The following is a 115,343-nucleotide window of genomic DNA, read 5'->3' as shown; positions in this document are numbered from 1 at the left end:
TAATATCTGTACCGGATACAACGACCGTTGAGGCGCGGCCATTGTATCCGATTGGGATATGCAACCAGTTTGGTGGTAGTGCATTCTCAGCGCCGCGCAGGATGGTACCAATGTTCATGGCATGCTGCTTGCCAGCGTAAAAGTCGGTGTATTCAGAGACTGCGAAAGGCAGGTACATCTGTGCCGCGCTCATTGGCACCAGCGCTTTTGCCTTCAGAATGTCGTTGCCGGAAAGGGCGTCATTGCCATCTTTGGAAAGCAGGGCAGTCAGCTGATCGCGCACGCTGTCCCAGGACGCTTTGCCAAGGCCCATGAAGTCATTGAGGGCTGGCTTATCGAAGACGGTGGCAGAACCGCCTGCATTGAGAAGACCGGCGGATTCCAGCACAGCCATGTCAACAACCATGTCCCCGATCGCAACACCACACCGTGGCTCTTCACCGTTTTTGGCAAACACACCGTAGGGAAGATTCTGGATTGGGAAATGGCAGTGCGCTGCATTCGCACTCTCGATCCAACTCGTCATAACACATCCTTGGCAATTGAAGATCGCAGCAAAGTCCTCCCAGACTCAGGCAATCTGTAATTTATCTAATCTCAGAATAGTTTCACTTGTAACTTTGTCAATAACATTTTCCGCCAAAACAAATTCCCTAAGCGTAAGAAAGCGGGCTAAAATGCTGCAAAATGGCTAAAAATAGCTGATTATTCTACTTTGGGATATATATCAGTGAGCCGTTTGATGGTCTTGACATATAGTTGCAATTGATACTATCAGGATATTTGTGCAAGTATCTATGTGCAATAGTTTCATTTTAAACCAACGAGACGTGATGATGGTGACTGCGAATAACACGATGGATAAGGAAGACTTCCAGCTTGGGTCGTTCTTTCCCTACAAGGTCCGTGTTTTTGGCACAGCCGTTAGTACTGCTGTCTCAAGTGTTTATCGGGAACGGTATGGCCTCAGCGTATCTGAGTGGCGCACCATGGCGATCCTGGGTCGCAATCAGGCGCTGTCTGCTTCAGAGATTGTTGAGCGCTCCAGTATGGACAAGGTGAATGTCAGCCGCGCTGTTCAGGCCCTTCGCAAAAAGGAGTTCCTGCGCCGCGATATTGACGGAGAGGATCGCCGAAAATCCGTACTGCGTCTGACCGAAAAAGGTCTGGCCGTTTTCAATGATGTCATTCCGTTGGTTCGAGATGTGGAAGCTGCGTTGACTGAGAACCTTTCCGCAGAAGAACAGGCGGTTCTTCTGACCCTGATGGAAAAGGTGCAGAAAAACGCAGAAGCGCTCATTGGGGATATGAGCGCCGAGGCAGCCAACGGGTCCTGAAGTGGAACCTTTGAAACGTGAGCATCCGTTCTCGCAAAGGGTTCCGCGCAAGATAGAGAATTGAGCTCTGGGAGGGGGCGCCAATACGATGAGCAATATTACTTTATATGATTACTGGCGCTCTTCTGCGAGCTATCGGGTGCGTATCGCGCTGAACCTGAAAGGCCTCAGCTACGACATGGTGACCGTCAACCTGCTCAAGGGCGAGCAGAAGGACGCGGACAACCTCAAGCGCAACCCGCAAGGCTTTGTGCCATCACTGGATCTGGACGGCGATATGATGACTCAGTCTCTCGCCATCATCGAGTATCTGGATGAGCTGCACCCATCCCCTGCCCTGATGCCTGCCACCGCCCGCGAACGGGCCCGCGTGCGCACGCTGTCCCATGCCATCGCCATGGATATCCACCCGGTCTGTAATCTGGGCGTGGTTCAGCGCATCGTGGAATTGTCTGGCGGCGACGATCAGGTCAAAGTCAACTGGATGCGTGAGTTCATCGCCAAAGGTCTCAATGCCTTTGAAGAGCTGCTGGCCGATGGGCAAAGCGGCAAGTTCTGTCATGGGGATCAGGTTGGGCTGGCTGATATCTGCCTTATCCCGCAGGTCTACAATGCGGATCGCTGGGGCGTGGACCGCTCTCAACTGACGCGCATCAACGCCATCGTCAAGGAAGCTGACCAGCTGGAAGCCTTTCAGAAGGCTGAGCCAAAACAGGATGCCTGAGGGAAAATCTCCCTCTGTTTAATGAATGGCGTTCATTTTTCACGCGGTGTTGGAAAATTATTCCTGCACCGCGTTTTTGCGTTTCAGGACGCTCATTCCAGAATAAATCAATTGTTTGGTTCCGAGAGTTTCGGAGGCACCTCAAGAATTACTGCAATATTCAGCGCAAGTTTCTCTCAGTGAAACTGTAATTTCAGCAATATTTCACTTCTAAACTATCTCTCTGCATAGATTTGTTGTCATGAAAATTTTTCTTTAATGAGTTTTGCCTCTTGCAAACAGAGATATATCAGAGATAATACTGATATATCACCGGTGGCTAATGGAATTATTGGGAGAGGCCACCACCTGCACGCCACCATGCATCATAAAATAATAAGCAGGCCCGGCGTGTATCAATTGAGGGGACTATCATGAAGACTTTATTGATTGCCGCGCTTGCAGGCGTGTCGATGCTCGCCATCAATTCGGCTCAGGCCGTGGAACGTGGCGGCACGCTCACCTTCGCCCGCTATGATGATTCCAATCTGGTTGATCCGGTGTATGCCGACCGTAACCCAGATATCTGGATGGTCACAAACCTCTATGACACTCTTCTGCGCACCAAGGCAGATGGCAAAACAATCGTTCCGGGGTTGGCGTCCGGCTACGAGGTTTCTGCGGATGGTAAAACCATCTCCATCACCCTGCGCGATGGCATCAAGTTTTCCGATGGTTCCCCGATTACTGCGGCAGACGTGAAGTTCTCACTGGAACGCGCCGTTAATCCGGATTTCGGTCCATGGTCCGGCCTGCTGGGCTCTGTTGAAAGCATCACTGAGACCAAGAATGGTGTCACGCTTTCTATGAAGAACCCTGACCCAACCATCATCTCCATTCTGGCAACGTTTAACACCGCGATCGTGTCCAAGGCCGCGTTTGAGGCAGCACCAGGAGCCAATGATCAGGAAAAGGCAACCGCTCTGTTCGCGCCGGGCACACCGGTTTCCGGCCCCTTCACGCTGAAAGACCGCACCCGTGGCAGCACCATGACCTTCTCCGCCAACCCGCATTACTGGCGTCAGGGCGAAGATGGCAAACCGCTGCCATATCTGGATGAAGTCAGCTTTGTTGTGATCCCGGATGATGCGACCCGTATCCTGAAATTGCAGGCGGGTGAAGTGAACGGTGCTGAGTTCGTGCCATTCTCCCGCGTGGCAGAGCTGAAGGCAGATCCTGCGATCAACATGGAGCTGTTCCCATCCACCCGCATCATCTACGCGCCGATCAATGCCCGCGAAACCCGCGCCGATGGTTCGCCAAACCCAATGGCCACCAAAGAGGCGCGTCAGGCGCTGAACTACGCAACCAACAAGGGCGCACTGGTTCAGCTGATCACTCATGGCACCGGCAAGTCCATGACATCCCCGCTGATGGCATCGACAACCCAGTTGGCACATGATGGCGGTCCGCTCTATCCATACGACCCTGCCAAGGCGAAAGAACTGGCAAAATCATCTGGTCTGGAAGGCGCTGAAATCACTCTGACCACCCTTGCAGGCTCTTCTGATGATGCAACTCTGTTTGCAGCCATTCAGCAGATGTGGGGCGCCATTGGTGTGAACGTGAAAGTGGAGCAGGTTGATAACCCAACCCGCGGCGCAAAGAACCGTTCCGGCGAGTTTGATGTTCACACCTACGGCTGGGTGAACGACGTGAACGATCCGGCACAGGTTGCTGGCTGGCTCGGCTATTACCCAACCCGCAAGGCAGTGGGCACAGGCTGGAACAATGCGGAGTTCAACTCCCTGTTCGAAGCCTCCAACACCGAGATCGATCCGGAAAAGCGCAGCGAGCAATATAAGCGCATGCAGGAAATCTACCGCGATGCGGCCCCGCTGCTGTTCCTTTATGAAACGCCATTTGCTGTTGCGCTGTCTGCCAACGTGAACGGCTATCTCCAGACACCGTTGGGGAACAACGAGTTCTCCTCGGCGTGGATTGCAAAATAACTCCTCCTCTGGGTGCACCCGGCCTGCGTCAACAGGTTGGCCGGGTGCAATTTGAACCGGGCGGGCTGGTCTGTTCATAAACGGCAGGACCAGACCACCTGCCCCATGCAATCCGGAAAGCCGAAGCGTCAATCCCGTTATTCCGGCGCTTCGGCTCTCACTGTTAAGCCTCTACTAGGGATCAGGAATGTCGTCACTTTCCTATCTGGTGTCACGCCTGTTGCAGATCATTCCGACCTTTCTTCTTGTGATGGTCGTAATCTTTCTGCTGGTGCGTATGCTGCCAGGGGATCCGGCCATTGCCATGGCCGATGCCAAAGCCACCGAAGCTCAGCTGGAACTCATCCGCCAAAAACTCGGGTTAAACGAACCGCTGCCCATGCAGTTCCTCTATTTTGTAAAGAACACTTTGACCGGAGATATGGGCACATCCATTCTCCTCAAAGCCCCTGTTCTGGAAGTTATTCTGGAGCGCATTCCTGTCACCGCATTCCTCACCATCTATGCGGTTTGTCTCTCCATTCTCATTGCCGGTCCGCTGGCCTTTGTTGCTGCACTCAACAAGAACGGCATGCTGGACATTGCCATTCGCAGCGGCTTTCAGGTGGGCCTTTCAACGCCTGTGTTTTACATCGGCCTGCTGCTGCTTACGTTTCTGGCCGCGTCCCTGCGCCTGTTTCCGGTTGGCGGTTACGGCACAACCTTCCTGCAGCACTTGCACCACCTGATGCTGCCCGCTTTGACGGTCGCGCTTTACACCTCCGCCATCATCATGCGGAACCTGCGCTCAGCGGTGATTGAGGTGCTGGATGCGGAGTATGTGCAGTTTGCCCGCTCCAAGGGGCTGTCGCGCAGCGTCATTTTAGGCCGACATGTTCTGCGCAATGCGCTCATTTCCACGGTCACCCTGCTGGGCCTTTCCATCGGCAACCTGATGAGTGGTACGCTGGTGACAGAAACCGTCTTCGCGGTGCCTGGTCTTGGCCGGTTGATGCTGGAGGCGATCTTCGCCCGTGATTACCCGCTGATTCAGGGCCTCACGCTCACGTTCGCCGTTATGGTTTCTCTCGTGTTTCTGTTCACCGATATGGTGCAGGCATGGCTTGATCCGAGGTTGCGCCTGTCATGACCCAGCTCGATACCCTTCAAGCCACTACACCGCAGAAGAAAAAGCTCCATCCACGGGTGAAAGCGCTGCTGCGCCCCGGCTTCCTGCTCGGTTTCTTCATTCTATCCTCTTCCATCCTGCTTGCCGTGTTCCCATGGGCGTTTGCGCCGTATGATCCAAACGCCTTTGACTTTATGGCCATTCAGCAACCACCAAGCTGGGCGCATCCGTTTGGCACGGATAATCTGGGCCGCGACACGCTTTCCCGCGTTATCTGGGCCTATCAGGTGGATATGCAGATTGCGTTCTTTGCCACCTTCTTTGCTATGGTGATCGGCGTGATTGTCGGATCACTGGTCGCTTATCATGGCGGCATTGCCGATGTGCTGTTTGGCCGATTGGTTGATGTCACCATCACCTTTCCGTTTCTGGTGTTGGTCATCGCAGTTGTAGCGGTTCTGGGACCGGGACTGACCAACATGTACGTGGCGGTGACGCTGGTGCAGTGGGTCTACTATGCCCGCCTCACCCGCGCTGAAATCATGACGCAGATGACCAGCGACTACGCTTCCGCCGGAAAGGTGATGGGCTACTCCTCCACTCGCATCATTTTCCGCCATCTGCTGCCCAACGCCACCACTCCGCTGATCACCTATTGGATGACCGATATGGCGCTCGCCATCCTGCTCGGGTCCTCTCTTGGCTATCTCGGCCTTGGGGCGCAGCCTCCGCAGGCGGAATGGGGCGTGCTGGTCGCAGAAGGCCGCAACTTCATCACCACCGCATGGTGGATGAGCCTGATGCCGGGGATCGCGATTGTTTTGACAGGGCTCGGGTTCTCTCTGGTGGGAGACAGCCTTGCCGATGTTCTCAGACCACGGGGGGCATCGTAATGAACAACCAAAACGAGAGCCTGTTACAGGTTCGCGATCTCACCACTACCTTTCACAGCAAGGGCCGTGTCCTGCGTGCTGTTGATGGCATTTCCTTTGATGTACGCGCTGGTGAAGTGCTTGGTCTGGTGGGAGAAAGTGGCTCTGGTAAGTCGATCACCCTACGCTCTATCATCGGCCTTGCCCGTGACTACGGCAGTGTCGAAGGCAGTGTTTATTGGAAGGGGGAAGATCTTCTGGCCCGCACGGACAAACAGCTGCAATCTGTGCGTGGCAGTCAGATCTCCATGATCTTTCAGGAGCCCATGACGTCGCTCAATCCGCTGCTTACCGTTGGCTTGCAGATTGAGGAGAACCTGAAGGCTCACACGGATCTGGACCGCCGCGCCCGCACAGCCCGCGCCATTGAGCTTCTGGACATGGTCGGCATTCCAAGTGCAGCGTCCCGGCTTAAAGACTTTCCGCACCAGTTCTCCGGCGGCATGCGTCAGCGGGTGATGATTGCCATCGCGCTTGCGTCCAATCCGGAACTGCTGCTGGCTGATGAGCCGACCACAGCGCTGGACGTGACCATTCAGGATCAGATCTGCAACTGCTGCTCTCACTGGCTAAGAACCTCAACATGGCGATTGTGCTGGTGACACATGACCTGGGCGTGGTCGCACAAACCTGTGATCGCGTGGCAGTGATGTACGCTGGTCGATTGGTAGAAACGGGCTCTGTTCGCGATGTGCTGAAACGACCTCAGCACCCTTACACACTCGGTTTGCTGAAATCGGTACCGGAAAACATTCCACCCCGCACACCATTGTACTCTGTGCCCGGCACACCACCGGCGCTGGATGCCCTGCCCAAAGGATGCGCCTTCGCACCGCGCTGTCTGAAAGCGGAGGATTTGTGTCTTGGTACCAAACCACCACTGGCGGTTCTGGGAGATGGAATTTCGTCGGCCTGTCATTTCGCGGCAGACATTCGTGAGGAGGTGCTGGCATGACCTATGAAGCTCCGGTTTTGGAAGTTGAGGGCCTGCATTTACACTTTCCGCTCAAAAGAACCCTCTTCGACGCAATTCAACGCAAAGAAAAACGCATCGTCAAAGCCCTAAACGGCGTAAGCCTTGAGGTGAAACGGGGTGAAACCCTTGGCATTGTTGGTGAATCTGGCTGTGGAAAGTCCACTTTGGCGCGTTGTCTGGCCCGTCTTTATGAGGCTGACAAAGGCACCATTCGTTATGATGGGCAAGAGGTTGCAGCCAAAGATGCCGGTGCATTGCGGGAGTATAACCGCAAGGTCCAGATGATGTTTCAGGACCCTTACTCCTCCCTCAATCCCCGCATGACAGTGCGGCAGGTGCTCACCGAGGCCCTGCGCGTTCACAACATGCGCCCTCCTGAGCAGATCGAAACCCGCATTGCAGAACTGCTGGATCTGGTCCGCCTGCCGCAAGATGCTGCGGATAAGCTCCCACACGAGTTTTCAGGAGGACAACGCCAACGCATTGCCATCGCACGTGCTTTGTCGGTGGAGCCGGAGGTGCTTGTGGCAGATGAGCTGGTGTCAGCGCTGGATGTTTCCGTGCAGGCGCAGGTGGTGAACCTGCTGCTGGAACTGCAGGAAAAGCTGGGCCTCACCATCCTGTTCGTGGCCCATGACCTCAGACTTGTACGTCATGTATCCCACAGGGTTGCGGTGATTTATCTGGGGTCAATTGTTGAGATCGGAGACTCCGAACAGCTCTTCAACGCCCCAAGACACCCCTACTCCAAGGCTCTTTTGGCAGCAGCTCCCTCTCTTGATCCTGACAAACGCCATACTCGCCCGTCAATCTCCGGCGAACTGCCTAGCCCGCTCAACGTACCAAAAGGCTGCGCCTTCCATGCCAGATGTCCCCATGCATCTGGCCGGTGCCAGAGTGAAATTCCCAGATTGAGGGCAATGGACGAGCTGGGTAAAGTGGCTTGTCATCATGCCGAAGCTCTTTTATCAGCGACAAACCCCATCAAATAGCCGAGCAGAAAATGTTGGAAAATCAGAAGTTTGAGACAACCACAGACCGCTTGAACCTCATCCGCACCGAGTTGAAGAACAAGGGGCTGGACGGAGTTATCATCCCCAGGTTTGATGAGCATCAGGGGGAATACTGCGCCCCGCATGATGAGCGACTGGCATGGGCAACCGGCTTCACCGGCTCTGCTGGCCTCGCAATTATCACGGCAGATCAAGCGGTTATGTTTGTTGATGGCCGCTATACAGTGCAGGTGCGCAACCAATGCAGCAGTGATCTGTTCTCCTACCAGCATATCTTTGATGAACCATTGGAAAACTGGATTTCCGCCAATATGAAGGCCGGTCAGCAAATCGGCGTTGATCCGATGCTTATCCCCTCCGCCTGGTGGGATCGATTTGCGGGTGGAGCCAATGAGGCAGGCGCCGCACTGGTCGCCACCAGCAGCAACCTCATTGATGCAGTCTGGGCTGATCAACCGGAAAAACCTCTCTCGCCAATCACACCGTATTCCCTTGAAAATGCTGGAAAAACAAGCCTAGAGAAACGTCGTGAGATCGCTGATCAACTAAAAGATGCAGGCGCAAAGGTGCTGGTGGAAACCCAGCCAGACAACATCGCCTGGCTTTTAAACGTGCGCGGCGATGATGTGGAGTTCAACCCAATCCCCCATTCCTTCCTGCTGCTGAAGGATGATGGTTCCGCCAACTGGTTCGTCGATTCCCGCAAGCTTTCCAACGACTTGAGCGAGTATGAGCTGGAGAATGTTGAAACCGCAGACCCGTCCAGCTTCATCAGCTCGCTGGCAAAAATGACGGATAAAGGAACGCAGGTTCTCATCGATCCAATGTTCTCCCCCGTCGCCACCCGCCTCGCCGTACAGGCTGCTCGCGGTGTTCCGGTGATGAAACCGGGAGCCGTTACTCTCACCAAGGCGAAGAAAAATGAAAGCGAACTCAAAGGCTTGCGTGATTGCCATATAAGAGATGGTATCGCGTGGACTGAGTTCTCTGCTTGGCTGAAACGGGAAGTCCCGCAGCGCGCTGAAGCAGGAGATCCGGTGCATGAGCTGGAAGCGGAAGAACGCATCCTGATGGAGCGCCAGCGCCAAAAAGACTTTGTATATCCGAGCTTTAGAAGTATTTCTGCCGCCGCTGGCAACGCCGCCATGTGCCATTACGCAGCCACGGAAGCGTCCAATACAGCGATCCTGCCTGAGAACACGTACCTGTTGGATTCTGGCGGTCAGTATCAGGACGGCACCACCGACGCGACGCGTACCTTTGCGTTCTCAGAGACCTCAGAGGAGTTCAAACGCGCCTACACCGCTGTTTTCAAAGGCTTTGTCGCGCTGGCCTCCCTGCGGTTTCCCAAAGGCACACAAGGCCATCACATCGATGGTTTCGCCCGCCGCCCGCTTTGGGACCTGGGTCTGGACTACGACCACGGTACCGGACACGGCATCGGCCACTTCCTCTCCGTCCACGAGCAACCGCAGCGTATCGGTAAACCTTACAATCCGGTGGATCTGGTCGCTGGTATGGTGATGTCCATTGAACCGGGATTTTACGTTGCAGATCAATACGGTATCCGGATTGAGAATCTCTTTGAGATCGTTGAGGAAGACGATGGTTTCCTCGCGTTCCGCAACCTCTCTTACATCCCGATTGAGCCGCAGATGCTCAACATGGTTGATCTGACACGAGCAGAAATCAAATGGCTTGGCGACTACAATGCTGATTTGAAACGGGTTCTTGGCTCAGAGCTGAGCCCGGATGCATATGACTACCTGATGCGTTGTACGGAACTACCGGAATAAACGCAGCCTTTGAGGTATAAAAACCCCGCAGAGCGAATGACTCTGCGGGGCTAATCATTTGGAGTTCAACAGGAAATCAGACGGATACCTGTTCTCCGATGGCTTCAATGAGCAGAGCTTTCGCGGCCTCCAGCGTCAGCTCTACAGGATTGCCACCGGCACTTGGATCCTTGATCGCTTCTTCCGCCAGCACGTCGATCTTATCAGTGCCAACGCCCAGCTCGCTCAAGGTCTCCGGAACGCCCATGTCCGCCCGCATTTTCATAACAAAATCAAAGAAGCCGTCGAAACCGCCCTCGATATCGAGGTAAGCCGCCAGCTTCTCGATCCGCTCTTCAATTGCACCACGGTTGAACTTCAACACAGTCGGCATGATGACGGCGTTGGTCAGGCCATGGTGGGTGTTGTAAACCGCACCAACCGGGTGAGCCAGCGCGTGAATGCCGCCAAGGCCTTTCTGGAAGGCCACTGCGCCCATAGCCGCCGCACTCATCATGTGACCGCGTGCTTCGATATCATTAGGATTTTCAACGACTTTCGGCAGGTTCTCTTTCAATAGACGCATGCCTTCCAGTGCGATGCCCTGAGACATCGGATGGTAGAATGGCGAGCTGTAGGCTTCCAGACAATGCACAAACGCATCGATGCCTGTACCAACGGTAATCATCTTCGGCATGCCAACAGTCAGCTCAGGATCACAGATCACAACGCTTGGCAGGATTTTCGGATGGAAGATGATCTTCTTAACGTGGCTCTCTGAGTTGGTGATCACACTCGCACGGCCAACTTCAGAACCGGTACCAGCAGTGGTTGGAACTGCGATATTCGGATAGATCGCATCCGCATCCGCACGGGTCCACCAGTCGCCAATGTCCTCAAAATCCCAGACTGGACGGGTCTGACCTGCCATGAATGCGATCAGCTTGCCCAGATCAAGACCGGACCCACCACCAAACGCGATAACGCCATCATGACCACCAGACTTGAAGGCTGCAACGCCTGCTTCCAGGTTGATTTCAGTCGGGTTTGGGTCAACCTCACTGAACATGGCGCGGCCAAGGCCAGCCTCTTCCATCACGTCCAAAGTGCTTGCAGTAACCGGCAGGTTTGCCAGGCCCTTATCAGTTACAAGCAAAGGCTTTTTGATGCCTGCAGCTGCACAAGCTTCGGCAAGTTCCTTAATGCGTCCGGCACCAAAGCGGATTGCGGTTGGGTAGCTCCAGTTTGCTGTCAACGTCATTGTTCTTATGCCTTTTTGAGATGGTAGGATTTTGGACGGGTCAGGTTCTGATAACCGATCTCTGAGAGTGCACCACCGCGACCTGTGTCTTTGCAGCCGGTCCAGCAGAGTGCCGGATCCAGATAATCAGCGCGGTTCATGAAGACAGTGCCTGTCTCAATCTGCGCACCAATTTTCGCTGCCCGTGCAGGGTCTTGGGTCCAAAGAGAGGCTGTCAGGCCGTAGTGGCTGTCGTTCATCAGGTGGATCGCTTCTTCGTCGCTCTCCACTTTCATGATGCCAACCACGGGGCCGAAGCTCTCTTCGCGCATCACTTCCATGTCATGGTTCACATCCACGAGGATCTGCGGAGCCAGATACGCACCACCATCATCTTCCGGGAAGAGACTTGCGTCGATCATCGGCTTTGCGCCCTGCTCAACCGCATCCGCCACTTGCTTGCGCACGACGTCCGCAAAGCGAACATGTGCCATTGGGCCGATGGTTGTTTCCTCATCTAGTGGACTGCCAAGCTTGTAGCCTGAAACGATCTCGACAGCCTTCTTCACAAATGCATCGTATTTGGAAGAGTGCACGTAAATACGCTCGATACCACAGCAGCACTGGCCGGAATTGAACATAGCGCCATCGATAAGAGTTTCAGCCGCAGCCTCAACATCTGCATCATCCATGACATAGCCTGGATCTTTACCACCCAGCTCAAGGCCAAGACCAGTGAAAGTGCCAGCAGCAGCTGTCTCAATCGCGCGGCCACCGCCAACGGAGCCGGTGAAGTTCACAAAGCCGAAATTGCGGCCTGCGATCAGGTGAGAAGTGGTGTCGTGATCCAGGAACAGGTTTTGGAAGACCTCTGGCGGGACGCCCGCCTCAGCGAAGGCCTTTGCCATGCGCTCGCCAACCAGAAGGGTTTGGGTCGCGTGTTTCAGGATCACGGCATTACCGGCGATCAGGGCTGGAGCCACTGTGTTGATCGCAGTCATGTATGGATAGTTCCATGGTGCGATCACAAGAATCACGCGGTGTGGCTCCTTCTCGATGCGGCGTTCGAAGTTGTCGCTCTCTTCCGCGATGATCGGCTTCAGGCTTTCTTCCGCGATCTTTGCCATGTATGAGGCGCGCTCGTTAAAGCCGCCGAACTCGCCGCCATAACGGACCGGGCGGCCCATCATTTTTGCAAGTTCCGGAACGATTTCGTCGTTCTGTTCACCAATCTTAGCAACGCCAGCCATCACCAACTTGATGCGCTCCTCGAGTGGGCGTGCTGCCCACTCTTTCTGCGCCCTCTTGGCACTGGCAATGACGGCTTCTGCTTCTTTCTGGCTTGCCACCGGACGTTCTGCAAACACAGAACCATCTACCGGCGAAATACATTTTAGTGTTTTTGTCATGGTCAACTCATCATTCACAGCAGTTGCTGTTCACATCAGGCCCGTTCAAATCCGCGTGCAACCTCCCAGTCAGTTACACGGCGGTCATATTCATCCTGCTCGATCTTGGCGGCATGTGCGTAGTGATCAACCACATCACCACCAAAGGCATCGCGAAGCATTTCGGAGGATTTCATTGCAACTGCGGCATCGCGCAGGGTTGTTGGAATTTCGCGTGCACCTTCACCGCCATAGGCATCACCTCTGAACTCAGGCTCCAGCTCCATTTCCTTTTCGATGCCGTCAATGCCAGCAGCCAAAAGAGCGGCCATCGCCAGATATGGGTTCAGATCTGCTCCGCCAACGCGGCACTCAACACGCACGGCTTTGGTGCCATCACCACACACGCGGTAACCCGCAGTGCGGTTGTCCATGCTCCAGATCGCTTTGGTTGGTGCAAACGTGCCAGCTGCAAAGCGCTTGTAGGAGTTGATGTTTGGCGCGAGGAAGTAGGTGATCGCATCAGCGTGCTTCAAAAGACCTGCCAAATAGTGGCGCATCATTTTGGACATGCCGTACTCACCAGCTGGATCGTAGAACAGGGATTCACCGTCCTTGCCCCACAATGATTGGTGCACATGAGAAGAGCTGCCAGCTGCGTCATAGTTCCATTTGGCCATGAAGCTCACGCTCTGGCCCTGCTGCCAGGCGATTTCTTTACAGCCGTTTTTGATGATGGAATGACGGTCAGCCATGGTCAGCGCATCGGAATAGCGGACATTGATTTCTTCCTGCCCGGCATCTGCTTCACCCTTGGAGCATTCCACCGGAATGTCAGCACCATTGAGACCGTTGCGGATGGCACGCATCACGTTCTCTTCCTTGGTAGTCTGGAAGATATGATAGTCTTCGTTATAGGCGGAAATCGGAGACATTCCGCGGTAACCCTTTGAATGGGCTTCTTCAAAACTCTCTTTAAAGAGGAAGAATTCCAACTCTGTTGCCATGTTCGCGGTCATGCCCATGCCTTCAAGGCGGTCAACCTGGCGTTTCAAAATAGCGCGTGGAGAATGAGGAACCTCTTTGTGGGTGTGGTGGTCCAGCACATCACACAGAACAAGTGCAGTGCCTTCCAGCCACGGAATAACGCGTAAGGTGGCAAGGTCTGGCTTCATGACGTAATCGCCGTAGCCTGCTTCCCAGCTTGTGGCCTTGTAGCCGTCCGGAGTGGCCATCTCCATATCGGTTGCAAGCAGATAGTTACAGCTGTGGGTCTCTTCCCAGGCGCTGTTCACGAAGAATTCTGCCTGAAAACGCTTGCCCATCAGACGGCCCTGCATGTCCACCTGTGCTGCAATCACTGTGTCAATCTCACCGGCATCGACCAGCTCGCGAAGCTCGTCGAGGGTCAGTTTTCCGGTTCTACGTGTCTTTTTGGTTTCTTCTCGCAACATACCTGTTCCCCGAGGACCCTGTTAAAGCGGCGGATGCCCTCGCCTCTCCTGCATGGCATCACCGACACTGCTTACTCACTGTGTGACTTGGCCAGCCCGGAACCCGGGCCGACCGTTCTTGGATACTCAGCTTAACCGTAGCGGTAAGGACGTCCGGCTTTTGCCATTGCTGCGTTGTATTCCTTCAGGATTTTGACAACGCGCGCATTGCGCTCGGACTTGGCTGCAATCTCGTCCCAGAACTTGAGCGCTTCTGCTTCCACAGTTGCCCACTCTTCATCAGGAATAGAGGTCAGCTCCAGCTTTTCACCCTGCGTGCGCAGCTTCGCTTCACCTGCCCAGTACCAGTGCTGGCGGTAGTAGTGAGAGCTGTCCATGCACAGGTTGAAGAGGGTCTTCAGGTGGTCTGGCAGTTCGTTCCAACGCTCTTCGTTTGCGAAGTAAGAACCAGCCCATGCGCCGGAGATGTTGTTGGTGAGGAAGTAGTTGGTCACATCAGCCCAGCCTACGGTGTAGTCCTCGGTGATGCCTGACCATGCAATACCGTCCAGTTCGCCGGTCTGCATTGCAACTTCAATGTCTTCCCATGGCAGGGTGACCGGAACAACGCCGAAGCGTGTCAGGAACTTACCAGCCGTTGGGAAGGTGAAGACGCGCTTGCCCTTGAGGTCTGCCAAGCTGCGGATCGGGTCTTTGGTCGCGAAGTGACAAGGATCCCAGGCACCGGCGGAAAGCCACTTAACGCCTTCTACTTCGCCATAAGCTTCTTCCCAGATCTCTTTCAGGCCCCAGTGGTTAAACAGGGCTGGAACATCAAGGCTGTAGCGGGAAGCGAATGGGAAATAGCCACCGAAAACAGATACATCTACTGGTGCTGCAATGGAGTCATCATCTGACTGCACAGCATCAATGGTGCCACGCTGCATGGCGCGGAAAAGTTCACCGGTTGGTACCAGCTGGTCAGCGTAGTACAGCTCAATCTCCATCTCACCATTTGCTGCCTTGTTGAAGGCATCAATGGATGGCTTGATCACGTGCTGTGCAAGCGCTGCACCTGCGTATGTCTGAAGGCGCCACTTGATTGGGCGGCCCGCAGCATGAACAGCCGGTGCTGCAAGGGTAGATGCACCAGCAGCTGCGACGGTTGTCAAACCGGCTTTCTTAAGAAAATCACGTCTATTCGTCATACTCAATTCCCCTTGGAATATGAATTTCTGGATCCCTCAGTACCGGTGGACTTTTTATTGCGAGGGGTGTGATTTTTATCTGTCTCCATCCGGAATTCTTGCATTACTTCAATGGTTACGCTGGTAAGGTCTCCTCATGTCAGCGTGCGTAATAAAGGTTCGGCAGCCAGAGCGCGATTTGCGGGAAGACCGTCACCAGACCCAAGCCAAACACCATGATTGCCACGAATGGAATGATGGACTTGTAGATGTCTGTCAGTGAGATCTCCGGCGGCGCCATGGCGCGCATCAGGAACAGGTTGTAGCCGAATGGCGGTGTCATGTAGGCGATCTGACAGGTGATGGTGTAAAGCACGCCGTACCAGACAAGATCGAAGCCGAGGATTTTCACCAGTGGCACGTAAAGTGGTGCCACGATCACCAACATGGCGGTGTCATCCAGGAACATGCCCATCACGATGTAGGAGAGCTGCATCAGCAGAAGGATCTCCCATGGGCTAAGGCCCAGATCACCCACGAAGAAGTTCTCAATCGCCCGCACAGCACCTAGACCATCAAACACAGCGCCAAAGGCAAGTGCTGCCAGAATGATCCACATGAACATACAGCTGATCTGCAGTGTCTTCTCAGTGGTGATGTGCAGCAGTCGGAACGACAGGCGTCCTTTGAACCATGCAGCAAGCGTAGCAGCGGTTGCGCCAACTGCGGAGCTTTCAACGAGGCTGGTCACGCCCATCAGGAACAGACCTGTCATGGCAAAGAAGATGAACAGCGGAATTACCCCAGCCTTCAGCAGGCTGATCTTTTCACCCCAGGTGATCTCCTTGCGCTCTTCCTCAGAAAGGGTTGGTCCCAGTTCCGGCTGAAGGCGGCAGCGGATGACGATGTACAGGATAAACAGACCCGCCAGCAGCAGACCCGGAATAGCACCAGCGAGCCACAGCTTGCCCACAGGCTGGCGGGCAATCATACCGTACAGAACCAGAACCACACTTGGCGGCACGAGAATGCCCAGTGAGGAACCGGCCTGAATAACACCGGTGACCATCACCTTGTCATAACCACGACGTAGCAGTTCTGGCAGAGCGATGGTTGCGCCGATAGCCATACCGGCCACAGACAGACCGTTCATGGCGGATATCATCACCATGAGGCCGACTGTGCCGATGGCCAATCCACCATGCAGGCCACCTGTCCAGACATGGAACATCTTATAAAGATCTTCCGCAATGCCTGACTCAGAGAGCATATAGCCCATGAAAATGAACAGTGGCAGCGTGAGGAGCGGGTACCACTTCATCAGCTTCATACTGGCGGAGAAGGCTATTTCGGAGCCGCCATCACCCCACAGAAGCAGAGCGGCGATAACAGCAACGGAACCAATTGCAGCAAAAACGCGTTGCCCGGTGAGGAGCATCAGCATCATGCTGGAGAACATCAAAATGGCGATCAGTTCATAACTCATGGCGCAGGTCTCCCAAGGGCTGCGGCCAAGTCCTTAAAGAACGTCGCGATTGCCTGAAGCAGCATCAAGAAAATTCCAAAACACATTACGGCTTTGATCGGGGCCATCGGTGGCGCCCATGCCGAATAGCTTTCCTCGCTGTATTTGATGGCGTATTCCAATGAGGAAAGGCCGCCATAAAGGAGGAAGATGAGGTAGAAAATCAGAAGCAGGATGGTCATCACATCCATAATGGCCTTACGTCGTGGAGACCAGCTTCCGTAAAACAGATCCATGCGCACGTGGGATTGCGTCTGCATGGAATATGCGCCACCCAGCAGGTAGTAGGCGGCCATGGTGAACTGCGCTGTTTCCAGCGTCCAGAGTGGTGGTGCGAAAAAGGTCTTGGCGATGGAGGAGTACAAAAGCACTCCCAGCATCACGAAGATGAGGTACATGGCAAACCGGCCAACATATTTGTTGATCCAGTCAACCCATCTGACGAAAACAACTATTCCCCTTGGCATTTTAATCTGCTGCCCTTGCTTTTGTTGTTGCCCCCTGCCCGCTCACAGCTGTTTCAGCGCTAAACTGTGGCAGGACTTGCAGAATTGCCTCTCCCAACAACTCTGCAACTTGCTCCTGGTCTGCTCGTTTAGCGATAAGGTCGTTGCGTACCTCAATCATAACGTTTAGCAGGCCGCGGGATTGTGCCTGAGAAACAAGGGTATGCGTAACCCCGTCTTCTGGCCCATACGGTTCGTTTCTTTGTATGTCGTAGAGATCTGACGGGCACAGTGCGTTCAGAAGCGCATCAGCAAAACGTGTGTCGCTGTCGTGCAGAACGCCCACTTCCACGGCGCGTTTCTTGCCGTTGTAAACCGGGGTGAACGAGTGGATGGTGATCATTACCGGCAACTGTCCGGAGGCCTGTTTGGCATCAATCACCTGTTTCACTTCGGCTTGGAAAGGACGGTAATACTTGTTGACCCGGTCCAGACGCTGTTCATCACTCAAGGAGACATTGCCCGGCACCTCAAAGATTTCGCTCTTTTCCGGCATGGCGCTTGGGGCCTCCGGTGGGCGGTTACAATCATAAACGAGGCGCGATACTCGTTGAGCGACCAGGGGTGCGTTCAGCCTGGTGGAGAGGAGTTCGGCGACTGCTAGAGCTCCTGGATCCCAGGCTGCATGGCTGCTTGCAGCTTCTTCGCTTAGACCAAGGCCATCAAGGTATGCAGGAATAAACTTGGATGCGTGTTCGCAGACCAACACAATCGGAGCTGCTCCTCCTGTATTGATCGTTTCAACAATGTCGTTGCCAACAGATTCTATCTGGTCAATTTTGACTTCAGACAAGAACAGTCCCCCCGATGCATCTTGTTTTTCCTTGTACTTTCAGTCTTTTTATTCGTAAAAGAGATTCTGAAAGAAATGTTTCGAAAGAGACTAATCTGAATGGAACGTTTCACAAAGCCTAAAAACTAGGCAAATATACATACATGAGGCAGGTGAGAGACGTGCGAGACCCAAATGAACAGACCGTCGCAGAAAAATTACGCGGACATTTTAATGGGTTAACTCGTGCGGAGCGCCAGTTGGCTGTCTCTCTGCTTGCAAATTATCCAGTCAGCGGGCTAGGCAGTGTGTCAGAGCTTGCAAAATCGGCAAATGTTTCTGGTCCAACCGTTGTCAGAATGGCGCAAAAGATTGGTTTTGCTGGTTTTTCAGAGCTGCAGGCAGCTCTGCGATCAGAGGTGGAAGAGACCATTTCCAACCCGATCTCCAAACAGGAACGCTGGACCCGAAATGCGCCTGATGCACATATTCTGAACAGGTTTGCAGATGCTGTCATCGACAATCTGAAACAAACCTTACAGCAAATCGACCCCCAGGACTTTGATCAGGCCGTGCGTTTGCTCACAGATCGTGAACGTGCTGTCCACATTGTTGGGGGCCGTATCACCCGTGCGCTTTCAGATTACTTCTTTACGCACTTGCAGGTGATCCGCGATGACGTGATCGCCATTGCTTCCAATTCTAACACATGGCCGCATTATCTTCTGAATATGAAAGAGGGAGATGTGGTGGTTGTGTTCGATATCCGTCGATATGAGCACGACATCCTGCGTTTTGTAGATCTGGCGCGCGAACGAGGCGTTGTGGTGATTGTGTTTACAGATCAGTGGACGTCACCAGCAGCGGTTAATGCAGAGTATGTGTTCAATGCTCGCATTGAAGCGCCGTCGGCCTGGGATAGTACGGTGGTGATCATGTTCATTCTGGAAGCCATGATCGAAGCCATGACGACTTCCACCTGGGAGATCACCAAGGAGCGTATGAACACGCTGGAGAGCTTGTTCGACAAAACCAAGATGTTCAGCAAGTCCAGTTAGTTGGGCTGCTGCTCGGTGACGCGTGCTGGCATCAAAGCTGGCGCGAAGAATGTGAGGTATTTGAAGCTCACATAAAGAACAACTGCGGCGGCCACATAAAGTTCAATGTGTGCCAGTGCTCTGATTTGCGCAACAAGGCTGGCATTCGTGCCAAGACTTTCCATCCATGTCACGGTTTTGAAAAGGGCTGTCGCGCCAATCACCAGCGGGAATGTGAAGGCTGAGAAGCCCGGAGAGAATGGTAGGCGGAACAAGCGCAGGAAGGACAGATAGATCAATGCTGTCATCGCAACTGCAATGCCACCTAAAACCGCAACCATAATCGGAGAAGGGTTTGGGGTGAGTGTCAGGTAGCCTGCCAATGAGAGACTTGCTGGCGCTGCCAGAATAGCAATGGTTGGCTTTGCTGCATCCGGCACCTCCGGATGGAAGATCAGCCGATAGAGCATCATCGGCAGCATGATGGCATAGGCAACCAGACCGAACCAAAGCAAGGCATTGGCAAAACCTTCAAACACGCCACCCGGAAAAGAGACCGCCGCGACGATGATGCCCACTGGCGGCACAAACCAGCTTGGCACCATGTGCTGAAGGTTGAAGTTCTTCACCCGATGATATGTGAAGGCGCACAGGAATGTGAGGTGGAGTGCAATTCCCAGCAGCCAAAGCATTTGCCCGACAGCGAAACTATACTGCGCGATGGCATAGGAAACGATCATCAGCGCCATAGCCGTTGTAGGCAGGACACTGCCAACCACTGGATGCTTCAGATCCTCAAAGATAGCAGTATGGGCAAGGATGATCTTGCCAAGCAGCAGCACCAGCAAAACACCGGAAATCAATGCGCCTGTGAGTTGTAGGGCTCCTCCAAAGTTGCCTGCATTTTCCAGTGACCAGCCAAGACTTGCTATGCCAAGCGCGAGACCACCAAGCGGGGCCGGAACGTGTGCCAGTTTGCTGCGAAGAGTATTCATGGAAAATGCCAGTAACCTGAGGGTGAAAAACCTAATTATGCAACTCAAGTTCCTAGCCGATTTGATATGTCCTGAAAATCTGAATATATTGAATAGGATGTTCAGATAAATTGAACACGTTATGATGTGATCCCAATTACAGGCGTATCATTGGAATGAATATAACGCTTCGTCAGCTTAGAGTGTTTGTTTCTATTACTCAGGAAGGCTCAATTACCGCAGCTGCTGAAAAACTATTCCTGACCAAGTCTGCCATCTCCATGGCGCTTGCGGAGTTAGAGCGGCAGCTGGGGCGTAAGATGTTCGATAGGGCTAACAAGCAGCTCATCTTAAACGAGCAAGGGCGCCGTTTGCTGCCTCTGGCTGATGAGTTGTTGGACCGGGCAGAAGCGATCTCTCAGATCTTTGAGGGCGAGGATGCAACCAACGGTAATTTGCGTGTGGGGTCCAGTTACACGATCGGCAATCATCTGCTGCCGACCTTGCTCGGTGATTTCCGCAAAAACACCGGCTATCTGCATCAATCCCTGAGCCTTTCCAACTCCACCAAAACCTGCCGAATGCTGTTGGACTTTGAGTTGGATCTCGGCTTCATCGAAGCAAAGATCAGCGATAAGCGATTGAAGGTGGAGCCCTGGATGACTGATGAGATGGTGGTTATCTGCGCGCCCTCTCAATGCCCCAATGCTGATGAGCCGCTCGCCCTTGAAGCGCTGGAAGGCAACAATTGGGTGCTCCGGGAACCGGGATCAGGGACGCGTGAGTATTTTCTGACGGAAGTCGGGTCTAAGCTGAACGACTGGACTGAGGCGTTTGAACTCAACAGTACAACGGCGATCGTGAATGCAGTGATTGCAGGGCTTGGACTTGCCGTGCTTTCCAGACGATCCGTCAGTGCAGCTGTTCAGGATGGTCGCCTGTCGATCCTTCCCCTCCAACACAAGATGACCCGGCAGTTCTCTCTCGTTTACAACACTGAGAAGTACCAGAGCCCTGTCTTCAAGTCCTTCAAGGAGTACGCCCACAACTGGGCGCTGGGACGTGAGTGACTACAAAATAGATAGGCTTCTATCGCATGGAATTGCAATTAAGCATCGTTTAAAAGCAAGCGAAGTAGCAGTCAAACTTGATCCCTAAACCACATTTGCATGCAAAAATATGCAATTAAATCATATGTATATAGTAAAGTGATCGATTGCTTGACCGGATGATGAGCCCGCCGGTAAAACCGATTATTTCTGTCATTTATAGGAAAATGCATATATCTGGCTTGATTGCTGTTTAGATTCTTTCTAGCATTCCCCATGGTAAGGGGAGGCGCCAGTGTGTATTCAGATACCTTCAGATCAATCCTGTCGATTTGAGCTGGATGAATGGAACACACGGCTGACTGAAATTTGTGGTCATTTCGTCACCAACACAGAGACTGGCAGCGTAACCGGAAATGCCTCGCTGCTGCATCTGGGAGATGTAGACTGCGCCCGTGTCACGCACAATGCCAGAGAGATTACCCGCGGCCCTTCTGATATCAGCAAGGATGGAGAGGCCTACTACTTCCTGATCCTTCAATTACGTGGTGAAGCTGAGTTGGAGCAAAATGGCCAGACGGCCCTACTCTCTAGCCCCGGTGATATGACGCTGATTGATTCAGTAAAATCCTCTGTCTTTCGCGCCAATCGAGAGTTGGGGTCTGACCAGATCTCCATCCACATCCCCCGCCATCTGCTGCACAAACAGTTCAACTCCACCTACGCCTGCGGGCGTAAAATCTCGGCTGTATCTGGAGCTGGTCAACTGATCAATGCACACCTCAACATACTGCTGTCAGCTCAACCCGGAAGCCAGAAGCAGCATTTGTTGTCAGGGGCTTTCCATGATGTGGTGAGTGCAACATTTCTGGATGAAGACACGAGCACCTTGCAGGAGGGTTATGACAAGCTGCAGCTCCTCCTCTCGCTCATTCATGACAACGCATTGGAAGAGAACTTCAATATCGATGAGCTCTCAAAGCTTTCCAGCATGTCACGCAGCAGCATTTATCGGCTCTTTCGGGAACATGGCCTGAGCTGCAATGAGCAGATCGCCAAGGTGCGTGTCGGGCGGTTTAAACGGGAGCTGTCCCGTCGTTTGCATTCCAGACAAGACTTCAGAATTTCACAGCTTGCCTTCGAGTTTGGCTTCCGCGATCTGTCGACATTTAACCGCGCCTTCCGGGCGCAAGTTGGCATGTCTCCGCGCAACTTTGCTGAGCAGATCCGGCAGAAGGAACCAGCTCTGAAACGATATGCCTAGTAAATTGCACAGGATGCGCAGACTCACAGATCGTTGCTCGCCTAAGCTTTAACTGGACGGAATTTGGGGGAGAAGACGCTGGAGGGTTCATCTCCCCTTTCACTGGGAGGGAACCAATGACTTCAAAACTGTTGGGGGGGCTTGTCGCCGCTTCGATGCTCACATCGGCGGCCTACGCTGCTGATCTTCATCCACTGGACGGCTTGACGGGAGATGAGCTTAACGCGGTTCGGGCGACGCTGATTGAAGCGAGTATCGCCAGCGACAAAACTCTTTACCCGCTGATTGAGCTTCTTGAGCCACACAAGCAGGCAGTGCTGAGCAATGCGACGGATGGGAGCCTTGATCGCAGAGCAACAGTGCATTTTCAGGAAAACGACAAGTTCCATCAGGCCGTGGTGAACATCACCAAGGGCACTGTTGAGAGTTCTTCCGCGATGGAAGGCCAGCCGATGATCATGCTGGCGGACTTCATGTCTGCCATGGAGATCGCGCTGGGAGATGAGCGCATGGTTGCTGGTCTTGCCAAACGTGGACTGACACCAGACGATGTGTTCTGCCTTCCGCTGACTGCGGGCAACTTCTTCAGCGATGCCGAAAAAGGCAAGCGTCTGATGAAGGTGCCGTGTTACGTGAACCCAACCAGTTCCAACTTCTACGCTAAACCGGTTGAGGGGCTGGTGGCCGTTGTGGAGCTTTCCGAGCGCATAGTGTTGGATGTGCTGGACGAAGGCGCTGTTCCGCTACCAGAGGATGACTGGGGCTACAACGAAGATGAAGTCGCTAAACGCACTGCACTGAGAGCCAAAACCAATCCGGCGCGCTTGCGTCAGGAAGGTGGCCCGAACTTCTCTATTGATGGCAGCGAGATCACCTGGGACATCTGGAAGATGCGTTACCGCGTCGACAAACGTCCCGGCCTCGTTTTGTCGCAAGTGAAAGCCAATGACGGCAACAATTGGCGTTCTGTGCTCTATCAGGCCTCCCTTTCTGAGGTGTTCGTGCCGTATATGGACCCATCAGAAGGCTGGTACTGGCGCACCTATATGGACAGCGGAGAATACGGTTTTGGCTTGTTCCTGACACCGCTGCGCAAGAATGTGGACTGTCCGGATTACGCCACCTTCCTCCCTGCCCTCATCCACGATGATATGGGCCAGCCGCTGGAGATCCCTGACGCAATCTGCATCTTTGAGCGGGACATTGGAAATCCGGCATGGCGTCACTTTGAGGTGTTTGCTCAGTCAGAAACAGAGTTTGTTCCGGCGGAAGGTCGTCCAGAGACAGAACTGGTCATCCGCACCGCCTCTGAAGTGGGCAACTACGACTACCTGATCGACTATCGCTTCAAGCAGGATGGCACCATTTATCTGAAAGTGGGTGCATCTGGTCTTGATGCGGTGAAGGGTGTTGCCTCTAAAACTCTAACAGATCCAACTGCTGCAGAAGATACGAAATATGGGTCGTTGATCGCGCCATATCTCGTGGCCCCATTCCACGATCACTACTTCAACTTCCGCCTCGACTTTGATGTCGATGGACCAGATAACACAATGATGGTTCAGGAGATTGTTGGTGGCGAGCCTCCCGTCAATATCCCGCGTCGTTCACTTTGGACAGTGAAGAACACACCGGTGAAAAGCGAGATGGAAGGCCGTTTCCGCCTCAGCTCCATGAAGCCAAAAGCCTTTATGGTGATGAACGGAAACGTGGACGGGTATCTTGGTCACAAGCCGGGCTACATGATCCACCACGGCAGTGTGTCTTACGCACCATTTGACTTTGAGAACGATGCACCATTCGTGCGCAATCGTTACATCGAATACAGCGTGTGGAACACGGCTTACGATCCAAAAGAGCGCTACGCAGGTGGTGAGTTGGCCATGGGTTCAGACGGCTCTGATGGTCTAGCAGAATGGGTGAAACAGGATCGCGATTTGATGAACAAGGACGTGGTCACCTGGTTTACCGCTGGCTTCCATCATGTTCCACGTATGGAAGACTGGCCGGTCATGTCTACGGAATGGAAGACCATCCATATCCAGCCGATGAACTTCTTCCCACGCAACCCGGCTCTTACCATCCGGTTGCCAGACGCAAACAGCTAAGTGATACCAATCGGTTAGAGCATCAGTTAAACGGTGCTCTAACCGAGACTTTTATAGGTGTAGCCTTCTCCGGGAATGGGTTTCACGCGCCCATCCTTAGGCGGCAGCTCGATGGAGACACCAAGCTTTTCCATGAAGGCCTGCATCCAGGCCCAGAGGCCGTGCCATTCCACGCCGTAAACGATGTTGCCATCGACCACCACGCCCTCATAGTTCAGCTTTTCATAGGTGTTGCCCGCCATCTGAACTTCCGTCTCGCAAACGAAGTTTCCGGTCATGGTTTTGCCTTTCAAAAGGCCCGTGGACAGCAGGATCTGAACACCCCGACAAATGGATGCAATCGGTTTGTTTTCCGTGATGAAATGCGCTGTCACCTCCCGCACAATCGGGTAGGTGCGCAGATACTCGCAGGAGCGACCTCCGGGGAGAACCAGTGCGATGTAATCAGTAGGATTGAGGTGGTCGAGAGCCACATTGATGTTGATGCGGTGCCCTTCCCACTCTGTCACGGTTTGGTAGTTTTTGTTGATGTCATGAATGGAGGAGGCAACTGTATCCCCCTCCCGCTTTTGGGGGCAGGCAACATGCACTTCATATCCAATGGCTTTCAGCAGCATGAAGGGAACAATGACTTCGTAGTCCTCACCAAAGTCACCGGTAATCAGAAGGATCTTGCTGCTCATGAGTACACCTCTCTCCAAAATGTTTGGTGTGAAAGATGACATGACGCACTGAGCAAACTGTTTGGCAATCAGATCGACTTTGAACCGTGATTGAGTCAGTTTGCTCCTGTTTGCTCGTTTGCGAAAACAAACTCGATGCTGAGGCCGGAGCCTGAAGCAGGTGCAGATAAGATCAACTCGGCCTGATGTAAATCCGCGATGGCTTTAACCAATGCCAGACCTAGCCCCGCACCCGGTGTGCTGCGGCTTTTCTCCATTCGGAACATCGGCTCAAGCACGCGTGGATAGAACTCCTCCGGAATACCGGGGCCATTGTCCCTCAAGCCCATGGTGTTGCCTGATACGAAAAGGGTGACTTTAGCGTCCTGAGGTGTATGGCGGAGAGCATTTTCAATGAGGTTGGCAAGAGCCTGAATGAGCAGCACACGGTCAGCATGGATCGTAGTCGCATCTTTGATTTCGAGAGAGAATGTCCGGCCAGTTTCCTCAATGACCGCCTGATAGATCTCAGCGACTTCATTTGCCAGAGTATCCAGCTTGAGTGGCTGAAACTGCTTCTTTCTTTCACCTGATTGGATACGCGAAATGCGCAGCAAGGCATCAAAGACTTCGAGTAGTTCATCCGTTTTCTTGAGTGCAGCAGCAACGCCCTCAGCATCGCTGACACCCTTCAGATTCTGCTCTTGCGTCTGCTCCAGTTGAGCTCTGAGCCGTGTGAGTGGGGTCTTCAGATCATGCGCGATATTGACGGAAAGGTCTCTGACCTGCTGCAGCGTTGTTGCGAGCCTCTGCGTGGTGTCATCCAGCTTCACAGAAAGGATGTCGAGGTCATCCTTGCAGTCCCGAGGGGCAATCCGGGTTGTCAGATCTCCGGCTGCGATCTGGTCAAGAGCATGCGTGATTTTGGAAAGACGTCGCTGCGCCCGCCAACCAAACCAGAGGCCACCACTAAGCGTGATCAGCATCATCACACCGCCGCTGAACAGGAAGGCATAAGGCAGCGTGTTCAATAGCTGATTTCGCGCCCTCAGGCTTGCCCCTACAACAAGCGTGCCACCGGGAACGCGGCCCACATAGGCTCGCCAGCTGGTCTCGGATTCAACATGCTCGCCGCTCTCCTCATCCTCTTCGTCCTCATGAAAGTAATAGGGCGCGAGGTTTATGAAGCCGGTTTCGCCATATAGATCAGGGATCGGATAGCCATAGATCTTGCCTGTGTCCGACTTGAAACTGATGAACTCATCGACGCTGAAATGCTCCGATTCTGATTGGTAAGAGCCGGCAATCGACTGATAGGTTGCCCCGCGAGAAAGATCAGTCTTGATCTGATCAAACTTGTCCAGCAGCTCATTGTCGATGGTTTGGTTGAGGTTAGCACGGATAGAAACATCTGCCAGCAAACCTGTTGCCAGTAGCACGCCCAAAAACACCAATGTCAGTGCAAAGGCCTGACGTAAGGCGGACATTTGCCAGAGGTGTTTGAGCGACTTAATCATCCAGTATGTACCCTGCTCCGCGAATAGTCCGGATGAGTTCAATATCAAACGGCTTTTCGATTTTGCTGCGCAGGCGGCTGATATGGGTCTCTACCACGCTGCTGGTCGGGTCGAAGTTCATGTCCCAAACCTTCTCCAACAGCATGTTCTTGGTCAACACACGGCCTTTGTTGCGAATGAAGGTTTCAAACAAGCGGAACTCTTTTGCATTGAGCGGAACCGGCTGGCCTGCTCGGGTGCATTGCTGTTTCAGCAAGTTGAGTTGGAATTTCTCGACTTCAAGGCAGCTTGTTGTTTCGCCTGAGTTGGTACTGGGGCGGCGGCCAAGCGCGGAAACGCGAGCTAAAAGCTCTGAGAAAGCAAAGGGTTTGGGCAGATAGTCATCTCCGCCTGCATCCAATCCTTCCACGCGGTCCTCGACAGAACCAAGCGCGGTGAGAAACAAGACGGGGACAGAGTTGTTGGTAGAGCGTAGTGCTTTCAAAACCGACAGGCCATCAAGACCCGGTGTCATGCGGTCCAGAACGATGACGTCATACTCGCGTGTGGTTGCATTCAAAAACGCATCGTGGCCGTCTTTGACCCAATCAATTACATGACCCGCCTTGGAGAGGCCGTCTTCAACCCATGTTCCGATTTCGATGTCGTCTTCCAGCAAGAGAATGCGCATAAGATACTCTGAGTAACTGCAGTACGTTGTGTTTGCACGAACCGGTTGATCCGGTCAAGAAAGCGCATCAACGTCTGGAAACGTTGATGCGCACTTCCTCGGGTGGTGTTGGGGACTACCCGCGGGAAGTATTAGCCGTGGGATCGGCTTGAACGTTCGTGCTCGTGCTCCCGCTGAACTTCATCATCATGGCGGTCACAATCGTCGTGGTTACGATCTTCGTCATGGTCATCGTAGCGATCGTGCTCATCACGGTCGTCATGTTCGTTGCGTTCATCATGCCCTTCACCGTGTTCAGAAGTGTCATCGTAATCTTTGCAAGATTCTGCTTTTTCAGCGCGATGTTCTTCCTGAACAGAGCGGGCATCGGCAACAATGAAAGGTGTATTGATCTGGAGGTCGGCCTCCGGGGCGGGTGTGCCAGCAGCAGCGACAAAACCAGTTGAAGCAACGGTCAAAAGAACGGAACTCATCAAAATACTGATTGTTTTCATAGTGTATCTCCTTGGGGGCGTTATTGCCGGGACATCCAAGGAGTAGCCCGCCAGTTTTTCAGCTGCCGGACACCAACTTTACAAGTTTGTAAGCTTGCATAAATTCGTCAAACTCAAATCAAAGGAAGCTTTCAGCTTAGTGAACGGGAAAAAAGCGTATCAACCTTGCCTGTGATCATCCGGCACAGGGGCCATGATTACATGCTAGCGTTTCCCTTGAATCGCCGAAAACAGCCGTATTGCGGCCAGAAATAGGTCGTGACCGAGACTTTGGAGAGCGTTTATGAAGGGCCCCCAGCAAAGCAGAGAGGATATTCCGGCTGCATTGCAGGATGATCGTATGATCATTCTTCAAGGCTCTTTATGTTGTTTCGCGCGTAACGGCTATTTCAACACCACCTTCAAGGATATCGCCAAGGAAACCGGGCTCTCCCAGCAAAGCATTGGCTCCATCTTTGCCAGTAAGGACGAGATTCTGGCTGAGTATCTGCAGATGTGCGATGATGAGATTGTTGAGCAGATCAAGGAGGAAACAGAGTCTGATGCCGATGTGCTGGAACGCATCCGTTCTATCTGTGTGACCACGCTGATTTACCTTGGAACGCACTCAGAACTGACGGCGATCTGGGTGGAGTTTTACAAGCACCATGTTGCACGTGTGGTGTTGAAGAAGTTCTTCGGCCTGCTTCGCAGCCGTATCAGCGAACAGATTGTCGAGGGGATGGAAAACGGTGTGATCCGCAAAGCGAATGCAACGCATATCGTCGAAGCCATCGTTGAGTTGTTTGAAGGAACTCTGATCCTGAGCCGTCTTGAGGGCACCAATAACGAGGTGGAACGGCGCTTTCTGGCTTCCTGGGAGGTGATGGTGGAAGGCCTCGTTCAGAAATAGCGAGCCCGCAGCTAACGCGGGCTCAGCTTAATCTTACTGCGCAGCAACCACAGTGAACTCAACCAGAATGTCTGGACGAGCCATGCGTGCTTCCACACAGGCGCGCGCTGGTTTCTCACCATCAGCAACCCATGCGTCCCAAACCGCATTCATTGCCGCGAAGTCTTTCATATCGCGCACATAAATGGTGGTGGACAGGATCCTGTTGCGATTACTGCCAGCTTGTTCCAGCAGAGCATCAACCTTTGCCAGACAGCGCCGGGTCTGTTCGGTGATGTCCCAGCTTGGATTATCTGCAGCGGTCTGGCCGCACAGATAGATGGTGCCGTTGTGCTTGACGATCTTGCTCATGCGGTGGTTGGAGTCCACGCGTTCAATGGTCATTGGTTTACTTCCTGTTGTCTTGGAAAATTGAAGAGTTAGAGCACCTTGCGCTCAAAGCGATCAATGCGGAACGGGTTCAGATCAAAGCTGGATCTGCCAGTGGTGATCAACTGGGTGAGAACATCCCCCACCACTGGGCCAAGCTGAAAACCGTGCGCGGAAAAACCGAAGGCATGGTAAGCGTTGCGTGCATTCACCCCGGCGCCAATCACCGGCAAATTGTCTGGCATGTATGCCTCTAATCCAGCCCACATGCGGTTGATGACGGCCTTTTTCATGATAGGAAAGAAGGTCTTAGTCGTCTCAGCAGCAAGCGCCAGTTTCTTGTAGTCCAGTGTCGTGCGGTTGTTATCACGGTCCGCAAATCCCTTCGCCCCACCGCCGATCAGAACCGTTCCGTTCTCAAACTGTTTGAATGACAGCTGCCGTGAGATCGCTCCAACCACTGGCCCGGCAAAGTGTGGCATGCGGGCGGTGATCATCAGCATGGGCGCGCTGTGCGAGAGGGGGACATTGTCGCCCATCAGAACCGCGGTTTTGTCAGCCCAGGCGCCGGAGCAGTTGATCAGAATGCCAGCATTATAGGTTGCCTTGTCAGTTGTGACCTGCCAGTTGTCGCCGATTTGGCGAAGAGACTGAACGGCTTCGCCTTCATGAAAGACCGCTCCTGCGCGCTCGGCAGCTAATCGGTATGCGCTGGTGGCTTTGTAGGGGATGGCATAACCGTCTTGCTCAGAGACGACACCACCGACGCAGTTGGAGGCAACATGAGGCAGGCGTTCGCGCAGTTCCTGCTGATCGATCTGGACTTCGTGATTATAGCCAAGCTCCGCTAGTTGATTGATGCGACTGATGATTTTGCTTATGTCCGCATCATTGATCGCGATGTTGATCAGGCTGCGTCGGCGAAAGCCGGTGTCGGCATCCAGCTCCTGATCCAGCGTTTGCCAGCGTGTCATAGCTTCTTTGGAGAGGGGGACTTCTGCAAAGTCGCGGCCCAGCAAGCGCACGCCGCCTGCGTTTACACCGGAGGCATGGCGGCCAACGTAGTCTTTTTCCAGCACCAGAGCGTTTATGCCAGCGTTTGCAAGGTGATAGGCTGTTGCGCTGCCGTGGATTCCGCCGCCGATGATGATTGCATCAAAATTCATGCGGACACCTCGGCTGGTTTTGGTGCAGGTTGCACCTCCTGAAAATGGCTTAGTTCTTCGATGCTTAGCAGTTTTTGCGGCGAGCGCAGGCGGTAGTAGCCTACCTCTGAGACAGGCTTGCTCTGCCAGTCCGCCAGCAGCTCGCTGACCGTATGTCCACACTGTCGGCCCTGACACGGACCCATGCCGCACCGTGTTAAGGCTTTGAGAGCATTAGGATCTTTCGCACCTTGCTCGAACCCGGTACGGAGCTGTCCAACGGTCTGTTCCTCGCATCTACATACCAACGTTGAATTTTGCGTTGGAATGCGTTGCTGTGTTGGAGGCGCGTAATAAGCGTCCAGAAAACGGCGGAAGGCTTTGAACGAGTTCATCGCCTTCAAAGGGGCCATACTCATGCTCTCCAGGTCCGACTTATCCACCTTGCCAAGTTTGTGCATGGCTTGCAGCGTAGCCAGACGGCCTGCGTGCCGAGCCGCTTCAGCACCCTGAATGCCAGCAGCGTCACCAACCACGGCGATGTGCGGGATGGAACTTTGGCCCCAGTCGTCATGTGTCGGGGTCCAGCAGAGCTGTTGCTCTGACCAGTGATGATCCATTCCAAGAGCTCGGGTCATGTTGAGGTTGGGAATAACGCCCTGATGCAGAAAGATGTGGTCAGCGTTGACGGAGTGTGTGCGGCCGTCCTGTTTGAACTGCAGGCCAACGGCCTTGCTCTCTCCCAGAACGCTCAGGTCAGATGCGTGACGAAAGACCGGAACGCCAGCTTTGCGGATCTCGTTAAGGAGCTTCAGCCCCTTGATGAGGTAAGCTGGTTTGCTCAGCGCACCTCCCAGATGCTGCAAAGCGCGACCAACACCTCCAGCTGGTGTAGTATCGACCACCGCGTTGACGGTCACGCCGAGGCGCAGGTATTGGGCGACGATCAGGTACAGCAGCGGACCGGTGCCTGCGAAGATAGCACCGTCTTTCACCATACCGTCCGATTTCAACATCACCTGCGCGCTACCAGCGGTCATCACACCGGGAAGATGCCAGCCTTCGATTGGGAACGGCCGCTCCATCGCGCCGGGGCTGATGATGAGTTCGCGGGCGACAAGGCGGCGGGTCTGGTTGTCTTGCGAATAGAGAACTTCGCCACTCTCGCCAATGTGCCAGACATCTGCGTTCTGGTGGCGGTCAATGTCGGCCTCAAGGAAGGCGTTCACCAGCTCTGCGCCCTCTGTGTATTCAACACCCAGAACGGATGGGTCCAGCAAAGGACTTTGCGTGACATCGCGGTAGATCTGGCCGCCGGGTGTTGCCTTTCGGTCCAGAACCACAACGGAGGCGCCAAATTCTGCGGCCTGCAAGGCGGCAGACATGCCGCCGGGGCCAGCGCCGATGATGGCAAGGTCAAAAATCTCAGTCATGCTGCGCTCCCTCATCTGAACCAAGTGGAGCAATGGACTGTTCGGTCAGCAGCTGACTGCGAACTTCCATTCCTTCAGAAACCTTGGCGAGGCAGGCCTGTTGGTTGGGGATGCCATCAATCTCAACAAGGCACTCGAAGCACACGCCCATCGCGCAATAGGCGGAGCGTTGATCGCCGGAGACGGAGGCCAGACGAGTTTGCGTTGTGCCGGAAAGCGCCATGGCTGCCCAAAGGCTGGAGCCTTCAGCTACCTGAACCGCCTGCCCGTTTATGGTGATGGAGACATTCGGGGTCTCGGTTTTGCGCAGTGAGCGAAACATTGGACCTGCCTTTTACTGGCACATTTCAATTGGGAGGCAAGCGCCTCCAAAACCGGGCGGATCAGGCAATTCGATGACACCGGGGTCGGGGCCGGTGGGGGAACGAGACTGCCTGATCCGATTGGAGACCTAGCGGTCTGAGTACTTAGTTCTTGATCTTCTCAAGAATGGACTGACCCCAGTCAGCGCCAACATCGTTCAGGATCTGTGGCCATACGTCTGCGCGTACTTTCTTGGCCGCTGCTGCCAGTTCCTTATCAGAGAGGCTGACGATGGTTGCGCCGTAGTCTGCCAGTTTCTGCTCGAATGCACCCTGATCGGATTCAGCTTTGGACCAACGCTTGGCTTCAAACTCTTTCGCAGCTTCTACGAGCGCTTTGCGGGAGCTTTCATCAAGGCCTTCAAAACGCTCGGAGTTGATGATCAGGTACCAGACTTCAAAGTGCGTGTTCACCGGGATGTAGGTTTTCGCAACATCACGGAAGGAGGCGTAGTAGCCTTCAGCACCGGAACCAACCACACCGTCAACAACACCGGTCTGCACAGCGGTGAAGGCTTCAGAGAATGGAATTGGGGAGCTGATGTAACCCAGCGCGTCTGCGGTCAGCTGGAAGCTTTTGATACCAGGCACACGAACCTTGATGCCTTTGTCTGCATTTGGATCACCTGGAGCAACAGCGTCACGGTTCAGCGCGATACCGCCGAAGTACACCGGATAAGCTGCCAGCATGGTGATGTCCTGCTTGGCATAAAGTTCTTTCATCGCGTCATGGATGGCGCCGCCTGGACCGTAGATCTTCTGCGCCTGCTCCCAGTTTTCAGCCACATATGGGAAGGCACTGATCTGCATTTTGCGCTCAACAGCGGTTGCTGCCGGCTGCACAGCCATGTCGATTGCACCAACGGAAATACGCTCCTGCACAGTGGTGTAATCACCCAGTGCGCTTGCCGCGAAGATCTTCAGCTTCAGATCGCCATTGGTTGCTTTTTTCAGCTCTTCAGCAAGGTCTTTCACTTCCAGATCAACAGTTGCACCCTGCGGACGGATGTGGCTGATCTTCAGCGTTTTGGCGTGAGCGACAGATGCTGCACTTACACCACCAATGATGGTTGCCAGCGCAAGGGTCGTTTTCAATGCCTTCAAAATCATAGTTCACCTCTGTGTTTTGTTTTCAATCGCAACTGAGGTTGCTGTTATCGGAGCTGCTCCCACAGCTCGCTTTGGGCTCTTGTCTGGTGATGGGGTCAGTAACCAAAGAGCCGGGGAATGAAGAGAGACAGGTCTGACCAGAAGGAGGTCAGGAACACCACTGGCAGATAGCCAAACAGGATCAGGATCATGGCCGGGCGGATCACCTGAGTGACTGGCACCTTGCCGATGCGTGCGCCCAGATAAAGGATCGAAGCGTATGGAGGGGTCACACCGCCCATGGCTGTGTTCACGCCCATGATCGCTGCAAACTGGATCGGGCTGATGCCGATCGCTTCCATGAGTGGCAGAAGCAACGGAGCAATCAGGATGATCGCGGTCACGTCGTTCACCACCATGCCCACAAGGAAGAGCAGGATGTTGATGAGGATCAGCAGCAGGATCTTGTTCTCAGTAATGGAGAAGATCGCTTCCACCAGCTCCTGAGGCACGCTTTCCAGAACGAACATCTGGGAAAGGATCATGGAGAACAGGATCATCAGCATGATCGCGCCAACGGAAGTCGCAGCTTCTTTGCCTGCACCAAGGAAGGTTTTGGCATCCAGACCACGGTAGATGAGGAAGCCAACTGGGATCGCGTAGATCACCGCAACAGCCGCCGCTTCAGTTGGCGTCATGATGCCGCCGTAGATGCCGCCAAGGATGATGACTGGCATGAGCAGCGCCGGGGTTGCCTTGAAACCGCGATGGCTGGCTTCCTGCACGAAGGCTTTGCCACGCGGGCGGTCTTCCAGTTTCAGGTCAAACTTGCGCGCCAGACGCAGGTTCACAACAGAGAAGCTGGACATGATCAGCAGGCCCGGACCAAGCGTTGCGAGGAAGCAGGCAAGGATGGATGTGTCTGTCACCCAGCCATAGACAATCATGGTCACGCTTGGCGGGATCAGTAGGCCAAGAAGAGAGGCGTTGGCGATGAGAGCGGTGGCGTAAGCGCGCGGGTAGCCCTGCTTTTCCATCTCAGGAATAAGAAGCGGACCAATCGCAGCCACACCGGTGAGGCCGGAGCCGGAGATCGCACCGATGAGCGCACAGCTGACAGTTGCCACAACGCCCAGACCGCCGCGCAGATGGCCGATGAAGATGTTGACGAAGTTGAGCAAACTGGCGGCAATGCCGCTGACGCTCATGATCGTGCCTGCCAGAACAAACAGCGGAATAGCAAGCAGAACCGGGTTGCCAAGCTGTTGGAAGCCCCAGAGCATGTTGCCCTTCATGATGACGTCACCAGCGAAGTACATGGTCATCAGGCCCGCGCCAAAACAGTAGGGCAACGGCACGCCAAGAGTGAGCAGAATAACGAGAACTGCAACGGAAAGAAGTGCAATCTCAACCATATCAGGCCAGCTCCTCTTGTAGGGACTCTGTTGTGTGTGTGGCTGATGGTGGGTAGTTGCCTGTCGCGACCTGATAGATGTGGCGGCCAAGCTGGATTGCAGTGAAGACCATCATCAGCACAAGGCCGGTGATCAACGCCACGTCCACGTAGAAGGTTGGGATGTAAAGGGTTGGGCTCTCTCTCCAGACACGCATGGAGTATTTGGTGAAGTCCCACGCCCAGTAGGTGAGCCAGCAGCCGATAACGAGGCTCAGCGCTTCGCCGATGAGCGCGAGCACGGCCACTTGCTTTGGTGTTTTGAGGAAGATCTCAAGAACGTTGGCGCGGATATGGCTGTTTTCGCGCGATGCGTTTACCGCACCGGCCATGTAAAGCCACATTGTTGGGTAAAGCAGGCTCTCTTCCAGCCCCAGGACTGGGATCTCAAGCAAGTATCGCGTGATCACCTGTACAAACTGGCCCAATGCAACAAGGCAGATCAGCCCCGTCAGCAGCAGGCTCATAAAGCGATCCATCAGCAATCCTCCCTAAGTAGATGTCCGCAGTGCTGTTCCGGGGAAGATTTCGACTTTGACCTATAAAATCAAAATGATTTAATCTATTAGTGTATAGAAAAAAATTATGGGGCATGCGATTGCCTCACAATTACAGGCAGTTACATGAACCTGAGTTTTCGACAGTTGCAGGCATTTCGTGAAGTGATGCGCACCGGTTCCATCTCTGAAGCGGCACGTACCCTTGGCAGAACGCAACCTGCGGTAAGTTCTCTGATCTCCAATCTGGAGCAGGAACTAGGCATCGAGTTGTTTGAACGGCAGCGAGGAAAACTGATCCGAAAACCGGAAGCGCAGTTCTTTTTGGGAGAAGCGGAAGCCATTCTGGACCGCCTTGCGCGCTCAACGCGGACCATGCGTGAGATCGGCTCCCTACAACAAGGTCGGCTCAACGTGGCATTCATGCCAGCGTCCTCTCAGGTGCTCGTACCGCAACTGATCTCAGAGTTTGTGCAGGACAAGCCGGATGTGAAAGTCTCGCTGATGATGCGCGGTTCCAACGTGATTGAGGAGTGGGTGGCTTCTCAGCAGTATGACGTTGGCTTGGCTGAGACCCCTGCCCCGAACACAGCGCTGTTCACCCATGACTTCTTGCTCAACTGTATCTGCGCTCTGCGCAGTGATGATCCGTTGGCCCGCAAGGAGATCATTGAAGCCAAAGATCTTTCGGGAAAGCCATTGGCAACGCTGCCAGAGATGCACCCAAACTGCGTTTCTACGCGGATGGCCTTTGAGGACCAGAGAGCAGAGTTCAACCAACGCTTTGAGCTGCGTAACTTTTTGCCTGCGCTGAAGTTGGTGGAAGATGGCCTGTGCTACTGCATTTGTGACCCGATGACAGCGGATGGCTATCTGAACACGGCTCGGGAACACAGCTCGCTTGTCTTCCGTCCGTTTGCGCCAAAGGTGGTTCTGGCGATCTCCATTCTCCTTCCCTCCCAACGACCAGCATCTGCATTGGCGGATGCGTTCGCTGCAAAGCTGATTGCGGCGGTGACAGAGATTGAGAAGAAGCAGTGGGGTGATTTTTATGGTGGCCCACAATAGGAAAATGATAGTGCGTATTCCCGATATTAGGGCCAGATAAGTCTCGGGAATACGCAGTAACGGGTGAGGTTGCCCACCCGCTATTCTTGTTCAGTTGGTTTCTACGGCGCTTTGCAGCTTCTGGATCTGTGCTTCCAGCTCTGCAATCTTCTGTTCTTTTTCTTCCAGCGCCGATCTCACCCATTCTGCATCCACGCGCACAGGAATGTGCTGCGGGCAGTTGGCATCCCACGCATCAATGGTGAAGATGATCGCCTGCTCTGGGGCAGCGCGATAGGGCTGGTCGTACTGCATCAATTGCTCGATCAGTTCAGGATCGTTTTCAATGACTTTGGCCGTGCCCCAGATCTTGATGCGCGTCTTTTGCAGGTAATCGATCAGGAAGATGAAGGCCTTGGAGTTGTCCTCCAGATTGCCCTGACTGATGTACTGCCGATTGCCGCGAAAATCCGCAAAACCGAGGCGCCGATTGTCGAGCACCTTCAGGAAACCCATCGGTCCGCCGCGGTGCTGAATATATGGCTGACCATCTGCATTGGAGGTTGCCAGAAAGAAACTGCGCTGCGCGGCGATGTATTGCGCCAGATCGTCGGTGACTTCGGTCTTCCAGCCACCGCTTTCTTCCATGCTGGCATAGCCATGGCGCGAGCCTTTGCGGCTCTGGATGGCTTTGACGGTGGGCGTAAAGGCAATATCACTGGAATACATGGGGGTTCCTCCAGTTAAAGACCCAGATCACTCAGGCTGGCATGATCATCCGGGCGGCGACCGAGGGGCCAATGGAACTTGCGCTCCTCCGGCTTGATCGTGTGCTCATTGATGCTCGCAATGCGGCGCTTCATCAGGCCGTCTTCTGCGAACTCCCAGTTTTCGTTGCCATATGCGCGGAACCACTGTCCGGAGTCGTCATGATACTCATAGGCAAAGCGAACTGCGATGCGGTCACCTTCATAGGCCCATAGCTCTTTAATAAGGCGGTAATCGAGCTCTCGGGTCCATTTGCGAGTGAGCAGCTGCTCAATCTCGTGGCGACCGGTTACAAATTCGGCTCTGTTCCGCCATTGGCAGTCTGGCGTGTAGGCCAATGCAACCTTTTGCGGATCCCTTGAGTTCCAGCCATCTTCCGCCGCACGGATCTTGGCGCTGGCTGTTTCCCGTGTGAACGGTGGGAGTGGTGGTCTGGTCATGACGATCTCCGGAAGGGTGGCAGGTGGATTGGGCCCCACCTGCCTGTGGTATCAGGCAAGTTCTTTAGCGGCTGGGAAGTCCACTTCCGTTCCCAGAACCTCGTTCATGTAATTGGTCAGCGTGTTCAGGGCCACATGTCCAACAATCTCAACGAGCTCTGCATCGGAGTAGCCTGCATCGCGCACAGCCTGCACTGCTGCATCGGAAACCTGACCGCGGTTCTTGACGACGGCGACCGCGAACTCAACAGCAACAGCGGCTTTCGCGTCCTCTGAGCTGCCTTTGCGGTTCTTCACGATCTCATCTTCAGAGAGCTTGGCAAGGTTGGATGCAAGGTAGGTGTGTGCGGAGAGGCAGTAGTTACAGCCATTCAGCTCGGCCACGGCCAGAGCGATACGCTCTCGGGTTGCGGCGGGCAAAGTTCCCTTGCCAAGCGCGCCGTTCAAACCGAGGTAACCTTCCAGGGTTTGTGGGCTGTTGGCAACGATACGGAACAGGTTCGGCACGGAGCCGAGCTGAGACTTAACGGCCTGAAGGGAAGCCTGAGACTCCTGAGGAGCGGCTTCGATGGAGGATGGGGTAGAAATGCGTGACATTGATTATCTCCTTATTATTGAAACCGGATGATGGTCTTCATGTAACCAATGTTTGAAAGGAAATAATTGGGCTTCTGTGCAATTCACTATTACACTTGCTGTAATAAATGAGTGTGATTGCGGGATTGTTATGGACAAACTTGAAACAATGCAGGTCTTCGTGGAGGTGGCTGAGCGGGAGAGTTTCGTGGAAGCCAGCAAAAAGCTTGGCCTTTCAGCTCCTGCGGTGACCCGCTCCGTCGCCCGGCTGGAGCAATCCCTTGGCACAAGATTGTTCAACCGAACCACCCGCCATGTCCGCCTGACAGATGCGGGTCGGCATTATCTGTGTGACGTGAAAGGCATTCTGGAAAGCGTTGATCAGGCGGAAGCCGCAGTAACGGGCAGTTTCGCAAAGCCGATTGGGGAGCTTTCCATCACAGCCCCCGTATTGTTCGGGCAGAAGTACATCATCCCTCTGATCACCCAGTATCTGGATCTCTATCCGGAAGTCAGCGTCAATGCAGTGTTCTATGATCGCATCGTCAATATGGTGGAAGACAATCTGGATGTGGCCATTCGTATCGGGAACCTGCAGGATTCCAGCCTTTATGCCACTCGCGTGGGGAGCATCCGCCGTGTGATTTGTGCCGCTCCTGAGTATTTTGCGGAGTATGGAGTTCCGCAAACCCCGTCCGATCTGGCAGACCACAAGATCATCCAGCCCACTGCGGTGGAAACCAGCAATCAATGGAAGTTTTCTGGCGAAAAATCGGAGGTGGTGAAGATCAAACCTCACCTGCGCTGTAACCAGAACTGCGCTGCCATTCAGGCCGCTACGGGAGGCGCCGGGATCACGCGCCTGCTGTCCTATCAGGTGGCGAAGGATGTGGCGAACGGAGCATTGCAGTTGGCACTGGAGGAGTATGAACCCGATCCACTCCCGGTCCATATCGTTTACATGGAAGGCCGGCGTGCCAGTGCGAAGGTGAGATCCTTCGTGGATTTTGCTGCCAAGAGATTGCGGGACAATCCTTTCATTGGCGAATAGTTCACCAGAAAAAAACGCCCGGGGTAACCCTCTCACACCCGGGCGCTTTCTTGAGCTCTAAGCGTCTTCCAGCTTAGCCTGCTCATTGAAGTTTGGCTTACGCTTTTCAAGGAAGGCAGTCATGCCCTCCTGTTGAGCGGGAGAGCCAAACAGCGCATGGTACATCTGCCGTTCAAAGCGGATGCCATTTTCCAGCGAGTTCTCATCGGCTGCATTCACACAGGCCCGGGCCATCATGGTGATGTCCCGTGCATAGCCTGCGATAGTCTCAGCCGTTTCCTTTGCAACGGAAAGCAGTTCGTCTGCCGGGATTTTTCGGCTTATGAGGCCCATATCGTACGCTTCTTGCGCATCGATCATACGGCCCGTCAGGATCAGATCCATCGCTCGTGCTTTGCCGACCAGCTTGGTAAGGCGTTGAGACCCACCAATGCCCGGAATACAGCCGATCTTCACTTCTGGTTGGCCGAATTTGGCAGTGTCAGCTGCCAGAATGATATCGCACATCATGGCAACTTCACAGCCGCCACCCAGAGCGTACCCAGAAACCGCAGCAATCTTCGGAATGCGGAGCGCGGCGAAGCGATCCCATCCGGTGAAGAAGTTGCTGGCATACATGCTGGCGTAGTCTTGCTCGTTGAGCTCAGCGATATCAGCACCAGCTGCAAAGGCCCGCTCGTTGCCGGTCAGGATCAGACATCCAATCGTTGGATCGGCGTCGTACTTGGTCGCTGCATCCAGCACTTCTTCCAGTACCTTGGAGTTCAGCGCATTCAGAGCTTTGGGGCGATTGAAACGGATGGTTGCCACGCGCCCTTCGACAGATGTTTCGATGGTTTCATACATGATCAGCTATCCCAGATTGCGCCATAGGCAGGAATGCCGAGGCTTTCCATGTCATGAACGAGTTTGCGGGTCAGTTTCTGGTTGGAGATCACAATCACGGCCTCCGCCCCACTCTCCTGTACTGCCTTCATCGTGAGAGCTGTCAGGTCCGGCTTACCCTGGGCATCCGTATCCCAGATGACAGGATCTTCCGTGCTGGACATAATCTCATCAACGAAAGCATCGCCGTAGGTTTTACGCGGATTGCGCGTCGACCAAATCACCTTGTTCGGGACTTTGCCTGCAAGCAAATGCGGCACGATAGGGCCAATGCCAGAGCCTGTTCCTACGTAGACCACCTTCTTGAACAGGACTTCAATACGAGCCACACCTGAGGTGGTGATGCCTTTTACCCAGACATGGCTTGGTGGGTTTTCAATAAACTCACCGGTCCAGTCCCCTGCCCGGCTGATCGCGAGGCGATACCCCGGCTCATGCGGAGATGGGATATTGGCGAAGGCATGGTACTCGCCAAACGGTGTGTGGCTGATAGCGTTGGAGCTGCCCGGGAATGGAGTGTCTCCGTAGTTGAACTTTGCCAGAACCGCATGGTTGGACGGCTTAACAACATCCACCTTCACACGCTTCAGTGTCAGCCATGGGGAGATGATGGAAAGCGTGATCAGGCAGAGCATCCAGAAGGCTGGAGTTTCCAGCAGCACGCCACCTGTATCCTGCGTGATGGAGATCGTCTGTGCCCAGAAAAGACCCAGAACAGTCCAGCCCACAAAGCGGTGTACCTTTTCAAAGGTGTTGTGATAGCGTGCCCGGAACCCACCTTGAGCGGTGATGATCAGCAGAACCATCAGCGCAACCATGGCGCCGCTCAAAGCAAGCGTCTGGTCTGATGGCAGAGCTGCACCCTCAATACGATTTGCCACCATCGCGTAAAGCAGGAAGCCAAACCAGATTGTGCCGGATACGGTGCTGCTGGAATGAAGTCCGCCAAAGTGGAACACTTTGCCCGCGCCCCAGCGGATCCAAAGTGGCCAACTGGTTGGAACGCGGGTCGCCAGCCAGAACAGAGCATTCACCACCCGTTGCTGGCGGATCAGAATGCCCAAAGACAAGTTGATCAACGCCATATCTGCAATGGCGCCAAGCGCAAAGCCGGTTTCAGAGAACCAGCGGCCATCCTGCAAGCCCGCAATAAAGACTGCAATGTTGACCACCGCAACGAGCACGACAAGTCGGTTGTATTCCATCAAGGATGGATGGCGGGTTACACGGCGCCAGTTGTAGCTGCGCGTTTCGGCAGCTGTTGCTTCAATGGTCATTAATTTAACTCCACACCCTGAGCGTCAATATGGTCTTGTGCCAGCTTCAACAGCAGGCGTTTGTCCAACTTGCCGCGTGGCGTGCGAGGCAGCTCATCCATGGCAAGGATCAGCGTTGGACTGCAATAGTAAGGAAGTTTGTCTTTCACAGACTGAGCGGCATCTTCTGTGCTCACGTTCGCAGGGCTGACAAAGGCCACCAGATTGCGACTATCGAACTTGAGCGTGACGGCCTGATCACAGCCTTCCGTTGCTTCCAATGTGTTAGAAACCCCATCCAACTCCACACGGAAGCCGCGGATTTTCACCAGATCATCAACGCGCCCGAAGTGTTCCAGCTCACCGGTATTGGTCCAGCGACCAAGGTCTTTGGTGCGGAACATCATGTGGCCGGGACGGAATGGGTCCGGACGATACCGATCCAGTGTCAGTTCCGGATTGGCGAGGTAGCCAGCGGTCACACAATCACCACCGGCCCACATCTCACCTTTTTCACCAATGGCAACAGGGCGCAGATTTTCATCCAGAACGTAGACCGTGTTGTTTGGTGTCGGGCGACCGATGGACAGCACTTCCTTGCCCGGATAGTGCGGTTCTGCTGTGTTGATGATGGTGGTCTCAGTCGGGCCACAAGAGTTGTAGAACCGGCAGAAACTGCTCCACGCATCCGCCAGTGGACGCGGGCAAGGCTCACCGGCAACAGCGGCGGTCTGCACTTGCTGGCAACGGGAATGGTCAAGGGAGTTCAAAATGGACGGTGTTGCGATCAACACATCCACTTTCTCTGCTGTCTCCTGAATGCTCTTGCCGCGAATGACGAGCGTTGCACCGTTGGAGATTGCACCAAGAGTTTCCCAGGCCGCCATATCAAAGGCAATGGAGAGAATTTGACCCACCCGCAACCCCGGACGCATACCTAGGTCACCCGGTCCGGTTTGTAGAATGTTACATAGGTTTTTGTGTGTGACCTGAACGCCGTTTGGAACACCTGTGGTGCCAGAGGTGAACAGGATCATGCAAAGGTCATCAGGCTGAGTTTTGTACTGCTCTCCCAATGGTGGCATGGTTGGCAGTGCGTCATCTTCCATCACATCTTCAATGGAAATGAGCGTTTGCCCTTCTGCGACAGGCACCTGCTCGCGCAACTCGCGCAGTGTCAGGATGACTTTCGCGCCCGTGATATTGGCGATGTGGCTCAGCGTCTTTTCCGGAGCAACGCCCACGTGTTGCGGAATGTAAGCAGCGCCAACACGAAGGGCGGCGACAATGCCCACGATCATTGGAATGGAACGGTGTAGGTAGAGACAAACGGCGTCTCCACGCTTTACACCGTGCTGAACCAGCGTGTTGGCCAGCCGATTGGCAGCAATGTTCAATGCACCGTAGCTGATCTCCTCTCCCTGATACTCAGCAGCGATGGCATTTGGCTGTGCAGCCATAAAGTGGTTCATTGCGGAAATGATGGTTGGAAAGCGTGGCGCGGTTTCTGGTCCCCATCCAAATTCCAGAAAACGTTCCTGATCAAAATCGCTCAATGCCGACAGAAGCGGATTGCGTGGTGCAACCCCTGCCAGTTTTGGCATGGCCGGAAACACTGGCCGAATGTCATTTAGATAATCTGCAGCAATATCCCGCATGGCGAGTCCCTCTTATGGTGATAAACACTCATTCTAGATAATGGGAAAAATTCCCATTTGAGTATAACAAGTGTTCAACAAGCAGTAACGAATTCGTAGGATGAAAAATTTTGGTGTAATGATTAGAGAACTGGACAGCACAGGAAACGGAAATGAGTCCCGAGCAAACAGACCCTTTTGAGACTGCCCTCACAGCGCTTCTTGCCCCGCTGGCGAAAGCGATGGTGGCGCGTGGCGTCACAATCGGGCCAGCGACCGAGGCCTTAAAACGCGCCCTGCTGCAAGCCGCACTGGAGGAAACCCCAGGCAAAACGACAGACAGTCGGGTTAGCCTGAAGACCGGAATTCATCGTAAGGATGTCAAACGGTTACGAACCGACGAAAACGGCGGTTCTCTTAAGAAATCCGTTAATGCCTCTGCGCTCGCCATCAGCTATTGGGCCACCGCGCCGGAGTTTCAAAGCAGTGAAGGAACGCCGCGCGACCTGCCTCGGCACGGGAGTGAAAAGGAACCGGGCTTTGATGAACTTGTGCGTTTGACGCGCGCAGATATGGCGCCGGGAACGGTTCTGGAAGCGCTTATTGAACAAGGTGTCGTTACGGAATTAGATGACGGATTTTATCGTTTATTGACTCATGCCTTACTTCCGGCTGCTGGAAGTGCAGAACAGGTCGCGGCCTATCAGGCGACGCTTTCCACCCATCTGACAGCGGCTACCCACAACTTAATTGCTCCTGAAGGAACCTCCCTCAATTTTGATCGAATCCTGCGCTACTCACATTTATCTGATGAGTCAGTTGAGAAGCTGAACAGGCTGACGCAAGAGAAAGCCCAGATGCTTTTGGAAGAAGTCAACGCTCTGGCGAGGGAGATGCAGATGAATGATGCGGAACAGACCGCAAATGGCCGTTTTGCCTTTGGGGCCTACGTCCTTCCAAAAAAGCCGTCCTCTGATGAGGCGGCTGCATGATGGTTTGGAGGCACACACTTTCCGCTCTGATTGCGTCCAGTTTTCTAATCGCTCCAGCTGCAGGACATGCAGAAGAGGAGCGTGAAGGCGGTATTTTGGGGACCGGCATTGTCGGTACGATCACACGCCTTGGCAGTATCATCGTCAACGAGCAGCGGATCACCTTCCCTGCTGACCTGCCGGTGAAAAACGAACTTGGCCCCCTCACCGCCGCACAGTTGGTGCCGGGAGATACGGTCGCAGTTGTGGCGGATCTGGCCGGTGCTAACTGGGAAGCCCAAAGCATCCGGCGCATTTTGCCGATCATCGGTCCAGTCTCAGAAATCAGCGCTGATGAGACCGGTAGAACCTTTGAGATCATGGGAACGGCTGTCCATGTTCCGCTGTCCGTTGCGACTACTGTGAAGCAAGGTGACTGGGTTGCGATCAGCGGTCTCTGGCAAGACGAAGATGTGGTCGCAACGCGCGTTGAAGTGGTTCCACCACGCCAGTCCGCCGTGATCATTGGCAGCAACCTTTCCGTCGGCGCCAGCAACGTGCCTCAGATCGGGAACACCTTGATCGCAGGCATCATTCCGCAACACGTGGAATCTGGTGATGTCATTCGGGTGACTGGCATTCCTGAAGCTGGCAGCATCCGAGCCACTTCTTTGGAAACCGGCATCTTCGACGGCAAAGTCGGCCTGGTTCAGGCGGAAGGCTACTTGTCTCCACCAACCTCCAAGGGCCTTTACACCCTCCTCGGCTCCGGCATGGTCGCCTTCACCGATCAACCCGACATGATCGACGAAACCGCCAAAGTCCGCCTCTGCGGTTATGAGGGTAAGCTCGGCGGTGACTCCACAGCAGACGCGAGTCCAGAACTGCTTGAGAAGCTGGGCTGTCAGTAAGAGATACAGGAACGCGTTGCACCAGAACTACGCGTTCCTGATCGATATCATATACATGCGTATATCTACCCCATACGGTTGTGCTTGATTAAAATTGCGGGCATTAGCTTTTAGTGGTTGGATTGCCTAAAGCTGAATGAGCTTACAGGCGTGCCAGGATTGATGGGGAATTGATATGATTAAGTATATTGCCGGTGCAGCATTTTTAATTGCGGGAGTTGGTACTGCAGCTGCCGAAACACATTCGGGCGATGTGCGCGCAAACAGATCGACGATTGTAAACAAACATTTCTATTACAACGCCCAGCAGTGTACGTCGGGTCCTATTGCTCAGGTGAAACTAAAAAAGAAGCCAAAACATGGGACAGTTAAGATTGTAAGGGCTACATGGAGTCCGCCAAAAGGAAAGCGCTGTTCCAATAAGAAATTCAAGGGGGTAGACATCATCTATACTCCGAAGAAAGGGTACCGTGGCCCAGATGAATTTTCAACCAAGTATTCTATGCCGCGATATACTCAGGGTAGCGCCTTGAACTACTACGGCGACACCTACAAGGTTCAAGTGAAATAGAGTTCGTCTCTCTTTTGCTAAAAGAAAAACCCCGGAGTGTTCATCACACTCCGGGGTTCTTTGTTTCAACTCTGGTTCAGCTTAGCTGATTTTGCCGAGCAGGGCGTCCATGGAAGACTTTGCATCACCGTAGTACATGCGGGAGTTTTCCTTGTAGAACAGTGGGTTCTCGATACCGGAGTAACCGGTGCCCTGACCACGCTTGGAGATGAACACGTGCTTGGCTTTCCAGACTTCCAGAACTGGCATGCCAGCGATTGGGGAGTTTGGATCTTCCTGAGCAGCCGGGTTCACGATGTCGTTTGCACCGATGATGATCACAACATCTGTATCCGGGAAGTCATCGTTGATCTCGTCCATTTCCAGAACGATGTCATAAGGTACTTTCGCTTCAGCCAGCAGAACGTTCATGTGACCTGGCAGACGACCTGCAACCGGGTGGATTGCAAAGCGGACGTTTTTGCCTTTGTCACGCAGACGCTTGGTCAGCTCAGAAACGGACTGCTGTGCCTGAGCAACAGCCATGCCGTAACCTGGTACGATAACGATGCTGTCAGCTTCAGAAAGGGTTTCTGCAACGAAGTCGGTATCCGTTGGAACCATCTCGCCTTCGATTTCCTGAGCAGGACCAGAGGTGTTACCAAAGCCACCCAGAATAACGGAGACGAAGTGGCGGTTCATCGCCTTACACATGATGTAAGAGAGAATTGCACCAGAAGAACCAACGAGCGCACCCACAACGATGAGAAGATCGTTGCCAAGGGAGAAGCCGATCGCTGCTGCTGCCCAACCTGAGTAGGAGTTCAGCATGGACACAACAACAGGCATATCTGCGCCACCGATACCCATGATTAAATGGTAACCGATGAAGAATGCCAGCAGAGTCATCAGGATCAGAGTCCAGATACCTGCATCGTTGAAGTACATGATGCCCAGAATAATGGAAGCAATCGCAGCACCTGCGTTCAGCGCATGACCGCCCGGCAGTTTAATCGCCTTGGAGTTGAGCTTACCAGCCAGTTTGCCGAATGCAACGACAGAACCGGTGAAGGTAACCGCACCAATGAACACGCCAAGGAATACTTCTACGCGAAGAATGGAAACTTCGACGCTAGTCTTTTTCGCCAGCACCGCAGCAAAACCTTCCAGTGCTTTACGTGCAGTGTCGTCCATTGCAAGAACACGGCCCAGCTCGATATCAGCGTTAAAGCCAACGAACACAGCAGCCAGACCAACCAGCGAGTGCATGGCAGCGACCAACTGAGGCATTTCGGTCATCTGCACACGTTGTGCCACGTAGTAACCAATCACGCCGCCAGCAGCGATCAGGATGACGGAGAGCAGCCAGAGGCCAGAACCCGGGCCGATAAGCGTGGCAAAAACAGCCAGCGCCATACCCGCGATACCGTACCATACAGCACGTTTAGCACTTTCCTGACCGGACAGACCGCCCAGAGACAGAATGAAGAGAACAGCCGCAACAACATAAGCGGCGGTAGTGAAACCAAATTCCATAGTACCGGCCCCCTTAAGACTTCTGGAACATGGCGAGCATGCGCCGGGTTACGAGGAAGCCACCGAAGATGTTGATACCAGCCATAAAGACTGAAACAGCAGCAAGGAGAATGACAAGCCAGCTGCCAGACCCGATTTGCAACAGTGCACCCAAGATAACGATGGAAGAAATCGCGTTGGTAACAGCCATCAGCGGAGTATGCAGAGAGTGTGCAACGCCCCAGATAACCTGGAAGCCAACGAAACACGCCAGAACAAACACGATGAAGTGCTGCATGAAGCTAGCTGGCGCAACAAGGCCAACGAGCAGCAGTAACGCGCCACCACCAGCAAGCAGAGCAACCTGCTTCTTGGTCTGGTCTTTGAAGGCCGCAACTTCAGCTGCACGGCGTTCTTCCGGTGTGAGCTCCGGTGCTTTTTCCTTCGGCTTTTGCGCGGCAATCGCAGCGATTTTCGGCTTTGGCGGCGGGAAGGTGATTTCCCCAGCCTTGGTTGCTGTTGCACCGCGGATCACATCGTCTTCCATGTCGATGTTGATCTGACCGTCCTTCTCAGGGGTCAAGTCTGTCATCATGTGACGGATGTTGGTTGCGTACAGCGTAGACGACTGCGTTGCCATGCGGGATGGGAAGTCAGTGTAACCGATTACGGTGATGCCGTTCTCGGTGACGATCTTCTCGTCCATCTTGGTCAGTTTGCAGTTGCCACCCTTTTCAGCAGCAAGGTCGACAATCACGGAACCCGGCTTCATGGACTGGACCATGTCCTCGGTCCAGAGCTCAGGCGCATCGCGGCCTGGGATCAGAGCTGTGGTGATGACGATGTCGACTTCCGGTGCCAGCTCACGGAACTTCGCCAGCTGTGCTTCGCGGAATTCTGGTGAAGAAACAGAAGCATAGCCGCCTGTGGCTGCACCGTCCTGCTGCTCTTCCTCAAAGTCCAGATAAACGAACTCAGCGCCCATGGACTCGACCTGCTCAGCCACTTCCGGGCGAACGTCGAAAGCCAGAGTGATTGCGCCCAGAGATGTGGACGCGCCGATTGCGGCAAGGCCGGCAACGCCAGCGCCGATGACGAGCACTTTGGCTGGCGGCACTTTACCGGCAGCGGTGATCTGACCGGTGAAGAAGCGACCGAAGTTGTTACCAGCTTCAATAACAGCGCGATAACCGGCGATGTTGGCCATGGATGACAGGGCATCCATCTTCTGCGCGCGGGAAATACGCGGCACCATGTCCATCGCCAGCACGTTCACCTTCTTATCGGCAAACTGCTGAAGGAGCTCACCATTCTGGGCTGGCCAGAAGAAGCTGATGACGGTTTGTCCTTCGTGTGTCAGTTCCAGTTCAGAAGTTTCGGGCGGACGGACTTTGATAACAATATCAGAGGTTTCCCAGAGCGTTTTTGCGTCTGCAATAACCTTTACGTCAGCCTCTGTGTAATCTTTGTCTGAGAAGTTTGCAGCTTCACCTGCACCGGATTCAATAGCGCACTCGTATCCCAGCTTTTGCAGCTGTCGGGCGCTGTCCGGCGTCAACGCGACCCGACGTTCCCCGTCAAGGACTTCCTTGGCAGCCCCTATGATCATGTTCTAACCTCTTGCCTGTTAAATAGGTTTCCAGCAGAAATCGCTCGTTACCAACTGTTCCAATCGTTTTTGTTCTCTTTCCCAGCGTAGTGGCTGGTTCCGTTTTTGTGCAATGCACCAAAGGCCCTAAACTTTATCGAACTGACCAAAGGAATCTCTTTGAGCAATCTCGTTCGCAAGGCAGGTTAAGCTCCTTGGCGTAAACTGCAAGTCTCTCCTAAAAACTTCGGAATCCCTTCATCTTTAAAATGGACCCCGTTCAAATCCCAGTAGGGTAAAGCACTATCTGAACGCCAGAATGAAACCTTTACCCAAGTGTTTGAGCTCAAACTAAAGAACGAGGTGGATAAGTGAAATTGAATGAATCTCAATATAGTTCACATATATAAGAGCGACGGTGAGTATAAACCTCGTTTTCGGCAGTTTATTGCGGTTTATACTTGCATTTGCTCTTAAGGTGGGAAGAGGAAAACTGTGCCCAAAGTGGCAGTTTAACTGAAATATATTTATATCTTAGTCTCTAGTAGAAGTTAGATATACCAGTTCATCACTTCGGCGGATGCGACAACCTGACATAGAAGCAACCCTGTGTGTAGATCACGAACCAGCACGTGCGCACCTGCGTTATTCTGTGCGTTACTATGCAAAATTTTGCGTTTTTATGCGTTGCAATGTGAAATCCGGCTGAAAACAGCCCTCAAAGAAGGCGGCGTACCACTCCACCACGGTAAGATCTCGCTACTGTACCGTGATAGGCCGTGCTTTGCTGATGATTGCTCTTTGCATATGTGCTAAGGGCGCCCTTCACCGAATTAAAAGACCAACGCTACGGTGCTTCACGGCGCGGGCATAAGTTGGCTTGCTCAGGGGCATAAGACAAATCAGATGATAGATGCTTTACGGTACATCGGAATAATCGTGATTTTCGCTGGAACTATCTACTCGTTTCACAAGATCCGTCAGAGGCCAGAATACGAAGAGCTGAGAAAGCGCAATCTCGCGCGTAATCTGAATTTCGCCTTCCTGCTGCCCGCATTTTGGTACAACAAAGAGCCTGCGCTGAAGCCCACCTATGTGAAGCTGGCCAGGATTGGTCTTGCTCATGCGTTTGGCGCTTTTTTCGGGATATTGGGCTATTCTTATCTTCTGGATTTCGTTTACTTCTATATGACTGGCCGATTACCTTTATAATCTCTGATCTGTGACAGAACTTATCCCCCTCCTCCACGCATGTGGCATTCTACATGAACGGATTGCACTCGAAGAATAGGCTCTCAGAGATAACTGGCTGCAGGGAGAAAACCAAGAAATGGACGCCGCGCTCTATATTGGCATCTTCCTGATCTGTATCGGCAGCCTCTTCACCTTTTACAAGATCACTCAGAAGCCAGAATATGACCTGCTTCGAAAGCACTCTTTCGGCAAGAGACATAAGCTCGCTGTTCTAACACCTGCTTTCGGGCGCAGTCAGGATACCGCGCACAGGCACGCATCGGCCAAACTTCTCACGACAGGCATCCTCTACGCCCTCGGCTTGCCTATCACAATCTGGCTCTACGCCACCCTCCTCGCGCTTCTGGAGCTCTATTCGGATGGCCGCTTATAGATCTCAGAGAGAAAGACAATGTCCCCTCTCTGAGGTTAGTGTTCTGCTCAATCAAGCCGTGGCGGCTGTGATGAGGATTTCTACTTTGAGGCTGTTGAGGGCGAGTTTGCATTCGCCGCAGGCGCGGGCTGGTGGGTTTTGCGGGTCAACCCATGCGTCCCAGACGGAGTTCATCTCGTCAAAGTCAGCAACATCGTTCAGCCAGATGGTGGCTTGCAGGATGCGGGATTTGTTGGATCCGGCTTCTTCCAGCAGTGTTTCGATGTTTGCCAGAATAGCGCGGGTCTGATCGGCGGCGGTTTTGCCGTTGGTGTCGACCTGACCGGAAAGATGCACGATGCCGTTGTAAATGACGGCCTGGCTCATGCGTGGGCCTTTGTTCAGACGGGTAATGTCAGACATGGGGTAGTCCTATGCTTTTACGTAAAACGGTGTGGTGAAAGAGCTGCCACGATCTCCTCCGGCAATTCGGAGGGGCGATTGAGGCAGAGGTCTGCGGTGAGGCGGGAAAGGGCCGGGCTAGTCTGGATGCCATAACCGCCTTGAGCGGCCAGCCAGAAGAAGCCGTCTGCATCTGGCGCAAAGCCGACAACTGGGCTGCGGTCTTCAACAAAGCTGCGCAAGCCGGCCCAGCTGTGTTCCACGCGTGTGACGGGGAAGTTGACGGCATTTTCAAACCGATAGAGCCCTTCTGCGAGCACCATGTCGTCCACGAAGGCGTCATGCGGCTCAACAGGATCAGCATCGACGGGTGAAACGAGTAGCTTGCCCGCTTCAGGTTTGGCGTAAAATGGTTCCGCTGCGCCTTCAAACAGAGGCCATTTGCTGCTGTCTATACCCTCCGGCAAGGGCAGAATGGCGGCGGTGCGGCGCTTCGGCGTCAGGCCTACGGTAGTGACACCCGCAAGCTCTGCAATCTTATCCGCCCACGCGCCAGCAGCGTTGATCAGAACAGGTGCGGTGAACACGCCCTTGGGTGTGGTGACCTGCCAGAGATCATTGACGCGCTCGATTGTTGTGGCAGGAGCGGAGAGCACGATCTCTCCGCCACGGGATTTGAGCAGGCGGGCGTAGCCCTGAAACAGGCGGTCCACGTCGATATCGAAGGCATTGGGCTCATAAAGGGCGGAGGACACTTTATCCGGATCAAGGATCGGCACCATCTCCAACGCCTGCTCTGCGCTGCGGGTTTCCAGGCCAACGGCATCCTCTTCGAAGGTTTCTAGCTGATCTTCTTGACCCACTTCCGCCAACATCAACAGGCCGCGCAAGGAAAGGACGGAGCTGTCGCAAATGCCCTGCGGGTTTATGAGCGTTGGCTCAGAAGCGGCATTGAGCGCGCGGATGACTGCATTGCCGTAGTTGCGAATGAAAATCGCGGCAGAACGCCCGGTGGAATGGTGACCAATCACCTCTTCCATTTCCAGCACAGTGGTTTTGGCGTGCTCAGCCAGCTGTGAGGCAGCGCTGATGCCGGCAATGCCGCCGCCGATAACCAGAAAATCGCAGTGCTGTGTCATGGAGAGCCTCACAAAGGGATAAATCAGAAAGCTGATATATCTCCTATTTGGTGAGGCGATGCGAGGGAAAACCGATCTTACGCACCCTTATATTGTCCCTGATACAATTGCTGAGGCCTGCGCACTGCCAGAGGTAAGGCCATCTTGAATATTGGTCAGCCAATTATTTTAAGAGGGAATCTGCGCTGAATTTCCGAATCTCACGGGCTATCAGTGTGGCGAGAGGCGGACTGTCTACATCATTTGGTCGACCTATTTATAGAATTTCTCGAAATCTAAGTACGTATTGGTCGGCAATTTCCAGATGGATTACAACGGGTGTTTGATAATTGATCTGTAAATAATATGAATGATTTCTAAGCTTTATGAAGTTGTATGTGATGTATATGAGCGATTTGGTGCCTGGGATAGCTTTAATATAGCAACAAATACATAAACAACATAGGTCGCATAGAAAGGCTATAGTTTATGTGATCCATGTCATCTTTATTCTATTTAAAATCCCAAGTTTGTCAGAAGCGCGACCAATTGTCAGTGCCAACACCTAGAATTGATATTTTGGTTGACCTTTTAATGAAATTGGTCAGAAATACCAGCAAGAGATGTTGCCGAGGGGAAGTTCGGTCTCATTTCGTAATTCGGGAATTCCGTACCAGATGCTTCTTGTCTGTGTACTTCAAGGGAGAATTTAGAAGAATGTTCCGCAAGTCTCATTTAATTGGTGCTGTGCTTACATCTGCTCTTATGGTGGGCGCTACTGTTGCAGAAGCAAAGACCTTGAAAGTCAGCCACAACCTGCCGACTGACAATCCGGCACATATCTCTCTGGAGTTCATGGCAAAGCGTGTGAAAGAGCTTTCCGGCGGCGATGTTAAAATGCGCATCTTCGCAAACGCTCAGCTTGGCACACAGCGTGAATCCGTTGAACTGATGCAGAACGGTCTTCTGGACATGGCCCGTTCCAATGCAGCAGAAATGGAAGCCTTTGAAGAGTCTTACTCCGCGTTGACCCTCCCTTACATCTTTGAGAGCGAAGAGCACTATTACAAAGTGCTGACCTCAGATGTTGCTGAAGACGTCTTCATGGCTTCCAAAGACAAAGGCTTTGTTGGTCTGGCATTCATGGTAGACGGCTCCCGCTCGTTCTACGCCAACAAAGCGATCAACAGCCCGGCTGATCTGAAGGGTATGAAGATCCGCGTGCAGCCATCACCATCCGCAATCCAGATGGTAGAACTGCTCGGCGGTGCGCCAACCCCAATCTCCTTCGGCGAGCTGTACTCTGCTCTGCAGCAGGGCGTGGTTGATGGTGCTGAAAACAACCCGCAGGCTCTGGTTGATGTGCGTCACGGTGAAGTTGCAAAAGTCTACTCCCGTGATGAACACACCATGATCCCAGGCGTTCTGATGGTCTCCACCAAAGTGTGGGATGGTCTGGAAGCGGACAGCCAGAAAGCGCTGAAAACAGCGGCGCGTGAGATGATGGACTTCCACCGCGATCTTTACAGCAAGCAGACCCTTGAAGCGATTGAAGCCGCAAAAACCAAGCTTGAAGTGAAGTTTGTGGAAGTTGAAAAAGGCCCATTCATCAGCGCAGTTCTGCCAATGCATGACGCGCTTGCAGAAAAGTCACCTAAACTGGCTGATCTGGTTGCGCGCATCAAAGGCCTAGCAAAATAAGCAAAACACTCTCCGGGCAATGAACTTAAAACCCCGTCTCATCTGAGGCGGGGTTTTTGTGTTCTGAGGGGCTTAATCCGGATCCACCTTGATGCCCAGCCCCTGCAGCAGCAGATGTTGCTGGTTGGCGGAGATCATCATGCCGCGGTAGCCGCGCAGGCTGGTGAGGAACATGGCACCCAGGTTAGCGCCTCTCAAATCTGCGTAGGTGAGATCCAGATCATCGGTTTCAGCATCAGAAAGCGTGGTGCGTTTCAGGTCTGCATTGGTGAGGTTGGTGTTGGTCAGATTGCTGCTGGTCAGATCGCAATCCGTCATGATGCACTCTTCCAGATCAAGGTCAGATAGCGTTGCGTAGTTCAGCTGGCAATCCGTGAAAGTCGCGCGGGTTTTCAAAGCGCGTTTGCCCGCAACCTTGCCAAAATCACACCCCTCCAGTGAAGCGCCGGTCAAACGGGAGTTCTGGAAGGTGATGCAGAACATTTGCGAATAGGGAAAGGTGGTGAGGCGCAGGTCGCAGTTGTGAAACTCCACATTGCTCAGGTCTGCATGGCGAAAGCAGCCGCCTGCCCGCGTATCGGCGTAGTAAAAGCTGCAGTTTTCAAACTTGGCGTCGCGCAGATCGCAGCTTTTGAACGTGCAGGCCGGGAACTGCGTGTCTTTCCACCTGCTTTCGCGGAAATCGATCCCGTTAAAGTCACTGCCCGGCTCAAAGCTGCAGTTGTGAAACGCCACCTCGCGCAGGTCCTTCCCCTCCAGCCACGAGGCGTCCAGCTCTGCATCCTCAATTGGTTTACCAGACTGCAAAAGCGCAGAGAATGTGTTGAAGGTCAGAGCTTCGGAAATATCTGAGGAGGTCATAGGAGCACCGTGATGAACAAGGAGACAGCCACTCTGCCATGGGCGATGACAGCGTTCAATCCAGTGGCTTCAATTTAGCAAGAAAAGACCGGCGTCGCCTTTTGAAATATGGAAGGCTAAGCCGGTTAGGCAATAATTTGTAACAATACAGGCGGCTTATTTCCCAAGCAAACAAACCACCAAACAGCAAACTTAAGGACCGAATTGCGGCTGAAGGTGTGCCTTCTGTGCCAAGGCTGCCCCCGAAAACCTGTGCTCCCGACGCCTCTTGTTTGCTGAGTTAAATTTACTCAGAATTTTCCGAGGCGACTTGATGCAATTGCACTAATTTTCTGCAGAAAAACATAAAACTCTAAAATTCAAGGGTAACGCTCTGATATATCTAATGAAAATATCAGATTATTTTTCTCGCCTATATGTCAGATGCATGAAAATGAGAGGGTGTGTTCAAGGCACTGAGGGAAATCCCTGAATGAGAATGTATCAGGCCTGCCAGGGGTAGCGGGAGAGTGTCGTCATCACCAGCCGGACGATCTCCGTTTGTGAGCCAACGTCCAGTCGTCTTGAAACGTTTGCTATATGGTTCCGCGCTGTATTGTAAGAAATGCCGAGCAGATCAGCCGCGTCTCGCGTGGACGCACCGTTGGTCAGCGCCTTCACAACCTCGGTTTCCTTCGGAGTCAGATTCAGCAGATGGCTGATCATCTTATCGGGCACATCGGCAAAATCGGTCGGATCAAACACCATGAGAAGACAGAATTTTGGTCTGGCCAAAAACTGCGAAAGATAGTCAGGTGCGTCCTTCTGGGTCTCGATGGGCTGAATGAAGACCAGCGTGTTCGGACCGAACTCATTGCGGATGATGACCGGTGACGGCAGCGTGTTGGTGTAAATGCTCTGCTTGATGGCGCTTTCCAGCGCTGTTGCTTCATCCAGTGCCTTGGCGGAAACGCGCATATAGCGGCCAAGCTGCAGGTTGGTGTGCTTGCTCAGCAGCCGCTCTGCCCGGCCGTTCATCACCTGCACGCAGCAGTGCTCATCCACCACCAGCGCGCTAAAGGGCATCTGCTCCAGCCAGAACTTGCCCAGATCCTTTGTCGGCGCCACCGCTTCGCGCATGCGGCGCTGCAATGCGAGCTGAAATGCGTTGCGGAAGTAAGGCTGCAGGAACTTCACTTCCTCATAGAGCTGATCTTCGTCCTTCTCACTCACACCATCCGGCAGACAGATGTTCACATAAGAACACAGACCATCCTGCCGATCGATCATCAGAGTGATGGCACGGTCGATGTTGTTGTTGGCTTCAATGAACGTGCCAACATAATCCGGATGCACATCTTCCTTGCGAAAATGACGATGCGGGCGCACAGGGCCTTCAATATCCACGCTGCGGAACACGGCTGGTAGCGGATTGAAGTGAGCCACCGGGTCAAACGTGGAATGGAATGTGTGGCCCACGTTGAGCACCTTGCGATAGTCGTAGTGACTGTCCACCAGGCTCTGTACGTTGATGGCAAAGGGAAATTCTGAGTACTTTGTCTGCAGTTGCTTCAACGCGTTTTCAAGCGGCTCTTCATTCATGAAGGTCCGGAAAATATCGCTGATACTCTGGTCCAGAAGCGGTGTCATATCTGGTTGTCTGCAATTGGGCTCGATGTGAAAGGGTCAAATCGGCAATCAAAGATCTCTAATAAAGAAACCGCTTAAGTATTGAGCTGGCTGACTGGTTAAATCAAGTAAGTTGACTGTTTGATCAAAAAAGAAATTGACGTTGCGATATATCAGCAACAGTGCATAAGTATATATTAGGGGATGCTGATAGTCTGATTGCATATGAAATGAAAAAGGCCCGGATAGTGCCGGGCCTTCTTGAGAAGCGATTAAAAGCGGGGACGCGTGACAATGCCCCAATACCTGCCGGTGAACAGGCCAAAGGCGCCCACCCAGCACAGCGCGGAAACGCCAAGCACCACGAAGTAGCCTTCCGGATAAAGCAGGATGCCGAACACCCGCACCGCAGCGCTGGCGACGATGAGATAGTAGATGGCGATCTCCACCCATGTTGGTACCAGTGGCCGACCGGAGTGACCCAGCGCACTGCGGGTCATCATGGCCAGCATCATGCCAGCCATGGAGCCAACGGTGATGGCATGCACTGCCAGCACCTGATCCCACGGCATGTCCAGCAGAGCCCCTGCCCGCAGAAGCAAGGCGATTGGTAACCAGGCGTAAGACACAGGCAGGATCCAGAGGATCGGCTTGCCCCAGGTGATCTGCGGCTGCCACAGCCCCATTTTGAAGAAGTGCAAACCGGCCAGAACCAGAAGGCCAACAGCGCGTACAGTCGCGGCTTCATACGTCAGGCCGTAATAGATATCGCTGACCAGCAGCAGCACCATGCCAAGGCCGATGATGTCTTCCAGACGCTGACTGCGCACGGCACGTCTTACGCCCAGAGCGTTGTTGGTGAACAGCGGAATGATGCGGCCACCGATCACTGTGATGAAGATCGCAAAGACATCCACGGCCCACAGGAACACATCCGCGCCATCATAGCTGATCATATCCAGCGCAATGGCGTGGAACAGTCCGTTGCCAACTGCGAGGACCAGCAGCAAGGCAACAGTGAAATAGTTGCGCGTGTTTTTCGCCTGATATAGCGGAATGGCTATGCCGAGTGCGGCAAGAGGCAGGAAGAGAAGGTCAATGATCTGACCGAGGGAGCCAAGCGGGCCACTGCCGACAAACAACAGAATTCGTGCTGCCAGCCACATGCCCAGCAATCCACCCAGCACAAGGCCGTTGGGCGTTTTCCGCCCCGTCCAGTTTTGCACGGCGGTGTAAAGAAAGCCGATGAGAATGGCGACGGCAAAGCCGAAGATCAGCTCATGGGAATGCCAAAGCACACCGTCCAGCGGGCCGTTGATGTCTACAAACCCGATGATAGAGGCCACCCACAGCGGAACGCTGATGGCTGCATAGGCCGCGCCGGCAATATAAAACGGACGAAAGCCGAGGGATAAAAAAGCTTCCCAGGAAAAGGCAAGTTTAGCGCCGGGAAGGTTCGGCATGGTATGAGTTTGCTGCATGTCTTCGGTCTCGGTCGGCGAAGGCTTGGCCCCGCTCATTTTTATCTTCGTACAGAAGGCACATTCGACCAGTGTGATGGAGTGAGGTCGAACTTCCCCAATTAACACCCCTTATAAACATGAATGTAATATTCATATTTGTGCAATGTCAAATAATTCTAAAATAGCTTGTCAGACGCGCGATACCTGCCATGCGCTGTGCGCAGGTTTTAAACCCTGGCAACAATCTCTAATCAGTTGCGGGTAAAGTGAAATGTGAGGGATGACTGCCGGATTTTCGCCGTGTTCTGCCACAACTCTGAGTGCAATCAGGGGTAGGATGCAGGTGTGATTCCGTGCAGGTGCTGCAAGCAGAACGAACAGACTATGTATTTGTAGGATCTAACAAGACCTACACGATGCTTTTCACCTTCTCGCTTCTGGCGCATCTGTTTGCCTTCTGGCTGCTGGCCATGTCCAACCTACCCCGTGGGTTTCGTGCCCGGCCCGTCAAAAGCATTGGTGTCGAACTCATCGGCACGGCCCAGTTTGAAAAGCTGTTCGCCCCGCCTGTTGTTGAGGAGCCGCCTACGGCCTCCCTCTCCCCTGCTCCAATCGTGGAGGACAAACCGCAGGAGCTGCCACCGCCCGTGGTGCGGGAGGAGCCAGTCAAAGGCCCTCAACCGGTGATCGCCGACAACTTCCAGCTTGGCCGCCTGCTGGAAGCACCGGAGAACAAGGAACTGAAAGAGTCTCTGGTTCTGTTCGACCCATCAGATCAGCGTGAACAGCTGTGTAATCTGGAAGTGATGGAGCAGATCCATCTCTGGAACGAGAGCTTCAACCCGGAACGCGTGGTCGCCTTCGCCTACAAAGACCCGGTGGTCTTCGGCGACACCGTCACCGCAGAAGGCGCCGCTTTCCGCAGCAAAGGCGAATGGTACCACCTCACCTATAAATGCACCTGGAACCCCACCACAAACCTCGTCACCGCCCTGGAATTCCTAAGCGGCGACCTGATCCCCCACAGCGAATGGGAAGACCACTTCCTGTTTGCTCAGTAGGATTAGTTGGTGTCGCGTACGGCGCGGACGGCGAGGGAGTAGCCTTGGCTGTGAAAGTCGAGGGCGTAGCTTTTGAAGTCCAGATAGTAGTACATGCGCGTCAGGTCTTCATCTTGCGTTGTTGACCAGAAGTGCGCGGATTCTCTGAAGATTGGTAGTCTCAGATCCGGGAACAGCGTGCGAAGCTCTTTCCTGTTGGCACAGGTTGAGTAGAGCAGGCTGAAGAGTTCCTGAATGGTTGGCAGACGCCAGCCATTCTTATTGTCCTCAAAGCGCAGCACGGCTTGATCCTGCGAGATCAGCAGTGGTTCGCCATAACAGCGGCGCTTCTTTGAATCCCATCGGGTGCCCTCTGCACAACGCTTCCATTCCAATGGCTGGTCCAGCTGCTTCACAAAGGGGCCACTTACAGAGAACCTATCGCGGATATGAGGTTTGTTGCTGCAATCGACTTCGGCAAGTGTTGGGGCTGGCAAACTAAGAGCAAAAAGGGTGGCAAACCCGGCCAGTGAAAATGGTCGTTTCGTCATTATTATTGGTCGCAAAGTGCTTTAAAGAAATCCGCCTAATATTTCTCAGGCTGGGCTCTGAGTGTTAAGCGTTTAATCTACAATAATCCTGCGCGCTATTAGTCTTGTTTTTCTTTGATCTTCAACCCCCTTGCTTACACTTTTCTGTGTATGCGGCGGGGATGAAAGAAGCCTTTGAGCCACTTGCTTTTTACTGCAGCTGCAAGTGTTTGTTTTGTATGACTATTACATCTTTAGATTGCAAATCATGATGCTGCAAAATTTATTAGATTGAGAAAGAAAAATCGGGAAAACACCTATCCGAAACATATCGAAAGCCGTTTTTAGCCGAGTCAAAAGCCCGAAAATGACAGTACAAGCCTCAATGCAAGGGAATCCCTTGGTAAGGTCATCTGGGAAATGAAGGTATCGCGGGCCTAAAAGTGCGCTGTGAAGCTCTGAGCGAAACCTGCTGGCAGAACACTACGCAGTGCGCCTTTAGGGAGAGGTTTACTTGCTGTCGCGCACGGCGCGAACGGCGAGAGAGTAGCCTTGGCTGTGAAAGTCGAGGGCGTAGGTGACGAAATCCAGATAGTAGTACATGCCTTCCAGCTTTCGATCACCCGTGGCAGACCAGAAGTCGGCATAGTCGATGAATGCAGGTGTTGCGAGGTCTGGAAAGATGGCGTGAAGCTCTTCTTTTTCAGCGCATGTGGAATCCAGAAGACCGTAGAGTTCGCGAATAGTCGGGAGGCGCCATCCTTCTGCGTTATCAGTAAAGTGGGAAGCGGCCACATCCTGAGTGAGTTCCAGCGGCTCGCCGGTACAGGTTTGTGCCTCGCTTTCCCATGCCATGCCTTCAGCACATCGCTTCCATTCCAAAGCATATCCGGTCTGCTTGACCAAAGCGCCGTTGACAGTGAACCGTTCTTGCAACGGTGGTTTGTTGGTGCAGTCCAGTTGGGCATGGGCTGGAAGAGCTGTGAGGCTGCCGAGTAAAGTGGCGGCGATGAGAGAAAGGCCTGTCTTTTTCATTCTGTAATGTCGCAAAGTGTTTTCTAAAAAAATGGATTCGTTGTTTGAATGATGAAGTAGGCTTCTCTGACGAGAAATAATGTTGTGTTTGTGGCGTGGCAGGATCTTTGATGATTAAACTGTGCATGCTGCAAGGAAGGGACGGTCGTCTTTCTCTGATTGGAGAAATGGAGCGCACTCACCTCATATCGGAAGCCTGCCGAATTCTGTTTTATGAATTTACATGCCGGGATGACCAACCCATACCTCTATAGGACGGGTCATCGGCGCAAGAGATTTTGCGAGACTATATATGAGCTACGAAGATCACTATGAGATCCTGCTGGCTGAACATTATACATGGATGTTCCGCATGCCTTTTGATGAAAAGGTTGCTGAGCAACGGGCGCTGCTGAAACGGGCTGGTCTCAGTCAGGGTCAAACCGCGATTGATCTTGGTGCTGGCTCCGGCTTTCAATCCATGGCGCTGGTGCAAATGGGGTTTGAGCACGTGACTGCCGTTGACACCTCGCCTCACCTGCTGAAGGAGCTGCAACAGCGGGACCATGGAGATCGGATCACCTGTTTGCGAGAAGACATCCGCAATGTTTCAGCGATTATTTCAGTACCTGTCGATGCTGCGCTGTGTATGGGCGACACGCTCACCCATCTGGGCAGTGTGACCGAAGTAGAGAAACTAATTGCAGATCTGGCTGGTGGCCTGAAACCCGGTGGCAAACTGGTGTTCTCCTGGCGCGATCTGAGTAATGTGCCGACGGGTGTAAATCGGTTCATTCCAGTGAACAGTGATGAAGACCGCATCATGATGTGCTTTCTGGAAGATCAGGAGCAACACGTGATGGTGCATGATCTCATCCATGTGCGCACCAACGACGGCTGGCAGTTGAAACGCAGTGCTTATCCAAAAATCAAACTCTCTGCTGATGATGTGCGGCGAGCCTTCGCGGCACACGGGCTTGAGGTGGAAAGCGATTTTGTGGAGCGAGGCATGATCGTGATGACGGCGCATAAAGCGCTGTAACGCTCGCACTACCAAGAAGAGCGGATTGGGGCCGCTCTTCTTGTGTCTCCGTCTTAACAGCAAGCGCCTGTTTTACAGACATCTTCCTTTGGAGAGTCACAGCACTTCCCGGAGCCCAGATAAGTCTGGTCGGAGAGGTAGAAGTTGACGAACAGCTCTTCAAAGTCTTCTGAAACGGACTTTTCTGCCAGACCTGTTGCCAGCAGACGTTTCTGCCATGCCTTCACAGAGGGGAAATTCTTCACGAAATCATAGCCCGCATGGCGCTGGATGATGTCTGCCCGGTGAAGCAGAGGCAGCCATGCCATATCCACGTTGCCGGGCTGAGGGCCGAAGAAGAACCCCTCCCCCGAGATCTGCTTTTCGGCTTTGGCAAACAGGGCATTCAGCTTTTCAGCGCGTTCTTCCAGTGTGGCCCTGTCATGACTGCGCATGGTGCTGCACTGAACCAGATAGTTCTTGGCGGCTTGATAGCTCCACGCCCGCTCAATCGCCTTTTGCTCTGGTGAAAGCGCAGGATGCAGCGGCGGTGCGATTTCGTCGATGTACTCGACAATGGCATCTGACTCAAAGAGCGCTGTACCGTTTTCGGTGATCAGCACAGGCACTTGTCCATTGGGGGAGATTTCCAGGAACCAGTCGGGCTTGTCTTTCAGGCTGATGTAGTCGATTTGATAGGGCATCTGCTTGGCTTCCAGCATGGCAGTGACGCGCTGGACAAACGGGCAGATTTTATAGCTGATGATCTTGAGCATCTTTGTATCCTCGTTGTGTTTCGCCTGTTAGACGGACGAGGACGAGAAAAGACGAAAGAAAATCTAGCAATTCTTACAGCTATCTGATTTTTCTTGATAATCTGCGACGCGGCCTTCGGTGTCCAACGTCATCTTGCAGCAATCCTCATAGAGTTTACGCATCTGACCGCGGCTCTTTTGCACCCGGGACTTCAGCGTGGAGTAGCTGATGCCCATCTCTGCGGCCAGATCCTTCTGCGAGATTCCCTCCAGATCAATACGGGTCAGCAGCTCGGCACTGTCATAAGGCAATGAGGCGATGAACGGGCGGATGCACACAGCCAGATCCTGCTCGATGCTGGCGGCATCCTGCTTGTGCCAATCCTCAGCGGCGGAGGTGTCACTGCGTGTGGCGTTCTTGCGGTAATGGTCGATGATGGCATTGTTGGCGACCTGAAACAGCCAGGACTTGAGCGCGGTCTGGTCTTTTAGCTCACCGCGTTTCTCAAAAGTCTTGATTAAAATGTCCTGCAGAAGATCGTCCACATCCGCCGGATTGCTCAGCTTGGAATGCAAAAACGCTTTGAGCGCCGCGCGATACTCCTGCCAGATCTTTTCCAGTGTCATGTCCATTCCCCGCATCTGTTCTGGCCGCAGACGTGGGAGGTGAAACACACTCTGTCAAGGCAAGAGCCCGCAAATGGTTATATTCGCAGGCTCTTTCCGGTTTTGAACGTGAAGGGCGCGTTAAGCGACAGGTTCCCAAAGTTCAATGGGATTGCCTTCCGGATCATGAATTCTGGCAAAGCGGCCAATACCATCCATGGCTTGCTCCTGAGAGATCTCAATAGAAGCCTCACGAAGCTGGTTGAGCATCCTGTCCAAATCAGCCACGCGGAAGTTGAGCATGAAGTTGTTCTGTGGCGGAAAGTAATCCGTGTCCTCAGCGAAGGGTGAAAACACGGTGACGCCTTCATTCGACACCCAAGGCGTCATTTCCATATTTGTCGGCGCCAGATTGATGCCCAAGTGTTGCTCGTACCACTGAGCTATGGCCGCAGGATCTTTCGCTCTGAAGAAGACACCGCCAATACCCGTTACTTTTTCCATGTTGTTCCCCCCAACGATATTAGTGCGCCCATACTCATCAATTGCTCAGAGCTTCGCAAGGCATAAGCGTCCTGAGCTGAGGGGGAACTGAGATCTGAGAGGATTTCAGCAGAGCCAGAAAGGAGAACCATCAGGCTCCGCTGAGTTTTAAGCTTAAGCTGCGTCTTCTCCCACATCCCACGTTTCTGCAGCGCGTAGGGTTGCGGAGAGGCGGGTGAGTTTTTCGTTCATGCTCAGCGGTTTTTCTGGCAGGCCAACGCGGCTGGCGGCACCAAACTCAGTTGCAGGCTCGCGGAACAGGATGCCGAGGACGGTTGGTTCACTGTCTTTTTCGCCCAGCTCTGCCAGAGCAACAGCCAGTGCGTGGTTGGTCTCATCATGCACCAGCAGATCTGCTTCCGTGCAGCCGCCCTCTTCCAGTGAAACGACTTCCAGTCCAAAGCCACCTGCTTTTGCGCGGATGCCTTTGTCTTTATTAACGCCAAATACCATGGGCTGACCATGTTCCACCACGATGGTGTGGTCTGGCCCCTGCTTTTTGTCCTTCAGGTGATCAAACACACCGTCGTTGAAGATCACGCAGTTCTGCAGCACTTCCACAAAGGCTGTGCCATCAAACGCGCGGGCAGCTTCCAGAATAGGACCAAGCACTTTGGCCTGCGTATCAATGCTGCGCGCGATGAACTTGGAGCCAGCGCCAATAGCGAAACGGGCCGGATTGAGCGGCATTTCCACTGTACCACCCGGAGAGCTCGGCGTGCGTACGCCCTTCTGGGAGGTTGGCGAATACTGGCCCTTGGTCAGGCCGTAGATCTGGTTGTTGAACAGAACGATCTGCATATCCAGATTTCGGCGCAGGGCATGGAGCAGATGGTTGCCGCCGATGGATAGGCCGTCACCATCACCAGTGAACACCCAAACATCCAGTTCCGGATTGGCCAGCTTGGCACCGGAGGCAATGGCAGGTGCGCGGCCATGGATCGTATGGAAGCCATAGGTTGCCATGTAATATGGCAAGCGGGAGGAGCAACCGATACCGGAAACACACAAAGTGTCCTCCAGCTTTGCGCCCGTATCTGCCAGCATCTTGTGCAGGCTTTTCAAAACAGCGTAGTCGCCGCAACCGGGGCACCAGCGAACATCAAGGGAGCTGGCGAAATCTTTTGGTTTCAGATCAGTCATGATTAAGCTCCCAGCGCATCGTCGATGATTTTTGCAATTTCGCGAACGAGGAACGGACGTCCCTTCACGCAGGAAACGCTCTCAACCGGAATATCCATCTGGCTGCGCAGCACCGTTGCAAGCTGCCCGTTGTTCATTTCCGGAATGATCACCCGGTCGAAGCCGGAGAGCAGCTGTTCCAGATTAGGCGGAAGCGGCCAGAGATGGCGCAGGTGAATGTGAGAGACGGATTTGCCTTCCAGCTCCGCCCGGCGGGCCGCCACGCGGATTGGCCCCCAGCTGGAGCCCCATCCCAGCAAAGCCAGTTTGCCGGTGGTCTTGCCAGATTCTACATGCTGCAGCGGAATGCTCTTGGCAATCGCCTCCAGCTTCTGCGCGCGGATCTGGGTCATGAGCTGGTGGTTTTCACCGTCATAAGAGATGTTGCCACTGCCCGCCTGCTTCTCCAGCCCGCCAATGCGGTGCATCAGCTCAGCCGTGCCGGGCACAGCCCATGGGCGGGCCATGGTTTCTGGGTCATGGTCATACGGCAGGAACCCGTTCGGGTCCTTAACCTGCTCAACGGGGAACGGTTCATAAGCCGGATCGCTGAAGTCCGGCAGTTTCCACGGGGCACTGGCGTTGGCGATGTAGCCATCAGTCAGCACCATAAGTGGGGTCATATGTTTGGTGGCAAGCTTGGCTGCTTCCACGCCCATGTCAAAACACTCCCCCGGATGGGCGGGCGCAATAACGGGCAGCGGTGCGTCACCGTTGCGACCCCAGATGGCCTGAAACAGATCTGATTGTTCCGTCTTGGTTGGCAAACCGGTGGAAGGCCCGCCGCGTTGCACATTCACGATCACCAGTGGCAGCTCAGTCATGATGGCAAGGCCAATGGCCTCTGTCTTCAGTGCAATACCCGGACCGGAAGAACCGGTCACACCCAGATGACCAGCGTAAGACGCACCGATAGCGGCGCAGATGGCGGCAATCTCATCTTCTGCCTGAAACGAAATCGCACCCAGCTCTTTCAGCTTTGCCATGGTGTGCAGCAAGGGAGAGGCCGGGGTGATTGGGTAGGAGCCATAAAACAGCTCAAGATTGGCAAGAGTAGCACCGGCATAGAGACCATAAGCCATGCCCTCGTTGCCATTAATGGAGCGGTACTCCCCTTCCATCAGAGGAGCGGGCTGAATGCGGTAACGGGAGACATCCGGCGGCAGATTTGCGACCTCGCCATAAAGATGGCCTGCCTGCAGAGCCATGATGTTGGCTTTGGCGACCTCTGGCTTTTTGTGGAACTTCTGTTCGATCCAATGCTCAACATCTGCGGTGGAACGCTCAAACAGCCAAAGCACGAGGCCTAGGGTCCACATGTTCTTGCAGCGGCGGGCATCCTTGGCAGAAAGTCCGGTTTCCTTTAATGCCTTTTCTGTATTGCTGGTGATCTCCAGCGGCAGAACACGGAAGCTGGTGAGAGAGCCATCTTCAAGCGGGTTGCCGGAAAAGCCCGCCTTGGCGATAGCCCGCTCGGTAAACGCATCCATATCGATGATGAGCAGGCCGTTCTGCTTCACACCTTCCAGATATTTGCGCAGGGCAGCCGGGTTCAGCGCCACAAGCGCATCGGTCTCATCGCCGAATGTATCAACTTCCGTGTGGCCGATGTTGAGGGAATAAGCTGAGACGCCATAGATTGTGCCGCTTGGGGCACGGATGTCCGCTGGAAAGTCAGGAAAGGTTGCAATGTCATTGCCAAATCTGGCCGCGCTTTCGGCCAGCCGCGTGCCCGTCATCTGAATGCCGTCGCCCGAGTCTCCTGCAAAGCGGACGCGCACATAGTCGACCTCCGGCTGCTGGGAGACGGGAAGCTCGTGCATTGCAGTGCTGTGTTCCAGTCCGTTTTGCATAATCAGCTCCAAAATACTGGCAGCTGCGGCGGCAGGAATCTTTATTGTTCTTGTTGTCCTTCGGGACTTTGCCAATCAGCTGAGCCAGAATACCCACTTCTCTGTGGCTTTTTGTAGCCTGTAATAGCGCGAATGCAGTTGCGACCCGTTAACGCAGCCCGCCAGTAATTGGTCGAACAGCCCTCCGTAACTGTACCAGGTGCAGCGTGGAGGCTGATGAAAAATTGGCGTCATTTGCGAGTCATTTGGCGCGATATGGCTTTGTGTAACTCCTAGGTGATCCCTAGTTTGAAAGGGACAAAGAACAACAAGTGAGGTCTCTCGCAAAGAGGCTTCACACAGGGTTTCAGGAGTTTCTCATGTCCAACACAATCCTTATCACTGGCGCATCTTCCGGTATCGGCAAATCCACGGCAAAGTACTTCCACGGCAAAGGCTGGAACATCATCGCCACCATGCGCCAGCCGGAAAAAGAAGAAGAGCTGACCAAACTCGACAACACTCTCGTCACACGTCTGGATGTGACCGATGAAGCGTCCATTGAAGCTGCTGTTGCAGAAGGTATCGCGCGTTTTGGCAAGATTGACGTGCTGCTCAACAACGCAGGATACGGTGCCTATGGTCCGCTGGAAGCGTTTTCTATGGACAAAATCCGCCGCCAGTTTGAAACCAACGTGATTGGTCTGATTGCCGTGACCAAGGGTGTTCTGCCACACCTGCGCGCCAACAAGTCTGGCACCATCGTCAACATCTCATCCATTGGCGGTCAGATGACTTTCCCACTTGGTGCGCTCTACCACGGCACCAAGTTCGCTGTTGAAGGGATCTCTGAAGCGCTGCACTACGAGCTGGAAGCTGCTGGTATCAAAATGAAGATCGTAGAGCCGGGCATGATCCGGACCGACTTCGCGGGCCGTTCCTTCGACTTCACTAATGATGAAAGCCTGACGGAATACCAGGGCGTAGTGCAGGCCTTTTTCGGTGCAATGAGCGGCGACATGCCGTCCTCTGACCCGATCGTGGTCGCAGAAGTCATCTACACCGCCGTCACCGATGGCACCGACACCCTGCGCTACCGCGCCGGCCCCGACGCCGTCCAATTCCTCGACAACCGCAAAGCCCTCGATGATGCCACCTTCATAAACGGTCTGAAGGAGCAGCTGGGGCTGTAGGCTCAGCAAGTTCAGAGTTCAATGAGATTGGAAGGCAGGAGATGGAGATGCATCTTCTGCCTTTTTTGATGAAGTTCTTGAGGATCACAGGTCAGCCACGCGAAAGATAGTCGTGGCTCTTAACGGGCAATGGGTGTAGGTTTGCTGCACTGTTTTTCTTTATTACTTGCTTCCTCAGGTTTCCATGGAACTCATTGTTATTGTCGTTACTGGCATTTTTCTGGCCGTCGCCTTCGCGTTTTACAACCGCCTGTCAGATATCACAGTCAAGCTCACCTTTCTGAACACGCAGATGAAAGAGCTTCACAAAAGCATGGCGCGAATATCTACTTTAGCTCAGATGCGTTTTTGTGAGTATTGAACATTCCCACAAGTATCCTAAACGAACTATTCGCGTGAACACGAAGCACTCTCAATCTTAGCGTCAGGTCAAGGTTTGGGTGCAGCGGAAAGCTGGTCTCTGGAGACACCACAAAAATTCTTCACGTAACCGATCGTGGCATGGGAGTGTACAAGTGATAACCTAACTTCATTTTGTCTATGGTCTATAGGCCGAAGTAAATCTGTTCAGCGTCAGTAGCTACAATGCAGACTGCAAGCTTGAGTCATAGAAGTAAATAAATTTAGAGGATCATTTTTGCCTACAGCACCATCCAACGCTAGCCCAGTCTACTGGGCTAGCGTTGGATGGTGCTGTAGGCAGCCCACTTCACTTACCTAATCCGTTTTGCTTGGATATTAATCAAAAACCAATGCGATCTGATCGACACTCACGCCTTCCTTGATTTCACGTAATCTTGCATAGGTCAGTGCAATGGATACGCCACTCAGACCTGCGCCTAATGCTGAAGGAATAAGGTACGCAAGCGCTGCCATAATCTGACCCGAACCAATTGTGAGACTCGCAGCGAAACCTGCAATAAAGTTGAAAATTGCAACGATGATACCAATCAGAATCACTACCCCGAGGATTGGCCAACGGTAGTTTTTAGTCAGATTTATGCTTCTTCCAAGGCCACCGAAGCCTACCCGTTCGATCACGACAGCCGGGGCGATCATAGAAAATACAGCATACGCCCAAAGGCCGGGAATGATCAGCGCAAGGGTCGCGATCCCTATTACTAAACCAGCTATCGTTGAAAGAATGGCAATTGGAATAGCTGCCCGAATGGCTGATGCAACGTAGCGGCCGAGTTGGATTGTCCGCCCAAGCTTTGCATCATAAGCCAGCTGAACAAGCAGTGCGGTCACCAAGCTATAAAAAGAAACTTGTAATACTATCGCTATTCCCCAAGCCCCTAATCCGATTGAAGAACTGAACTCAGGTGTGCCCGTACCCAATGCCGCATCGAATCCGATTAGTGTGCTGCTGACGAGTAGACTCAGCAGGATGGGGACAAAGGCCATGAGGGCGATCGGTATGAGGTGTTTAAAGAAGATTGAAAAGCTATCTCCAATGATAGTGCCGACGCCCAGAGCCATCCGGTCATCAATATCTGCTGAAATAGTCATGCTTATCCTTCAGATTTGTTCTGCACATGCCGTTAAGGAGTCTGTGGCTTAATTTGTGCTCGTATAGATTTAAATATGCAATTATTTAAACTTTAGAGGGTGGAATGCAAGCTTATTGCGCAGAAAGTAGAAGGTATTTACAATATTATTGCCTCAGGTCTGAATGACTTCAGCGGCATAGTTTTTGTCTTTACGCCGCTCTCCAAACAGCTGACGTTGTTCCAAATGTGCACGTTGCGCATTATAGAACGCTCGCAAAAACTCAAGCCTGTTTTCTTCGGGCACTTTGTTTGCATAATCAATTTTTCGCCGGATCTTCTCAACAACAGCTTCAATAGTGGCTCTTTGCCCCCCACGGTTGCTCTCAAGTCCTGTAACCGTTTCCTGCGCACGCAAGAGTGTTTCCAAGGTCTGCAGTTCGAAAGCACCATAGTGTTCAAGCTGATGTGTAAAAAATACAAATTCTTCTTTCTTGGCGATCTGTAGAACGGGTTGCTCTGCTAAGTCCCTAAGCAGCACAGGCACAGGTTGATGGATGACGTGGGTTCCCGCCACCATGTCACCCAACCTTTGCCGGTACCGGTTGCAAACCGGCACCATTAATCCAATGGCAATCCAGCTAAGTGCCAGTCCCGAGGCGAGTGGGGAAGCTGCATCAAGGGATATAAGTAAAGTAGCAGGAAGGAAAATTTCAGCTTCTTTCATAAGGTTGCGTAGAACCAATGAATGAGTACTAAGCGATGTTCCATCGTGTGATACAACTTTAATTTTCATTAGCCGCTTGCCCAAGGTCTGGCCGTTCCAAGCGAGCTCAGACATAACGTAATAGGGCACTCGGATGACGAAGAATATCAAGCTCCCGATTGCTATGAGTGTTTGGGGTGCGCTTAAACCCACGAATGCAACAAGGATCAACAGGCAAACTGCGGCAATCAGAGTAAGTATGATATCAGTAATCTGTGCTGCTAACCGCACTCCCAAGCCTGCCACTTTCAGCTTGATGGGGACCCCCTCCGGCGGCACCAGTTCTCCTACTGGTGGATTGAGCTTTTTACCCTTCCGCAATTGCAGATTCATGATCGTGCCTTTCCGCCCAGGATGAACCAAGCGAGCCAACATAAACCGATCCCCCAGCCTAATGTATAGCGAACGGCGACATCCTGAACGAGTTGTCGCATGAACCCTTCCAGAAATGCCGCAGCAATAAGCATAACCGCAGCTACCAAAGCCAGTTTCGCAGCGTCCCGGCCTGCGTGGTATAATGCTTGTTTGCGAGTTTTATTGCCGGGGAACAGTACTGCGGTGCCCAGCTGTAAACCACCGCCGCACGCGATACATATTGCAGAAATCTCTGTGACCCCATGAATGGATAGCCAGCCCCCCACATCAACTCCTAATCCATGTTCAACATGAAGAGCATAGAATGCGCCCAGTATCAGGCCATTGTAGAATGTTAAAACGATTGCGGGAGCACAGAGGAACACCCCAAGCCCGAAGATAAAAATAGCGATGCGGGTGTTATGCGAGAATAGAGTTGTTGCGAAGGCTCCCAGACCAGAGGTTGATGGGCTATTGTTATAGATAACCTGCCGTAACTCCTCAGTGGTTGAAGAAGGACCGCGACCGCTAGCAAGCTCAGCAGGCATGAACACTTGATACCAGGCCGGGTTTTCCAAATAAAGCTGATAGCCAACCAATACTCCCAAGCCCATGCTCAGAAATCCAATGGCAATAAACAGCCATGATCGGCGTATTGCTTGCGGCGCACTTTGTGAAAAAAACTTACTGAACAGTCCGCCCAGTCGTTCTTGTGGCGCATAGACTGATAGGTAAGCCCGGGCTGTTAGGGCTTCGAGGTAATTCAACAATGCCTGATCTAGCGAAATTTCTCGAGCGATCGCCAAGGAGCTTGTCGCTTGCCGGTAGAGCGCAGCAAGATCGCGGGCTTCAGCAAAATCCATCCGTTGAAGGCCATCGCGCTCTGCCCGAGCTACCAGTTCTTCGAGCCGTAACCAATCGGTTTCGCGTTCCTTCCGGAACCGGGTAGAACGAATGAGATCGGCTTTCGACATCAGATCATCTCCCGTGCCTTGATTTCAAGATAGGTCGAGATCAACCGCCCAGTCACAGTTTCTGGGGTAGCATCTAACACCGTAATACCTAAGCGGGTGAGCCGTTCCAGCACCAACCTTCGTTCATTTATCGCTTGATTTGCAGCTACTAGGACTGCAACCCCGTCCAAGTCTTCGGGTGGTGTCTCTATCAAAGCTTCTATCGCTGGATCGCGGATTGCGACAAAAATCAACAGATGCCGTTTGGACAGAATGGCCAGATTTTCCACCAGCAGTTCAGCTGAAGTGGTGTCAATAAAATCTGTGAATACAATGACCAGACTTCGCTTTGGGGTGCGCGCATTCAGTTCAGTCAGTGCAAGTGTGTGGTTGGTTTCATGCCCTGAGTACGTCTGCTCACTACTCCAGCTGCGCAGTCGGGCAAAAGCCTGTCGTCCTTGCGTCGGTGCAACAAAAGATCTTGGGCGGAGATCATAGGCGTAGTAGCCCACTTGGTCGCCACCAATAGCTGCTGCCCAAGCAACAGCCAGTGCTGAGGTCATAGCATGGTCGACCTTTGGCAAGTTACCAATTTTCTCTCCCATCAGATAGCCAGTGTCTAACGCTAAAATTACGTGGTGATTACGCTCAGCGTGCAGTTCCCGGGATACCAATGATCGGCGTTTGGCTGACCGTTTCCAATCGATGGATTTAACATCCATACCTTGAACGAAATCTCGCAGCTGATGGAATTCTGCTCCTTCGCCAACGGCCCGATTTTCTTTTACACCATAGAGCGCTGATTGCACCTTTGTAGCGATCTCACCCGACTGCACAAGACGGATGTTGGGGACTACTTTTATCTCAAGATCAAAGTCAAGCCGCGGTACGAACTCGAATAGCTTCAACTTCGACGTCCAACACAACCAGATGTGATTAAAGGTCCAAACGCCGCGTCTCACGCCACGGCATTCAATCTCCGCGATGCCAACTCCATTCGCCTGCCTTGCAAAACTGATTTTTGCATCGCCGCTCAGGCCTTCAGGCCAATCCAGCTGTGCCTGAAGGCCAGCAGGCATTCGGGGAATCTCTAGTTTCAGAGTCTGGCTCTCACCAATGAAAATCTCTGAAACCATTTTATAACTTAGCTGTTTCCTATGCGAAAAAGACAGCAACAAATCAGCGGTTGTAAGAACTGCAAGTAGTCCCCAGGGAGCAAATGCGATCCCACGTTGCCCATCGGCAAGGACGATGTTCAGTATCGATACCACTAGCGCAACGCAGGCGGCAAACAGAAGTCGGGGAGAAGGGCGGATCAGCGGGGGGCCTCGATTTGATTGAGAATATTTTCAAGTACCATAGCGGAGCTACGACCTTCGATCTCAGCAGACGGGCCCAGCACAATACGATGTCGCAGAGCTGGAACGAACAATCGTTTGACATCGTCAGGGATAGCAAAATCGCGACCACTCAGTCCTGCCAGCGATCGTGTCGCGGCAGCAAGTGCATCCGCGGCTCGGGTCGACGCGCCAAAGGCGATCTCAGAGCTTTCCCGCGTAGCCCGAACCAGATGCAAGATGTAAGAAAGAATGTCGTCGTCCAGAATAATCCCATCTATCAGCTTCCGACTCTCAGCTAGAGCCTGGGCATCGAGAGCTTTTGCCAAGCCTTCAATTTCCATTCTAGATTCCATTGGCGTGCTGGCATGTTGACGCAATATGGCCAACTCGACGCTCTCGGGTGGGAAGTCGATCACCAACTTGAACAAAAAACGGTCCAGCTGTGCTTCGGGCAGTGGGTAGGTGCCTTGCTGTTCAATCGGATTCTGAGTGGCAACTACGATGAACTCGCGTCCCAGTGAATGATCACTTCCGTCAATGCTAACGGTTCGTTCGTTCATCGCCTGTAGCAGGGCAGCCTGTGTTTTGGGAGGCGCACGGTTTATCTCATCCGCAAGCAAAACTTGGGTGAAGATTGGACCCGGTGTCAGGACAAATTCATTGGTTTGGAAGTTGAAGATCGAAGTGCCAAGAACGTCACCCGGCATTAAGTCGGGCGTGAACTGGATACGTCCGAACTTCAGATCCATAGCGGCAGCAAAACTTCGACCAAGTAAAGTTTTTGCAGTACCCGGTGGGCCTTCCAATAACACGTGACCGCGCGCAAACAACGCGATCAGGAGCATTTCGACCACGTCTTCCTGCCCCAAAACAGTTTTGCCGATCTCGCTTCGAAGAGCATCAGATCGGTTTTGTAAAGTTTCAAGTGTCATGTGTTATCTGTTCCAATAGCGTTTCAAGTTCATCAACATGGTGAATTGCCTCTGTCGGAGAAACTCGCAACGGAAGGTTTTGAATTGCTGTCAGGACGCTCTCCAGCGCAACTGCGTGTTCGGGAAAACGGCGCGTGACATATTCTAAAAACACCTCTGGCTTAGCATAGTGCCGCGAATATGCTGGGCCAAAGAGTGCTGCTGCTGAAGTTACTAGTCGGGCACGGGCATATTCATCAATCAACGCCCCATCCTGATCGCAAAGCCGCATCAGTCTGGCTCGTGCGTAAAATGCCTGCGTCTTGCCGCTGGTGTCAGACACAGACTCATGGCGTATCGGACCATAGCGCAACCAAGAGCGCCAGACGAACAGGACTAATGCTATAAACCCGCCTAGCCAGAGGATGAGAAACGGCGGTTCGAAAAAACGTTTGAGATCAGCCCAGCTTCGTTCGCGGTGTACGCCAGCTTCTGGATCGGTCAACCACACGCTACGGCTGTAATCGATCATCACATTGCGCTCTTTCGCATACTGCTGTAGGTAATCGCTTGCGATTGCGGAGTTATCTGCCATGCGAAGTCCATGATTGTTCAACAGATCAGGATCTGAAAGCACTAGAAACTGCGTATCTTTCGCCTTGTTCTTGCCGCGGTTTACGGAGCATTCACCCAAAACCATTGCATCAGCTGATCCAATGATGGGGGTGCATCCGGGGCTCGTGAACATTTGCGCGGCATAAAGCCGTGCAGAAAATCCTTTGCCACTTTTTGATATATATTTGAAGTCACTAAAGGGACGGCTAGTATTCACAATTTTTGCAGAACTCTGTCCGGTCAGTTTCTGGAGCAACTTTTCCCTCACAGACACTTCGTTCAGCAGAACGGGATGTGCAACCTTGGCCAGACGCATTCCGCTGCGCCATTTTGGCAGAATGACGAGAGTTGGTACCCGGCGGATTTTTTCCAGGATCGCAGACGAGTTGAGATCGTACTCATCTTGCTGGAGTAGCAGGTCTTCCTTGGTTCGTGGTAGGATACGGTTGCTGTCAGGCTTTGTATCGTATAGCGGAATCATCAGCAGACCGAGAGAGTTCTGATTAACTTGCCAACCACCGAAGAAGCTTTGAGTGCTGACGCCTTCGGATGTGAGCCAGATCTGCAACCCATCGAACCCAGAGGGTGAGGCTCTCAGGGACTGCTGCCGCTGCGAAACAGCATAAAATACAACAAAAAGGAGGAGTATCCCAAAGGCAGCAATTGCCATTGTTTCGAGCCGCATACCACTCCGTTTTGCTCCAAGTCCAGAAATGCTCATGCGCGGGCCTCAGACTGCAGCAGCGGCTTTATATCATTGACATGTGATTGAAACTCTTCTTCGCTTACATCCCGTCCGCCGAAATGCACACGCTCACTAGTATGAACAAGACTGCGCAGGGCGCTCATATGGCTTTGATCCCCCGGTAGATGCCGCAATGCTTCGCGTGCTGTCCAGCTGCGTTGAAGTCGCGCTCCATCTGCTGAAATTGCTGCTTCCAGAGCTACCTGAGTAAGTTGAATTAGAGCTTCGCGTCGGTCTTGAAGGCCCAGAATACTCGCTAAACTGCTTGATGTTGATGGTGACAAAGTTCCGCTGCTGTGGGCTATCTTGTTGTAACCTCGTACAGCATTGCCAGCATTCTGGCTCATTGAGACAGAAATATTACCGCCGTAACGGACGAACACATAACCGATTGTCAGCAGTACTCCGGTAGAAACTAAAAAGACAATATTACTGACACTGCCAAGAGACCATTCTACATTCTGATTTGACAGGTCAGGTGGTGCCTTAGGTTCTTGTCGTGTCTCCATCGGAGGTGGCGGGCCGAAGGGATAAAAATAAGCAACATCAGTTTCTATGCTGCGGAACCTGACTTCTTGCAAGTACGCTTTACCACTCTTTCCAACTTCAAACGGTATTTTGGAAGGCTGTTGAGCAGAACTCCAGTGAGGTGTTGTCAAGAAATAAGAAATGAAGAGTAATTGAATAAAACGGAACATATGAATATCGATAGTCAAACACTTCATCACGATCAAATATAATATGATCGTGCAAAATTTTTATACAGATTATGATATGTAGTGTCAAAAATATTTCCCACTTTTGCTATCGAGTTAACGATGCTGGATTAATGCAACAGTAAAGATCGTCGTTGTGCACGACGGTGGTGTCAAACTTCTACTCTACTGTTTAATATTTCTATATTAGGTTGTGTTCAGGACGTTCTCTCTTAAACGAGGTTTCTTGCAGTTTGGACAGGCCGTCCTGTCGGTGTTGGGATCCGCCTAGGTTGGTGCTTGTTTTGTGCAACAGAAGTTTGCTCAAATAGCCATTGCTACGTTTTGAGTTGCGCCCCAGTTTTCCTTTGCCTCTGGAGGAAAATTGCAAAAGCATAAGACAAAGCTAAGTAGAAGGTGATTGCGGAGCATAACTAGAAAATTTTGCTAATGGTTACAACCAGAGCGGTTTCCGCAGGCATATTGACTTAAGCATGGTCTTTGGTTGATGGCAGATCTTACTTCTGTAAGGCCATTTTGGGCAATGACTTGAAGCGCCTCTGAGTTTGCGTGTCTCAACCTTTTAAGGAAGTACTTGAAGAACCGCGATTGGTCCTCAGCGCTGATAACCGTTACTCACTTACCGGAGCTCTTACAGTACTGCCAACGGTAATAGTCACTGCAAGTTAGCTGTTGCCAGCCAGATTAAACTGTCAGTAGTACAGCACATGACTGTTTACTTGAGCATTTGATCCCAAGTCATCCCATCTTGTCCCTAACTATCAGCTTAATGATAGAGGCTCTAATTTGAACAACGTGATGTACTAACGAAGTCTTTCTCTCAAGACACTCCTTTGCCTGCCACAGAACGCTTTTGGATATCTGAACCGAAGCTGCATAACGTGACCCGAAGTTTGGCCGGGGTTCTGCTGATTATGTATGTGGGACTGGAAATCCGCGCTTTCTGGCAAGGCCCGGTTCTGACTGAGTCAGGCGTCGTTCTTGAAGAGCTTTACAGCTACACCGTTGCAATGCTGATCTTCTCGGTCGGCCTGATTGCGTTTGCCTCTGTTAAGCAGCGCAAACGTGTCGGTCAACTTGGGCTCGCCTTTATCATCATGACGTGCCTCAAGGTGTTCTTCATCGATATGTCAGGTCTTTATGGTCTCGCTCGAGCAACCTCATTTATCGGCCTTGGTTTGACGCTGGTTGGCATCGCTTGGGCGAATAAGCGGTTCTTATCGTTTGATACGTCTGACACAAGGGAAGAACCTGAGCTCAAGCCTCAACAGGATCAGGCTTAAACTCAGCAAAGTCGGAGAGGGGTGTCCCCTCTCCTCGTTGTCTCATCAGGCTGATGCCAGCTCGCTGGTTTCCTGCGAGTGGGTGTTCATCACATACAGGAAGGTGGTGAGGTCGATGTTGCCGCCGGTGAGGATGGTGGCGATGCGTTTGCCTTGAAGGTTGGTGCGATTGGCTAGCAGGGCGGCCAGTGGTGCAGCACCCGCCCCTTCGGCGAGGTTATGAGTGTCTTTGTAATAGGCCATCATCGCTTCTGCGATCTGGGCTTCGCTGACGCTGACCACATCCTCTGCCCCTTTCAGGATAATCTCCAGCGGCTGCGCTTGTGGGTCACGGCAGGCCATGCCGTCGGCGAAGGTGTTGGCTGTTTCTGTCTGCACTGCTTTTCTGGCAGCAAAGGACAAGGCGAAAGCATTGGCGTTTTGAGCCGTTACGCCGATGATTTTTGTCTTCAATCCCAACAAATCACGCACGGTGATCAGGCTGCAAATGCCGGAGCCCATGCCGATGGGAACGTAAACCACATCTAGATCTGCGATGGCGCGATAGAGCTCCAACGCATAGGTGGAAACGCCTTTGACCAGGTTCTCATGGAACGGCGGCACCATGTGATAGCCATGCTCATCCTGCAGCTGCTGTGCAACCACGCGGCTCTCGTCAAAATCCTTGCCTGCGATGATCACGTTGGCTCCAAAGGCGCGCATAGCCGCGTTCTTTTCCAGGGAGTTGCCTTCAGGCACGATGATGTAAGACGGGATGCCATTGCGGGTGGCTCCAAGCGCAACCGATTGACCGTGATTGCCGCGGGTGGCGGTGACCAATCCATTGGGCCTTTCGCCAGACTTCATCAGCGCATCAACATAGGTGAACCCACCACGGGCTTTGAACGAGCCGGTTGGTGTATGGTTCTCATGCTTCACATATATATCAACGCCCGTCCGCTCCTTAAGCAAAGGCCAAGCGTAGACGGGGGTTTCAGGGACAAACTGACGGACTGTGGTGTGAGCAGCTTCCAGATCTTGCAAAGAAAACAACGGCATTCAAAATCCTCATGACAAACCAAAATGCTTTGCCGTGATGGTAGAGCCAGCCAGATCCGCTGGCTTTCAAAATACTGACCTAAACATCCTTCTACGGATGTCTCCTTGTCAGGTCTCCTCAGTTCAGCTTATAGATAAGGGCGTCTGCGTGTGGGGCAGGCGGTGAGAACCTGTTGAAATACATGAGACTATGAGTTTAAGGCGGGACATTGTTAGCAAGTGGAAGGTGCAGCTGTTGCCGAGCAGTGCCTATGCTGTGTCTTATACTGCTGCTCAGGCCTCTGTCGGATTTGCGTTTGAAAGCCAGCGCGGGGTTCATTCCTTCAACAGCGATCGCCGGGTTGATTTCTGGACCCGTCCCAACAGCCTCGCCTTTGTGCCAGAAGGCTGTGCGGTGACCTCAGAAAGTGAACGAGGTGGTGAGTATCTGACCTTCACGGTTCCTGAAGAGCATCTGCGCACGGATGAAAATGCCTTGCGGTTCAATCATGCCATCTCGAATGAAGCGATTGCAGCAACCTATGAGCTGCGTAAGGCGTTGCTGGTCGGTGAGCATTCTGATGCGTTGGAGTTGGAAACGCTGCTCTTTGCTCTGCTCGATGTGGTGGATCAAGTGCAGGCTGGCTCGTTGTATGAGCCTCCAGCCTCTGCGTCCATGACAGAAGCGCGCCTCAAACGCATTGAAGAGCTGGTTGAAGCCCAGCTTTCTGAGCAGATTTCTATTTCAGATCTGGCAGGGTGCGTTGATCTTTCATCTGGCTTCTTCAATCGCGCCTTCAAAGCAGCAACGGGTAAAACGCCCCACGACTATGTGGTTGAGCGGCGCGTGGCGCGGGCGCGCAGGCTTCTGGCCAAGTCGCAGAAAAACCTCAGTGATGTGGCTTATGCCTGCGGGTTTTCCTCCCACGCGCATATGAGCTCGACTTTCAAGAAACGTCTTGGCGTCACACCCAGCCAGCTGATGATCAGTTAGGCTTGTCCAGCGCCAGCACGTTTAATTGCTTGACGTGGTACTCCAGCACCTTCCATCCCATCTTCTCGTAAAAGGGCGTGTTATCGTCTGACGCGCACAGATAGGCCCGCGAGAACCCACTCTCGAACGCCAGTTGTGCCATGCGTTTGACCAGAGCGGTTCCGATGCCTTCCCGGCGATGGACTTCCTCAGTCCAGACGGCTGCCACCCAGGGGGTGAGATGCGGGCGCGCGGCAAAATCGCTTTCGATCAGAAGTGCACTGCCCAGATAAGTGTCGCCGCGATGGGCAACATAGGCGGTGGGCACAGCTTCAGGACAAAGAGCTGCGCGGAGTTTGGTTTCAATTTCGCTTTGTAAAACACCCTTATCCTGCCACCACGCCTGCCAGATGCGATGGGCGATGGTTGGAATGAAGGCGGGAGTCTTGCTCATTTCAGAAAGGGTAAAAGTACGCTCTAAACTGTCCATTGGACCGGTGACCTGTAAAATTAAATCGGTGTGCCTCCTCCGGAAACGCTAATGACTTGTCCTGTTATTTTAGCGGAGCCCGGACCGGCGAGAAAACAGATCGCTTCGGCTACTTCGTCGGGCATGATCACGCCTAAATGGGCATTTTGCTCGACTTTTGAAATGAGGGTGGCAGCAAAAGGATCTCTTTCAAGCTTATCATAAAGAGGGGTTCCACGTACAACACTGGGGCTGACACAATTGACCCGGATACAATGCTGTTTGGCTTCTACCGCTAGGGAACGGCAGAACATGGAAATACCGGCCATGCCCGCCCCGACAATGGTGCTGCCGTAGGTCGGGATTATGGAAACATCCGAGGTTAAACAAATAATTGTCCCGCACCGCTGTTTTGTCATGACCGGATAAACAGCATGGATTGGGTGCAGGATGCTGTTCATCAGGGAGGTGATTGTGGGTATCAACTCATGCACTTTCACTTCCTGCAATGGCTTGGGGATGATGCCTCCACCACCGGTGCTGACCAGCACATCGATTCGCCCCATGGCCAATTCTGCATGAGTGATCGCAGTTTCGGTGCGGGCTGGATCAGACGCATCACACTGGACGAAATGCAGGTAAGCGCCGGGAAACTCGGCAGCCAGCTTGCTCAGAGCATTGCGGCCCTTGGTGACATCACGGGCGCAGATGGTGAGCTTTTGAAGACCTGATCTGAGAAGAGATTTGGCTGCGGCAAAACCGATACCAGAAGTGCCTCCGACAATGACTGCTGAGGATTCATTCAATTTCCGCGCCACGGTGACCTCCAGATGCGACTGAAATCTCTTGAGTGATCTTGCTCGCGTTGGTGCTCAAAGAGTTGTTCTAGACCGGATGCCGTATGTTTTTGCTCAACAGAGGCGCGGCTGACAGGCCAAACAGCAAACAAAGTAACCGGAGCGCTAAGAGCTTCCCGACATCTATATGTTTCGCCAGGGCTCATTCAGGATCTTCTCCAAAGCCGGAAAGAAAAGCTCCGTAATCAATGCTGGCTTCCAGCGTGGAGACACGCGCTTCTGCGTGGCGGGGATCCAGGAAGATCATGCGGCCCGGCTTGGCGTTGATTTCCAGAAGCTTCGGGTGGCCGGATTTGTCGATGCCAACATCCAGTCCCAACTCACCAATGGGAGATGTGTGGTACTCGTCCATCCGATGGGCAATCGCAAAGCCGCATTCCTCGACGGCTGCCTTTACCGCCTCGGCCTTCTTGCCAAAGGCGTTGGTGAAGTAGTCGTCGGTACCAACAATATCAGCCCCCTGACTGAAGTGAGAGGAAATGCAGCCGTGCGCACAGACCCGCGGGCCGATCATCAAACAGCGCCATGTGCCGCTGATGTCCTTGTGCATCTGCACGCGGCAATCTACGGAGCGTCCATCGAATGAAGAAAAGTCGAGGCTTTGCTGAACCAGATACTGATCCAGCGAGGTGTGGCAGAATGCGAACTCAAATGCATCCTCCAGCTGGACGAAGTCTGCATGAGGACAGGACAGGTCCGTCAGCCATTGAAGGCGGTAGCCCTTTTCCCGTTTGGTTAGTCGCATCAACATCTTGCCGCCACGTCCATCGACTGGTTTCAGATAAGCGGAGTGATGACGACCAAGGATTTTTTTGAGCAGCGCTGGTGTAGGGGCACGGTGTGTCTCCGGCAAATATTTACGCAGCTTCTGGCCGTGCATCAGATGCTCATGCACCTCCCACTTATCGAAAAAGCCGGGATTGTAGATGTGAGAGCCTAGCGCCCGCATGCGGTTCTTGATGGCCTCAACACGCAGCTTGTGTTCTTCATCGCGGGTATGGATACGATTGTAGATGGCGGTCGGCAACGGCAATCCGGGCTGACGATGGCCGGGCATGGTCTCGCCGGTAATCGTATTGTTAGCCCAGTTGTAGTCTTCGGGCGAAAACAGAAAGGCGATGTAGCCCTGTGTCTGGGCGTAGTTCAACATGTCCTGCTGGTGTCGCCGTTCCGGATCAAACTTTCCTGCCCCCATGATACCGATGGTTGGGCCAATATGGATGGTGTCCCCTTCCCGTTTTACATGCAGGCCATCGATGAGGGCAAGGCCAAGTTCGTCAAACACATCTGATGGCAGCCCCAGTGCTGCCCGGCGATCAGTGGAGACAGCGGCTTTTGCGGAAAAGCGGTGGCAGGCGCCGATCTTAAAGGAAAGATGCTCGCCGGGAGTGGCACCGAGCTTTTGCAGAGCGCCTCTAGAAAACACCACTTCATTGTTTGAGTTGGACACGCGGAAGAGATGGAGTTTGACAGCGAAAACCACAGGCCCCCCAAAGATCAACTAGTAGCCAGGACAGAGTGACAAAACCGGTTCGGCGGGACTGTACAAGACAGGTTCTCGCCAAAGCCTTGCGGAACTTGGGAAAGCTCTAATGGTTTAGGTTTTTGCGTGTGTTAGGTGGGGTTGCGACTCAGTGCGAATCTATGACTGATTCACGCTTGGAACGGCTCAGGTGACGTTGCTTGCTTCTGTCAAATCGGTATTTCGTCGATTTTTGCACAAAAACCGTCATGTCTAAGTTCTTTTGTTGGCTTGGCGAAAATGACGTTTCTTAATAAGATTGTTTTGCTGCATTATGGAAATGTTGCTGTAAAAACCGGGTCTTACGCAATATATAGTAATTTCGCGTTGCAATCAGAAAGCCGTCGCCAAAAGTTCGTTAACAGACTCTTAATATTGGTTAATGGGCGTTAACTATAAAGAGATTGACGCGTCCTTTGAATCGGAGAAGGATGCGCTGTGACGGATTATTATCGCTCTGCACTTCAAAACCGTCATAAAGGGTAAGAGGCAATATGCTGCTCGCTGCTGAACATGATGAGACTTCTGCTGAGAAGATTGCACGCCATTCTGACTTGTTGTCGCGGCAACTGCAATCCTTAAGGGAGAAGATGTATCCGCCTGAGGCTCAAAAGAAGCTGAAGACGTTCTCTTCGCGCGAGGTTGCGGGGCTGCTCGGTGTTGCCGAATCCAGTTTGCGTCAGCTTTCCCTCAATGGCGAAGCAGTTATCCCCGAAAGGCTGGAAAACGGCAGACGCATTTATACCCTTCCGCAGATCAACGAATTACGTCGTTATCTGGCAGAAAAACGCCCTGCTGATGCGCTTCGTCTGGACCCGCGCCGCCGTCATGGTGAGAAGATGCAGGTTCTGGCGGTTGCAAACTTCAAAGGCGGCTCTGCAAAGACCACTACAACCGTCCATTTGGCGCACTATTTGGCGCTTCAGGGCCTGCGCGTGCTCGCAATTGACCTCGATCCGCAGGCATCACTCTCTGCCATGTTCGGGTACCAGCCAGAGTTCGACGTTGACGAGAACCAGACGCTCTATGCCGCCATCCGTTATGACGATGAAGAGCGCGTTCCACTCAGCCATGTTATCCGCAAAACGTACTTTGATGGGCTCGATCTTGTCCCCGGTAACCTGGAACTGATGGAATATGAGCACGAAACCCCGCAGGCAATTGCTCAGGGGCTTTCGCGCGGCGATGGCATGTTCTTCCGCCGCATGGCGACCGTCCTGAAGGAGGTGGAAGATGATTATGATGTTGTGCTTATCGATGCGCCGCCACAGCTGGGTTACCTCACCCTTGGCGCGCTCTATGCGGCAACCGGTATTGTCATCACAGTGCATCCGGCCATGCTGGACGTGTCATCCATGAACCAGTTCCTTTCCATGACCTCAGAACTGCTGGCGGTGATTGAAGAGGCTGGGGGCAGCCTGAGCCACGATTTCGTGCGTTACCTGCTCACACGCCACACACCGCACGATGTGCCGCAGGTGAACGTTGCAGCGCTTCTGAGAGGTCTTTTTGGTGAGGATGTGCTGGCGGCTTCCATCGTGGAGACCACAGCGATCGCGAATGCAGGGCTGGAAAAGAAGAGCCTTTACGAGGTTGAGCGCGGAAACATGACCCGCGATACCCTCAATCGTGCTCTGGAATCCGTTGATGCGGCAAATACGGAAGTGTTCCAACTGATCAAACAGGTATGGGGTCGTCCATGAACAAGGCTACTGATCGTTCCAAGAAGATGCGGGCCATGTTCGGCGGGGTAGACCCGGCTGAACTGGCAAAATCCCCCAACCCTGCGCCGTCCATGACGGCAACAACCAAGCAGCGGGTGTCTTCTGGCGCGATCAAGTCCATGCGCAACACCTTCTCCGACGTGGAGAAGGAAAACGAAAAGCTGCGCCAGATGATTGAGGACGGCAGCGTTGCTCATGAGTTGAGTACGGACGACCTTGATCCGTCTTTCGTGGCTGACCGCATGGTCGTGGCCAATGATGAGGACTTTGAGAAACTCAAGGCGTCTATCTCTGCCAGCGGCCAGCAGGTTCCAATTCTGGTGCGTCCGCATCCGGAAGCTCCGGGCCGCTATCAGATCGCTTTCGGTCACCGTCGTTGGCGCGCCTGTAAAGACCTTGGTCTGCCTGTTCGCGGCATCATCAAAGAGCTTTCCGATGAAGCCCTTCTGATTGCTCAGGGTCAAGAAAACCATGAGCGTAAGAACCTGTCTTTCATCGAAACCGCTTTGTTTGCCTCCCGTTTGGCAAAAAGCTTCCCGCAGACCGTGATTTCAAAGGCGATTGGTAAGGATGCGACCACCGTATCCAAGCTGCTGAAGCTGATGAATGCGCTGCCAGAAGAGTTCGTTCGCGAGATCGGCCCTGCGCCCAAGATCGGGCGTCCGCGCTGGGAAGAGCTGGCGGGACATTTCCTCAATGGCAAACTGCCTGAACCGTTTAAGGCGCGGGTAGATGCAGTGATGATCAGTGCGGACTTTGAGCTCTCTGCGAGTGATGAGCGTTTCAGCGCTATTCTTTCTGCCTGTAAGTCTGCTGAGACAAACACAGCGACTACAGGTTCCATTGCCACAGCAGCAAAGAGCTGGATTGGCAACAAACAGATCCTGATGAAGGACGGCCCAAATGCGCTTAGCTTTCAGGTAGATGCTAAGAAGCAACCTGAGTTAGCCGCATTTTTGAAGCGCCGCCTGCCAGATCTGGTGGATGAGTTTGAACAAGAAGTTCTGAAGGAGGATGCATGACGGTTTAATCACGTCTCTTCCAAAGAAAAACGGTCCTGCTGACGGCAATCAACAAGACCGAAATTCCTTGGGTACAAACAAACGATAGCGCTCGATGTAACCATATTTTGCACCTTCAAATTACTTCGAGACGCGGTACGAATCAACCCTTGAGCAAGGAGTTGAAGCGTCTTTCTGCATGCTAATCGGCAGTTTGTCCCGTTTATCCTCAGTTTGGGGAGGATGTTTTGCGTCCTGACCCTTGAGAACACCTACTAGACTTAGTGGGTGAACGGTGTAGCTATGCAATCTGTTGGTTCAGTGGCGTCGTTCAGAAAACTGACGCCGGCAATGGTTGCCAGTCAAAAGCTGGCAATGGCCAATGACATTGTAAAGACGACAAAATCAGAAGTTGCGATGGCTTTGAAAAAGGCCGCCCCTGCCTTGGGAATTGATGGCACCACCTATCATATTCTTGACATTCTGATTGGCCTGACAGCCGCAGAGGACTGGTCGCAGGACCGCCGTCCACTGGTCGCGATCTCCAATGAAAAACTGGCCGAGTACGTCAGCCGCTCTTCTCGCACTGTGGTTCGTTCCCTGCGCAGATTGGTGGAAGCTGGCGTTCTTGCTTATAAAGACAGCCCAACAGGTCGCCGCTATATCTATCGCGCGGGTGAAGACCGTCAGATTGAGCGTGGTTATGGTCTGGATTTTTCTCCAGCACGGCAACGTTTGGATGAGTTGAAGCAGATTGGTGCTGAATTTGCAGCCCGCCTTGCTCAGGAAAAAGAGGCAAAACGTACAGTTAGCCGTCTTTCCAGAGCGATGACCGATCTTTTTCGCCTGGCTACTCATGAAGAACTCGATGTTTCTGAGATCGCCCGTGCCTTCAATGAGCTGATGGATCAACCGATGGGGATCGTTGAACGAGCTGAAGCACTGACGATGCTTCATGAGCTTCTTGTTGCGCGATTTGAAACTGCAGAAGACACCTCAGAAAAGGGTGGTGCTGAACCTCAAGAAAGTGCTGTTTTTTTTGAAGAAAAATCAGAAATGTCATGCACAGAAGACAACGATGTCACCCCTTATAATAATACAACCTCTCAAGACTCTTGGATTAAAAGTAAACAGCAGCATGCATCTAACGATGCATTCATAAATAACAACAAATCCGGCTACACCGAATTTGAAATGGCTCCTGAAAAGGATCCAAAAAGCGAAACTCATGCCATATCTCAAACTTCAGGTAAAACTGAAAGTCTGAACTGGTCAGAACATGCTGATCCTTACGAGAATGATCAGTTCTCCCCTCTCCTGTCAGAGGTTTCTCTTGGTTTGCTCGGCTCAGCAACTCAAGAAACGCAAGGTGCATTGGGGCTTGATCTTTCCAGTTGGAGCAGTCTGACCGATAGTTCCGATGATATGCGTCTGTTGATTGGCCTCTCTCAAAAAGGCTGGTTTGATGCGAGAAACAGGGTTGGCGACTATACGGCCGCGGCGGTCCTAATCACCACGGTTGAAAAGGCCTTGCGCGATCCGGAAAGTATTGCACGCCCGGCTGGATATTTCCGCGCCTGTATCGATCGTGCGGTTGATGGCAAACTGGCTCTGCATCGCACATTGTTTGGCCTTGCAGCGTCTGGAGGATCTGCGGCCGCCGAAAACTAGCCGACCTTCCGGCATAAGCTCCTGAAAGGTCGATCAACCAGAACTGGACGCAATGGATATGTCTCAAAATGCAGCTGCAATTGAAAATGCCCAGGTGGTTCTATTTGAGGAAAGCGACAAGCAATCCTTGCGGGATTTTCTGGCAGTTGCCTGGACTGAGGCGCATCTGGCGGAACTGGGCGATGACCTGACAAAGCGACTGGTCGCTCGGCTTGAGACGGATGATCTGGGCGGCGTGGTTCCTGGGCCGGATGGCCAGCTTCACCTAGCAAAAATTGGCGAGAAGATTGTTGGCTCTCTTGCCTGTGCTGTCCGTGGTGAAGTGGTTTATATTTGGGCCTGTTATCTCGATAGCGCCTATCAGGGCAAGGGATTGGCACGGCAATTGATGAAGCAAGCGATGGCGGACTACTCGCCGGATCAGATTGCCGGAATCTATGTTCTGAAAGAAGCTGAAGATGCAAAGCGTTTCTACCAGAAAATCGGCTTTATTGACTGCGGTCCTTCAGAGTTGGAAGTGGTTCCGGACACATACACGCCAGCGCACATCATGCAGGCGCGGATCGGAAATCTGAAGCTGGACTAACGCAGTGAGCGCGACCGGTACCTCATAAATTTATTTGTCGGTGCTGTGCAATTGAATGCTATCAATTAGCCTGACACATTGCGGAAGACACCAAAAATCAGATGTCCTTAATAAACGCCCGAAAACCGTGCGCTGAAAATAGCTCCTGATACTATAAGAAATCATGCTTTTTGAACTACCAGATACCAAAGTGCTCTATCAGGCACTTCTTGATCGCGATCCGGACTATGATGGCCGGGCTTATGTTGGGGTGCGCTCGACCGGTGTGTTTTGCCGCCTTACCTGCCCTGCCCGCAAGCCGAAGTATGAGAACTGTTGCTTCTTCGAGACAATTGCAGAATGTTTTGAAGCCGGGTTTCGTCCTTGCAAGCGTTGCCATCCGGTGGGCACGTCCGCGGATAATGATGAAGTGGTGACACGTTTGCTTTGTGAGTTTGAAGCAAAGCCGCACCATAAATGGTCAGAAGCCGATATTGTTCGCCTTGGACTGGATCCATCCACTGTGCGCAGAAGCTTCAAGCGTCAGTACGGAATTACATTTCTGGAAATGGCTCGCCTTTCCCGTTTGCGCGATGGATTTGAAACACTTTCCGACGGTGGCAAGGTGATTGATGCCCAGCTCGCCTCCGGTTTTTCATCTCCAGATGCATTCCGTCAGGCTTTTGCGCGCTTACTCGGCTGTAAACCAGCTGAACTAAAGGGTAATGGTCTCCTCAAAGCAGATTGGTTCGATACTCCGCTCGGTGCAATGATCGCCGTAAGTGATGACCGCGCACTGCACTTGCTGGAGTTTGCAGACCGTAAAGCCCTCCCCGCTGAACTCTCCCGTTTACGCAAGCAAGTGAAGGGAGATCTGGGCCTTGGCCGCACGGCACCAACGGATCAGATCGCAAGTGAACTTGGTGAGTTCTTTGAAGGCAAGCGTCTGGATTTTGATGTGCCGCTGGTGATGCATGGCACTGAGTTTACCAAGGATGTCTGGCGCGAGCTGCGCCGCATTCCGATTGGCGCCACCAAAAGCTACAGCCAACTGGCCAAGCAAATCGGTAAACCAAACTCAACCCGCGCTGTTGCCCGTGCCAATGGGGCAAACCAGATTGCCATTGTTATTCCATGCCACAGGGTTGTTGGAATGGATGGAGGCTTGACCGGATATGGCGGTGGTTTGTGGCGAAAGCAGAAATTGATTGATGTGGAACTGAAAATAGCAAGATCGAAAGGCCTTATTGATGTCTCAGGCTGACAAAGCAAAACAATTTGCCGCTCTCCATGTTAAAGGCGAGCCAATCACCATTTACAATATTTGGGATGCTGGCACTGCCCAGGCCGTAGCGAAGGCAGGTGCCAAGGCGGTCGCTACGGGAAGTGCATCAGTTGCTGCAGCCCATGGCTATGAAGATGGCGAGAAAATCCCTCTTTCACTGGTCGAAATCATCGCAGGCCGCATTGCAGAGAGCGTGGAAGTTCCCTTCTCTCTCGATTTCGAAGGTGCATACGCGGATAGCCCCGCTGATGTGAAGGAAAATGCGGCTCGGATCATCAAAACAGGCGCTGTTGGTGTCAATTTTGAAGACCAGAAGGTCAACGGCAGCGGTCTTTACAGCGTTGATGAGCAATGCACGCGAATTTCTGCCTTCCGTGAAGCCGCGGATGAGGCAGGCATCCCGTTCTTCATCAATGCACGTACTGATATGTTCCTGAATGAACCGGATGCGAGCAAACATGCGGGATTGGTTGAAGAAGCAATTGAACGCGGGAAGCGCTATGCGGAAGCAGGTGCCAGCGGTTTCTTCATCCCTGCCCTTTCGGACACAGATCAGATTGCCAAAATTTGCGAAAATGTTCCTCTACCGGTCAATGCCTACATGATGAAAGGTATGCCAGAGATTGCCGAACTTGGGAAACTGGGTGTTTCTCGTGTGAGCTTCGGTCCTGGTCCTTATCGTGAGGCGATGGTGGACCTGAAACGAAAAGCTGAAAGCATTCTTTAAACTGGATAAGGGGAGCAATGGCTCCCCTACTCTGTTTTCAAGTGAGGCTTATTTGCCTTCTCTGAATTTCTTTCTCATTTTATCGCGCATTTCCTGCTGCATCTCGCGGAAGGTCGCCATTTGCTCTGTGCTCAGGACCTGAGCCATCTGCTGATCGAGTTTTTCGCGAGATTCCTGCATCGGGCCACGCACTTCTCGAAGTTGAGCGATTGTTGGCTTCTTACCGCGCTCAATGCCAGCCCCTTTCAGGATGGCGCGACGTTCTTCCATCGCCTGTTGCATAATAGGGCGCACTTTTTCCTTCTGCGCATCAGTTAGCTGAAGCCTTTCCGCCATCATCTCCATGCGTTGCTGTCCTTTACCGGGATCAGCATAGGCAACGAGTGGCGTTGCAAAGAGGACGGACAGGGAGAGGGCAATTGCCTTGAACATGGGGACTCCTGTTTTTTCTGCTGTTGCTTTTGGAAACTCTGAAGGTACGCAGCGGTAAGTGCAAACCAAATAGTGTAAGAGAACGTCTTCGTTCCGGGCCTTGTGACAGGTCGTTACACTTTCACTAACCCATTAAAAATATTGGGAAATATTCCAATCAGATTGCTTAGTTTTTTCATAAAGATGTGCCCGCTCCGGGGAGGAGGCGGGCACAGTTGCCAGCATTGGGGATCGAGGCAACATAAAGATGAAGCTTAGTCAAAAAGATCCTGACGAGCTTCGGTTCTGCGAATGACACGACGCGCGGTAGCTCTGTCCTGACGGCGGTCCCATGCATTGGGGGCAACTGCGACCGGTGCAGGTGTAACAACAGTGGTTGTTGGAGCAGGTGTGACAATTGTTGTAGCGGGGGCTGGCACAACAACGGCCTTAGGCGCGGTGTTCAATCGACAGATCTGGAGTGGGTTGCGACCGGAGTCATAAATGGCAACACAACCCGTTAATGAGTTTGTCTGGATAATCGTTTTGGTGCCGTTGCCGTCATAAAAGGTCAGAGCATCGGCGAAAGCTGCGCCTGAAAGAGTAACAAGAGCGGCGCCTGCAATAGCAATTCTTTTCATTTTGATCTCCGGTTCAGTCGTCCAATAAGTCAGCTCGGCGTGGCGATGGAATGTGATTGCCGGGCTGGGTGATTGCGTTGGAGGGACTATCGGAGATCGATCGAATTGAAGCAATTTGAGTTTTGTAATCGCCTGTCGTCATGCTCTGAGGCTGACAAACTCAGTTACAAATTGGACGGATAAACCCGCTTAGAGATACAGTTTGATGCAAAAGACCCAAGGTTTTCCGCCGATTTTGGGGAAAAGCGTAGTTGTAGCGTGTGAGCTAAGGAGAATTTAGCAGCTTAGAAATGGACTTGGCAGCTGCCAACATTTGCTGCCAAGTCGTTTCAATCAGGTTGCAGGCTGTGCGAGGGAGCAATCGAGGATCTCAGTGCCGCCCATTAGATACTCACTCAGTGTTTCCCGATGTGCCGGTGTAAGTTTCGCCCACTCATCCCGTAAGCGATCAAGACACTTCTTCTGGTACTTGAAGATCTCCTGCGCGAAGAAGCCTTCCGGCAAGTCAGCGGTGAAGGTGGCTTCCCCCTTATCGATGGCTCTAGCGTTTGCTGACAGGAATGGAAGGTAGGTGTCTCCAGCCATTTTGAGCAGATCTTTGAGAGCTGGTGTCAGTTCAGAAACCCACTCCCCTTCAAAACCTGACGCATCGTCAATGTGATCGAGCCACCGGAATACAAATGGGAACTCGTTCTGCAACATGGCAGAGGGAGTGGGATCGTCTTTGAGTTGGTAGAGTTGACCGAAGATCGCAGCGTCTGCCAAGGAGGCCATATCACCAAACAGGAAGTGCTGCTTGGAGACGACGGCGTTTTCAAGGATGGCGAGCATGCGTTTGGTTGACGCTTCGATGATCGGCGCTGTTTCGGGAGTACACCCTACCTTCGGCATGCGACTAATCTGGCGAACACCAAACTGCTGGCCCATGGCTTTGATCGTGTTTTCGTCCAACCCTAGGCAAGCATCATACAACAGCCAGCTTGGTACGACCTTTCGATCTTCCTCATAAAACCAGCGGTAATGGAACATCGCTTTGACAAGCCATTCATCCGCCATGTCCTCAATCAGGTAACACGCAAAACGGAGGAGCGGATCATCAGGCAGGAGTGATCTCCCCTCCCCTTTCGCTTCCAGATGAAGCAGCAGCGGAGTGGAGTCGTTCATCCAAGTCTCGTCCGGAAACTTGACGACAGGAATAACTGGAACTTTAACGTGTTTGACTGGACTGTTTGGCCCCATTGGCGCACAGAGCTTCCATGCGTGTGGAATGCGTTTAGCCCTGAATGCGGCTCGTACTTTCATGGAGTACGGTGAGCCCAACGCTCCGTGTATTTCAAAACTTCCCATAGTCCCCTCCCCTCACTTGGCAGGTTTGATTTAGAAATATGATCCCTGCCAAACGTGTTGGTTACATGTCTTTCAAGATTGCTCCATTCCCCTGCCAGCGGATTTCCTCTCCCCTCTCCATCTGAACCATCATGTTCAAAACGGCATCCGGATTTTCCATTGGCAGAAAATGAGTGTGATCTGGAACGTAGATGTCTTTCGCATTTGGCATGTTCTCTGCCAAGAGTTCCCAGGTTGGAGATGGCGAGAAGTCATGCAGCGGCTCATCTGGCTTTCTACGACGAGCACGCACCACTGTGGTTGGTACAGTAACAGAATCCAGCAGTGGGTAGATGTGATCCCCATAACAGGTGCGGTAAACTTCTGCTTCAGCGTCCGGCGGGCATGCGAGTTGGTAGCCCTCGCCCTGTTCGGTCTCTATCAGGCCATGCTGGCAATAGTCCTGGAGAATCTCGGGGAGCCAGCTGTTGTATGGTTTACGATCCTTGAACCGCTCATACATTTCACCAACATTGCTCCATTGGTTCCGACGGCGCGCCACTGGGTGGTCTTGATCAGCGATGTTTTTGAAGATCGGAAGCAGTGGCTTCGGAAAGACGACCGGGTCGAGCAAAAGAATGTTTTGGTAGAGTTCAGGAAACTTGGCAGCTGCCAAGATGGTCAAATGACCACCGCAAGAGTGCCCCACCCCATAAACTTGCTTGAGACCAAGTTCCTTGACCACAGCAAAAAGATCTTCTCCCAAGTCGGTCCAAAGTTTTGGCAGAGCTGCGTTCTCACTCATCCCGTGACTGCGCATGTCCCACGCGATCACGTGTCTTCCTGGAAAGTGCTTGATGATGTAATCCCAAACGCGTCCATGAAATCCAGTCGCGTGGAGGAGCAAAAATGTCGGTCCTTCACCAGCCCACTCATGAAGACAGATCTGATGATCTCCAGCTGAAACGTACTTCTGAATGGGGGTATCTGAACGCATGCGAAATCCTCTGAAGCAATAACAGAGAAAGTTTAGCCATACCGCATACGAGAGCAAGCTCTACCAAAGCAGAATAGCAATTTTATTTGCGCAAACTACTTGGCAGCTGCCAAGTTTCATGGCTTGCGAGATCAGGTTACAGGGAATGCGTTTTCGATTGGAAGTTCTGCGTCGTAGGGCATGATATTGTCTGTTCGAAAAGAGAGTGTTGCTCCAGCTACATCCGCGTTTTGAGCATTAAATGTAGTCACAGTTTCCCAGTCATACGCATCTTTATAACGGTCGAAGTCTGCTTGTAGAATATAGCTTCCGTCTTCTGCTTTTAGAATACGAATAAATTGGTCGATGTATGTTTGGACATACACGAAGTTATCATCGCAATGTGTCTCAAAGAGCTTAGATAGGTTTATCAAATCGCGATCATTTCCATCACCGATGTTCAGCTGAAAGTCCGCGATATGATCAGCTGCTCCATCCAGTTGCTCAAAGAAGTAGATGTCTGAGCCTTCGCCACCTGTCAGAGTATCTTGTCCTTCTCCCGCGTAGAGATGATCGTTGCCCTCAAATCCGTTGATTGCATCGTCACCTTCAGTGCCTCTCAGTGTGTCATCTGCTGATGTTCCATCAACTGGGTTCTTGTCACTTCCGATCTCTCCATCAGCTTTGGAAAGCATTTGAATTGTCGAAATGGAAGGTGATGAACTTCCGTTCTCTGTATGAAGGACCACGGAAAGACTTCTTGCTTCAAGACTGTCTGAGTTGGTTGAGAACGTAAGCGAGTTAATCAGGTTTTGATAGCTGGAGGCATTGAGGTTGCCTGAGAAGTTCAATGTGAGTACGCCGTTGTCGCTATCTTGCAGCTCACCATTGAGGCCATCGATTGCTGTATAGTTCAGTACATCACCGTCTTGGGCATTGAAAAGTTTTAGTGTTAGTCCGGTTATTGGTTCCTGTAATCCGCCAATCTTGGCAGACTTGGCAACTGCCAAGTCCTCTCCACCAATGTGGTAAGTGGCATCTATGTGCTGCTCTTCCAGAGGATAAGGTTGCTCAATTGAGACCGTGAGATCGCTGATCCTGAGAATGTCTGCAGACGTGAGTTCACCTGGAGCTACCAACCTTATTGTCGTGGCTGAGGAGATGTGATTGCTGAGGTCGAGGCTAATCGTTTTGGGCTGCGAATGATCTTCGGTGCTGCTGATCTCAGCAATCCTCTGAACCGAGCCATCGGCCATGACGACCTCAATATAGAAGAGTTTGCTTTCTGCTGATGAACTGAAGTAGGCCGTGTAGCTAAGCGAGAGCTGTGCTGACTCTGCACCTGTCAGATCGAATGTTTTGCTGAGGCTTGCAAGATTATCGTCGCCATTTGCGGAAGCGCTAGACTGATCTGTCAGAATGAGTTCGCCCGTTGCTTCATCAATGTAAATGTCGGAGGAACCATCATCTGAAGCAGTGGCAAAGCCGTCATCCCCGAACTCTTTCCATGCGTCGGACTGAATATCATCGGAGATATTGCTGGAGTAATTGTCAGTGTCAAAGCCCCAACTGACTTGGTAACTGCCAGCTTCGCGCGTGTGAAGGTAAACTGTTGGAGGCGGGGTTGGCGTATCATGGCCTTCGGTGACCTGGATCTGATAGTCCTGTGAAGCTTCTGCGCCTGATGGATCTCTGGCTACAATCGTCACGTTATAGATATTGTCGCCATCTTTATCTGCCGGAACATCATAAGAGACTTCATCTTTCCAGCTGACTTTGCCTGTTTGCGCGTCGATGTTGAACTGGGCCGCATCAGGCCCTTGGAGAAAAAAATGGAGGCTGTCTCCATCAGCATCTGATGCGTTCGCAGTAAAGACATCCTGAGGCCCATTGTCTTCGACAGTCAAATGAAGAGGCGTGTCTTGTCCGACACCTGAAAAGATCGGAGCATCATTCTCAGGACTGAGCTCGATGGAGACAGTCACGATCTCACTGCGTTCACCGTCAGCGTCCTGAATATAGTAGCTAAAGCTATCAGATCCATTGGCGTTGGGATATCCGGTGTAGCTGAATGTGTTGTCTGCGTTCTGTGCTAGATGCCCCTTGGCAGGTGCCAAGACGATGTGAACGGAGTAACCTTCGCTACTCAGAATGTCGTTTCCCAGCAGATCCAAAATGAGCGGTGTGTCTTCCTTGCCTGCAAACTGGTCAGCAACGGCGATAGACTTTCCATCTGTAATGTCGAAAGAGAATGAGAGCGGAAGAGTATCTCCATCACCGTCGGTCGCAATGATGTTGAACGCCATCGACATTTCAGAGTTGGCTGCATGATCAATTGAGGTGAAGAACTCGACTGTATAGGATCCTGTGTTGCCTGGGTCCAATGTGACTTTGAAGACCAGCGTACCATCCTGCGTCTTTGCGACGAGTTCGTTTCCAATGCCTGATAATGAATAGAAGACCTGCGCTCCATTGACGGTAAATGGGGCAGGCGTGCCGCTCATGCTGGATGAGAATGAGAGTGCTTTTGTTGAACCAACATCTGCTCCCCATTGAATGTTGAGCATGCCTGATTGGGAAATAGATGCATCGCCGTTCATACGCGCTTCAAAGAGGTCTGTTTCGGAAAGGCCTATAATCTCCGGCGCAGAACTTGCGACAGGTACGCTATCTGAAATGGAAATCTGCAGTGTCCCAGTTGCTGCATCTCCATCAGAGTCTGTCGCTATGTATTGCAGCTGAAACTGGTCTACGCTCTGAGAATGATTGAGGGGAGCATGCTGTGTAACAGAATACGCTCCACTCGCATAATTCAGCGTCGCGCTGAAAATTGCCGTCGAACCTTGCAAAAGCGTTATTTTGTCGCCGGAAAGATCCCAGCTGAAGCCTGTTGGAAGAGGTGCTTCATTCCATAAGACCTGTACTCCATCTACACCAGCGGAGACTGGGAGTACACCTGTCAGACCAAGACTATCCTCAGCCGATGTACTGCTTTGATCTGCTTGCGTAAACGCATCGTCGCTAAGCGTGAGTTCGATCGGCGCTCCAATAGTAGGGCTATCATCTATGATTGAAACGTTGAAGTGCCCTTGGTCTGTGTCGCCATCTCCATCGGTGATCACGTAGTGGAGTTTGATTTCTTCCTGATCTAGCCCGCTGGTGTGCTGAAGTGGGTTATGTTGCTTGACTGTGTAGGCTCCCTTGCCATCCGTAAACTGGGCCGTCAGGATCAGCGTATCGCCTTGCTTTACGCTGAGCAACTGCCCCTCAATAACGTAAATCAGACCATCCGGATCTTCCGGCAATTGCCAACTGATGTTTGCTCCATCTGCTCCAGCGTTATGAGGCAGGTAATCTGATGAGAAACTCAGCTCAGCTTCGTCGCTCAACTGGCTTTCATCAAAAACGATCTGGTTGAGTGGGAACGCCTTAGGTGTATCGTCTAGCGATGTGACGATAAGAGTGCCAGTTGCGCTTTGGCCTTGGATGTTTGTCGCTGAGAAGTTCAGGTTGAATACCGCGTCACCGTTACCTGCGTTCATTATTGCGTTGTGTTGTGTCACACTGTAGGTGCCAGTCGACGCATTCAGAGACACAGATAGGACGATCTGCCCACCTTGCAGGATAAGAAGTGTTTGCCCTTCTTGAGCAAAGCTGAAGCCCGGTGTTGGAGTAGGGTCATTCCATGTCAGTGCGACTGGGCTTTGCTCGGAGCTCATAGGCAGAATGCCTGTTGCTGAAGCGCTGTTCGGATCTCCATCTGACCCTCCCACTAAGCCTGCCTCAGATACGGTCGCTGATAGGTTCCATTCCGAAGGCATAGGATCGTCGGTTACGCGGAGGTCCAGATAGGAAACCAGGCTATCTCCATCTGCATCTTTTGCAATGAAACGAAAACTGAGTAGGAGATCCGAGGTTCCTGCAGTGTGATCTAACTGCGTAAATTGCTGATAGGTGTAGGTGCCGTTGGTTGAAGTGGGATCCAACGTAACTTTGAAAACGAGCGTTCCATCTCCCTTCAACCCTTTCAGTACATGTTGACCTTGTGGGCCAAATTCTGACTGAAAAAGGACCCGCGCACCGCCGGAGGTAATATCGAGCGGATCACCTGAGCGGCCGAGTGGGCGTCCAGCTGCATCAAGTGTAAATAGCAGTGCGCGGGAGTTGGTACCATCCACGCCAAAATCAATAGCGAGGCTATCGCTGACTGAGATATCGGTGGATGTGCTAAAGGATGCTTCCTCTACAGTGAGTATCGGAAGATCACTTGCTCGGGAAACTGTAGAGTTTGGTTGAACATACAAGTCTGCGGGAGAAAACTGAGGGACTGCAATACTCTCAGGATTGCCTGCTTTTGAAAGAGGAAAAGAAGCGTCTTCCAAGACGGACTGTTTGCTTTCCGCCAACTGATTTTTGCTGGTGGCAGAACTTAACTCTGCCAATCTGGGTGTTTGATGCAAAGTTGGAAGACTTGCAGTATCCGGATGCTGCTGAGATTCTTCGGCAGGTTTGTCTGTTCTGCCTTGGGCAGGGGAGGGGACATCTTCCTGAAAGCTGCCAAGTTCCAACGCAGCATCGATTTGCACTGCTGCCAAGAACTGACTTTGTGTGGTGAGCGGGCCAGATGGCATCAAAATAAAGAACTCGTTGGCTGGCCCGCCAAAAAAACCTTCAATTACGATAATCTGTCCATCAGCTTGCCGAATGTGCAATTGGGTTCCATCTCGCGCCAGTTGGGCCGTCCCGATCGTTTTGGAAAGATCAACCAGCTGTCCGCTTTCCCTCTTGAGTAGGACTGCGCCTCGCGAAGGAGGAAGAGGTTCAGCTAACAGGATTGGGGGAGGAGACTGCAAAGCAGGTGTGTTCGTAGGCGCTGAGTTGATGTGAGCCATGACTGCATTCCTCCTCGTTCCAAATTGTTAGTGTCCTAATTGATCTGTTGGGTAACCAGTCGCCGCAGTTCTCGCTTCCGGTTTATCTCAAGCAATCGCTCAGAAAGACCGAGGTGCAGCAAAAGCGTTGAATGTTGAGCTTTGTTTGCAAAATGAAGGCGAGTGAGTTCGGCTTCAGCCGAGATCAGCTGAAGTTCTGCATTCTGCAGCTCGGTTAGAATGGTGAGGTACGCAGGAGTATGCTCAGAACTTACCTTGGTCTGAGCAAGTGCAGCCTCATAACTTCGCCTCTGGCGCGTTACTCCGAACTGAAGCTGCTTATAGGTTTCGATCAATCTGGAAAGTGATTTTCTTTCCGCTTGTACATCTGTAGGCGATCCTGAATCATTCAATAAAGATGAAGTGATCACTGGCTGAGGGTTGAAACTGCGGCTGCCCGTGTACTGTGTGAAGGTCGTTTGCGCAAAAAGGAGTTCGTTCTGCTGCAGCGCCTTTAGAGTATCATTGATCAAGCTGCGCTGCGCTTCTAACGCTTCAACGTGCTCCAAAACCTGAGTTGTTTTGCTCTCAGAATGTCTATCCAAAACTGCGGTTATCGCGTTTAGATCTCTCAGCGATCTCAGATAAACGTGTGTTTGCTGTGTTGCTAAGTAGAGTGCAGCATAAGCATCAACAGTTTCACGCAAAACCTCACTTTTCTGCTGTTTTGAAGCTGTCTTCCAACTTTTCAAACTTAACGTCTGTTTGAACCGTAGGGTGTCGTTAAGCGCTTCACGAAGAGTTGTCGCCTCAGCGGAGGATCCAGCTGATCCTAATGCGACTGCGCCTATCATCGGATAAAGCCAGCAATGTTTAAAACATCTATTTTGCCGCCGCAACATCCCGGTCCCCAATCCGGCACACAGCTAAAACAGTGCGCGCCGCCCTCTTAAGACTTCATTAACAATTGCAACTAGGGAACCTGAATTGGTTGAATGTGACAATTCTGAAATCAGAGGAATGAGAAAGAGAGGGTGAAAAAGAAGGGGTATCACTTTAGGCAAAATTCCCTTGGTATCTGGGAGTAAAGCTTGCAGTAAAAAGTTGGATACGGGGAATGTCTTGAATGAAAGTACTGTTTTATTTCGGATGGTCCTTCGCAGAAACCGGAGGAACGCAAAGGGCAGTTCTCGCTATTGGGAGTGGTCTCATTGCAAAAGGGCATTCTGTAACCATATTGAACGATAGCCTCGAGATTGCGACACCGTTTTATCCTTATGATCCCGCGTTGGAGATCCGGTATATGTGTGAAGACGTTCGTGCTATTGAACCGACTGACGTGAGAAAAGAGCCTGCGCGCTCTCCCACCATAGGGAAGAAAAAAAAGTCCAGTTCGAGATACTTGCAAACTCTTTTTCCTGCTTACCGAAAGCATAGGTGGCAACGCCGGATTAAACATAGACTTCCGCAGGTGAAGCAGGCGATTGCCCAGGAAAAACCTGATGTTTGTATCGTCTTCACACCAGACTATGCCTCACTTGTAGCCTCTGCATTATCTGATCGGAAGTTCCCGGTTATCCTGGCTTTTCGCCACGTCCCTCATTTCCTGTTTGATGAGGCTGTTGGGATTCCTGATAATCCAGTCGCTAGAATGAACTTTCTGGACAATTTCAGATATGCTGACGCATTCTCAATTTTGATACCAGAATTTGCCAGCTTTTTATCCAAGCACAATGACAAACCAGTTTGTTATATTCCAAATGGTGTGAGACTGCCTGAGTTGCCTGCGTCTGCGAGTGAGCAGCGGAAGATATTGTTTGCTAGTCGTTTTGCCACTGCCAAACGTCCCCAATGGTTGATGGAAGCATTTGCAAAGGTTGCAGAAATGTATCCTGACTGGTCATTGCATATGTATGGTTCCGGGACTGATAGCAAAGAGGCCGTCAATCTTTGTAAGTCACTGGGTGCTCCCAACCAGATAAAGCTTCATGGTGCACAGCCAGATTTGACCGAAGCATATCAAAATGCAGAGATCTTCTGCATTCCCTCTCATTTCGAAGGGTTCTCGAATTCATTAGCGGAAGCAATGAGTTATCAACTGACCTGCGTTGCTGTAGATGATTGCATTTCTAACTCAGCGCTCCTCAAAGATGGAGCTGGTTATTTGACAAGAGTTGAAGATGGCGCAGCAGGTTTGGCTGAAGCTTTGGACACGCTGATGGGAAATCCGGAACTTCGGAAGCAATTGGGAACAGCAGCACGGCAAAAAATTTCTGCGTTTACGCCTGAGCGCGTGACAGATGAATGGAATGGTTTCCTCAGATCTGTCACGTCGGATTACAAGCAAAAGAAAAGACTTTTTGCGAGGGCTTAGCCGAACTTTCGTTTTGCGTCTGCTGCAAGGCCAAGGCCCACGGCGCCAAACACGTCGCCTTCCACGATAGAAGCGTTTGGCATCAGGGACTTGAAGTGATCTCGAAGCATCGGGATACGCGTGGTGCCGCCGGTCAGGAACATGCTGTTGATCTGATCAGCAGTCACACCTGCCTTGTTGAGGGCTTCCTGAATGGTGGTTTCGATTTTGCCCACAGAAGCGGCAATTGCCGTATGGAAATCGGCATTGGAGGCATTCACCTGAACGTCTTCTTCCTCCAGCTCAATCTTGAGGCTAGCAATCTCGGAGGAAGACAGGTCAATCTTGGTCTGCTCCACGCGCGTAGCAAGCATGTGGCCATCTTTTGCACGGATCACTTCACGAAGGCGCTCCACCAGATGTGGCTGCGCTGCTTCGCGTCTGACTTCGCCGAGCTCGCGCAAAATGTTTGGAGAATACAGCTGGTTGATGAACTGCCAGGTGGCGAGATCGAAATAGTATTTGGAGGGCAGCGCGCGTTTGCCGTCTTTCGTGAGTGTTTTATAGCCCAGATGTGGCATCACTTGCGCAAGCGACAGCAAGCGGTCGAAATCCGTACCACCGATGTGAACACCGGTGTTGGCAAGAATGTCGCCTGTGCGGTCAGCTGCATTCCGCCGTTCAGGAGAAACGCGAATAACAGAAAAGTCCGCTGTACCACCACCGATATCCAGTACCAGAATAAGTTCTTCACGGGTAACAGACTGCTCATAAGCCAACGCAGCTGCAATCGGCTCATACTGGAATGCAATATGCTCAAAGCCTTCCTGGCGAGCGATACCTTCCAGCGTGTTTTGCGCTGCACGGTCAGCAACTTCATCACCGTCGATGAAATGCACCGGACGTCCCAGAACCACCTTGGTGACATCTTCCTGCATGTGTGCATCGAGCTTGCGTTTCAACTGACGCAGGTACAGCGCAATAATGTCACGAAACGCCATACGACCGCCCATGACAGCCGTTTTCTCCTGAATGAGGGATGTGCCCAGAACACTCTTGAGAGCCTGCATAAGACGGCCCTCATCGCCTCTGATGTACTCTTCTTTCGCCTGCCGTCCATAAACGATCTGCTCGTCCTCAAAATTGAAGAAAATGGCAGACGGCATTTCCGTATGGCCTTCTTCCAGCATCACCAGTTCTGGTGTTTCGCCTGAGTAGATGCCCACTGTGGAGTTAGAGGTGCCAAAATCGATGCCTGCGAATGCACTGTTCATTTTTAGACCTCTCATCATGCCTTTTGTCAGGCAAAGCTATGCAATTGCCAGAGTAACGGCTGCGTCTGGATATTCAGGTTCGGGATACCTCCACAAGGCGTTTGGGAGGGCGAGCTTGATACACGGTGAGCTGTAGGATTGCCAGTTAATTTTGAGGGAACTTGGATATCCTTGTGGGCGAAGCTGAAACCTCGTTTAAAAACATTGCTCTGCAAAGTGACCTAGAGAATGAGGGGGCATGTTTTCAGAATTGCGACAAAAACCAGTTTCCTCCTAGGTTCATGCTCTGTTTCCCTAAGATTTTGGGCGTGTGATGACCTTGCAAAAGACAGCATTGATAACGGGTGTGACTGGACAAGATGGCGCTTATCTGAGCCGTTTTCTGCTTGATAAGGGCTACATAGTGCATGGTGTTAAGCGCCGCTCCTCCAGTTTCAATACCGGGCGGATTGAAGGAATTTACCAAGACCCGCATGAAGAAGATGCACGCTTTATTCTTCATTACGGAGATCTGACGGATGCGACCAACCTGATCCGGATTATGCAGGAGGTGCAACCGGATGAGGTCTATAACCTTGGTGCGCAGTCACACGTTAAGGTGAGTTTTGAAACCCCGGAATACACGGCCAACAGCGATGCTCTTGGTGCTCTACGGTTGTTGGAAGCAATCCGCATTCTCGGACTAGAAAAGAAAACAAGGTTTTATCAGGCGTCAACATCAGAGCTCTATGGTCTGGTTCAGGAAGTTCCGCAAAAAGAAACCACACCATTTTATCCGCGGTCTCCATATGCTGCAGCAAAACTCTATGCCTATTGGATCGCTGTAAACTATCGCGAAGCCTATGGAATCCATGCCTCAAACGGCATCCTCTTCAACCATGAAAGCCCGTTGCGTGGTGAGACATTCGTAACGCGAAAAATCACACGCGCAGCTGCGGCAATCAACTTGGGTCAGCAAGAGAAACTCTACCTCGGCAATATTGATGCTCAACGAGACTGGGGGCATGCGCGCGATTTCATTGAAGGCATGTGGATGATGCTGCAACAGGATCAGCCGGACGATTATGTCCTGGCTACTGGTACGATGACATCTGTTCGCCGTTTTGTAGAAATGGCCTTCGCTCATTGTGGCACTGACATTGAGTGGTGGGGAGAGGGCGTTGAGGAGCAGGGCCTTTGCGCGCGAACCGGTCGTTCACTGATTGAAATTGATCCAAGGTATTTCCGTCCTTCTGAGGTGAACGAACTGCTAGGCGATGCAAGAAAGGCGCGGCAGAAGTTGGGATGGGAGCCTAAAACCTCTCTAGAGGTGTTGGTACAGGAGATGGTGCAGGCCGATTTGAAGGAACTTCAACAGTATCGGGTACTAGAAGATGCCTGATTTATCGGAGACCAAATTTGACCTTGTGGGAAAAACGGTTTTTGTAGCTGGGCACAAAGGCATGGTTGGCGGCGCGTTGATGCGCCGTTTGGAACGAGAGGATTGCTCGCTTTTAACGGCTGACCGCAAGCAGGTGGATCTTACTGCTCAAAATGAAACACTAATGTTTTTGCAGGATACGAAGCCGGATGTGGTGATTGTTGCGGCGGCCAAAGTAGGGGGGATATGGGCGAACAATGAGTATCCCGCAGACTTCCTCTATGAAAACCTTGCGATAGAAACCAATCTCATCCGCGGAGCCTATGCAGCCAACGTGCAAAAGCTGCTGTTTCTGGGTTCGTCCTGTATTTATCCAAAACATGCATCTCAACCGATTTCAGAAGAGGCGTTGCTCTCCGGGCCTCTGGAGCCAACCAATGAATGGTATGCCATTGCTAAGATTGCAGGAATAAAGCTTTGTCAGGCTTTTCGAAAACAGCACGGATGTGATTTCATCTCCGCGATGCCAACCAACCTGTATGGTCCGGGCGATAACTTTGATCTGTCAACCAGTCATGTACTGCCGGCACTTATACGTAAAGTGCACGAAGCAAAGGTGAGTGGTTCGACTGCCTTTGAGATTTGGGGAACAGGAGCACCACGACGAGAGTTCCTCCATTGCGATGACTGCGCAGATGCATTGGTTTACTTACTGAAGAATTACTCAGCTAATGAGCACATCAATGTCGGTTTCGGAACGGATATCTCTATTCTGGAACTTGCAGAAAAACTAGCAAGTATCCTGGGGTTTGAAGGCTCTATTGAGAAGGACACTTCTAAGCCTGATGGAACTCCGCGAAAACTCATGAGTTCGGAGCGATTGGCGCAGTTGGGGTGGAAGCCATCCATTTCATTGGATCAGGGGATTGCGGAGACTTACAGCTGGTTTCTTCAGCATCACCCGGAAAAAACAACGGCATAAATACCTGCAATCAGAAAATCTTGGACACTCGCAAATGTCACAGTGCACTTGCCAGTGCTTTCAGTCATGTTGTCTTGCTGAAATTGGAGATATGAAACCTTGTAGTTTTCCGGGTTCATGCCTCCCGATCTTAAAGGGGTAACAACATGATTGAACGCATGCACACCAAGCAGCGTATGAGCAAAATCGTAAAGCACAATGGTACTGTTTATCTGTGCGGACAGGTTGGCAATCGCGGCGATAGCATCAAGGAACAGACTGCAGAATGTCTGCGCCGCGTTGATGAACTACTGATTGAAGCTGGGTCCAGCCGCGAGAAAATCCTGCAGGCCATCGTTTGGCTTTCAGACATGCGCGATTTCGCAGAAATGAATGAAGTCTGGGATGCCTGGGTTCCTGAAGGCCATGCGCCAGCACGCGCATGCGGTGAAGCGCGCCTCGCTTCCCAGGAACTGCTCGTGGAAGTGATCATTACAGCAGCTTGCGACTAAGTCCTTCAAAGAAATAGCAGCTTCCCGGATGCAACTTAGATTTCCGGGAAGTGGCCTCTTAAATCATTGAGTGCTAGTTGTGAGTGCTGTTTGCGCACTCAGAGAGCATTGAAGATGTGCTCTGGCATCTTGCGTTGCACGTCTACTTTGCAGGCAAAGCCCATGTGGGCCAGCACGTCGCGTTTAGGTTTGATCCCTGGCGCAACTTCGGTCAGCACAAGCCCATTCGGCCCAAGTTGGAACACAGCACGCTCCGTTACATAGAGCACTTCTTGACCATTGTTGCGGGCATTGATCGCGTTGAACGTGATGTGGTCTGTTTGCTCGACAAACTTTGTGTGTGTTCCGTTTCTGGTAATCTTTAGCTTATCTTTGCGATACTCCACGCGCGTATCGACGCCGGTGAGAAGGCCGCAAAACACCAGTTTTCGTGCGTTCTGTGAGATATCGATAAAGCTACCCGGGCCAATAATTTTTCCGCCTATTTTGGAGAGGTTTACGTTGCCATGTCGGTCTACCTCACTCATGCCCAAGAAAGCGATGTCTAGCCCGCCACCGTTGTAAAAATCAAACTGATCCAATGAAGACAGAAGAGCTTCAGACCCTTGCGCTGCGCCATAAAGCGTATCACCCAGAAACTGACCGTTGTGATGGCCATGTTCGCAAGAAAGCCAGATCTGCTCAGCTAACTTCTTGCGTTGTTCTGTAAAGCGAACTCCTGCAGGCACACCAAACCCTATGTTGACGGCTGCATTTTCAATCAACTCCTCTGCAGCTCGTCTTGCGATCACCTTGCGTGCAACTTCGCTGGGTTCATTTTGAACACGCCGATGAGACGGCTTGATGTCACCGCTAAGTGCAGGACTGTAAGGGGTGTCGTAGGCGATGGTTTGGCCAGGGGTTTCAACCAAGGCATCCAGAAATACACCGGGAATGGCAACTGACCGAGCTGGCAGACTGCCGGATTCCACGATGTTCCTGACTTGTGCAAAGCAGTGGCCTCCGCTGTTATGCGCTGCCATTGCCAGGCTCAGGCAGTCCAGAGTGACAGCTTCTTCATCAAGGCTGAGATTGCCCTTGGTGTCAGCAGCTGAGCCACAAATCAACGCGAGATCGATCTTGAAAGGGCGATATCGGAGATATTCTTGACCATGCAGGTGCAGCAATTCAACCAGATCATGTTTACAGGACTTGCTGCATTTACCACCACCGTGTCTGGGATCAACAAAGGTTCCAAGCCCAGTTCGGGTGAGAAGGCCGGGGCGACCCGCACCAATTTCACGGATCAACTGTTGAATGACACCCGCTGGCAGACAGTAGGCTTCCAGTTTGTCCTGAGAGATGAGTTTTTGCAGAGATGGCGTCAGTGCAAAGTGAGAGGAGATAATGCCTCGCAACATCCCTTTATGCGAAAAGCGGTTCAGTCCACGCTTGTCACCATCTCCGATCGAAAGAGAGTTGATGACGAAAAGGTTCTTAGGGTGACCGGTTGAGAGGAACTGTTGTTCGATGGCTTCCAAGAGAGCTTCCGGCGTGGCAAGGCCCCATCCGCAACCGCCAATAACAATGGTATCGCCATCCTGCACAAAGGCCGCAATTTCACGCGCACTGCAGATCTGCATCCTGCTGGTTCCCGGAGTTTGTGTCCGTGTTGTTGTGAGAAGATTATCCCGCAAACACTAAAAAGTCCGGTTAAGGTACCGTCGATCTCCTGAAAGTCATTTAGAAACAAAAACTTGACCATGTGTGGCAAGATTGGTGCTTTCCAAACTATTATAATTTGTTATGTAAGTGGCTCAAATTTACGAAAAAGACTGGCTCAAAATTGACTGTGTCGCAGGAAAATCAAGTTTATCAGGTTGGAGAGTTTGTTCGTGGTGGCGGATTTCGCGACACCTATGAATGTGCCTCTGATCCTACCAAGCTTCTGAAATTTGATCGTTACGAGACTGGTAGGCGTAAGGTAAAAACTCGCGGCCCGCTAAAGAACCTGTTTCGTGCTGTTCGTGCAAAGCTTGGCTACAAGAAGCAACGCTTGAGCGGTAACCAGGATGAACTTTTAGGCTGGCAACACATTCAGGACGTTGGGTTGGAAGAGCATCGCTCTTTCGCGAAAGTCTACGGAATGGTGGAAACGGATCGTGGGCCCGCTCTTCTAACGGAAAAAGTTGAGAACTTCTGGCATCCCGAAACTCGTAGTGTACGCGACTACATCAGCCGCCATGGTCGTGTTGATGATAACGAGCTTATTCGTGCTTTGATTGAGTATTTTGGGATTTTGCGTAGCCACCATGTTTCCTGCTTTGCAGATCGCCCTGAAAACATGGGAATTGTTCTTGATGAGCAAGGCAACAAATACATCAAGAGTTTTGATGTAAAGCCTTACCTGAACAATCAGTTTTTGCCAGTTCACAAGATCGACTACCTGAGTAAGAAGCGTATTCGACGACGCTTGGATCGCCATTTGAATATTCTAAGCGGTGAAAACACAGGTGGTGGGCATAAGATCTGAGCCCTATAGGTTTCGGAGGAAAACTAATCCCTGTAGAGTAGGGCAGCCTGGCACCTGAAGCTGAGTTCAGCATAATTATCTTCACCTATATACGTCTTGCATCTGGAAAGGGCTTGGTTAAGCTAACGGGATTGCTCTTTCCGTTGGCGTGGCATTCTGTGCGCTGATTTTTCTGGCTTTTTTGAAGAAATGAATTTGAGGCGGGCTTTGTTATGCAGGATGAGGCAGTAAATACTTCCGTTTTGGCATTGTTTAAGCTGAGCGCGTTTCGTCGGTTTATTGGTGTTCTTGTTCCTGCTGCCTTTGCGGACTGGATCGACTTCATCGCGATCATGGTGCTGGTGAACTACACATGGGGCATGGGCGCTACCGAGGTTGCCAGTGTGATCATGGCGGCCACATTACCACGCGTTTTATTTGGGTTGCCTGCGGGTATTCTGGTTGATCGCATTGGAGCTGGGCCCGTGCTGATGGCTGGCCTTGTTATTCGGGCCGCTGTTATGGTTGGCATGTTCTTCTTTGCCAACACTCTCGCACTTCTCATCGCCTTTGTCTTTTTGAAGTCAACAATCTCCGCAGCGTTTATGCCAGCGCAGCAGTTGGCGCTGAAAAAGATTGTGCCGTCCAATATGCTGACACAGGCCGTCAGTATTGATCATTTTGTCATTCAATCTACGAAGATCTTTGCACCGGTTCTTGGCGGTGCTTTGCTTGCCATCTGGAGTCCGCACAATGTCTTTTTGCTTGGCGGGCTCTGTTTTACAGTTGGTGCGCTGTTCTGCGTCACGCTGCTTGGTGTGCTGAAGAAAGACCAAGCAAGCGATGAGACTGAAAAGGAGAGCAACGGCAGTGTGCTGCGCGATGCAAAGGCTGGCCTTGCTTACATTTGGAAGACACCACGCCTACTCTTAGGTATCGCTCTTATCTGTCTCTTTATATTCAGTGTCTTCCTGTATGAAGCCGTACTGCTGCTCTTGATTAAGGAGACTGGTCAACCAGGAGCTTCTGCGGGGCCAATCATTGGTGCTATTGGTGTGGGGGGGCTTGTCGGCACTTATCTTACAGCGAAGATTGGTGATCGAGTAAACTTGCATCTAATGATGGTCATCGGCTCGTTTTTTGGTGGAGCCTTGACCATTGTCGCGGGATGGCTTCCTTTCAGCCCTGAGCCTTTCACTCTCAATGAGCAGATGACACTTTGGTTTGTCGCTGGTATCTTTTCCAGTCTGATAACGGTGCCTTACGGAGCTATCATCGTAAAGCAGACGCCAGAAGAGTTATTGGGGCGTGTTTCTTCAGTTGGTGAGATGCTGCAATCGGGCCTGACACTTATCTCAATACCAATCGGGGCTTTTCTGGCAGAGCAGTGGTTTGTTTCCATGCCTTTCTTTGCTGGAGGCGTGACCATGTCCGTAGGTGCAGTCATTGGGTTTATTGCAGTTCTAAGCCTTGGTAAAGCGCCTGATCCGGAACCGGTGATCTCGGAAGAAGTCGTATAACCCGCCAGCGTAGGTTCGACTTTAATTGCGCTCGACCTTCCTGAGGACCTGAGGCATTCTCTTCGGATTGCTCAAGCCTGCCACCAGCAGGGAGCAGTGAGGGGGGATTTCATGACAGGCTTTGTCTTCAACACATCAGCAAGCGTAATTTGCGAGCCCGGTGCGGTTCAACAGCTGGATCAACTTACACTGAACACTATAGGCAAACGTGTTTTGCTGGTGAGTGATAAAGGCCTCATACAAGCGGGGCTTGTTGAGCCGGTGATCTCGCGGCTTGAAGCTGCTGGAGTTGAAGTCACGCTCTTTGAGGATGTGGTGGCTGATCCGCCCGAAGCTATCGTTTTGCGAGCAGCTGAACAGGCAAAGACTGCAAACGTCGAGGGCGTGATCGGGCTTGGCGGTGGTTCATCGCTTGATGTTGCAAAGCTTGTTGCCCTGCTTGTTGGGGGAGGGGAGCAGCTTGCAGACATCTATGGTGTAGGCATAGCTAAAGGAAAGCGGCTTCCACTAATCCTCATTCCAACAACAGCGGGTACAGGCTCTGAAGTTACGCCGATCTCCATCATCACGACGGGAGAGGCTGAGAAGAAGGGCGTGGTGTCACCTCAGTTGCTGCCGGATGTGGCGGTGCTGGATGCCGATCTTACCCTTGGGCTACCTGCACATGTGACCGCTGCAACAGGCATTGATGCCATGGTGCATGCGATCGAAGCCTATACTTCTACCTCTGCAAACAACAATCCGGTTTCGAAGGTTCTGGCCAAGGAAGCTCTGCGATTGCTTGGCGCCAACATTGAGAAGGCTGTGAATACGCCACAGGATAATGAAGCCCGCTCTAACATGCTGCTGGGTTCTATGTTGGCTGGGCAGGCCTTTGCCAACTCGCCAGTAGCAGCGGTGCATGCGTTGGCTTATCCGATCGGTGGCATATTTCATGTGCCGCATGGTGTTTCCAACGCGCTCGTTCTGCCGCATGTGATGCGGTTCAACATGCCTTCCTGTGCTGACGCCTATGCTGATCTCGCTCCACTGGTGTTCCCGGAACTGATTGAAGTACCTGCTGATATCCGGGGCAGCGTGTTTGCGGATCGGTTGGCTGAGCTTGCCAAGGTGCTTGGTGTTGAAACAACTCTTCGGGAGGTCGGCATTGAAGAACAGCATATGGCCAAGCTTGCTAGTGAAGCGATGAAGCAGACACGTTTGCTCGTCAATAATCCGCGGGAGATGGATGAAGACGCCGCGCTACAAATTTATATGCAAGCCCTTTAAGTGCACGGAGTTATTCAGATGAGCAAACCTAAGAAGCCAATTCCGGACACACGGGATCACTTCAAGTTCTTCAGTGAGGTCCAGACTCGCTGGGAGGACAATGACATTTACGGCCACATCAACAACGCGGTCTATTACAGCTACTTCGACAGCGCGGTGAATGCCTATCTTATTGCAAACGATGCACTTAACATTCACGAAGGGGACGAGATTGGTTTGGTGGTTGAATCTGGCTGCCAGTACTTTTCTGAGATCGCTTATCCGCAAAAGATTGATATCGGTTTGCGTGTCGGTCATCTGGGAAACAGCTCTGTGCGTTATGAGTTGGCTCTGTTTGCGCCAGGCGCGGAGACTGCCGCGGCACAGGGATTTTTTACGCATGTGTACGTAGATCGCACCACTCGCAGACCTCAAGCGCTCTCTGTCAATCTGCGCAATGCACTTGAAGCTCTTCTACTAGAGGTTGCTGATTCTTGATTGTTAAAAATCTAATGATTATTTGCACTTATAATAAATCTATGTTGGACGCATAAACAGATAAAACTTTCAGAAATTACTCAATTAATGCCGTAAATACCTACGGGTTAACTACTGGTTGAGATTTACAAGCTTAGGATGCCGCCAAGTCATGGGCAACGACTTTTATTCGGGAGAAATAAGGTCATGAGGCGGGTCCTCCAGCTTTTTACTAATTTGCGACTGTCGACGAAAATCGGCGGTGGCTTCATCATCGTTCTCTTGCTTTCCGCTGCAGCTGGTGGGATCGGAATCTTTTCTATCTCTCAGCTCACCAAGCAAACCGACATGACGAATGCAACCATGCGTTTAATGCAGGGCCTGCATGATACGACCTCAGCACGTGAAACTTATCTGCGCAGCCTGAGCAAGTATGATGCAACCGCAGCTGCAGATGAGCTGAATCTGCTGGGCGCAGATCTTGAAGCTTTGCATGAGCAGGTTGTTGCAGACGGCAAGGATGGCACCGCCTTTGAAGAGACCCACGAAAACGTGCGGGCTCTGAAAGGTTTGTTCAGCCGTGTTCGTATGGCAACGGACATTCAGGAATCCCAGATCGCGAAAATGATGTCTGCAGTTGCCAATCTTCAGGCGATTGGCAAAAAGGTGCAGGCAGATATTTCCAAGATTGCAACTTCAGCAGCGGAACAGGATACGCTGGCGAAAGAGCAGTTGAAGGAAGCAGACAAGGCAGGGCGCCTCGTAGCAACCATTCAGAGTCAGGCACTGAATATGCGCTACTTCTTTGTGAAGGCGACCACCAGTTCTGAAGAAGGCGCTCTGCGTAAAACTTTGCTCAGCGCTGCAAAGGCACGCCGCGAGATCAAGAAGCTTCAGAAAATCGTGTTGTCTCATCTAGATCCAAAGGTTCTTCAGAGCCTGGCAGATGTGTCCGATACGCTGGTTGAAAAGCTGAAAGCACTGCGCGACTCCACTGATTTCTCCGAGATGTATTCTCTACGTCAGGACATCACTGCAAGCATCGATGTGCTTGGTGAGACCGCGCAGCTGGTGATTGGCTTCACATATCGCTCCATTGATGACGCGAACAAGAAGCAGGCTGAAGCTGTTGACCGCAAGCAGCAGGTTGATGCGGCATTGGCATCTGTTTCCAACATCACTCGTCAGACACTGGCAGTCAGCTCTTCTTCTCTGTCCTTCCTGCGTGCAGGTTCTGGTGTTAAGGCTGAAGAAGTCTCCAAGGAGATTGATCAGCTTGGTGCGGCAGGCCGTGAGTTTAAAGCAGGTGTGAAAGACATCGAAGGTGGTGTGAAAGCCTCCAAAGATGCGATGAAGGAAATCGCGGCGATCCGTTCCGGTTTTGGTTCCATGGCCAACGGCAAGAAAGAGCTGTCCAGCCTTGTGTCTCAGCTGACCGAACAGTCCGAGACCGTTCAGGGTCAGATCATCGACATTGCGGCATCTGAAGCTGAAAATGCAAGCTCTGCAGGTGAACTGGCAACCAACCTGATTGCGACAACCGTTGCTGTCTGTCTTGCTCTTGGTGCACTGATTGCTCTGGGTCTGTCCCTTGCCATCACTCGCCCAACCAAGCGTTTGACAGGTATCATGGAGCGTCTTGCTAATGGTGACACCAACGTTGAAATCGCTGGCGTGAAACGCAGAGATGAGATTGGTGACATGAGCCGTACGGTTCAGGTCTTCCGTGACAACGCTCTGGAACGTGCTCGTCTTCGCGAAGAGCAGGCGCAGGTTGCTGAGAAGGATGCTGAGAAGCAGCGCGAGGTTGAGCAGTTGATCTCCGATTTCCGAAACACTGCAAGCAACTTGCTCACTTCTGTGAATGACAGCATGGGTGAGATGGGTGAGACAGCAAGCGTGATGGCTGACCTGGCTCGCGGTACTTCTGATCAGACTGAACGTGCTGCAGCTTCTTCTACAGATGCAGCGAACAACGTTCAGATGGTGTCTGCGGCAGCTGAAGAGCTGAGCAGCTCCATTGAAGAGATTGCCCGTCAGGTGAGTGCGACAACGTCCGTTGTGGCAAAAGCGACCGAAAGTGCGCACGTTTCCAACGACCGGATCAATGAGTTGGCGGACGCCACTGTGAAGATTGGTGAGGTTGTTGGCCTCATTCAGGCAATCGCTGAACAGACCAACCTGTTGGCTCTGAACGCAACCATTGAAGCGGCACGTGCCGGTGAAGCAGGTAAGGGCTTTGCGGTTGTTGCGGCTGAAGTGAAGGAACTGGCGAACCAGACGTCCAAGGCAACTGAGGAAATCAGCTCCCAGATCTCCGCAATTCAGAACTCTACGACTGATGCCGTGTCTTCCATCGAGGGTATTTCCAACACGATGGATGAGGTCACTGCGTTCACCTCTGCAATTGCCACAGCTGTTGAGCAGCAGGGCGCTGCGACTACAGAGATCAGCCGCAACGTTCAGGAAGCTGCAGTGGGTACATCCAGTGTAAATGAGAACATGACCCTCGTTTCTGAAGCTGTGAGTGAAACTAATACGGCGTCCTCACGTGTATTGACGGCCTCTACGGAGGTGACAGAAAGTACGCGGGCTCTTGGTCGTGAAGTAGACGACTTCCTGACAGCAGTTGCAAAAGTCGGCTAACATACACGCAAAACTCGAATATTTAAGGCAGCTTAGTTTTTCTAAGCTGCCTTTTATTTTGTCCGAAATCAGAAAATCCATTTCATCTATATATTGACCCAGAGAATGAAGTTTCTGAGTTGTAATAATTCGAATCTGCGAATTTAAACGTAAGTAGTTTGTCTTTGTTGTTGCGCAAAGAGAAATATAAAATGTTGATATATATGTATAGAATAACATATGCATGCAGAATATACTATAAATTGACTTTGTGAATTACTTAAAATCGATTTTTATCTTAACTACCCGTCAATTTATTCAGGACATGTTCTGTCTGCTTGAATTTTATTCATTCAAGTTACCAAGTAGAAAAACATAGAGGCAGCTATGTCGTCGGGTGCACATCTGTCCGATACTGAAAAAACATTCAGTGAGGCAGACATCATTGTCAGTAAGACCGACTTAAAGGGCAAAATAACGTATTGTAATGAGATCTTCTGTGAGATCGCTGGATACTCCTATAAGGAGCTAATCGGACAGCCACACAGTATTATCCGTCATCCGGATATGCCCCGTTGCGTTTTCGAGCTTTTGTGGAAGCGCATCGCAGAAGGGCACGAGGTCTTCGCGTATGTAAAGAACCTTTGTAAAGGCGGAGAGTATTATTGGGTGTTTGCGCATGTCACGCCCACCTTTGATAATACCGGAAAGATCATCGGATATCATTCAACACGCAGAGTGCCAGAGCGCAAGATTCTCAGCGAAGCGATTACTCCGTTTTACCAGCAGCTGCTGGAGATTGAGCAGGCTCCTAAGAGCCGCAAAGACGGACAGCACAACAGCTCTGAGTTTCTCGCTAACTACCTCTCCGATAATCGGGTGACCTATGATGAATTTATCCTCACTCTCTAAGGGTGTCCTCCTAAGTTGCCTGACGGCGGTACTGTGCGTTGTTGTTGCGCTGATGAATATGGGCGGGGAGAGTGGTTTGCTCTCACTTTTGTCTGCGTTGGCTGCGTTAACAGCTGTATCTGCACTGTTCTTCATGTTGAAAGTGCGCCGTGTGCTGAAGCACATCACTGAGACAGCAGCTTTGCAGGCGAGCGGTGATCTGGAAGCGCGCACTCTGGTTGGGATGGATCATGGGGAGCTGAAGGATCTCCTCGCGAGCGTGAACTACTCAACCGATAAAATGGATTCCTTTATTCGCGAGATGGTGGCGTCCACGCATGCACTTTCTGCGAACAAGTATTATCGCCGTGTTGTGACACGTGGTTTGCAGGGCTCGTTTCTGGTCTATGCAAATCAGGTCAACCACGCGATCTCCAAAGTTCAGGACCGTATCTGCGACTTTTCCGGCCAGACTGATGCTTTTGAGATGCTGACAAAGTCGGCAACAGAAACGCTTTCTAGCGCTGGTCACAACATGAGCCAGAACGCGCAGCAGATGGAACAGTCCGCCGATCTGACGCTTCAGCGCGCATCTGCCGTGACAGTGGCTTCTGAAGAAACCTCTGCCAACGTACAAACCGTATCTGCCGCCGTTGAAGAGCTTTCTGCATCTGCTGCTGAGATTGGCAATCAGGTGAAGTTCACCGCCGATGTCACCAAAACCGCAGTTCAGGAAGTGGAAGCCGGTGAAACCAAGATCAGCAGTCTGAGTGCTGCTGCCGAAACCATCGGCGAAGTAGTCGAGTTGATCAGTTCCATCGCAGAGCAAACCCATTTGCTGGCATTGAACGCGACCATTGAAGCTGCTCGCGCGGGGGAGACAGGCAAAGGCTTCGCCGTTGTTGCTGGTGAAGTGAAGGAGCTTGCCTCGCAAACATCCGACGCGATTGGGCAGATTTCCGGTCAGATCGAGGCAATTCAGTCAGCCACTGCAGAAACAGTCGTGTCATTCAAACAAGTTGCGGAATCTATTTCCAAAATCGAAAGCGTCACGGACTCCATTTCGCTCTCAGCCAAACAACAGGCGGAAGCGACGACCGAGATTGCCCAGAACATTGCAGAGGCTTACTCCGGCACCCGTCTTGTCGCCAGCAACGTGGCGGATGTGTCGACTTATGCAAACGAGACCGAAAATGCCGCTGAGAGCGTGATTGGCTCTGCCGTTGAAATGAACCAGCAGATTGCATCACTGTCCTCCGCGGTGAACGAATACATCAGCGAGCTGCGCAATGGCCCGCTAAGCAACAGCGAAATGCGCACCTGATCCGAATACCGTCCTGAATCACGATCTGGGAGACCTACTTCGTGTTTCAGGACGCTCTAAGGCGTTCGTCCATCTACCAAGATGCTATCGCAATGCAAAGGTTAGCATCATGAAATCCATCATTCTCAGCAGTATCTTCGCTCTCACCTGCACATCGGCTTTAGCAGATATGCCATATGCAGGATACGATCGCCTCACTGTCTCAGCCCCCCATCGAACATCTGCTGTTGCCGCTTCCATCTGGTACCCAGCCCAAACAGCAACTTATCGTGGTTTGGTGGGTGATAATGCGGTATTCAAAGGCACTTCTGCTTATGTTGGTGCTGCGGTTAAAGACGGTAAGCATCCACTCATTTTGCTGTCGCATGGCTCTGGGGGCAACATGGACACGATATCGTGGCTCTCCTCAGGTTTAGCGCAGAAAGGAGCCATGGTGCTTGCGGTCAATCATCAAGGCAGCACCTCCGGCGACTCGTCACCAAGACGTTCTGTGCGTTTGGATGATCGGGCTAAAGATCTGAGTGCGGCTCTGGATGAACTGCTATCTGATCCTTATCTCGCAGAGCATGTCGATAAGAGCCGTATCACATCCCTCGGCTTCTCGTTGGGTGGAGCAACGGCTCTGAATCTTGCTGGTCTGCGTTTTGATGGAGATCGGTACAACGAGTACTGCCAGGGTATTGGCAAGTCTCAGGCTGATTGTGTGTTTCTCTCCAAAGGCGGTGTCGACTTCTCCCGTATGCCTGCGGGATTTTCAAAGGGTGTTGAAGACCCACGCGTTTCCGCTGTTGTTGCTATCGATCCGGGCTTTACCTACGCGGTTGATGAGCAAAGCCTTGCAAAGGTTCAACAACCTGTTCTTTTGATCAACATCGGTCAGGAGCACCTTTGGAAGGCAGCTGATGTTGGATCAAACGGTAGCAACCTTGTTGGGAAGCTTGAGGATGCGACTTACTCAGTCGTGAAACCCGGTCACCACTTCACGTTTCTGGCAGAATGTAAACCGGAAGGGCCTGCGATCTTAGCGGCCGAAAAAGATGACCCGGTTTGTGACGATCCGGAAGGGACAGACCGCGCGCAAATCCACGCGGATATTGTTGCAGAGATTGCGCGTTTTCTGAAACTGTGAGGTGAGGGAGCTGGTGCTCCCTCTCGTTGCTCCTCAAAGGAGGCCTTGCTCCCGCTTGGCCTCTTCCAGCTCTTCCTCATCAGTGTAGCCGATGAGAATACCAGCCTGCAGTTCTTTGCCAGCGTTCGCTGCGATCTGTTCATCCGTCATGGTGATGCGGGTATGGTGCTTCCGGTACCAGGCAAACAAAGCTTCGCTCATCCGCTCTCGCTCAGCTGCGTAGGCAGGGTCTGCGCCAAGGTCTTGAAGTTCCTGTGGGTCTTCCTGCAAATCAAAAAGCATAGGGCGGAAACCTTCCGCATGAATGAACTTCCAGCGCTTATCCATAATCATAGCCAGGCGACAATCAGATACCGGTAGCCCAAGATCCATTCGCGCGTTCCGCATGGAGTAGTCATACTCGCTGATCGTGAACTCACGCCACGCGACCTGCTCTGCACTTTCCAGCAATGGCAGAAGAGAGCGACCTTCCAGAACGTTCGGCTTGGGTGTGCCTCCGCAGAACTCCACAAAGGTCGGCGCAAGATCAATGGCTTCCACCAGATCATCACTAGTGGTTCCGCGTGTGCTGTCCGCTTCTGGGCGCGGGTCGACTACGATCAACGGGATTTTGACAGAAGGTTCGTGGAAGAGTTCCTTCTCACCCATCCAGTGGTCACCTAAATAGTCACCGTGATCGGAGGTGAACACGATCATGGTGTTATCGGTTAGACCCTTTTCATCGAGAAACTTCATGAGCTTACCGATTTCATCATCGATCTGTTTGATCAGCCCCATATAGGCAGGGATGACCTTGGCGCGGGTCTCATCATTGGAAAATGCTTTAGAAACACGCTCTCCCATGAACGCCTTAAACACGGGATGCGGATCTTGCCTCTCGTCTTCGGAACGGACAACAGGCAACACATCTTCAGCGCTGTACATGTCATGATAAGGCGCTGGCACAATGTAGGGCCAGTGCGGCTTGATGAGGGAAAGGTGCACACACCACGGTTGGTCTCCAGCAACAGCGACAAAGTCTTTAAACCGCTGGATCATATAGGGAGTTTCAGCGTGCTCAGCTTCCACGCGAGCTGGCTTATCGGAATGACCAAGCAACCAGCCGGAGAGGATTTCTCCATCATTGCCTTCTGCTGAGTTCGCCCATCGCTCCCACTGGTTAGGCCCATCATAGCCTTTGGCTTTGAGATAGCTATCATATTCTGGGTTAGGTGAGTAAGGCCCGTCTGGGTGGAGGCCATCGTCGCGTTCGAATACTTCAAACCCGCATTCGGCAACGCGAGCGCCGATGAAGCTTTCAGGTGAGATTCCCAGGCGTGCCATGCCTTCGGTGTCAGCACGCATATGCGTTTTGCCGACCAGTACGTTGCGTACACC

Annotated in this window: 106 protein-coding genes (1 of these 106 cut by a window edge); 45 read left to right on the top strand and 61 right to left on the bottom strand. The window is 52.4% G+C overall.

From position 1 onward, the window contains the following. Positions 1-526 carry the beginning of a fumarylacetoacetase gene (gene fahA / locus PJE062_RS18440; protein ID WP_008551049.1) on the bottom strand. Its footprint begins 743 nt before the window's first position, so only the first 526 of its 1,269 coding nucleotides appear in the window; the start codon lies at positions 524-526; its stop codon lies beyond the left edge, outside the window. Positions 527-836: 310 nt separating this feature from the next. Here fahA and PJE062_RS18435 point away from each other — a divergent pair, with 310 nt between their 5' ends. The 9 genes from PJE062_RS18435 to PJE062_RS18400 all read left to right on the top strand — a co-directional run bounded on the left by PJE062_RS18435 (position 837) and on the right by PJE062_RS18400 (position 9,877). Beyond that, the gene (locus PJE062_RS18435) at positions 837-1,337 is read left to right on the top strand and encodes a MarR family winged helix-turn-helix transcriptional regulator (RefSeq protein WP_164845297.1); all 501 of its coding nucleotides are present in this window, start codon (positions 837-839) and stop codon (positions 1,335-1,337) included. 88 nt (positions 1,338-1,425) lie between these two features. Beyond that, entirely contained in the window at positions 1,426-2,061 is a 636-nt protein-coding gene (gene maiA, locus PJE062_RS18430; protein WP_008551151.1) for a maleylacetoacetate isomerase, read from the top strand. 413 nt (positions 2,062-2,474) lie between these two features. Further along, positions 2,475-4,052 (top strand): ABC transporter substrate-binding protein, encoded by a 1,578-nt coding sequence (locus PJE062_RS18425; protein WP_008550886.1) that lies wholly within the window; start codon positions 2,475-2,477, stop codon positions 4,050-4,052. A gap of 187 nt (positions 4,053-4,239) precedes the next feature. Beyond that, positions 4,240-5,181 carry an ABC transporter permease gene (locus PJE062_RS18420; protein WP_008550998.1) on the top strand — a complete coding sequence of 314 codons (942 nt, stop codon included), beginning with the start codon at positions 4,240-4,242 and terminating at the stop codon, positions 5,179-5,181. After that, a complete protein-coding gene (locus PJE062_RS18415; RefSeq protein WP_008550966.1) occupies positions 5,178-6,053 on the top strand; it encodes an ABC transporter permease in 876 nt (291 codons plus the stop codon). The genes PJE062_RS18420 and PJE062_RS18415 overlap by 4 nt, the downstream gene beginning before the upstream one ends. Further along, positions 6,053-6,694 (top strand): ABC transporter ATP-binding protein, encoded by a 642-nt coding sequence (locus PJE062_RS27110; RefSeq protein ID WP_008550798.1) that lies wholly within the window; start codon positions 6,053-6,055, stop codon positions 6,692-6,694. Before PJE062_RS18415 ends, PJE062_RS27110 begins: the two co-directional genes overlap by 1 nt. Continuing rightward, positions 6,676-7,047: an oligopeptide/dipeptide ABC transporter ATP-binding protein gene (locus PJE062_RS27105; RefSeq protein ID WP_008551089.1), complete on the top strand. Its 372-nt coding sequence runs from the start codon at positions 6,676-6,678 to the stop codon at positions 7,045-7,047. Before PJE062_RS27110 ends, PJE062_RS27105 begins: the two co-directional genes overlap by 19 nt. Beyond that, positions 7,044-8,060, top strand: coding sequence for an ABC transporter ATP-binding protein (locus tag PJE062_RS18405; protein WP_008550822.1), 1,017 nt, complete (start codon positions 7,044-7,046; stop codon positions 8,058-8,060). Before PJE062_RS27105 ends, PJE062_RS18405 begins: the two co-directional genes overlap by 4 nt. A gap of 11 nt (positions 8,061-8,071) precedes the next feature. Beyond that, entirely contained in the window at positions 8,072-9,877 is a 1,806-nt protein-coding gene (locus PJE062_RS18400) for a M24B family metallopeptidase (RefSeq protein WP_008551073.1), read from the top strand. A 76-nt stretch (positions 9,878-9,953) separates the two neighbouring features. Here PJE062_RS18400 and PJE062_RS18395 read toward each other — a convergent pair whose 3' ends face one another. The 7 genes from PJE062_RS18395 to PJE062_RS18365 form a co-directional block, all read right to left on the bottom strand. Then, positions 9,954-11,117: an iron-containing alcohol dehydrogenase gene (locus PJE062_RS18395; RefSeq protein ID WP_008551091.1), complete on the bottom strand. Its 1,164-nt coding sequence runs from the start codon at positions 11,115-11,117 to the stop codon at positions 9,954-9,956. Between the two features lie 5 nt (positions 11,118-11,122). Then, positions 11,123-12,505 (bottom strand): aldehyde dehydrogenase family protein, encoded by a 1,383-nt coding sequence (locus PJE062_RS18390; RefSeq protein WP_008550833.1) that lies wholly within the window; start codon positions 12,503-12,505, stop codon positions 11,123-11,125. A 35-nt stretch (positions 12,506-12,540) separates the two neighbouring features. Next, a complete protein-coding gene (locus tag PJE062_RS18385; protein WP_008551206.1) occupies positions 12,541-13,938 on the bottom strand; it encodes a glutamine synthetase family protein in 1,398 nt (465 codons plus the stop codon). Between the two features lie 131 nt (positions 13,939-14,069). Next, positions 14,070-15,125 (bottom strand): TRAP transporter substrate-binding protein, encoded by a 1,056-nt coding sequence (locus tag PJE062_RS18380; protein ID WP_008551172.1) that lies wholly within the window; start codon positions 15,123-15,125, stop codon positions 14,070-14,072. Positions 15,126-15,264: 139 nt separating this feature from the next. Then, positions 15,265-16,590 carry a TRAP transporter large permease subunit gene (locus PJE062_RS18375; RefSeq protein ID WP_008551214.1) on the bottom strand — a complete coding sequence of 442 codons (1,326 nt, stop codon included), beginning with the start codon at positions 16,588-16,590 and terminating at the stop codon, positions 15,265-15,267. After that, on the bottom strand, positions 16,587-17,096 hold the full coding sequence (locus tag PJE062_RS18370; RefSeq protein WP_008551036.1) for a TRAP transporter small permease subunit: 510 nt from the start codon (positions 17,094-17,096) through the stop codon (positions 16,587-16,589). The genes PJE062_RS18375 and PJE062_RS18370 overlap by 4 nt, the downstream gene beginning before the upstream one ends. Before the next feature lies 1 nt (position 17,097). Next, positions 17,098-17,928 (bottom strand): N-formylglutamate amidohydrolase, encoded by an 831-nt coding sequence (locus PJE062_RS18365; RefSeq protein WP_008550940.1) that lies wholly within the window; start codon positions 17,926-17,928, stop codon positions 17,098-17,100. 143 nt (positions 17,929-18,071) lie between these two features. Between PJE062_RS18365 and PJE062_RS18360 the strand changes: the two genes are divergently transcribed. Next, positions 18,072-18,965 (top strand): MurR/RpiR family transcriptional regulator, encoded by an 894-nt coding sequence (locus tag PJE062_RS18360; RefSeq protein ID WP_050773947.1) that lies wholly within the window; start codon positions 18,072-18,074, stop codon positions 18,963-18,965. On the opposite strand, the gene PJE062_RS18355 is transcribed toward PJE062_RS18360, so the two are convergent. Next, positions 18,962-19,939, bottom strand: a complete 978-nt coding sequence (locus PJE062_RS18355) for a TDT family transporter (protein WP_008551129.1) — start codon at positions 19,937-19,939, stop codon at positions 18,962-18,964. The two genes, PJE062_RS18360 and PJE062_RS18355, sit on opposite strands and share 4 nt — an antisense overlap. A gap of 155 nt (positions 19,940-20,094) precedes the next feature. Between PJE062_RS18355 and PJE062_RS18350 the strand changes: the two genes are divergently transcribed. The 3 genes from PJE062_RS18350 to PJE062_RS18340 all read left to right on the top strand — a co-directional run bounded on the left by PJE062_RS18350 (position 20,095) and on the right by PJE062_RS18340 (position 24,339). Beyond that, the gene (locus tag PJE062_RS18350) at positions 20,095-20,988 is read left to right on the top strand and encodes a LysR substrate-binding domain-containing protein (RefSeq protein ID WP_037037581.1); all 894 of its coding nucleotides are present in this window, start codon (positions 20,095-20,097) and stop codon (positions 20,986-20,988) included. Between the two features lie 274 nt (positions 20,989-21,262). Next, complete coding sequence (locus tag PJE062_RS18345) at positions 21,263-22,231, top strand: helix-turn-helix domain-containing protein (protein ID WP_008551079.1); 969 nt, start codon at positions 21,263-21,265, stop codon at positions 22,229-22,231. A gap of 116 nt (positions 22,232-22,347) precedes the next feature. Beyond that, positions 22,348-24,339: a tyramine oxidase gene (locus PJE062_RS18340; protein ID WP_008551005.1), complete on the top strand. Its 1,992-nt coding sequence runs from the start codon at positions 22,348-22,350 to the stop codon at positions 24,337-24,339. Between the two features lie 38 nt (positions 24,340-24,377). On the opposite strand, the gene PJE062_RS18335 is transcribed toward PJE062_RS18340, so the two are convergent. The 4 genes from PJE062_RS18335 to PJE062_RS18320 all read right to left on the bottom strand — a co-directional run bounded on the left by PJE062_RS18335 (position 24,378) and on the right by PJE062_RS18320 (position 27,682). Then, positions 24,378-25,022, bottom strand: coding sequence for a DJ-1/PfpI family protein (locus PJE062_RS18335; protein WP_008551227.1), 645 nt, complete (start codon positions 25,020-25,022; stop codon positions 24,378-24,380). Positions 25,023-25,117: 95 nt separating this feature from the next. Further along, complete coding sequence (locus tag PJE062_RS18330; RefSeq protein ID WP_008551141.1) at positions 25,118-26,518, bottom strand: HAMP domain-containing sensor histidine kinase; 1,401 nt, start codon at positions 26,516-26,518, stop codon at positions 25,118-25,120. Further along, entirely contained in the window at positions 26,511-27,188 is a 678-nt protein-coding gene (locus PJE062_RS18325) for a response regulator transcription factor (RefSeq protein WP_008550965.1), read from the bottom strand. The genes PJE062_RS18330 and PJE062_RS18325 overlap by 8 nt, the downstream gene beginning before the upstream one ends. A 131-nt stretch (positions 27,189-27,319) precedes the next feature. Next, the gene (locus tag PJE062_RS18320; protein ID WP_008551157.1) at positions 27,320-27,682 is read right to left on the bottom strand and encodes a hypothetical protein; all 363 of its coding nucleotides are present in this window, start codon (positions 27,680-27,682) and stop codon (positions 27,320-27,322) included. A 283-nt stretch (positions 27,683-27,965) separates the two neighbouring features. Between PJE062_RS18320 and PJE062_RS18315 the strand changes: the two genes are divergently transcribed. Beyond that, positions 27,966-28,574, top strand: coding sequence for a TetR/AcrR family transcriptional regulator (locus tag PJE062_RS18315; RefSeq protein WP_008551248.1), 609 nt, complete (start codon positions 27,966-27,968; stop codon positions 28,572-28,574). A gap of 33 nt (positions 28,575-28,607) precedes the next feature. Here the strand turns inward: PJE062_RS18315 and PJE062_RS18310 are convergent, their stop codons facing one another. The 7 genes from PJE062_RS18310 to PJE062_RS18280 form a co-directional block, all read right to left on the bottom strand. Beyond that, complete coding sequence (locus PJE062_RS18310) at positions 28,608-28,958, bottom strand: RidA family protein (protein ID WP_008550821.1); 351 nt, start codon at positions 28,956-28,958, stop codon at positions 28,608-28,610. Positions 28,959-28,993: 35 nt separating this feature from the next. Next, a complete protein-coding gene (locus tag PJE062_RS18305) occupies positions 28,994-30,109 on the bottom strand; it encodes an FAD-binding oxidoreductase (protein WP_008551131.1) in 1,116 nt (371 codons plus the stop codon). Further along, on the bottom strand, positions 30,106-31,521 hold the full coding sequence (locus PJE062_RS18300; protein WP_008551093.1) for an NAD(P)/FAD-dependent oxidoreductase: 1,416 nt from the start codon (positions 31,519-31,521) through the stop codon (positions 30,106-30,108). Before PJE062_RS18300 ends, PJE062_RS18305 begins: the two co-directional genes overlap by 4 nt. Further along, positions 31,514-31,843, bottom strand: a complete 330-nt coding sequence (locus PJE062_RS18295; protein WP_008550871.1) for a (2Fe-2S)-binding protein — start codon at positions 31,841-31,843, stop codon at positions 31,514-31,516. Before PJE062_RS18295 ends, PJE062_RS18300 begins: the two co-directional genes overlap by 8 nt. Positions 31,844-31,988: 145 nt before the next feature. After that, positions 31,989-32,993, bottom strand: coding sequence for a TRAP transporter substrate-binding protein DctP (dctP, locus tag PJE062_RS18290; RefSeq protein ID WP_008551078.1), 1,005 nt, complete (start codon positions 32,991-32,993; stop codon positions 31,989-31,991). Positions 32,994-33,088: 95 nt separating this feature from the next. Continuing rightward, entirely contained in the window at positions 33,089-34,387 is a 1,299-nt protein-coding gene (locus PJE062_RS18285; protein ID WP_008550834.1) for a TRAP transporter large permease, read from the bottom strand. A gap of 1 nt (position 34,388) precedes the next feature. Further along, complete coding sequence (locus PJE062_RS18280; RefSeq protein ID WP_008551084.1) at positions 34,389-34,904, bottom strand: TRAP transporter small permease; 516 nt, start codon at positions 34,902-34,904, stop codon at positions 34,389-34,391. A 144-nt stretch (positions 34,905-35,048) separates the two neighbouring features. Here PJE062_RS18280 and PJE062_RS18275 point away from each other — a divergent pair, with 144 nt between their 5' ends. Next, a complete protein-coding gene (locus tag PJE062_RS18275) occupies positions 35,049-35,990 on the top strand; it encodes a LysR substrate-binding domain-containing protein (protein ID WP_008550904.1) in 942 nt (313 codons plus the stop codon). A 90-nt stretch (positions 35,991-36,080) separates the two neighbouring features. On the opposite strand, the gene PJE062_RS18270 is transcribed toward PJE062_RS18275, so the two are convergent. From PJE062_RS18270 to PJE062_RS18260, 3 genes are read right to left on the bottom strand one after another with little or no spacing between them, the layout of a single operon-like run. Further along, positions 36,081-36,698 carry a pyridoxamine 5'-phosphate oxidase family protein gene (locus PJE062_RS18270; RefSeq protein WP_008550847.1) on the bottom strand — a complete coding sequence of 206 codons (618 nt, stop codon included), beginning with the start codon at positions 36,696-36,698 and terminating at the stop codon, positions 36,081-36,083. Between the two features lie 14 nt (positions 36,699-36,712). After that, positions 36,713-37,177 (bottom strand): nuclear transport factor 2 family protein, encoded by a 465-nt coding sequence (locus tag PJE062_RS18265; RefSeq protein WP_008551220.1) that lies wholly within the window; start codon positions 37,175-37,177, stop codon positions 36,713-36,715. A gap of 51 nt (positions 37,178-37,228) precedes the next feature. Further along, positions 37,229-37,774, bottom strand: a complete 546-nt coding sequence (locus tag PJE062_RS18260; protein ID WP_008550845.1) for a carboxymuconolactone decarboxylase family protein — start codon at positions 37,772-37,774, stop codon at positions 37,229-37,231. A gap of 130 nt (positions 37,775-37,904) precedes the next feature. Between PJE062_RS18260 and PJE062_RS18255 the strand changes: the two genes are divergently transcribed. After that, positions 37,905-38,804, top strand: a complete 900-nt coding sequence (locus PJE062_RS18255) for a LysR family transcriptional regulator (protein WP_008550799.1) — start codon at positions 37,905-37,907, stop codon at positions 38,802-38,804. A 57-nt stretch (positions 38,805-38,861) separates the two neighbouring features. Here the strand turns inward: PJE062_RS18255 and PJE062_RS18250 are convergent, their stop codons facing one another. Genes PJE062_RS18250 through PJE062_RS18240 form a run of 3 tightly spaced genes read right to left on the bottom strand, consistent with a single transcriptional unit; the run spans position 38,862 to position 42,603 of the window. Next, a complete protein-coding gene (locus tag PJE062_RS18250; protein WP_008550950.1) occupies positions 38,862-39,650 on the bottom strand; it encodes an enoyl-CoA hydratase-related protein in 789 nt (262 codons plus the stop codon). Between the two features lie 2 nt (positions 39,651-39,652). Further along, positions 39,653-40,966 carry a membrane protein gene (locus PJE062_RS18245; RefSeq protein WP_008550948.1) on the bottom strand — a complete coding sequence of 438 codons (1,314 nt, stop codon included), beginning with the start codon at positions 40,964-40,966 and terminating at the stop codon, positions 39,653-39,655. Then, entirely contained in the window at positions 40,966-42,603 is a 1,638-nt protein-coding gene (locus tag PJE062_RS18240; RefSeq protein ID WP_008551189.1) for an AMP-binding protein, read from the bottom strand. Before PJE062_RS18240 ends, PJE062_RS18245 begins: the two co-directional genes overlap by 1 nt. A gap of 152 nt (positions 42,604-42,755) precedes the next feature. Here PJE062_RS18240 and PJE062_RS18235 point away from each other — a divergent pair, with 152 nt between their 5' ends. The 3 genes from PJE062_RS18235 to PJE062_RS18225 all read left to right on the top strand — a co-directional run bounded on the left by PJE062_RS18235 (position 42,756) and on the right by PJE062_RS18225 (position 45,035). Then, positions 42,756-43,574 (top strand): DUF6502 family protein, encoded by an 819-nt coding sequence (locus PJE062_RS18235; RefSeq protein WP_008551242.1) that lies wholly within the window; start codon positions 42,756-42,758, stop codon positions 43,572-43,574. Further along, positions 43,571-44,464 (top strand): DUF5666 domain-containing protein, encoded by an 894-nt coding sequence (locus PJE062_RS18230; RefSeq protein ID WP_008551138.1) that lies wholly within the window; start codon positions 43,571-43,573, stop codon positions 44,462-44,464. Before PJE062_RS18235 ends, PJE062_RS18230 begins: the two co-directional genes overlap by 4 nt. A gap of 175 nt (positions 44,465-44,639) precedes the next feature. Then, entirely contained in the window at positions 44,640-45,035 is a 396-nt protein-coding gene (locus PJE062_RS18225; protein WP_037037577.1) for a hypothetical protein, read from the top strand. Positions 45,036-45,116: 81 nt separating this feature from the next. Here PJE062_RS18225 and PJE062_RS18220 read toward each other — a convergent pair whose 3' ends face one another. The 3 genes from PJE062_RS18220 to PJE062_RS26400 form a co-directional block, all read right to left on the bottom strand. After that, entirely contained in the window at positions 45,117-46,550 is a 1,434-nt protein-coding gene (locus PJE062_RS18220) for an NAD(P)(+) transhydrogenase (Re/Si-specific) subunit beta (protein ID WP_008551195.1), read from the bottom strand. A gap of 13 nt (positions 46,551-46,563) precedes the next feature. After that, positions 46,564-48,138, bottom strand: a complete 1,575-nt coding sequence (locus tag PJE062_RS18215; protein ID WP_008551193.1) for a Re/Si-specific NAD(P)(+) transhydrogenase subunit alpha — start codon at positions 48,136-48,138, stop codon at positions 46,564-46,566. Between the two features lie 897 nt (positions 48,139-49,035). After that, complete coding sequence (locus PJE062_RS26400; protein ID WP_157039226.1) at positions 49,036-49,242, bottom strand: hypothetical protein; 207 nt, start codon at positions 49,240-49,242, stop codon at positions 49,036-49,038. Positions 49,243-49,447: 205 nt separating this feature from the next. On the opposite strand from PJE062_RS26400, the gene PJE062_RS18205 reads away from it, so the two are divergent. Continuing rightward, the gene (locus PJE062_RS18205; protein ID WP_037037573.1) at positions 49,448-49,744 is read left to right on the top strand and encodes a hypothetical protein; all 297 of its coding nucleotides are present in this window, start codon (positions 49,448-49,450) and stop codon (positions 49,742-49,744) included. 51 nt (positions 49,745-49,795) lie between these two features. Here PJE062_RS18205 and PJE062_RS18200 read toward each other — a convergent pair whose 3' ends face one another. Together PJE062_RS18200 and PJE062_RS18195 are read right to left on the bottom strand one after the other, a co-directional pair. Next, positions 49,796-50,146, bottom strand: a complete 351-nt coding sequence (locus PJE062_RS18200) for a RidA family protein (RefSeq protein ID WP_008551156.1) — start codon at positions 50,144-50,146, stop codon at positions 49,796-49,798. A gap of 17 nt (positions 50,147-50,163) precedes the next feature. Beyond that, on the bottom strand, positions 50,164-51,264 hold the full coding sequence (locus tag PJE062_RS18195; RefSeq protein ID WP_008551109.1) for an FAD-binding oxidoreductase: 1,101 nt from the start codon (positions 51,262-51,264) through the stop codon (positions 50,164-50,166). 696 nt (positions 51,265-51,960) lie between these two features. Here PJE062_RS18195 and PJE062_RS18190 point away from each other — a divergent pair. Beyond that, positions 51,961-52,944, top strand: coding sequence for a TRAP transporter substrate-binding protein (locus PJE062_RS18190; RefSeq protein WP_008551186.1), 984 nt, complete (start codon positions 51,961-51,963; stop codon positions 52,942-52,944). A 72-nt stretch (positions 52,945-53,016) separates the two neighbouring features. On the opposite strand, the gene PJE062_RS18185 is transcribed toward PJE062_RS18190, so the two are convergent. From PJE062_RS18185 to PJE062_RS18175, 3 genes are all read right to left on the bottom strand, one after another. Beyond that, a complete protein-coding gene (locus PJE062_RS18185; RefSeq protein WP_008551044.1) occupies positions 53,017-53,805 on the bottom strand; it encodes a pentapeptide repeat-containing protein in 789 nt (262 codons plus the stop codon). A gap of 483 nt (positions 53,806-54,288) precedes the next feature. Beyond that, the gene (locus PJE062_RS18180) at positions 54,289-55,434 is read right to left on the bottom strand and encodes a helix-turn-helix transcriptional regulator (protein WP_008551202.1); all 1,146 of its coding nucleotides are present in this window, start codon (positions 55,432-55,434) and stop codon (positions 54,289-54,291) included. Between the two features lie 251 nt (positions 55,435-55,685). Further along, positions 55,686-56,933, bottom strand: a complete 1,248-nt coding sequence (locus tag PJE062_RS18175; protein WP_008550835.1) for an NnrS family protein — start codon at positions 56,931-56,933, stop codon at positions 55,686-55,688. 296 nt (positions 56,934-57,229) lie between these two features. Between PJE062_RS18175 and PJE062_RS18170 the strand changes: the two genes are divergently transcribed. Further along, entirely contained in the window at positions 57,230-57,937 is a 708-nt protein-coding gene (locus PJE062_RS18170) for a DUF930 domain-containing protein (RefSeq protein WP_008551035.1), read from the top strand. Positions 57,938-57,939: 2 nt separating this feature from the next. Here PJE062_RS18170 and PJE062_RS18165 read toward each other — a convergent pair whose 3' ends face one another. Both PJE062_RS18165 and PJE062_RS18160 read right to left on the bottom strand, forming a co-directional pair. Then, on the bottom strand, positions 57,940-58,467 hold the full coding sequence (locus PJE062_RS18165; RefSeq protein WP_037037571.1) for a DUF1566 domain-containing protein: 528 nt from the start codon (positions 58,465-58,467) through the stop codon (positions 57,940-57,942). A 489-nt stretch (positions 58,468-58,956) separates the two neighbouring features. Beyond that, positions 58,957-59,481, bottom strand: a complete 525-nt coding sequence (locus PJE062_RS18160; RefSeq protein WP_008550881.1) for a DUF1566 domain-containing protein — start codon at positions 59,479-59,481, stop codon at positions 58,957-58,959. 292 nt (positions 59,482-59,773) lie between these two features. On the opposite strand from PJE062_RS18160, the gene PJE062_RS18155 reads away from it, so the two are divergent. Continuing rightward, positions 59,774-60,502 carry a bifunctional 2-polyprenyl-6-hydroxyphenol methylase/3-demethylubiquinol 3-O-methyltransferase UbiG gene (locus tag PJE062_RS18155; protein ID WP_008550914.1) on the top strand — a complete coding sequence of 243 codons (729 nt, stop codon included), beginning with the start codon at positions 59,774-59,776 and terminating at the stop codon, positions 60,500-60,502. A 53-nt stretch (positions 60,503-60,555) separates the two neighbouring features. On the opposite strand, the gene PJE062_RS18150 is transcribed toward PJE062_RS18155, so the two are convergent. The 5 genes from PJE062_RS18150 to PJE062_RS18125 all read right to left on the bottom strand — a co-directional run bounded on the left by PJE062_RS18150 (position 60,556) and on the right by PJE062_RS18125 (position 65,420). Next, a complete protein-coding gene (locus PJE062_RS18150) occupies positions 60,556-61,257 on the bottom strand; it encodes a glutathione S-transferase family protein (RefSeq protein WP_008551201.1) in 702 nt (233 codons plus the stop codon). 63 nt (positions 61,258-61,320) lie between these two features. Further along, a complete protein-coding gene (sigZ, locus tag PJE062_RS18145) occupies positions 61,321-61,863 on the bottom strand; it encodes an RNA polymerase sigma factor SigZ (protein ID WP_208982385.1) in 543 nt (180 codons plus the stop codon). 120 nt (positions 61,864-61,983) lie between these two features. Further along, positions 61,984-62,346, bottom strand: a complete 363-nt coding sequence (locus PJE062_RS18140; RefSeq protein ID WP_008550988.1) for a VOC family protein — start codon at positions 62,344-62,346, stop codon at positions 61,984-61,986. A 153-nt stretch (positions 62,347-62,499) separates the two neighbouring features. After that, positions 62,500-63,528, bottom strand: a complete 1,029-nt coding sequence (locus PJE062_RS18130) for a 2-oxoacid:ferredoxin oxidoreductase subunit beta (RefSeq protein WP_008550957.1) — start codon at positions 63,526-63,528, stop codon at positions 62,500-62,502. 2 nt (positions 63,529-63,530) lie between these two features. Beyond that, positions 63,531-65,420, bottom strand: coding sequence for a 2-oxoacid:acceptor oxidoreductase subunit alpha (locus PJE062_RS18125; RefSeq protein WP_008550937.1), 1,890 nt, complete (start codon positions 65,418-65,420; stop codon positions 63,531-63,533). A 359-nt stretch (positions 65,421-65,779) separates the two neighbouring features. Between PJE062_RS18125 and PJE062_RS18120 the strand changes: the two genes are divergently transcribed. Both PJE062_RS18120 and PJE062_RS26395 read left to right on the top strand, forming a co-directional pair. Continuing rightward, positions 65,780-66,592, top strand: coding sequence for an SDR family oxidoreductase (locus tag PJE062_RS18120; protein ID WP_008550784.1), 813 nt, complete (start codon positions 65,780-65,782; stop codon positions 66,590-66,592). A gap of 184 nt (positions 66,593-66,776) precedes the next feature. Beyond that, positions 66,777-66,953 (top strand): hypothetical protein, encoded by a 177-nt coding sequence (locus tag PJE062_RS26395; protein WP_008550876.1) that lies wholly within the window; start codon positions 66,777-66,779, stop codon positions 66,951-66,953. Between the two features lie 377 nt (positions 66,954-67,330). Here the strand turns inward: PJE062_RS26395 and PJE062_RS18115 are convergent, their stop codons facing one another. The 7 genes from PJE062_RS18115 to PJE062_RS18085 form a co-directional block, all read right to left on the bottom strand. After that, positions 67,331-68,104: a hypothetical protein gene (locus PJE062_RS18115; protein ID WP_008551110.1), complete on the bottom strand. Its 774-nt coding sequence runs from the start codon at positions 68,102-68,104 to the stop codon at positions 67,331-67,333. A 153-nt stretch (positions 68,105-68,257) separates the two neighbouring features. Continuing rightward, a complete protein-coding gene (locus PJE062_RS18110; protein ID WP_037037566.1) occupies positions 68,258-69,181 on the bottom strand; it encodes an RDD family protein in 924 nt (307 codons plus the stop codon). Beyond that, complete coding sequence (locus PJE062_RS18105; RefSeq protein WP_008551240.1) at positions 69,178-70,176, bottom strand: stage II sporulation protein M; 999 nt, start codon at positions 70,174-70,176, stop codon at positions 69,178-69,180. Before PJE062_RS18105 ends, PJE062_RS18110 begins: the two co-directional genes overlap by 4 nt. Then, positions 70,176-71,426, bottom strand: coding sequence for a DUF58 domain-containing protein (locus PJE062_RS18100; RefSeq protein ID WP_008551007.1), 1,251 nt, complete (start codon positions 71,424-71,426; stop codon positions 70,176-70,178). The genes PJE062_RS18105 and PJE062_RS18100 overlap by 1 nt, the downstream gene beginning before the upstream one ends. A 44-nt stretch (positions 71,427-71,470) precedes the next feature. Then, on the bottom strand, positions 71,471-72,427 hold the full coding sequence (locus PJE062_RS18095) for a MoxR family ATPase (protein ID WP_008550865.1): 957 nt from the start codon (positions 72,425-72,427) through the stop codon (positions 71,471-71,473). After that, positions 72,417-73,742 (bottom strand): hypothetical protein, encoded by a 1,326-nt coding sequence (locus PJE062_RS18090; RefSeq protein WP_008550985.1) that lies wholly within the window; start codon positions 73,740-73,742, stop codon positions 72,417-72,419. The genes PJE062_RS18095 and PJE062_RS18090 overlap by 11 nt, the downstream gene beginning before the upstream one ends. Beyond that, entirely contained in the window at positions 73,739-74,482 is a 744-nt protein-coding gene (locus tag PJE062_RS18085) for a DUF4129 domain-containing protein (protein WP_208982384.1), read from the bottom strand. The genes PJE062_RS18090 and PJE062_RS18085 overlap by 4 nt, the downstream gene beginning before the upstream one ends. Before the next feature lie 833 nt (positions 74,483-75,315). On the opposite strand from PJE062_RS18085, the gene PJE062_RS18080 reads away from it, so the two are divergent. Then, the gene (locus PJE062_RS18080) at positions 75,316-75,765 is read left to right on the top strand and encodes a DUF2339 domain-containing protein (protein ID WP_037037561.1); all 450 of its coding nucleotides are present in this window, start codon (positions 75,316-75,318) and stop codon (positions 75,763-75,765) included. Between the two features lie 45 nt (positions 75,766-75,810). Here PJE062_RS18080 and PJE062_RS18075 read toward each other — a convergent pair whose 3' ends face one another. Further along, a complete protein-coding gene (locus PJE062_RS18075) occupies positions 75,811-76,803 on the bottom strand; it encodes a threonine dehydratase (RefSeq protein WP_008550888.1) in 993 nt (330 codons plus the stop codon). Positions 76,804-76,993: 190 nt separating this feature from the next. Between PJE062_RS18075 and PJE062_RS18070 the strand changes: the two genes are divergently transcribed. Then, positions 76,994-77,776: a helix-turn-helix domain-containing protein gene (locus tag PJE062_RS18070; protein WP_037037559.1), complete on the top strand. Its 783-nt coding sequence runs from the start codon at positions 76,994-76,996 to the stop codon at positions 77,774-77,776. Here the strand turns inward: PJE062_RS18070 and PJE062_RS18065 are convergent. The 3 genes from PJE062_RS18065 to PJE062_RS18055 form a co-directional block, all read right to left on the bottom strand. After that, a complete protein-coding gene (locus PJE062_RS18065; protein WP_208982383.1) occupies positions 77,769-78,209 on the bottom strand; it encodes a GNAT family N-acetyltransferase in 441 nt (146 codons plus the stop codon). The genes PJE062_RS18070 and PJE062_RS18065 overlap by 8 nt on opposite strands. Before the next feature lie 56 nt (positions 78,210-78,265). Further along, the gene (locus PJE062_RS18060) at positions 78,266-79,042 is read right to left on the bottom strand and encodes an SDR family NAD(P)-dependent oxidoreductase (RefSeq protein ID WP_008551250.1); all 777 of its coding nucleotides are present in this window, start codon (positions 79,040-79,042) and stop codon (positions 78,266-78,268) included. Positions 79,043-79,223: 181 nt separating this feature from the next. Continuing rightward, complete coding sequence (locus PJE062_RS18055) at positions 79,224-80,564, bottom strand: YheC/YheD family protein (protein ID WP_008551063.1); 1,341 nt, start codon at positions 80,562-80,564, stop codon at positions 79,224-79,226. 533 nt (positions 80,565-81,097) lie between these two features. On the opposite strand from PJE062_RS18055, the gene repA reads away from it, so the two are divergent. From repA to PJE062_RS18025, 6 genes are all read left to right on the top strand, one after another. Next, the gene (repA, locus tag PJE062_RS18050) at positions 81,098-82,306 is read left to right on the top strand and encodes a plasmid partitioning protein RepA (RefSeq protein WP_008550990.1); all 1,209 of its coding nucleotides are present in this window, start codon (positions 81,098-81,100) and stop codon (positions 82,304-82,306) included. Beyond that, entirely contained in the window at positions 82,303-83,349 is a 1,047-nt protein-coding gene (repB, locus tag PJE062_RS18045; protein WP_008551178.1) for a plasmid partitioning protein RepB, read from the top strand. The genes repA and repB overlap by 4 nt, the downstream gene beginning before the upstream one ends. Before the next feature lie 282 nt (positions 83,350-83,631). Beyond that, entirely contained in the window at positions 83,632-84,999 is a 1,368-nt protein-coding gene (gene repC / locus PJE062_RS18040; protein ID WP_037037556.1) for a plasmid replication protein RepC, read from the top strand. 58 nt (positions 85,000-85,057) lie between these two features. Beyond that, a complete protein-coding gene (locus PJE062_RS18035) occupies positions 85,058-85,585 on the top strand; it encodes a GNAT family N-acetyltransferase (RefSeq protein ID WP_008550882.1) in 528 nt (175 codons plus the stop codon). Positions 85,586-85,748: 163 nt separating this feature from the next. Beyond that, positions 85,749-86,828 (top strand): bifunctional transcriptional activator/DNA repair enzyme AdaA, encoded by a 1,080-nt coding sequence (locus PJE062_RS18030; protein ID WP_008551137.1) that lies wholly within the window; start codon positions 85,749-85,751, stop codon positions 86,826-86,828. Beyond that, positions 86,815-87,576 (top strand): isocitrate lyase/phosphoenolpyruvate mutase family protein, encoded by a 762-nt coding sequence (locus PJE062_RS18025; RefSeq protein ID WP_008551115.1) that lies wholly within the window; start codon positions 86,815-86,817, stop codon positions 87,574-87,576. Before PJE062_RS18030 ends, PJE062_RS18025 begins: the two co-directional genes overlap by 14 nt. 48 nt (positions 87,577-87,624) lie before the next feature. On the opposite strand, the gene PJE062_RS18020 is transcribed toward PJE062_RS18025, so the two are convergent. The 6 genes from PJE062_RS18020 to PJE062_RS17995 form a co-directional block, all read right to left on the bottom strand. Then, on the bottom strand, positions 87,625-88,008 hold the full coding sequence (locus tag PJE062_RS18020; RefSeq protein ID WP_008550772.1) for an LTXXQ motif family protein: 384 nt from the start codon (positions 88,006-88,008) through the stop codon (positions 87,625-87,627). Between the two features lie 254 nt (positions 88,009-88,262). Further along, the gene (locus tag PJE062_RS18015) at positions 88,263-88,628 is read right to left on the bottom strand and encodes a hypothetical protein (RefSeq protein WP_008550851.1); all 366 of its coding nucleotides are present in this window, start codon (positions 88,626-88,628) and stop codon (positions 88,263-88,265) included. Positions 88,629-88,961: 333 nt separating this feature from the next. Then, positions 88,962-89,975, bottom strand: coding sequence for a glutathione S-transferase N-terminal domain-containing protein (locus PJE062_RS18010; RefSeq protein WP_008551104.1), 1,014 nt, complete (start codon positions 89,973-89,975; stop codon positions 88,962-88,964). Positions 89,976-90,036: 61 nt separating this feature from the next. Then, a complete protein-coding gene (locus PJE062_RS18005) occupies positions 90,037-90,951 on the bottom strand; it encodes an alpha/beta fold hydrolase (protein ID WP_050773946.1) in 915 nt (304 codons plus the stop codon). A gap of 131 nt (positions 90,952-91,082) precedes the next feature. Continuing rightward, on the bottom strand, positions 91,083-95,822 hold the full coding sequence (locus PJE062_RS18000) for a DUF5801 repeats-in-toxin domain-containing protein (RefSeq protein WP_008551083.1): 4,740 nt from the start codon (positions 95,820-95,822) through the stop codon (positions 91,083-91,085). 35 nt (positions 95,823-95,857) lie between these two features. Then, the gene (locus PJE062_RS17995; protein WP_037037552.1) at positions 95,858-96,703 is read right to left on the bottom strand and encodes a hypothetical protein; all 846 of its coding nucleotides are present in this window, start codon (positions 96,701-96,703) and stop codon (positions 95,858-95,860) included. A gap of 224 nt (positions 96,704-96,927) precedes the next feature. On the opposite strand from PJE062_RS17995, the gene PJE062_RS17990 reads away from it, so the two are divergent. Next, positions 96,928-98,175 (top strand): glycosyltransferase, encoded by a 1,248-nt coding sequence (locus PJE062_RS17990; RefSeq protein WP_008550901.1) that lies wholly within the window; start codon positions 96,928-96,930, stop codon positions 98,173-98,175. Here PJE062_RS17990 and PJE062_RS17985 read toward each other — a convergent pair. Next, entirely contained in the window at positions 98,172-99,428 is a 1,257-nt protein-coding gene (locus PJE062_RS17985) for an Hsp70 family protein (RefSeq protein ID WP_008551030.1), read from the bottom strand. The two genes, PJE062_RS17990 and PJE062_RS17985, sit on opposite strands and share 4 nt — an antisense overlap. A gap of 313 nt (positions 99,429-99,741) precedes the next feature. On the opposite strand from PJE062_RS17985, the gene gmd reads away from it, so the two are divergent. The 3 genes from gmd to PJE062_RS17970 all read left to right on the top strand — a co-directional run bounded on the left by gmd (position 99,742) and on the right by PJE062_RS17970 (position 102,261). Continuing rightward, positions 99,742-100,809 (top strand): GDP-mannose 4,6-dehydratase, encoded by a 1,068-nt coding sequence (gene gmd / locus PJE062_RS17980; RefSeq protein ID WP_008551199.1) that lies wholly within the window; start codon positions 99,742-99,744, stop codon positions 100,807-100,809. Next, a complete protein-coding gene (locus PJE062_RS17975; protein WP_008551239.1) occupies positions 100,802-101,770 on the top strand; it encodes a GDP-L-fucose synthase in 969 nt (322 codons plus the stop codon). Before gmd ends, PJE062_RS17975 begins: the two co-directional genes overlap by 8 nt. A 146-nt stretch (positions 101,771-101,916) precedes the next feature. Next, positions 101,917-102,261 (top strand): RidA family protein, encoded by a 345-nt coding sequence (locus tag PJE062_RS17970; protein WP_008551234.1) that lies wholly within the window; start codon positions 101,917-101,919, stop codon positions 102,259-102,261. Between the two features lie 98 nt (positions 102,262-102,359). Here PJE062_RS17970 and PJE062_RS17965 read toward each other — a convergent pair whose 3' ends face one another. Further along, positions 102,360-103,883 carry an acyl CoA:acetate/3-ketoacid CoA transferase gene (locus PJE062_RS17965; RefSeq protein WP_008550779.1) on the bottom strand — a complete coding sequence of 508 codons (1,524 nt, stop codon included), beginning with the start codon at positions 103,881-103,883 and terminating at the stop codon, positions 102,360-102,362. Positions 103,884-104,092: 209 nt separating this feature from the next. Here PJE062_RS17965 and PJE062_RS17960 point away from each other — a divergent pair, with 209 nt between their 5' ends. The 8 genes from PJE062_RS17960 (at position 104,093) to PJE062_RS17925 (ending at position 113,966) form a co-directional block, all read left to right on the top strand. Beyond that, the gene (locus PJE062_RS17960) at positions 104,093-104,773 is read left to right on the top strand and encodes a YrbL family protein (RefSeq protein ID WP_008551000.1); all 681 of its coding nucleotides are present in this window, start codon (positions 104,093-104,095) and stop codon (positions 104,771-104,773) included. Between the two features lie 212 nt (positions 104,774-104,985). Further along, on the top strand, positions 104,986-106,272 hold the full coding sequence (locus tag PJE062_RS17955; RefSeq protein ID WP_008550952.1) for an MFS transporter: 1,287 nt from the start codon (positions 104,986-104,988) through the stop codon (positions 106,270-106,272). A gap of 111 nt (positions 106,273-106,383) precedes the next feature. Continuing rightward, positions 106,384-107,541 carry an iron-containing alcohol dehydrogenase gene (locus PJE062_RS17950; RefSeq protein WP_008551092.1) on the top strand — a complete coding sequence of 386 codons (1,158 nt, stop codon included), beginning with the start codon at positions 106,384-106,386 and terminating at the stop codon, positions 107,539-107,541. 18 nt (positions 107,542-107,559) lie between these two features. Then, complete coding sequence (locus PJE062_RS17945; protein ID WP_008551042.1) at positions 107,560-108,018, top strand: thioesterase family protein; 459 nt, start codon at positions 107,560-107,562, stop codon at positions 108,016-108,018. Between the two features lie 186 nt (positions 108,019-108,204). Beyond that, a complete protein-coding gene (locus PJE062_RS27025; protein ID WP_208982382.1) occupies positions 108,205-110,643 on the top strand; it encodes a methyl-accepting chemotaxis protein in 2,439 nt (812 codons plus the stop codon). A 366-nt stretch (positions 110,644-111,009) separates the two neighbouring features. Next, complete coding sequence (locus PJE062_RS17935) at positions 111,010-111,534, top strand: PAS domain-containing protein (RefSeq protein WP_008551160.1); 525 nt, start codon at positions 111,010-111,012, stop codon at positions 111,532-111,534. Beyond that, positions 111,512-112,837 (top strand): methyl-accepting chemotaxis protein, encoded by a 1,326-nt coding sequence (locus PJE062_RS17930; protein ID WP_008551056.1) that lies wholly within the window; start codon positions 111,512-111,514, stop codon positions 112,835-112,837. The genes PJE062_RS17935 and PJE062_RS17930 overlap by 23 nt, the downstream gene beginning before the upstream one ends. Positions 112,838-112,946: 109 nt before the next feature. Then, positions 112,947-113,966: an alpha/beta fold hydrolase gene (locus PJE062_RS17925; protein WP_008550967.1), complete on the top strand. Its 1,020-nt coding sequence runs from the start codon at positions 112,947-112,949 to the stop codon at positions 113,964-113,966. Between the two features lie 33 nt (positions 113,967-113,999). On the opposite strand, the gene PJE062_RS17920 is transcribed toward PJE062_RS17925, so the two are convergent. Then, the coding region (locus PJE062_RS17920; protein ID WP_037037549.1) for a sulfatase-like hydrolase/transferase at positions 114,000-115,343 on the bottom strand (1,344 nt) is incomplete at its 5' end.

The sequence above is a fragment of the Pseudovibrio sp. JE062 genome (assembly GCF_000156235.1).
Lineage (GTDB): Bacteria > Pseudomonadota > Alphaproteobacteria > Rhizobiales > Stappiaceae > Pseudovibrio.
This window is presented reverse-complemented; position numbering and strand designations above follow the sequence as displayed.

Coding starts and splice junctions, on each gene's coding strand:
- PJE062_RS18360 (WP_050773947.1), top strand. CDS start 18,072: ATGAGGCAGGTGAGAGACGTGCGAGACCCAAATGAACAGACCGTCGCA.
- PJE062_RS18395 (WP_008551091.1), bottom strand. CDS start 11,117: ATGACGTTGACAGCAAACTGGAGCTACCCAACCGCAATCCGCTTTGGT.
- PJE062_RS18340 (WP_008551005.1), top strand. CDS start 22,348: ATGACTTCAAAACTGTTGGGGGGGCTTGTCGCCGCTTCGATGCTCACA.
- PJE062_RS18335 (WP_008551227.1), bottom strand. CDS start 25,022: ATGAGCAGCAAGATCCTTCTGATTACCGGTGACTTTGGTGAGGACTAC.
- PJE062_RS18305 (WP_008551131.1), bottom strand. CDS start 30,109: ATGAATTTTGATGCAATCATCATCGGCGGCGGAATCCACGGCAGCGCA.
- PJE062_RS18425 (WP_008550886.1), top strand. CDS start 2,475: ATGAAGACTTTATTGATTGCCGCGCTTGCAGGCGTGTCGATGCTCGCC.
- PJE062_RS18110 (WP_037037566.1), bottom strand. CDS start 69,181: ATGAATCTGCAATTGCGGAAGGGTAAAAAGCTCAATCCACCAGTAGGA.
- PJE062_RS17990 (WP_008550901.1), top strand. CDS start 96,928: ATGAAAGTACTGTTTTATTTCGGATGGTCCTTCGCAGAAACCGGAGGA.
- PJE062_RS18285 (WP_008550834.1), bottom strand. CDS start 34,387: ATGGTTGAGATTGCACTTCTTTCCGTTGCAGTTCTCGTTATTCTGCTC.
- PJE062_RS18380 (WP_008551172.1), bottom strand. CDS start 15,125: ATGACGAATAGACGTGATTTTCTTAAGAAAGCCGGTTTGACAACCGTC.
- PJE062_RS17955 (WP_008550952.1), top strand. CDS start 104,986: ATGCAGGATGAGGCAGTAAATACTTCCGTTTTGGCATTGTTTAAGCTG.
- PJE062_RS18320 (WP_008551157.1), bottom strand. CDS start 27,682: ATGAAAACAATCAGTATTTTGATGAGTTCCGTTCTTTTGACCGTTGCT.
- PJE062_RS18020 (WP_008550772.1), bottom strand. CDS start 88,008: ATGTTCAAGGCAATTGCCCTCTCCCTGTCCGTCCTCTTTGCAACGCCA.
- PJE062_RS18150 (WP_008551201.1), bottom strand. CDS start 61,257: ATGCTCAAGATCATCAGCTATAAAATCTGCCCGTTTGTCCAGCGCGTC.
- PJE062_RS18155 (WP_008550914.1), top strand. CDS start 59,774: ATGAGCTACGAAGATCACTATGAGATCCTGCTGGCTGAACATTATACA.
- PJE062_RS18095 (WP_008550865.1), bottom strand. CDS start 72,427: ATGACACTTGAAACTTTACAAAACCGATCTGATGCTCTTCGAAGCGAG.
- PJE062_RS17970 (WP_008551234.1), top strand. CDS start 101,917: ATGATTGAACGCATGCACACCAAGCAGCGTATGAGCAAAATCGTAAAG.
- PJE062_RS18315 (WP_008551248.1), top strand. CDS start 27,966: ATGAAGGGCCCCCAGCAAAGCAGAGAGGATATTCCGGCTGCATTGCAG.
- PJE062_RS18405 (WP_008550822.1), top strand. CDS start 7,044: ATGACCTATGAAGCTCCGGTTTTGGAAGTTGAGGGCCTGCATTTACAC.
- PJE062_RS18010 (WP_008551104.1), bottom strand. CDS start 89,975: ATGGGAAGTTTTGAAATACACGGAGCGTTGGGCTCACCGTACTCCATG.
- PJE062_RS18200 (WP_008551156.1), bottom strand. CDS start 50,146: ATGTCTGACATTACCCGTCTGAACAAAGGCCCACGCATGAGCCAGGCC.
- PJE062_RS18280 (WP_008551084.1), bottom strand. CDS start 34,904: ATGGATCGCTTTATGAGCCTGCTGCTGACGGGGCTGATCTGCCTTGTT.
- PJE062_RS18075 (WP_008550888.1), bottom strand. CDS start 76,803: ATGCCGTTGTTTTCTTTGCAAGATCTGGAAGCTGCTCACACCACAGTC.
- PJE062_RS18090 (WP_008550985.1), bottom strand. CDS start 73,742: ATGAGCATTTCTGGACTTGGAGCAAAACGGAGTGGTATGCGGCTCGAA.
- PJE062_RS18030 (WP_008551137.1), top strand. CDS start 85,749: ATGCTTTTTGAACTACCAGATACCAAAGTGCTCTATCAGGCACTTCTT.
- PJE062_RS27110 (WP_008550798.1), top strand. CDS start 6,053: ATGAACAACCAAAACGAGAGCCTGTTACAGGTTCGCGATCTCACCACT.
- PJE062_RS18015 (WP_008550851.1), bottom strand. CDS start 88,628: ATGAAAAGAATTGCTATTGCAGGCGCCGCTCTTGTTACTCTTTCAGGC.
- PJE062_RS18400 (WP_008551073.1), top strand. CDS start 8,072: ATGTTGGAAAATCAGAAGTTTGAGACAACCACAGACCGCTTGAACCTC.
- PJE062_RS17925 (WP_008550967.1), top strand. CDS start 112,947: ATGAAATCCATCATTCTCAGCAGTATCTTCGCTCTCACCTGCACATCG.
- PJE062_RS18025 (WP_008551115.1), top strand. CDS start 86,815: ATGTCTCAGGCTGACAAAGCAAAACAATTTGCCGCTCTCCATGTTAAA.
- PJE062_RS18325 (WP_008550965.1), bottom strand. CDS start 27,188: ATGCGCATTCTCTTGCTGGAAGACGACATCGAAATCGGAACATGGGTT.
- PJE062_RS18300 (WP_008551093.1), bottom strand. CDS start 31,521: ATGACTGAGATTTTTGACCTTGCCATCATCGGCGCTGGCCCCGGCGGC.
- PJE062_RS18355 (WP_008551129.1), bottom strand. CDS start 19,939: ATGAATACTCTTCGCAGCAAACTGGCACACGTTCCGGCCCCGCTTGGT.
- PJE062_RS18165 (WP_037037571.1), bottom strand. CDS start 58,467: ATGACGAAACGACCATTTTCACTGGCCGGGTTTGCCACCCTTTTTGCT.
- PJE062_RS18190 (WP_008551186.1), top strand. CDS start 51,961: ATGTTCCGCAAGTCTCATTTAATTGGTGCTGTGCTTACATCTGCTCTT.
- PJE062_RS18385 (WP_008551206.1), bottom strand. CDS start 13,938: ATGTTGCGAGAAGAAACCAAAAAGACACGTAGAACCGGAAAACTGACC.
- PJE062_RS18115 (WP_008551110.1), bottom strand. CDS start 68,104: ATGACTATTTCAGCAGATATTGATGACCGGATGGCTCTGGGCGTCGGC.
- PJE062_RS18390 (WP_008550833.1), bottom strand. CDS start 12,505: ATGACAAAAACACTAAAATGTATTTCGCCGGTAGATGGTTCTGTGTTT.
- PJE062_RS18265 (WP_008551220.1), bottom strand. CDS start 37,177: ATGACCAGACCACCACTCCCACCGTTCACACGGGAAACAGCCAGCGCC.
- PJE062_RS26395 (WP_008550876.1), top strand. CDS start 66,777: ATGGAACTCATTGTTATTGTCGTTACTGGCATTTTTCTGGCCGTCGCC.
- PJE062_RS17985 (WP_008551030.1), bottom strand. CDS start 99,428: ATGAACAGTGCATTCGCAGGCATCGATTTTGGCACCTCTAACTCCACA.
- PJE062_RS18255 (WP_008550799.1), top strand. CDS start 37,905: ATGGACAAACTTGAAACAATGCAGGTCTTCGTGGAGGTGGCTGAGCGG.
- PJE062_RS17975 (WP_008551239.1), top strand. CDS start 100,802: ATGCCTGATTTATCGGAGACCAAATTTGACCTTGTGGGAAAAACGGTT.
- PJE062_RS18000 (WP_008551083.1), bottom strand. CDS start 95,822: ATGGCTCACATCAACTCAGCGCCTACGAACACACCTGCTTTGCAGTCT.
- PJE062_RS18330 (WP_008551141.1), bottom strand. CDS start 26,518: ATGATTAAGTCGCTCAAACACCTCTGGCAAATGTCCGCCTTACGTCAG.
- PJE062_RS27025 (WP_208982382.1), top strand. CDS start 108,205: ATGAGGCGGGTCCTCCAGCTTTTTACTAATTTGCGACTGTCGACGAAA.
- PJE062_RS18180 (WP_008551202.1), bottom strand. CDS start 55,434: ATGACACCGCTTCTGGACCAGAGTATCAGCGATATTTTCCGGACCTTC.
- PJE062_RS18235 (WP_008551242.1), top strand. CDS start 42,756: ATGAGTCCCGAGCAAACAGACCCTTTTGAGACTGCCCTCACAGCGCTT.
- PJE062_RS18275 (WP_008550904.1), top strand. CDS start 35,049: ATGAACCTGAGTTTTCGACAGTTGCAGGCATTTCGTGAAGTGATGCGC.
- PJE062_RS18350 (WP_037037581.1), top strand. CDS start 20,095: ATGAATATAACGCTTCGTCAGCTTAGAGTGTTTGTTTCTATTACTCAG.
- repA (WP_008550990.1), top strand. CDS start 81,098: ATGCTGCTCGCTGCTGAACATGATGAGACTTCTGCTGAGAAGATTGCA.
- maiA (WP_008551151.1), top strand. CDS start 1,426: ATGAGCAATATTACTTTATATGATTACTGGCGCTCTTCTGCGAGCTAT.
- PJE062_RS26400 (WP_157039226.1), bottom strand. CDS start 49,242: ATGAGCAAGACCAATCCTGGCCAGCTTCACATAGGTGGGCTTCAGCGC.
- PJE062_RS18125 (WP_008550937.1), bottom strand. CDS start 65,420: ATGCAAAACGGACTGGAACACAGCACTGCAATGCACGAGCTTCCCGTC.
- PJE062_RS18420 (WP_008550998.1), top strand. CDS start 4,240: ATGTCGTCACTTTCCTATCTGGTGTCACGCCTGTTGCAGATCATTCCG.
- dctP (WP_008551078.1), bottom strand. CDS start 32,993: ATGATTTTGAAGGCATTGAAAACGACCCTTGCGCTGGCAACCATCATT.
- PJE062_RS18375 (WP_008551214.1), bottom strand. CDS start 16,590: ATGAGTTATGAACTGATCGCCATTTTGATGTTCTCCAGCATGATGCTG.
- PJE062_RS18415 (WP_008550966.1), top strand. CDS start 5,178: ATGACCCAGCTCGATACCCTTCAAGCCACTACACCGCAGAAGAAAAAG.
- PJE062_RS18270 (WP_008550847.1), bottom strand. CDS start 36,698: ATGTATTCCAGTGATATTGCCTTTACGCCCACCGTCAAAGCCATCCAG.
- PJE062_RS18005 (WP_050773946.1), bottom strand. CDS start 90,951: ATGCGTTCAGATACCCCCATTCAGAAGTACGTTTCAGCTGGAGATCAT.
- PJE062_RS18310 (WP_008550821.1), bottom strand. CDS start 28,958: ATGACCATTGAACGCGTGGACTCCAACCACCGCATGAGCAAGATCGTC.
- PJE062_RS18260 (WP_008550845.1), bottom strand. CDS start 37,774: ATGTCACGCATTTCTACCCCATCCTCCATCGAAGCCGCTCCTCAGGAG.
- PJE062_RS17945 (WP_008551042.1), top strand. CDS start 107,560: ATGAGCAAACCTAAGAAGCCAATTCCGGACACACGGGATCACTTCAAG.
- PJE062_RS18220 (WP_008551195.1), bottom strand. CDS start 46,550: ATGGAATTTGGTTTCACTACCGCCGCTTATGTTGTTGCGGCTGTTCTC.
- PJE062_RS17965 (WP_008550779.1), bottom strand. CDS start 103,883: ATGCAGATCTGCAGTGCGCGTGAAATTGCGGCCTTTGTGCAGGATGGC.
- PJE062_RS18035 (WP_008550882.1), top strand. CDS start 85,058: ATGTCTCAAAATGCAGCTGCAATTGAAAATGCCCAGGTGGTTCTATTT.
- PJE062_RS17995 (WP_037037552.1), bottom strand. CDS start 96,703: ATGTTGCGGCGGCAAAATAGATGTTTTAAACATTGCTGGCTTTATCCG.
- PJE062_RS18140 (WP_008550988.1), bottom strand. CDS start 62,346: ATGGAAAAAGTAACGGGTATTGGCGGTGTCTTCTTCAGAGCGAAAGAT.
- PJE062_RS18195 (WP_008551109.1), bottom strand. CDS start 51,264: ATGACACAGCACTGCGATTTTCTGGTTATCGGCGGCGGCATTGCCGGC.
- PJE062_RS18295 (WP_008550871.1), bottom strand. CDS start 31,843: ATGTTTCGCTCACTGCGCAAAACCGAGACCCCGAATGTCTCCATCACC.
- PJE062_RS18240 (WP_008551189.1), bottom strand. CDS start 42,603: ATGCGGGATATTGCTGCAGATTATCTAAATGACATTCGGCCAGTGTTT.
- PJE062_RS18370 (WP_008551036.1), bottom strand. CDS start 17,096: ATGCCAAGGGGAATAGTTGTTTTCGTCAGATGGGTTGACTGGATCAAC.
- PJE062_RS18435 (WP_164845297.1), top strand. CDS start 837: ATGGTGACTGCGAATAACACGATGGATAAGGAAGACTTCCAGCTTGGG.
- PJE062_RS18120 (WP_008550784.1), top strand. CDS start 65,780: ATGTCCAACACAATCCTTATCACTGGCGCATCTTCCGGTATCGGCAAA.
- PJE062_RS18160 (WP_008550881.1), bottom strand. CDS start 59,481: ATGAAAAAGACAGGCCTTTCTCTCATCGCCGCCACTTTACTCGGCAGC.
- PJE062_RS18065 (WP_208982383.1), bottom strand. CDS start 78,209: ATGAGCAAGACTCCCGCCTTCATTCCAACCATCGCCCATCGCATCTGG.
- PJE062_RS18175 (WP_008550835.1), bottom strand. CDS start 56,933: ATGAGCGGGGCCAAGCCTTCGCCGACCGAGACCGAAGACATGCAGCAA.
- PJE062_RS18215 (WP_008551193.1), bottom strand. CDS start 48,138: ATGATCATAGGGGCTGCCAAGGAAGTCCTTGACGGGGAACGTCGGGTC.
- PJE062_RS18070 (WP_037037559.1), top strand. CDS start 76,994: ATGAGTTTAAGGCGGGACATTGTTAGCAAGTGGAAGGTGCAGCTGTTG.
- PJE062_RS18185 (WP_008551044.1), bottom strand. CDS start 53,805: ATGACCTCCTCAGATATTTCCGAAGCTCTGACCTTCAACACATTCTCT.
- gmd (WP_008551199.1), top strand. CDS start 99,742: ATGACCTTGCAAAAGACAGCATTGATAACGGGTGTGACTGGACAAGAT.
- repC (WP_037037556.1), top strand. CDS start 83,632: ATGCAATCTGTTGGTTCAGTGGCGTCGTTCAGAAAACTGACGCCGGCA.
- PJE062_RS18225 (WP_037037577.1), top strand. CDS start 44,640: ATGATTAAGTATATTGCCGGTGCAGCATTTTTAATTGCGGGAGTTGGT.
- PJE062_RS17935 (WP_008551160.1), top strand. CDS start 111,010: ATGTCGTCGGGTGCACATCTGTCCGATACTGAAAAAACATTCAGTGAG.
- PJE062_RS18205 (WP_037037573.1), top strand. CDS start 49,448: ATGGACGCCGCGCTCTATATTGGCATCTTCCTGATCTGTATCGGCAGC.
- PJE062_RS27105 (WP_008551089.1), top strand. CDS start 6,676: ATGGCGATTGTGCTGGTGACACATGACCTGGGCGTGGTCGCACAAACC.
- PJE062_RS18130 (WP_008550957.1), bottom strand. CDS start 63,528: ATGACTGATCTGAAACCAAAAGATTTCGCCAGCTCCCTTGATGTTCGC.
- PJE062_RS18250 (WP_008550950.1), bottom strand. CDS start 39,650: ATGTATGAAACCATCGAAACATCTGTCGAAGGGCGCGTGGCAACCATC.
- PJE062_RS17950 (WP_008551092.1), top strand. CDS start 106,384: ATGACAGGCTTTGTCTTCAACACATCAGCAAGCGTAATTTGCGAGCCC.
- sigZ (WP_208982385.1), bottom strand. CDS start 61,863: ATGACACTGGAAAAGATCTGGCAGGAGTATCGCGCGGCGCTCAAAGCG.
- PJE062_RS18230 (WP_008551138.1), top strand. CDS start 43,571: ATGATGGTTTGGAGGCACACACTTTCCGCTCTGATTGCGTCCAGTTTT.
- repB (WP_008551178.1), top strand. CDS start 82,303: ATGAACAAGGCTACTGATCGTTCCAAGAAGATGCGGGCCATGTTCGGC.
- PJE062_RS18245 (WP_008550948.1), bottom strand. CDS start 40,966: ATGACCATTGAAGCAACAGCTGCCGAAACGCGCAGCTACAACTGGCGC.
- PJE062_RS17930 (WP_008551056.1), top strand. CDS start 111,512: ATGAATTTATCCTCACTCTCTAAGGGTGTCCTCCTAAGTTGCCTGACG.
- PJE062_RS18105 (WP_008551240.1), bottom strand. CDS start 70,176: ATGTCGAAAGCCGATCTCATTCGTTCTACCCGGTTCCGGAAGGAACGC.